Origin of the sequence: Marinobacter sp. SBS5 (genome assembly GCF_048285575.1) — a bacterium.
Classification (GTDB): Bacteria; Pseudomonadota; Gammaproteobacteria; order Pseudomonadales; family Oleiphilaceae; genus Marinobacter.
The window spans coordinates 632,236-743,160 of the sequence record NZ_JBLWAZ010000001.1 but is presented as its reverse complement, the minus strand read 5'-3'; the positions used below and the strand labels follow the sequence as shown (position 1 = coordinate 743,160).

Annotated in this window: 120 protein-coding genes (2 of these 120 cut by a window edge); 52 read left to right on the top strand and 68 right to left on the bottom strand. The window is 54.5% G+C overall.

Going from position 1 to position 110,925, the window contains the following annotated elements:
- Nucleotides 1-146: the 3' end of a DeoR/GlpR family DNA-binding transcription regulator gene (locus ACNQ6O_RS03575; RefSeq protein WP_418051863.1), read on the top strand. The gene continues 664 nt to the left of window position 1, outside the view; only the last 146 of its 810 coding nucleotides appear in the window; the start codon falls outside the window, past its left edge; it ends in the stop codon at nt 144-146.
- Here the strand turns inward: ACNQ6O_RS03575 and ACNQ6O_RS03570 are convergent.
- Nucleotides 141-1,283 (bottom strand): iron-containing alcohol dehydrogenase, encoded by a 1,143-nt coding sequence (locus tag ACNQ6O_RS03570; RefSeq protein ID WP_418051862.1) that lies wholly within the window; start codon nt 1,281-1,283, stop codon nt 141-143. The two genes, ACNQ6O_RS03575 and ACNQ6O_RS03570, sit on opposite strands and share 6 nt — an antisense overlap.
- A gap of 292 nt (nt 1,284-1,575) precedes the next feature.
- Between ACNQ6O_RS03570 and ACNQ6O_RS03565 the strand changes: the two genes are divergently transcribed.
- Nucleotides 1,576-1,782 carry a cold-shock protein gene (locus ACNQ6O_RS03565; RefSeq protein ID WP_323751433.1) on the top strand — a complete coding sequence of 69 codons (207 nt, stop codon included), beginning with the start codon at nt 1,576-1,578 and terminating at the stop codon, nt 1,780-1,782.
- A 69-nt stretch (nt 1,783-1,851) separates the two neighbouring features.
- Here the strand turns inward: ACNQ6O_RS03565 and ACNQ6O_RS03560 are convergent, their stop codons facing one another.
- Nucleotides 1,852-2,010, bottom strand: coding sequence for a hypothetical protein (locus ACNQ6O_RS03560; protein ID WP_418051861.1), 159 nt, complete (start codon nt 2,008-2,010; stop codon nt 1,852-1,854).
- A 270-nt stretch (nt 2,011-2,280) separates the two neighbouring features.
- Here ACNQ6O_RS03560 and ACNQ6O_RS03555 point away from each other — a divergent pair, with 270 nt between their 5' ends.
- Complete coding sequence (locus tag ACNQ6O_RS03555) at nt 2,281-3,279, top strand: YeiH family protein (protein WP_418051860.1); 999 nt, start codon at nt 2,281-2,283, stop codon at nt 3,277-3,279.
- Nucleotides 3,280-3,305: 26 nt separating this feature from the next.
- On the opposite strand, the gene mtgA is transcribed toward ACNQ6O_RS03555, so the two are convergent.
- Entirely contained in the window at nt 3,306-4,010 is a 705-nt protein-coding gene (mtgA, locus tag ACNQ6O_RS03550; RefSeq protein ID WP_418051859.1) for a monofunctional biosynthetic peptidoglycan transglycosylase, read from the bottom strand.
- A 106-nt stretch (nt 4,011-4,116) separates the two neighbouring features.
- Between mtgA and ACNQ6O_RS03545 the strand changes: the two genes are divergently transcribed.
- On the top strand, nt 4,117-5,823 hold the full coding sequence (locus tag ACNQ6O_RS03545) for a hypothetical protein (RefSeq protein ID WP_418051858.1): 1,707 nt from the start codon (nt 4,117-4,119) through the stop codon (nt 5,821-5,823).
- A 65-nt stretch (nt 5,824-5,888) separates the two neighbouring features.
- Here ACNQ6O_RS03545 and ACNQ6O_RS03540 read toward each other — a convergent pair whose 3' ends face one another.
- From ACNQ6O_RS03540 to ACNQ6O_RS03505, 8 genes are all read right to left on the bottom strand, one after another.
- The gene (locus ACNQ6O_RS03540) at nt 5,889-7,064 is read right to left on the bottom strand and encodes a helix-turn-helix transcriptional regulator (RefSeq protein WP_418051857.1); all 1,176 of its coding nucleotides are present in this window, start codon (nt 7,062-7,064) and stop codon (nt 5,889-5,891) included.
- Nucleotides 7,065-7,219: 155 nt separating this feature from the next.
- Nucleotides 7,220-8,998 carry a DEAD/DEAH box helicase family protein gene (locus ACNQ6O_RS03535; protein ID WP_418051856.1) on the bottom strand — a complete coding sequence of 593 codons (1,779 nt, stop codon included), beginning with the start codon at nt 8,996-8,998 and terminating at the stop codon, nt 7,220-7,222.
- Between the two features lie 60 nt (nt 8,999-9,058).
- The gene (locus ACNQ6O_RS03530) at nt 9,059-9,370 is read right to left on the bottom strand and encodes a hypothetical protein (RefSeq protein ID WP_418051855.1); all 312 of its coding nucleotides are present in this window, start codon (nt 9,368-9,370) and stop codon (nt 9,059-9,061) included.
- A 12-nt stretch (nt 9,371-9,382) separates the two neighbouring features.
- Nucleotides 9,383-9,811 (bottom strand): hypothetical protein, encoded by a 429-nt coding sequence (locus ACNQ6O_RS03525; RefSeq protein WP_418051854.1) that lies wholly within the window; start codon nt 9,809-9,811, stop codon nt 9,383-9,385.
- A 171-nt stretch (nt 9,812-9,982) separates the two neighbouring features.
- Nucleotides 9,983-11,287 carry a ferric reductase-like transmembrane domain-containing protein gene (locus ACNQ6O_RS03520; RefSeq protein WP_418051853.1) on the bottom strand — a complete coding sequence of 435 codons (1,305 nt, stop codon included), beginning with the start codon at nt 11,285-11,287 and terminating at the stop codon, nt 9,983-9,985.
- Between the two features lie 125 nt (nt 11,288-11,412).
- Nucleotides 11,413-11,793 (bottom strand): ribbon-helix-helix domain-containing protein, encoded by a 381-nt coding sequence (locus ACNQ6O_RS03515; protein ID WP_418051852.1) that lies wholly within the window; start codon nt 11,791-11,793, stop codon nt 11,413-11,415.
- Between the two features lie 50 nt (nt 11,794-11,843).
- A complete protein-coding gene (locus ACNQ6O_RS03510) occupies nt 11,844-12,413 on the bottom strand; it encodes a DJ-1/PfpI family protein (protein ID WP_418051851.1) in 570 nt (189 codons plus the stop codon).
- Nucleotides 12,414-12,531: 118 nt separating this feature from the next.
- Nucleotides 12,532-13,011 (bottom strand): FKBP-type peptidyl-prolyl cis-trans isomerase, encoded by a 480-nt coding sequence (locus tag ACNQ6O_RS03505; protein WP_418051850.1) that lies wholly within the window; start codon nt 13,009-13,011, stop codon nt 12,532-12,534.
- Between the two features lie 169 nt (nt 13,012-13,180).
- Here ACNQ6O_RS03505 and ACNQ6O_RS03500 point away from each other — a divergent pair, with 169 nt between their 5' ends.
- Entirely contained in the window at nt 13,181-13,714 is a 534-nt protein-coding gene (locus ACNQ6O_RS03500; RefSeq protein WP_418051849.1) for a hypothetical protein, read from the top strand.
- A 112-nt stretch (nt 13,715-13,826) separates the two neighbouring features.
- Here ACNQ6O_RS03500 and ACNQ6O_RS03495 read toward each other — a convergent pair whose 3' ends face one another.
- Nucleotides 13,827-15,107 carry a dicarboxylate/amino acid:cation symporter gene (locus ACNQ6O_RS03495; RefSeq protein ID WP_418051848.1) on the bottom strand — a complete coding sequence of 427 codons (1,281 nt, stop codon included), beginning with the start codon at nt 15,105-15,107 and terminating at the stop codon, nt 13,827-13,829.
- 406 nt (nt 15,108-15,513) lie between these two features.
- Here ACNQ6O_RS03495 and ACNQ6O_RS03490 point away from each other — a divergent pair, with 406 nt between their 5' ends.
- Nucleotides 15,514-15,957 carry a YHS domain-containing (seleno)protein gene (locus tag ACNQ6O_RS03490; protein ID WP_418051847.1) on the top strand — a complete coding sequence of 148 codons (444 nt, stop codon included), beginning with the start codon at nt 15,514-15,516 and terminating at the stop codon, nt 15,955-15,957.
- A 257-nt stretch (nt 15,958-16,214) separates the two neighbouring features.
- On the opposite strand, the gene ACNQ6O_RS03485 is transcribed toward ACNQ6O_RS03490, so the two are convergent.
- The 3 genes from ACNQ6O_RS03485 to ACNQ6O_RS03475 form a co-directional block, all read right to left on the bottom strand.
- On the bottom strand, nt 16,215-16,541 hold the full coding sequence (locus ACNQ6O_RS03485; RefSeq protein ID WP_418051846.1) for a hypothetical protein: 327 nt from the start codon (nt 16,539-16,541) through the stop codon (nt 16,215-16,217).
- A 169-nt stretch (nt 16,542-16,710) separates the two neighbouring features.
- Nucleotides 16,711-17,151: a thioredoxin TrxC gene (gene trxC, locus ACNQ6O_RS03480; protein WP_418051845.1), complete on the bottom strand. Its 441-nt coding sequence runs from the start codon at nt 17,149-17,151 to the stop codon at nt 16,711-16,713.
- 214 nt (nt 17,152-17,365) lie between these two features.
- Complete coding sequence (locus tag ACNQ6O_RS03475) at nt 17,366-17,611, bottom strand: hypothetical protein (RefSeq protein ID WP_418051844.1); 246 nt, start codon at nt 17,609-17,611, stop codon at nt 17,366-17,368.
- Between the two features lie 288 nt (nt 17,612-17,899).
- Between ACNQ6O_RS03475 and ACNQ6O_RS03470 the strand changes: the two genes are divergently transcribed.
- Genes ACNQ6O_RS03470 through ACNQ6O_RS03460 form a run of 3 tightly spaced genes read left to right on the top strand, consistent with a single transcriptional unit; the run spans nt 17,900 to nt 20,327 of the window.
- Nucleotides 17,900-19,246, top strand: coding sequence for a hypothetical protein (locus ACNQ6O_RS03470; RefSeq protein WP_114334725.1), 1,347 nt, complete (start codon nt 17,900-17,902; stop codon nt 19,244-19,246).
- A gap of 36 nt (nt 19,247-19,282) precedes the next feature.
- On the top strand, nt 19,283-19,828 hold the full coding sequence (locus tag ACNQ6O_RS03465; protein ID WP_418051843.1) for a nucleoside 2-deoxyribosyltransferase: 546 nt from the start codon (nt 19,283-19,285) through the stop codon (nt 19,826-19,828).
- Entirely contained in the window at nt 19,821-20,327 is a 507-nt protein-coding gene (locus tag ACNQ6O_RS03460; protein ID WP_418051842.1) for an MOSC domain-containing protein, read from the top strand. Before ACNQ6O_RS03465 ends, ACNQ6O_RS03460 begins: the two co-directional genes overlap by 8 nt.
- Before the next feature lie 8 nt (nt 20,328-20,335).
- Here the strand turns inward: ACNQ6O_RS03460 and ACNQ6O_RS03455 are convergent, their stop codons facing one another.
- The 21 genes from ACNQ6O_RS03455 to urtA all read right to left on the bottom strand — a co-directional run bounded on the left by ACNQ6O_RS03455 (nt 20,336) and on the right by urtA (nt 37,590).
- A complete protein-coding gene (locus ACNQ6O_RS03455; protein ID WP_114334317.1) occupies nt 20,336-20,638 on the bottom strand; it encodes a hypothetical protein in 303 nt (100 codons plus the stop codon).
- Between the two features lie 62 nt (nt 20,639-20,700).
- Nucleotides 20,701-21,630 carry an NERD domain-containing protein gene (locus ACNQ6O_RS03450; protein ID WP_418051841.1) on the bottom strand — a complete coding sequence of 310 codons (930 nt, stop codon included), beginning with the start codon at nt 21,628-21,630 and terminating at the stop codon, nt 20,701-20,703.
- Nucleotides 21,631-21,697: 67 nt separating this feature from the next.
- Nucleotides 21,698-22,243, bottom strand: coding sequence for a PIN domain-containing protein (locus ACNQ6O_RS03445; RefSeq protein WP_418051840.1), 546 nt, complete (start codon nt 22,241-22,243; stop codon nt 21,698-21,700).
- A gap of 58 nt (nt 22,244-22,301) precedes the next feature.
- On the bottom strand, nt 22,302-22,904 hold the full coding sequence (locus ACNQ6O_RS03440; RefSeq protein WP_418051839.1) for a hypothetical protein: 603 nt from the start codon (nt 22,902-22,904) through the stop codon (nt 22,302-22,304).
- Nucleotides 22,904-23,290 carry a hypothetical protein gene (locus ACNQ6O_RS03435; RefSeq protein ID WP_418051838.1) on the bottom strand — a complete coding sequence of 129 codons (387 nt, stop codon included), beginning with the start codon at nt 23,288-23,290 and terminating at the stop codon, nt 22,904-22,906. The genes ACNQ6O_RS03440 and ACNQ6O_RS03435 overlap by 1 nt, the downstream gene beginning before the upstream one ends.
- Nucleotides 23,291-23,383: 93 nt before the next feature.
- The gene (locus ACNQ6O_RS03430; RefSeq protein WP_418051837.1) at nt 23,384-24,223 is read right to left on the bottom strand and encodes a hypothetical protein; all 840 of its coding nucleotides are present in this window, start codon (nt 24,221-24,223) and stop codon (nt 23,384-23,386) included.
- Between the two features lie 100 nt (nt 24,224-24,323).
- Nucleotides 24,324-24,788, bottom strand: a complete 465-nt coding sequence (locus ACNQ6O_RS03425; protein ID WP_418051836.1) for a hypothetical protein — start codon at nt 24,786-24,788, stop codon at nt 24,324-24,326.
- Between the two features lie 69 nt (nt 24,789-24,857).
- Nucleotides 24,858-25,625 carry a hypothetical protein gene (locus tag ACNQ6O_RS03420; RefSeq protein ID WP_418051835.1) on the bottom strand — a complete coding sequence of 256 codons (768 nt, stop codon included), beginning with the start codon at nt 25,623-25,625 and terminating at the stop codon, nt 24,858-24,860.
- A 541-nt stretch (nt 25,626-26,166) separates the two neighbouring features.
- Nucleotides 26,167-26,742, bottom strand: coding sequence for a HupE/UreJ family protein (locus ACNQ6O_RS03415; protein WP_418051834.1), 576 nt, complete (start codon nt 26,740-26,742; stop codon nt 26,167-26,169).
- 43 nt (nt 26,743-26,785) lie between these two features.
- The gene (gene ureG / locus ACNQ6O_RS03410) at nt 26,786-27,424 is read right to left on the bottom strand and encodes an urease accessory protein UreG (RefSeq protein WP_199006169.1); all 639 of its coding nucleotides are present in this window, start codon (nt 27,422-27,424) and stop codon (nt 26,786-26,788) included.
- 23 nt (nt 27,425-27,447) lie between these two features.
- A complete protein-coding gene (locus tag ACNQ6O_RS03405) occupies nt 27,448-28,161 on the bottom strand; it encodes an urease accessory protein UreF (RefSeq protein WP_418051833.1) in 714 nt (237 codons plus the stop codon).
- On the bottom strand, nt 28,133-28,675 hold the full coding sequence (gene ureE / locus ACNQ6O_RS03400; RefSeq protein ID WP_418051832.1) for an urease accessory protein UreE: 543 nt from the start codon (nt 28,673-28,675) through the stop codon (nt 28,133-28,135). Before ureE ends, ACNQ6O_RS03405 begins: the two co-directional genes overlap by 29 nt.
- A gap of 22 nt (nt 28,676-28,697) precedes the next feature.
- Nucleotides 28,698-30,401: an urease subunit alpha gene (gene ureC, locus ACNQ6O_RS03395; RefSeq protein ID WP_418051831.1), complete on the bottom strand. Its 1,704-nt coding sequence runs from the start codon at nt 30,399-30,401 to the stop codon at nt 28,698-28,700.
- A complete protein-coding gene (locus ACNQ6O_RS03390; RefSeq protein ID WP_418051830.1) occupies nt 30,398-30,715 on the bottom strand; it encodes an urease subunit beta in 318 nt (105 codons plus the stop codon). Before ACNQ6O_RS03390 ends, ureC begins: the two co-directional genes overlap by 4 nt.
- Nucleotides 30,716-30,727: 12 nt before the next feature.
- Nucleotides 30,728-31,030: an urease subunit gamma gene (ureA, locus tag ACNQ6O_RS03385; RefSeq protein ID WP_133004693.1), complete on the bottom strand. Its 303-nt coding sequence runs from the start codon at nt 31,028-31,030 to the stop codon at nt 30,728-30,730.
- 28 nt (nt 31,031-31,058) lie between these two features.
- Nucleotides 31,059-31,955 (bottom strand): urease accessory protein UreD, encoded by an 897-nt coding sequence (locus tag ACNQ6O_RS03380; RefSeq protein ID WP_418051829.1) that lies wholly within the window; start codon nt 31,953-31,955, stop codon nt 31,059-31,061.
- Nucleotides 31,952-32,650, bottom strand: a complete 699-nt coding sequence (gene urtE, locus ACNQ6O_RS03375) for an urea ABC transporter ATP-binding subunit UrtE (protein WP_418051828.1) — start codon at nt 32,648-32,650, stop codon at nt 31,952-31,954. The genes ACNQ6O_RS03380 and urtE overlap by 4 nt, the downstream gene beginning before the upstream one ends.
- A complete protein-coding gene (urtD, locus tag ACNQ6O_RS03370) occupies nt 32,650-33,474 on the bottom strand; it encodes an urea ABC transporter ATP-binding protein UrtD (RefSeq protein WP_418051827.1) in 825 nt (274 codons plus the stop codon). The genes urtE and urtD overlap by 1 nt, the downstream gene beginning before the upstream one ends.
- Entirely contained in the window at nt 33,471-34,610 is a 1,140-nt protein-coding gene (urtC, locus tag ACNQ6O_RS03365) for an urea ABC transporter permease subunit UrtC (protein WP_418051826.1), read from the bottom strand. The genes urtD and urtC overlap by 4 nt, the downstream gene beginning before the upstream one ends.
- Nucleotides 34,611-34,613: 3 nt before the next feature.
- A complete protein-coding gene (gene urtB / locus ACNQ6O_RS03360) occupies nt 34,614-36,218 on the bottom strand; it encodes an urea ABC transporter permease subunit UrtB (protein ID WP_418051825.1) in 1,605 nt (534 codons plus the stop codon).
- Nucleotides 36,219-36,291: 73 nt separating this feature from the next.
- Nucleotides 36,292-37,590, bottom strand: coding sequence for an urea ABC transporter substrate-binding protein (gene urtA, locus ACNQ6O_RS03355; protein ID WP_418051824.1), 1,299 nt, complete (start codon nt 37,588-37,590; stop codon nt 36,292-36,294).
- A 703-nt stretch (nt 37,591-38,293) separates the two neighbouring features.
- On the opposite strand from urtA, the gene ACNQ6O_RS03350 reads away from it, so the two are divergent.
- Nucleotides 38,294-38,566 (top strand): ComEA family DNA-binding protein, encoded by a 273-nt coding sequence (locus ACNQ6O_RS03350; RefSeq protein WP_418051823.1) that lies wholly within the window; start codon nt 38,294-38,296, stop codon nt 38,564-38,566.
- Nucleotides 38,567-38,667: 101 nt separating this feature from the next.
- A complete protein-coding gene (locus ACNQ6O_RS03345) occupies nt 38,668-39,612 on the top strand; it encodes a DMT family transporter (RefSeq protein ID WP_418051822.1) in 945 nt (314 codons plus the stop codon).
- Between the two features lie 25 nt (nt 39,613-39,637).
- On the opposite strand, the gene gloA is transcribed toward ACNQ6O_RS03345, so the two are convergent.
- A complete protein-coding gene (gene gloA / locus ACNQ6O_RS03340; RefSeq protein WP_418051821.1) occupies nt 39,638-40,186 on the bottom strand; it encodes a lactoylglutathione lyase in 549 nt (182 codons plus the stop codon).
- Nucleotides 40,187-40,343: 157 nt separating this feature from the next.
- On the opposite strand from gloA, the gene ACNQ6O_RS03335 reads away from it, so the two are divergent.
- Together ACNQ6O_RS03335 and ACNQ6O_RS03330 are read left to right on the top strand one after the other, a co-directional pair.
- Nucleotides 40,344-41,000, top strand: coding sequence for a GntR family transcriptional regulator (locus tag ACNQ6O_RS03335; RefSeq protein ID WP_418051820.1), 657 nt, complete (start codon nt 40,344-40,346; stop codon nt 40,998-41,000).
- Nucleotides 41,001-41,131: 131 nt separating this feature from the next.
- Entirely contained in the window at nt 41,132-42,079 is a 948-nt protein-coding gene (locus ACNQ6O_RS03330) for a YbgA family protein (RefSeq protein WP_418051819.1), read from the top strand.
- 76 nt (nt 42,080-42,155) lie between these two features.
- Here the strand turns inward: ACNQ6O_RS03330 and ACNQ6O_RS03325 are convergent, their stop codons facing one another.
- From ACNQ6O_RS03325 to ACNQ6O_RS03300, 6 genes are all read right to left on the bottom strand, one after another.
- The gene (locus tag ACNQ6O_RS03325; protein WP_418051818.1) at nt 42,156-42,890 is read right to left on the bottom strand and encodes a DUF481 domain-containing protein; all 735 of its coding nucleotides are present in this window, start codon (nt 42,888-42,890) and stop codon (nt 42,156-42,158) included.
- 25 nt (nt 42,891-42,915) lie between these two features.
- Nucleotides 42,916-43,935, bottom strand: coding sequence for a rhodanese-related sulfurtransferase (locus tag ACNQ6O_RS03320; protein WP_418051817.1), 1,020 nt, complete (start codon nt 43,933-43,935; stop codon nt 42,916-42,918).
- A 298-nt stretch (nt 43,936-44,233) separates the two neighbouring features.
- Nucleotides 44,234-44,962: a DsbA family protein gene (locus tag ACNQ6O_RS03315; protein WP_418051816.1), complete on the bottom strand. Its 729-nt coding sequence runs from the start codon at nt 44,960-44,962 to the stop codon at nt 44,234-44,236.
- 13 nt (nt 44,963-44,975) lie between these two features.
- Complete coding sequence (locus ACNQ6O_RS03310) at nt 44,976-45,557, bottom strand: ACP phosphodiesterase (RefSeq protein WP_418051815.1); 582 nt, start codon at nt 45,555-45,557, stop codon at nt 44,976-44,978.
- A 4-nt stretch (nt 45,558-45,561) separates the two neighbouring features.
- Entirely contained in the window at nt 45,562-45,906 is a 345-nt protein-coding gene (locus ACNQ6O_RS03305; protein ID WP_418051814.1) for a chaperone modulator CbpM, read from the bottom strand.
- A gap of 14 nt (nt 45,907-45,920) precedes the next feature.
- Nucleotides 45,921-46,886 carry a DnaJ C-terminal domain-containing protein gene (locus ACNQ6O_RS03300; RefSeq protein ID WP_418051813.1) on the bottom strand — a complete coding sequence of 322 codons (966 nt, stop codon included), beginning with the start codon at nt 46,884-46,886 and terminating at the stop codon, nt 45,921-45,923.
- A gap of 193 nt (nt 46,887-47,079) precedes the next feature.
- Here ACNQ6O_RS03300 and ACNQ6O_RS03295 point away from each other — a divergent pair, with 193 nt between their 5' ends.
- The 5 genes from ACNQ6O_RS03295 to ACNQ6O_RS03275 all read left to right on the top strand — a co-directional run bounded on the left by ACNQ6O_RS03295 (nt 47,080) and on the right by ACNQ6O_RS03275 (nt 51,544).
- Complete coding sequence (locus ACNQ6O_RS03295; protein ID WP_418051812.1) at nt 47,080-47,772, top strand: DUF3348 family protein; 693 nt, start codon at nt 47,080-47,082, stop codon at nt 47,770-47,772.
- A complete protein-coding gene (locus ACNQ6O_RS03290) occupies nt 47,769-49,760 on the top strand; it encodes a DUF802 domain-containing protein (protein ID WP_418051811.1) in 1,992 nt (663 codons plus the stop codon). The genes ACNQ6O_RS03295 and ACNQ6O_RS03290 overlap by 4 nt, the downstream gene beginning before the upstream one ends.
- Complete coding sequence (locus tag ACNQ6O_RS03285) at nt 49,760-50,416, top strand: OmpA family protein (RefSeq protein ID WP_418051810.1); 657 nt, start codon at nt 49,760-49,762, stop codon at nt 50,414-50,416. The genes ACNQ6O_RS03290 and ACNQ6O_RS03285 overlap by 1 nt, the downstream gene beginning before the upstream one ends.
- Complete coding sequence (locus tag ACNQ6O_RS03280; protein WP_418051809.1) at nt 50,416-51,027, top strand: DUF2894 domain-containing protein; 612 nt, start codon at nt 50,416-50,418, stop codon at nt 51,025-51,027. Before ACNQ6O_RS03285 ends, ACNQ6O_RS03280 begins: the two co-directional genes overlap by 1 nt.
- Nucleotides 51,028-51,103: 76 nt before the next feature.
- Nucleotides 51,104-51,544: a hemerythrin domain-containing protein gene (locus ACNQ6O_RS03275; RefSeq protein WP_418051808.1), complete on the top strand. Its 441-nt coding sequence runs from the start codon at nt 51,104-51,106 to the stop codon at nt 51,542-51,544.
- 32 nt (nt 51,545-51,576) lie between these two features.
- Here the strand turns inward: ACNQ6O_RS03275 and ACNQ6O_RS03270 are convergent, their stop codons facing one another.
- Both ACNQ6O_RS03270 and ACNQ6O_RS03265 read right to left on the bottom strand, forming a co-directional pair.
- Nucleotides 51,577-52,311, bottom strand: a complete 735-nt coding sequence (locus ACNQ6O_RS03270) for an anti-sigma factor family protein (protein WP_418051807.1) — start codon at nt 52,309-52,311, stop codon at nt 51,577-51,579.
- Nucleotides 52,308-52,799 (bottom strand): RNA polymerase sigma factor, encoded by a 492-nt coding sequence (locus ACNQ6O_RS03265; RefSeq protein ID WP_418051806.1) that lies wholly within the window; start codon nt 52,797-52,799, stop codon nt 52,308-52,310. Before ACNQ6O_RS03265 ends, ACNQ6O_RS03270 begins: the two co-directional genes overlap by 4 nt.
- A 127-nt stretch (nt 52,800-52,926) precedes the next feature.
- Between ACNQ6O_RS03265 and ACNQ6O_RS03260 the strand changes: the two genes are divergently transcribed.
- Entirely contained in the window at nt 52,927-54,294 is a 1,368-nt protein-coding gene (locus ACNQ6O_RS03260; protein WP_418051805.1) for a S8 family serine peptidase, read from the top strand.
- Here the strand turns inward: ACNQ6O_RS03260 and ACNQ6O_RS03255 are convergent.
- From ACNQ6O_RS03255 to tkt, 10 genes are all read right to left on the bottom strand, one after another.
- Complete coding sequence (locus ACNQ6O_RS03255; protein WP_418051804.1) at nt 54,272-55,240, bottom strand: surface lipoprotein assembly modifier; 969 nt, start codon at nt 55,238-55,240, stop codon at nt 54,272-54,274. The two genes, ACNQ6O_RS03260 and ACNQ6O_RS03255, sit on opposite strands and share 23 nt — an antisense overlap.
- Nucleotides 55,241-55,306: 66 nt before the next feature.
- The gene (locus tag ACNQ6O_RS03250) at nt 55,307-55,813 is read right to left on the bottom strand and encodes a hypothetical protein (RefSeq protein ID WP_418051803.1); all 507 of its coding nucleotides are present in this window, start codon (nt 55,811-55,813) and stop codon (nt 55,307-55,309) included.
- Between the two features lie 117 nt (nt 55,814-55,930).
- Entirely contained in the window at nt 55,931-56,473 is a 543-nt protein-coding gene (locus tag ACNQ6O_RS03245) for a peroxiredoxin-like family protein (protein ID WP_418051802.1), read from the bottom strand.
- 128 nt (nt 56,474-56,601) lie between these two features.
- The gene (locus ACNQ6O_RS03240; protein WP_418051801.1) at nt 56,602-56,868 is read right to left on the bottom strand and encodes a DksA/TraR family C4-type zinc finger protein; all 267 of its coding nucleotides are present in this window, start codon (nt 56,866-56,868) and stop codon (nt 56,602-56,604) included.
- A 47-nt stretch (nt 56,869-56,915) separates the two neighbouring features.
- Nucleotides 56,916-57,476: a hypothetical protein gene (locus ACNQ6O_RS03235; protein ID WP_418051800.1), complete on the bottom strand. Its 561-nt coding sequence runs from the start codon at nt 57,474-57,476 to the stop codon at nt 56,916-56,918.
- A gap of 114 nt (nt 57,477-57,590) precedes the next feature.
- The gene (locus ACNQ6O_RS03230; protein WP_418051799.1) at nt 57,591-57,836 is read right to left on the bottom strand and encodes a Rho-binding antiterminator; all 246 of its coding nucleotides are present in this window, start codon (nt 57,834-57,836) and stop codon (nt 57,591-57,593) included.
- 220 nt (nt 57,837-58,056) lie between these two features.
- On the bottom strand, nt 58,057-59,121 hold the full coding sequence (gene fba, locus ACNQ6O_RS03225; RefSeq protein ID WP_418051798.1) for a class II fructose-bisphosphate aldolase: 1,065 nt from the start codon (nt 59,119-59,121) through the stop codon (nt 58,057-58,059).
- 72 nt (nt 59,122-59,193) lie between these two features.
- On the bottom strand, nt 59,194-60,354 hold the full coding sequence (locus ACNQ6O_RS03220) for a phosphoglycerate kinase (protein WP_418051797.1): 1,161 nt from the start codon (nt 60,352-60,354) through the stop codon (nt 59,194-59,196).
- A gap of 79 nt (nt 60,355-60,433) precedes the next feature.
- On the bottom strand, nt 60,434-61,462 hold the full coding sequence (locus ACNQ6O_RS03215; RefSeq protein ID WP_418051796.1) for a type I glyceraldehyde-3-phosphate dehydrogenase: 1,029 nt from the start codon (nt 61,460-61,462) through the stop codon (nt 60,434-60,436).
- The gene (tkt, locus tag ACNQ6O_RS03210) at nt 61,462-63,462 is read right to left on the bottom strand and encodes a transketolase (protein ID WP_418051795.1); all 2,001 of its coding nucleotides are present in this window, start codon (nt 63,460-63,462) and stop codon (nt 61,462-61,464) included. The genes ACNQ6O_RS03215 and tkt overlap by 1 nt, the downstream gene beginning before the upstream one ends.
- Before the next feature lie 181 nt (nt 63,463-63,643).
- On the opposite strand from tkt, the gene ACNQ6O_RS03205 reads away from it, so the two are divergent.
- The 8 genes from ACNQ6O_RS03205 to ACNQ6O_RS03170 all read left to right on the top strand — a co-directional run bounded on the left by ACNQ6O_RS03205 (nt 63,644) and on the right by ACNQ6O_RS03170 (nt 71,655).
- On the top strand, nt 63,644-64,672 hold the full coding sequence (locus ACNQ6O_RS03205; RefSeq protein WP_418051794.1) for a metalloregulator ArsR/SmtB family transcription factor: 1,029 nt from the start codon (nt 63,644-63,646) through the stop codon (nt 64,670-64,672).
- Nucleotides 64,673-64,789: 117 nt separating this feature from the next.
- Nucleotides 64,790-65,980, top strand: coding sequence for a methionine adenosyltransferase (gene metK, locus ACNQ6O_RS03200; RefSeq protein ID WP_418051793.1), 1,191 nt, complete (start codon nt 64,790-64,792; stop codon nt 65,978-65,980).
- 60 nt (nt 65,981-66,040) lie between these two features.
- A complete protein-coding gene (gene ahcY, locus ACNQ6O_RS03195; protein ID WP_418051792.1) occupies nt 66,041-67,414 on the top strand; it encodes an adenosylhomocysteinase in 1,374 nt (457 codons plus the stop codon).
- A 12-nt stretch (nt 67,415-67,426) separates the two neighbouring features.
- Nucleotides 67,427-68,296 (top strand): methylenetetrahydrofolate reductase [NAD(P)H], encoded by an 870-nt coding sequence (metF, locus tag ACNQ6O_RS03190; protein WP_418051791.1) that lies wholly within the window; start codon nt 67,427-67,429, stop codon nt 68,294-68,296.
- Between the two features lie 217 nt (nt 68,297-68,513).
- Nucleotides 68,514-69,269, top strand: coding sequence for a transporter substrate-binding domain-containing protein (locus ACNQ6O_RS03185; RefSeq protein ID WP_418051790.1), 756 nt, complete (start codon nt 68,514-68,516; stop codon nt 69,267-69,269).
- Nucleotides 69,270-69,340: 71 nt separating this feature from the next.
- The gene (locus ACNQ6O_RS03180) at nt 69,341-70,012 is read left to right on the top strand and encodes an amino acid ABC transporter permease (protein WP_418051789.1); all 672 of its coding nucleotides are present in this window, start codon (nt 69,341-69,343) and stop codon (nt 70,010-70,012) included.
- 13 nt (nt 70,013-70,025) lie between these two features.
- Nucleotides 70,026-70,772 (top strand): amino acid ABC transporter ATP-binding protein, encoded by a 747-nt coding sequence (locus tag ACNQ6O_RS03175; RefSeq protein ID WP_418051788.1) that lies wholly within the window; start codon nt 70,026-70,028, stop codon nt 70,770-70,772.
- A 103-nt stretch (nt 70,773-70,875) separates the two neighbouring features.
- Complete coding sequence (locus ACNQ6O_RS03170; RefSeq protein ID WP_418051787.1) at nt 70,876-71,655, top strand: putative 4-mercaptohistidine N1-methyltransferase; 780 nt, start codon at nt 70,876-70,878, stop codon at nt 71,653-71,655.
- A gap of 87 nt (nt 71,656-71,742) precedes the next feature.
- Here ACNQ6O_RS03170 and ACNQ6O_RS03165 read toward each other — a convergent pair whose 3' ends face one another.
- A complete protein-coding gene (locus tag ACNQ6O_RS03165; protein ID WP_418051786.1) occupies nt 71,743-72,231 on the bottom strand; it encodes a DUF2505 domain-containing protein in 489 nt (162 codons plus the stop codon).
- A 249-nt stretch (nt 72,232-72,480) separates the two neighbouring features.
- Here ACNQ6O_RS03165 and ACNQ6O_RS03160 point away from each other — a divergent pair, with 249 nt between their 5' ends.
- The 4 genes from ACNQ6O_RS03160 (at nt 72,481) to ACNQ6O_RS03145 (ending at nt 77,069) form a co-directional block, all read left to right on the top strand.
- Nucleotides 72,481-73,830: an adenosylmethionine--8-amino-7-oxononanoate transaminase gene (locus ACNQ6O_RS03160; RefSeq protein WP_418051785.1), complete on the top strand. Its 1,350-nt coding sequence runs from the start codon at nt 72,481-72,483 to the stop codon at nt 73,828-73,830.
- Between the two features lie 15 nt (nt 73,831-73,845).
- Complete coding sequence (locus ACNQ6O_RS03155) at nt 73,846-74,580, top strand: 16S rRNA (uracil(1498)-N(3))-methyltransferase (RefSeq protein ID WP_418051784.1); 735 nt, start codon at nt 73,846-73,848, stop codon at nt 74,578-74,580.
- 136 nt (nt 74,581-74,716) lie between these two features.
- Nucleotides 74,717-75,946 carry a hypothetical protein gene (locus ACNQ6O_RS03150; protein WP_418051783.1) on the top strand — a complete coding sequence of 410 codons (1,230 nt, stop codon included), beginning with the start codon at nt 74,717-74,719 and terminating at the stop codon, nt 75,944-75,946.
- A gap of 160 nt (nt 75,947-76,106) precedes the next feature.
- Nucleotides 76,107-77,069, top strand: coding sequence for an HDOD domain-containing protein (locus tag ACNQ6O_RS03145; RefSeq protein WP_418051782.1), 963 nt, complete (start codon nt 76,107-76,109; stop codon nt 77,067-77,069).
- A 14-nt stretch (nt 77,070-77,083) separates the two neighbouring features.
- On the opposite strand, the gene ACNQ6O_RS03140 is transcribed toward ACNQ6O_RS03145, so the two are convergent.
- Nucleotides 77,084-78,406, bottom strand: a complete 1,323-nt coding sequence (locus ACNQ6O_RS03140) for a YihY/virulence factor BrkB family protein (RefSeq protein ID WP_418051781.1) — start codon at nt 78,404-78,406, stop codon at nt 77,084-77,086.
- 210 nt (nt 78,407-78,616) lie between these two features.
- Between ACNQ6O_RS03140 and ACNQ6O_RS03135 the strand changes: the two genes are divergently transcribed.
- Nucleotides 78,617-79,873: an OmpP1/FadL family transporter gene (locus tag ACNQ6O_RS03135; RefSeq protein WP_418051780.1), complete on the top strand. Its 1,257-nt coding sequence runs from the start codon at nt 78,617-78,619 to the stop codon at nt 79,871-79,873.
- Here the strand turns inward: ACNQ6O_RS03135 and ACNQ6O_RS03130 are convergent.
- Nucleotides 79,870-80,802, bottom strand: a complete 933-nt coding sequence (locus ACNQ6O_RS03130; protein WP_418051779.1) for a D-2-hydroxyacid dehydrogenase — start codon at nt 80,800-80,802, stop codon at nt 79,870-79,872. The genes ACNQ6O_RS03135 and ACNQ6O_RS03130 overlap by 4 nt on opposite strands.
- A gap of 73 nt (nt 80,803-80,875) precedes the next feature.
- Here ACNQ6O_RS03130 and tmpT point away from each other — a divergent pair, with 73 nt between their 5' ends.
- The 5 genes from tmpT (at nt 80,876) to ACNQ6O_RS03105 (ending at nt 88,079) form a co-directional block, all read left to right on the top strand.
- On the top strand, nt 80,876-81,535 hold the full coding sequence (gene tmpT, locus ACNQ6O_RS03125) for a thiopurine S-methyltransferase (protein ID WP_418051778.1): 660 nt from the start codon (nt 80,876-80,878) through the stop codon (nt 81,533-81,535).
- Between the two features lie 175 nt (nt 81,536-81,710).
- Complete coding sequence (locus ACNQ6O_RS03120; protein ID WP_418051777.1) at nt 81,711-83,633, top strand: PrkA family serine protein kinase; 1,923 nt, start codon at nt 81,711-81,713, stop codon at nt 83,631-83,633.
- Between the two features lie 26 nt (nt 83,634-83,659).
- Complete coding sequence (locus ACNQ6O_RS03115; RefSeq protein ID WP_418051776.1) at nt 83,660-84,949, top strand: YeaH/YhbH family protein; 1,290 nt, start codon at nt 83,660-83,662, stop codon at nt 84,947-84,949.
- Nucleotides 84,946-86,502 (top strand): SpoVR family protein, encoded by a 1,557-nt coding sequence (locus tag ACNQ6O_RS03110; RefSeq protein WP_418051775.1) that lies wholly within the window; start codon nt 84,946-84,948, stop codon nt 86,500-86,502. Before ACNQ6O_RS03115 ends, ACNQ6O_RS03110 begins: the two co-directional genes overlap by 4 nt.
- Before the next feature lie 143 nt (nt 86,503-86,645).
- Complete coding sequence (locus tag ACNQ6O_RS03105; protein ID WP_418051774.1) at nt 86,646-88,079, top strand: WS/DGAT/MGAT family O-acyltransferase; 1,434 nt, start codon at nt 86,646-86,648, stop codon at nt 88,077-88,079.
- Between the two features lie 3 nt (nt 88,080-88,082).
- Here the strand turns inward: ACNQ6O_RS03105 and ACNQ6O_RS03100 are convergent, their stop codons facing one another.
- Nucleotides 88,083-88,706: a TetR family transcriptional regulator gene (locus ACNQ6O_RS03100; RefSeq protein ID WP_418051773.1), complete on the bottom strand. Its 624-nt coding sequence runs from the start codon at nt 88,704-88,706 to the stop codon at nt 88,083-88,085.
- A gap of 200 nt (nt 88,707-88,906) precedes the next feature.
- Here ACNQ6O_RS03100 and ACNQ6O_RS03095 point away from each other — a divergent pair, with 200 nt between their 5' ends.
- Together ACNQ6O_RS03095 and ACNQ6O_RS03090 are read left to right on the top strand one after the other, a co-directional pair.
- Nucleotides 88,907-90,013, top strand: coding sequence for a ferredoxin reductase (locus ACNQ6O_RS03095; RefSeq protein ID WP_418051772.1), 1,107 nt, complete (start codon nt 88,907-88,909; stop codon nt 90,011-90,013).
- A gap of 49 nt (nt 90,014-90,062) precedes the next feature.
- Nucleotides 90,063-91,136 carry a fatty acid desaturase family protein gene (locus ACNQ6O_RS03090; RefSeq protein ID WP_418051771.1) on the top strand — a complete coding sequence of 358 codons (1,074 nt, stop codon included), beginning with the start codon at nt 90,063-90,065 and terminating at the stop codon, nt 91,134-91,136.
- Here the strand turns inward: ACNQ6O_RS03090 and ACNQ6O_RS03085 are convergent.
- Together ACNQ6O_RS03085 and ACNQ6O_RS03080 are read right to left on the bottom strand one after the other, a co-directional pair.
- Entirely contained in the window at nt 91,111-92,961 is a 1,851-nt protein-coding gene (locus ACNQ6O_RS03085; RefSeq protein WP_418051770.1) for a 7TM diverse intracellular signaling domain-containing protein, read from the bottom strand. The two genes, ACNQ6O_RS03090 and ACNQ6O_RS03085, sit on opposite strands and share 26 nt — an antisense overlap.
- 110 nt (nt 92,962-93,071) lie before the next feature.
- Nucleotides 93,072-93,512, bottom strand: coding sequence for an Rrf2 family transcriptional regulator (locus tag ACNQ6O_RS03080; protein WP_418051769.1), 441 nt, complete (start codon nt 93,510-93,512; stop codon nt 93,072-93,074).
- Nucleotides 93,513-93,685: 173 nt separating this feature from the next.
- Between ACNQ6O_RS03080 and moaA the strand changes: the two genes are divergently transcribed.
- Nucleotides 93,686-94,678 carry a GTP 3',8-cyclase MoaA gene (moaA, locus tag ACNQ6O_RS03075; protein ID WP_418051768.1) on the top strand — a complete coding sequence of 331 codons (993 nt, stop codon included), beginning with the start codon at nt 93,686-93,688 and terminating at the stop codon, nt 94,676-94,678.
- A gap of 15 nt (nt 94,679-94,693) precedes the next feature.
- Here the strand turns inward: moaA and ACNQ6O_RS03070 are convergent, their stop codons facing one another.
- A complete protein-coding gene (locus tag ACNQ6O_RS03070) occupies nt 94,694-95,881 on the bottom strand; it encodes an L-lactate dehydrogenase (RefSeq protein ID WP_418051767.1) in 1,188 nt (395 codons plus the stop codon).
- A gap of 55 nt (nt 95,882-95,936) precedes the next feature.
- Nucleotides 95,937-96,299 (bottom strand): DUF488 domain-containing protein, encoded by a 363-nt coding sequence (locus ACNQ6O_RS03065; RefSeq protein ID WP_418051766.1) that lies wholly within the window; start codon nt 96,297-96,299, stop codon nt 95,937-95,939.
- A 202-nt stretch (nt 96,300-96,501) separates the two neighbouring features.
- On the opposite strand from ACNQ6O_RS03065, the gene ACNQ6O_RS03060 reads away from it, so the two are divergent.
- Nucleotides 96,502-96,948: a hypothetical protein gene (locus ACNQ6O_RS03060; RefSeq protein ID WP_418051765.1), complete on the top strand. Its 447-nt coding sequence runs from the start codon at nt 96,502-96,504 to the stop codon at nt 96,946-96,948.
- A 56-nt stretch (nt 96,949-97,004) separates the two neighbouring features.
- Here the strand turns inward: ACNQ6O_RS03060 and ACNQ6O_RS03055 are convergent, their stop codons facing one another.
- The 3 genes from ACNQ6O_RS03055 to hemN all read right to left on the bottom strand — a co-directional run bounded on the left by ACNQ6O_RS03055 (nt 97,005) and on the right by hemN (nt 100,740).
- A complete protein-coding gene (locus ACNQ6O_RS03055) occupies nt 97,005-97,139 on the bottom strand; it encodes a putative transporter small subunit (protein ID WP_227664329.1) in 135 nt (44 codons plus the stop codon).
- Complete coding sequence (locus ACNQ6O_RS03050; RefSeq protein ID WP_418051764.1) at nt 97,136-98,815, bottom strand: sodium:solute symporter family protein; 1,680 nt, start codon at nt 98,813-98,815, stop codon at nt 97,136-97,138. The genes ACNQ6O_RS03055 and ACNQ6O_RS03050 overlap by 4 nt, the downstream gene beginning before the upstream one ends.
- 515 nt (nt 98,816-99,330) lie before the next feature.
- Nucleotides 99,331-100,740, bottom strand: coding sequence for an oxygen-independent coproporphyrinogen III oxidase (gene hemN / locus ACNQ6O_RS03045; RefSeq protein ID WP_418051763.1), 1,410 nt, complete (start codon nt 100,738-100,740; stop codon nt 99,331-99,333).
- Between the two features lie 222 nt (nt 100,741-100,962).
- On the opposite strand from hemN, the gene cadR reads away from it, so the two are divergent.
- Together cadR and ACNQ6O_RS03035 are read left to right on the top strand one after the other, a co-directional pair.
- Nucleotides 100,963-101,424 (top strand): Cd(II)/Pb(II)-responsive transcriptional regulator, encoded by a 462-nt coding sequence (gene cadR / locus ACNQ6O_RS03040; protein WP_418051762.1) that lies wholly within the window; start codon nt 100,963-100,965, stop codon nt 101,422-101,424.
- A gap of 79 nt (nt 101,425-101,503) precedes the next feature.
- Entirely contained in the window at nt 101,504-102,163 is a 660-nt protein-coding gene (locus ACNQ6O_RS03035; RefSeq protein WP_418051761.1) for a cation transporter, read from the top strand.
- Here ACNQ6O_RS03035 and ACNQ6O_RS03030 read toward each other — a convergent pair.
- Nucleotides 102,160-103,077: an AEC family transporter gene (locus ACNQ6O_RS03030; protein ID WP_418051760.1), complete on the bottom strand. Its 918-nt coding sequence runs from the start codon at nt 103,075-103,077 to the stop codon at nt 102,160-102,162. The genes ACNQ6O_RS03035 and ACNQ6O_RS03030 overlap by 4 nt on opposite strands.
- 187 nt (nt 103,078-103,264) lie before the next feature.
- Between ACNQ6O_RS03030 and ACNQ6O_RS03025 the strand changes: the two genes are divergently transcribed.
- The 8 genes from ACNQ6O_RS03025 (at nt 103,265) to ACNQ6O_RS02990 (ending at nt 110,282) form a co-directional block, all read left to right on the top strand.
- On the top strand, nt 103,265-103,984 hold the full coding sequence (locus ACNQ6O_RS03025) for a Crp/Fnr family transcriptional regulator (RefSeq protein ID WP_418051759.1): 720 nt from the start codon (nt 103,265-103,267) through the stop codon (nt 103,982-103,984).
- Between the two features lie 67 nt (nt 103,985-104,051).
- A complete protein-coding gene (gene trhA, locus ACNQ6O_RS03020; RefSeq protein ID WP_418051758.1) occupies nt 104,052-104,729 on the top strand; it encodes a PAQR family membrane homeostasis protein TrhA in 678 nt (225 codons plus the stop codon).
- Between the two features lie 14 nt (nt 104,730-104,743).
- Nucleotides 104,744-105,193, top strand: coding sequence for an EVE domain-containing protein (locus ACNQ6O_RS03015; RefSeq protein WP_418051757.1), 450 nt, complete (start codon nt 104,744-104,746; stop codon nt 105,191-105,193).
- A 93-nt stretch (nt 105,194-105,286) separates the two neighbouring features.
- Nucleotides 105,287-106,024 carry a 5-oxoprolinase subunit PxpA gene (locus ACNQ6O_RS03010; RefSeq protein WP_418051756.1) on the top strand — a complete coding sequence of 246 codons (738 nt, stop codon included), beginning with the start codon at nt 105,287-105,289 and terminating at the stop codon, nt 106,022-106,024.
- Nucleotides 106,024-106,716, top strand: coding sequence for a 5-oxoprolinase subunit PxpB (gene pxpB, locus ACNQ6O_RS03005; RefSeq protein WP_418051755.1), 693 nt, complete (start codon nt 106,024-106,026; stop codon nt 106,714-106,716). The genes ACNQ6O_RS03010 and pxpB overlap by 1 nt, the downstream gene beginning before the upstream one ends.
- A complete protein-coding gene (locus ACNQ6O_RS03000; RefSeq protein ID WP_418051754.1) occupies nt 106,713-107,657 on the top strand; it encodes a biotin-dependent carboxyltransferase family protein in 945 nt (314 codons plus the stop codon). Before pxpB ends, ACNQ6O_RS03000 begins: the two co-directional genes overlap by 4 nt.
- A gap of 99 nt (nt 107,658-107,756) precedes the next feature.
- Nucleotides 107,757-108,569 (top strand): ion transporter, encoded by an 813-nt coding sequence (locus ACNQ6O_RS02995; RefSeq protein ID WP_418051753.1) that lies wholly within the window; start codon nt 107,757-107,759, stop codon nt 108,567-108,569.
- Between the two features lie 99 nt (nt 108,570-108,668).
- A complete protein-coding gene (locus tag ACNQ6O_RS02990; RefSeq protein ID WP_418051752.1) occupies nt 108,669-110,282 on the top strand; it encodes a methyl-accepting chemotaxis protein in 1,614 nt (537 codons plus the stop codon).
- Between the two features lie 21 nt (nt 110,283-110,303).
- On the opposite strand, the gene ACNQ6O_RS02985 is transcribed toward ACNQ6O_RS02990, so the two are convergent.
- A complete protein-coding gene (locus ACNQ6O_RS02985; protein ID WP_418051751.1) occupies nt 110,304-110,681 on the bottom strand; it encodes a SirB2 family protein in 378 nt (125 codons plus the stop codon).
- Between the two features lie 205 nt (nt 110,682-110,886).
- Between ACNQ6O_RS02985 and fabA the strand changes: the two genes are divergently transcribed.
- Nucleotides 110,887-110,925 carry the start of a bifunctional 3-hydroxydecanoyl-ACP dehydratase/trans-2-decenoyl-ACP isomerase gene (gene fabA / locus ACNQ6O_RS02980; RefSeq protein ID WP_418051750.1) on the top strand. 471 nt of this gene lie beyond the right edge of the window, so the window shows 39 of its 510 coding nt (coding positions 1-39); the start codon lies at nt 110,887-110,889; its stop codon lies off the right edge, out of view.

The window sequence follows — 110,925 nt, the reverse complement described above, 5'->3', positions numbered from 1 at the left end:
CCTCGTTTAACTACGTTGACCGCTTCTACACCGACAAAATTCGCAACAAGCATCGAGTCGGCCTACCGGGCTCACTAGAGATCATCGAATGCCAGGAATCCGCAACCGATGCGGAAAAATCCAACCCGGCCTCTTCGCTGTCATAACGACTGACGCATAACCGCTTCGATGGTTTCCGCGTGCAACACCACGGGATTGGCTTTCATGGACGAGGAAGTCGCTGCGGCTTGGGTGGCGGCAATAATGTGGTCTTCGTTGACACCAATAGACGCCAGCCCGAGCAAACCACTTTCAGCAATCCAGGCACGAAAACGGGGTAACGCCTGATCTGGCGACGTCTCGAACACTTCCGCAATCCAGCCGATCACCTGATCAATACGAGCTTTATGGTCAGCCTCAACTACGCTATCCCTGTTCGCCGCAATACCCGCGGGTAACAACGCACCACAAATGGCACCGTGGGGCGCACCACACAAACTGCCCAGCGGGCCGGCAATGCCGTGCACCACACCCAGCCCTGAGTTGGCCAGCGCAAGGCCACCGAACAAACTCACCTGAGCCAGAGCATCACGTGCCTCAGCTGACTCATTACTCATCAACTGTTTTATAGCGGCAAGCCCCTTCGGGATCGCTTCCCTGCACAACATATCCGTGAACAGATTGGCGCGAGACGACAGATACGGCTCGATCACCTGAGTAATCGCATCCAGCCCGGAGTGCAAGCTAACCGTCTTCGGGCAGTTATCGGTGAGCGCCGGGTCCACCAACGCAAGGTCCGGGAGTAACTGGTTATCCCTCAAACTCACCTTGCGCTGGGCATCCGGCACATCAACCACGGCATTGCGGGTCACTTCAGCACCGGTGCCTGAGGTAGTTGGAACCAATATCAGCGGCAGGCGTTTGGCCGTTAGCGGAAGCCCGTCTCCAACCACCTCCAAATGGCTCATCAAACCGGTCTCACTGGGCAGCATCGCCGCCAGCACCTTGGCAGAATCCATCACCGAACCACCACCAATCCCGACGACCAGATCAATACCCAATAATTTCCCTTCCTCAATGGCGGCTGTGAGGGTGTTCAGGTCGGGCTCTTTTTCAATCGCCAGCGTCTGGACGATATCGATAGCGTTGAGGGATTCGAAAACTCCGGCAAGCCTGCCCGGGGTTTTACCGTGCACCACCAGTGCCCGCGAACCTAGCTTGCCCGCCCGCTCGTTCAGTTGTGCGATGTGCCCGCGCCCGAAGACAATCTCGGTGGGGGTGATCAAGGTAAAAGCACCTGCCATGGGTGATAGAGTCCTGTATCAATCCGAATGAAAAATCTGCTCAGGTAATTCGTGCGCTGTACGGCCTTTTGAAAATAATTGAAACTTTTCCTATACAGCACCTCTTAACTAGCGTACCTTAGCTCTCGTTGGAAAGATTTGGCAAAGCATTTCACGAATAAGACCTTTCAAGTAGTCATACTTTTAGTCCTGTTTTTGACCCTGCACGTTTTCTTGTTTCCCGCATTTCGCTGATCAAAGATCACAACGATCTCTTGGCGGCACATTATTGATTAAAATCAGGTTATATATTATGTCTACAGTTACCGGCAACGTTAAGTTCTTCAACGAAGCAAAAGGTTTTGGCTTTATCACTCGTGAAAGCGGCCCAGATGTTTTTGTTCACTACAGCGCTATTCAAGGCGGCGGATTCAAGACTCTGGCCGAAGGCCAAGAAGTCGAATTTACCGTAACTGACGGCCAGAAAGGCCCTCAGGCAGAGAACGTTGTTGCCCTGTAAATAACAGGTACAACGTAATCTAAAAAAGGCAGCCTAGGCTGCCTTTTTTGTTGCTATCAGAATACGTTATTACTTTTTCAGATTAATCTGCTTTGAACCGGTGGGGAACGTTTGCCCACTCTTGCCCTTACCTATTTGTTCAACAGAACCACCCGCCTTTAAAAACGCCGCTGTCTGCTCTTCAATCGTGGCAGAAGTTAATGTCGCTTTTTCGTTCTTCTTACTCATACTGTTTACCCCGTCCACTTTTGGTGTAATCACCAAATTCAAACATCCATACTATAGTAAATAGAATTAAATTGTTTGATATATAAACAAAACAGTAAAACTGGCCGAAAAATCCGTCCTTATAGAATCAAGCTCAAACCGCTCTCGCCCACCCAGCACGCCGCAATTAGATTCACAAAATCGATTACAGAAACACAAAACAACCATTTCTCGAATATCAAATATCCAGAATAGAATATGCATATTCCAAGAAGTTAGGAGTATCGCAGAATGTTCAAGGGATTAGGGTTGTGCGCGTTTCTGACGCTGGCTGGCTACGGCCTTGCGGCTTTGCCTCCCGTTCAATATACCGGTATTGGGCCTCTGGTGTTCACGTTGATACTGGGCCTAGTGATTGGAAATCTCCGTATCGGCAAACAACTGGAAGGTGTCGCCCCCGGGCTTGGCTTTGCTTCCCGCTGGTTATTAAGAACAGGGATTGTGCTGTTCGGGTTCTCCCTAACCGTACAGCAGTTGGTGGGCCTGGGCCCCATGATTCTGGTCTTGGATACACTCGTTGTACTCACCATCACAACGGCTGGATATTGGTTGGGCACCCGTTGGCTCAAGCTGGATCGCGATACCGCCATCCTTACCAGTGCAGGCAGCGCAATCTGCGGTGCGGCCGCTGTACTGGCCACCGAAGGCGCCATTCGAGCAAGGCCTGCGGCAACTTCTATGGCGGTGGCCACGGTGGTGCTATTCGGCACGCTGGCCATGTTTATCTACCCAATTATGTTTCCGCTACTCGGCTGGGATGAGGGGCTATACGGCATTTACATTGGCTCTACAGTCCACGAAGTGGCGCAGGTGGTGGCCGCAGGGAATGCCGTTGGGGAGCAAGCGATGGCCAATGCGGTCATTGTGAAACTGGTGCGAGTGATGCTGCTGGTGCCGTTTCTTCTGGTGATCGGCCAAATCTGGACACGGAACCGAATTCAAACCGACAGCGATGACGCGGCAACAGGTAAGCTCACGATTCCGTGGTTTGCGTTTGGGTTTGTCGCCGTTGTCGTGCTGAATAGTCTGTTACATCTACCCCAGGCAGCCCAAGGCACGCTGGTCCTCGCCGGGCAAATAGCCATGACCATGGCGATGGCGGCTCTCGGATATCAAACTCGAATTGAAGCCCTGAGGCACTTGGGCCTGAAGCCGTTTATCCTGGCATCATTGCTCTTTGTGGCGTTGCTCGTCGGAGGCGCAGTGGTGACACCTGCGATTATCGGTTAACACCCACGCCGGCTATCTGGATGCCGCTATAGTGCATCCAGATAGCCCCACCGCGACAACTGTCCCATCTGCTCCTCTATCCAGGCCACACGTTCCTGCACGTAAGGCGAGGGAGAACGCACACTTAACCTCTTGGGATTGGGCAATACCGCTGCCAGGTGCGCAGCTTGGGTAGCGGACAACACGCCGGCCGGAATGCGGTAATAAGTGCGGCTGGCCGCCTGCACACCGTAGATGCCCGGGCCGAATTCGGCGATGTTCAGATAGACCTCAAGAATGCGCCGTTTTGACCAGATCGCATCAATCGCCAGAGCAAGCCCCGCTTCGACGGCCTTTCGAACAAAGCTGCGGCCGTTCCAGAGAAACAGATTCTTAGCCGTTTGCTGGGTGATCGTACTAGCACCACGCAAGCCCTCACCGGCCTGATATTCCGAAACCGCTTTGTGCACAGCCTGAAAATCGACCCCATGGTGTTCGGGGAATCGCTGATCCTCGCTGGCCATCACCGCCAAGGCCATCCATTCAGAAATTTCCGGCAGGGGCACCCATTCGTGCTTGAGCGCAGGCTTCTCATCACTCAGCTGGTAACCCAACATAAACGCAGACGTTGGCGGGTTTACAAACCGAAACAATAAAATCACTGCTAGAACCAATGCGACCGCACCTGCGGCGCACCAAAGAAAGAACCGCAGTATTCTTTGCACAAAGAAATTCTTGGTCTTTTTTTTCATTCGCTTTCCTAATTACCTCCCCCCAAATGGGGGCAGTTTATGAAAGTTTATCCATGTTAGATTGCCAGAGCCCCTTCAGCGGCAGTTTTCTTAAAAAGGAGTTTTTATGAAAGAATTCAAAAACTGGGCTCTGACAGCAGTCATTTCCTCCATCGCCTTAACGGGATGCAGCGGCAGCAGCTCATCCGGCGGCGGCTCATCATCAACACCCTCACCCGCCGGCGCAAACGAAACCGGCGTGTTCGTTGACAGTGCCGTGGCAGGTATTAACTATGCAACATCCCCCAGCCGACAAACAGGCCAAACCAACAACCTGGGCGAATACGAATATCAGTCCGGTGACACGGTCACCTTCAGCGTGGGTGGCATCAACCTGCCACCGGTAACGGCGACAGGCCGTATCACGCCCGCAGATATGGGAAGCGGCACGGCCAACTGGAATGAAGACCAAACGGTCGTCAATATTCTTCGCCTGCTGCAAACGCTGGACGACGACGGCGACCCGGCTAACGGCATAAACATCCTTCCCGCATTGCATACCGCCCTCAAAGATGTTGCCCTAGACCCGAGCGTTAGCGAATCCGACTTCGAAACCCAGGCCAACACAGCACTTCAGGGCACCAGTAAAACCCTGATCGACAAAATCGATGCGATAGCCCACTTCCAAGAGTCGCAGAATGGCGAACTCACCGGGAGCTGGAGGTTCGTTGAGCCAAACGGCAACGTAAACGTTCTGACCTTCTTCAACGGCAGCGAATATCTGATCGTGCATCGCGATGCCGACGACGGTGACCAGCAAGCGGGCACCGGCGAATACGGCACCTACGATTGGGACAACGCATCAGGTGACCTTAACCTGACCGTCCTCGGCGATTCCGACCGCAGCGGCGGCCTGGCAGACGTGAACGAAACCGCCACCTGGACCATGCAATTGGTGAATGGCGGCCTGAAACTCACCGCGGCCGGTGATAACGAACAAGTTGTCTTCGAGCCGATCCGAAACGAGCGCGATAGTCTGGTGGGCAGTTGGTACCTTGGCGAGGGAAAAATTGACGGCAAAAACGCTCACAACGTGTTGACCATTCTGGACGACAGCAATTACGTAATCGCACACAACTTGAATCAAGAGACTTACGGCAGCAGCAGTCCTGTAGGCGTTTCCTCGGAATGGGGTAACTACAGCTTTGACGGCGAGACCTTTGCGGTCAGCAACTTCATCGTCGATCTGGACGGCCCGGGGGGTTTGTACGACAACCCGGGCAATGATGGCGACGGCCCGGTAAACGGCCCCGCCATTTTGCATCCCACGGGCGAGCTTACGTTAACCGACAATGCCAACAGTCAGGACAGCTTCACACTGGTGCGTTTGGGCCGTTATGCGGTTGATTTCCGGGATTTCGAAGGCGACACCAAACCGGTTTACGTAGAAGCCGACCTTTACCCTGGTGACATGGCTAAAGACAGCTATTTCTTCGCTTTCAGCGATTTGGTAGAGCCCGGCGAAGAGGGTGCTTACGACCTGGAGTTCTCCACAGATTCGCGGATCACAGTAGATCTCTATACCGAAAATGACAGCCGTAAGGGCGAAATGTACTTTGGCGGTTCCGGTGAAAACAACGTAGCGGGCACTTGGGAGGTCAGCACATCAGGCGCTCTGGTGTTTACCGAAACGGACGGCACATCTGGCGACTATGGCCACTGGCGTTTCCTGAATGTGAAGGGCGGGGACCCCCAGTTCCTGGTACATCTTGATGGTGTCGATCCGCTCGAGCTTCAGTTCGTCACGGAAGTTGATGACGAGCCCATCAAATAACCCCCATTGCTGAAACTACCCACATCCCGAGGCGTGCAGAAAGCAACCTCGGATGTGGGCTCCCGCTAGCCTATCGCTCTTACCAACGCACCAACCAGCTCCGCCTGGCGGCGATATCCATTCTTCGCCAGAAGATTCTTCACATATCCTCTGACGGTATGCACAGATAACCCTTCAGCTTCAGCAGCCTCATTAATACTCAACCCGTGCATCAGATGCCCTGCCGTAATCGCCTCGGCATGCGTGCAGCTAAAAAGCCGTTTGAGTTTGCCGATATCGGGTGTTCGTGTTGCAGCGAAAGGAACAAGTTCTACCAGAGCACCGTATTGGCCGTGCGCCTCCGCCGAATCAAGTTCCGCTTCTATGGATAAAGGGGTAACACAAATGGCCAATCGCTCATCACCTGACTGATCAAACAGCGCGATCATGTCTTGTACACCGTCCCGGGCATTAAAAATGCTCGTCAGAATGGCATCATTCAGTTGTCGGTTAAATCCTTGGTGCCGGCTTTGCAGGCGCAAATCGCTTTCCTCGGTAACGAACAAGCGAGGATGGGAACTCAACACCTCGTCCGCCGCGGCGTTGCAGCTCACCACGCGGGCCATCTCATCCAGCACGATCATGGGCTTGCCAACCTTATCCAACGCCATCGCCAAGGTTTCGTGCTGGGTTCTTGACTGATAAATCTTGTGGAACAACCCGACGGCATTTTCAATGTGCGGCGCCAGCATGTTCATCTGCGCCAGCTCTGTCGGGGTATATGGACCTTCATCCCGATGACGGTTTGCCAAAAACACCACCTTGGCGCTAGGCCCCTCGCTGACCAGCATACCGGCACTGTCGCCAAGCCCCACGGCTTTTACCCAGTCACGGGTTTCCCCGGTAACCACGTCCATAATATCAACCTCGGGATTACAGCCGGCTAACGAATCAAACTGCCGAGGTGGCAACGCGCTGAAATGCAATAGCGCGTCGTCTTTTTCTGCCAAGCCACTGTTTAAAAACCATTGCTCGAACCCTTCCGGGTATCCGAAGGTCCAGCCGTATGCCATCTGCATAGGTTCGTGGGTCAACCCCAGAATCCCTCCCTGAAGACACCAGAACTGTTTTCGGAATTCATCAAAAAAAGCCTGGAAGCCTTGGTTGGTGTGCAAACAGCGGTACAAAATCGTCACGAGCCGGTTATAACCCTCAAACTCTCCCGCGGCTATATTCCGATAATCCTTCATCACCTTTGTCACAACAGTAGCCCTATATCTATTATTGGCTAGACATTCGAAGTTCCTCCAAAACATGTCACACTCGGTGAGTTCAACTCGCTCGGATCACTCTGAGTCTTTTTTGTTTATATTAGAACGAGTTTTCAGATCAGCCACTTCAAATTCGCTGGTCGTCCCTAGACCTCATTCGCTTTCCGATACTGCCCCCGATAATCAAAAATGCGCTCCTGCACCTGCCAGTAATGCTTGTGCTTGCGGGCAACCACAAAATCCGGCGCTGGCATTAAGGCCTGCAGCTCAACCACTTCCTCGGCCTTCTTGAACTCTTTGGGCGCCTGGCCATTCGCATAACGCCGACCGAACAGCTTATTAAATACATTGCGCTGGCCCGGCTTACTGAAATCAAACGACTCATTGAGCTCTTCCCCATCTTCACCATGGTAAGTGATCTTGAGCTTATCGCCCTTGGCCGATGGGGTCACACCGGCGCAGCGGATCACCATCGCATCTTTGAGCTTCAAGGCATCTCGAAGCTGATCGTCCGGGTCAATGATTGCGCCTTTGCACTGATGGCAGTTGCGGGCGGCAATGTCGTTCTCGGCACCACAGTGCGGGCACTCTTTGAAACGGAAACGATAATCGCATTGCTCGGGCCGGTCGCCCAGCGCTGACAACTCACCTTCGTCCGCAGGCTCCAGCAGCCCCTGGCAGCGGCGACCGTAGTGTTCAATAACGCGACCGTCGCTGTCGGTTTTTCCCCAGAAGATATTGGCAAACCCACAACCCGGGCAAAACACCTGCACCGGCTCACTGTCGGGGTCCGGCTTTTTCTCCCCCACTTCCGGGTGATGCAGGTTCACGCTATTACCCGCGTAATCAATCACCAGACAATCCTGCTTACCGTCATCCAAGCGAAGGCCACGGCCGACGATTTGCTGGTACAAGCTGACCGACTGGGTCGGCCGGAGAATGGCGATGAAATCCACATGAGGCGCATCGAAGCCCGTGGTAAGCACCGACACATTCACCAGATACTTCAACTGCCGCTGCTTGAAGCGCTGGATCAACGAATCCCTTTCAGCCAGATCAGTCGCGCCGGTAATCAGTGCAGTTTCGTGCTCTGGCAAATACCCGGTGATCTCCTTCGCGTGAGCCACCGTGGCCGCAAAAATCATCACCGCCTTGCGCTCAGCCGCCAGCTCCATTACCTGCTCGATAATGGCTCGGGTAACGCGCTGATGTTTGCTCAGTAACTCGTTCACATCCTTCTCGGCGTATTCACCAAAACGGTCCTGAGCCAACGCTGAGAAATCGTATTGCGCCACCGCAGCGTTCACCAACTCGGGCTTGGTGAGATAACCGCGATTGATCATGTAGCTGAGCGGCAGTTCGTAGATGCAATGCACAAAGGGCTTATCCTGCTCTTCACCCGAACCGCGAACAAAGCCCCGGTAGTGATAGCGGTAAATCCAGCCCATAGCCAAGCGATAAGGTGTGGCGGTGAGCCCAAGCACTTTGAGGGAATCATTCTGCTGCTTCAGCAACTCAATGATGCGTTGATATTGGCTGGTTTCCTCGCCGCTCACCCGATGGCACTCATCGATGATCACCAACGAATATTCATCTTTGAACTGATCCAGATTCGCAGAAACCGACTGCACACTGGCAAAGGTCACCTGATGCCGGTTGTCCTTCCGCTTCAGCCCAGCGGAGAAGATCCCGCCCGTTAACCCGTAGCTCTGGTATTTTGCGTGGTTCTGCTCAACCAGCTCTTTCACATGAGTCAGCACCAGAATCTTGCGCTTGGCCAAACGAGCCAATTCCGCGATCACCAGGCTTTTGCCCGCACCGGTCGGCAGCACAATCACCGCAGACTCATCCGATTTTCGGAAGTGCTTCAAGGTGGCCTCGACGGCTTCTTGCTGGTAGGGGCGCAGTTTGAAGGGAGTGCTCATTGGGAAGGGCTTAATCGTTGAATAGGCAGAGGGTCCTCTGCAAAGGTTAAAAGTGAGATATTACAGATTGGCATCCTGCTCAATAAACACCTTGATGTACACCAAATACCCCGAAAACAAAAACAACGGTGCCGTGTACCAAAGGTACGCTAACTTCCCCCCGCCGATGCGATACAGCACAATCACAACGATCGCACTGACAATGCAGCTTGCGGGCACGGAATACAGGGCCGAGTCTAACACCGAGGAATCAAACGGTGTGGGCCGGTGAGTGGTACCAACGGCACTGAACCCGAACACCACCAACATAAACATCATGTACGCCAGCAAAAACTGGCCAATCGTACCTGCTACTACCCATCCTAGCGTCATTCGTCATTCCTTTTAGTATTCGATCAACCGGCAACTGCCCAACGCCTGCGCTTGCAGATACTCACAAAACGCCTTCACATCCGGGTTTGTGAACTCACTGGCAATAAACTCGCCCGGAATCAGCCCCTCGTCCCATCGGTCTGCAACCAAAGTATGAGGGCGAGCTTCACCTTGACCCGGATAAATCTGCACAACCGATTGGGTCTGGTGAATATAAAGGTCTCGAAGTTCTTTGGCGCAATAAAGCGCACTGGGGTCATGTCTGGTATCGCACTGATAGCCCTCCTCGGAGAAGAACTCACTGGCGACGGCGAACAGCGTGTCTTCCTTCAAAGACGAGGACGGCGCTGGGTGAATGGTTCTGGCCGAATCGCTCGCAACATTGGTACAACCAGCAATGAACGACAGGGATAAAACCACCAGAACGTTAATTTTATGCACAACAGCGTCTAACCTCTTAGTAATGTCCGCCGGGGACACTAAAGCTTTCCCGATTTTCCCCAAGTCATCAATTAACGAAGCACAAAAACGAGAAGGATAAAGCACAATGTAATATTCAGCGCCCAGATGATCAAAGACACCCGCCCTCGCGGGCTCAATCGCTTCATTGGATTAATCATAATTGAAGCGCTCCGACAGAATACGGTGAGAGGGCGTGCCCCTATTGATCAGGTGATCTTCGACGACATCCATCATGCCCCCCGGGCCGCACATCACGAAAAGCCATTCGCTGAACTCCCGCTCTGAAAACACTCGATCCATCAGCGCTGCATCGATCAGGCCTGATTCGCCCTGCCAGGTTTCGGGCGGCTCTGACAGCACGTAGATTACGTCGTCCGCATCCAGCTCGTCACGATAGGCAATCTGCTCGATCACCCGATTCCCATAAACCAACCTCACCTTACGCGAATCGCCGCTCAGGCGCAGTTGCCTGAGTATGCCCAGCAGCGGAGCAAGGCCAACGCCACCCGCGATAAGAGCGACTCCGGGTTCTGCACGACCATCAACGGTGAGATTGCCATAAGGGCCATCGAGATAGGCGACGGCTCCGGCTTTTATCTGCCCGATTGTTCGTGTGAAATCGCCAAGCTCTCTGATCATCAAGGATATCTCCGGCCCACTCGCCGGTGCCGAGCAAATGGAGAACGGATTTTCTTTCATCGAGAATGGGCTATGACCGACATTCAGCCAAACGAATTGCCCTGTCTTATAATCAAGGCCTCGATGACCGTCCGGCTTTACGGTTAATTCCCATTGCTGTGGCGTCAATTGGGCTACGGAAGTCACCCGCCAGGGCCGCGCTTTCTGCAGAAGCGGAACCAGCAGATAAACAATGAGTAGCGACCCCACAGCCACTCCCGTCATCGCCAGCCATACCCAAGTCATCACCGGCTGCGCTCCGTAACGCCCTGCATATACGGTGTGGTGCAACAGTAGAGCCGCGATCAACAGAGCGCCAATCCCGTGTAAAAGGCGCCACGTCTCGTATTTGTAGTCCAGCTGGGTGCGCCCGATGGCCAGTAGCGCAAGCGTTGGAAGAAGCAGATAGGCGGCAATGCCGGACGACAGAGCAGAAAAATCGGTCGTGATCGTCAATTCGCGCGACGGGTCCCACGGTCGCTGCCCACCCGATGGGGTTCCTTGGTAAAGAAACGGATGCAACAACGCAAAGACCAATGCGGTGCGGGCCATCATCTGGTGGAACCGCATGGTTACGTCCATCCCGACGCCTTTTGAAATGGCCTTAAAACGACCCGACAGGATGAATTCCATGAGAACCATGGAGAACGCCAGGATGCCAAGGCCAGACGCCAGCTCCTGGTGGAACTGGCGAGGCGGCCCTCCGACCCAGGCAGACAAGATCAATGGGAATGTGACGGCAACAAGGTAAGCAATGATCAAAAAGAGCGCTTTCATTGGCCTTGCCTCGTTCACGTCTTCCAGACTTCTAATCTAGTCTTCCAGACAGCCCTTGGCAACGAGGCCGCAGCCAGCTCGCCCCTCTTTACCCCCTCGATGATGCTCCGTTTTTCATCTCGGGATCAGTGCTTCGCTTTCGTCACCACGTCGAACAGAATCGGCTTAGTGGATTCGCCAGCAAGAATGCGGTCTGCATCAAGCGAGGCAATCGGTACCCGGGTATCCCTGGGAACGTCGCCGCTCATTTGCAGCTCGAGATAGCGGAGGGCACAAACCCGAAGGAAGGACGTGAAATTGCCTAGGTCGTGGCCCGCATCGATGGATTCATGGTAAAGCTGGGTAATCATCTGCGGCAGGTTCATGCCATCCCGTTCCGCCAGCTCTGTCAGTACCTGCCAAAAGGCCTGTTCCATCCGAACGCTGGTGACCATGCCGTCAATGCGCAGGGAGCGGGTACGACTAACCCAAAGCTCCGGGTCTGCGTTGATAAACAGCTTGCACATGATGGCCTCCCTGAAAACACTTCAGGACCGGCGGGCCGGCCCTTAATACGTTATTGGTCCAGTAATTTGAAGAACTGCGCAAGCCAAGCCGGGTGAGCGGGCCATGCGGGCGCTGTTACCAGATTACCATCGGTTACTGCCTGATCAACCGCAATATCGGCGAAAGTGCCACCGGCGAGCTCCACCTCTGGCTGGCAGGCCGGATAGGCAGAGCATTTGCGACCTTCAAGAACTCCCGCTGCGGCCAACAGCTGGGCACCGTGGCAGACCGCCGCCACCGGCTTGTTGGTTTCGAAGAAATGACGAACCAGGTTTTGCACATCCTTGTTGAGGCGCAAGTACTCCGGTGCGCGGCCGCCGGGCACTACCAGCGCATCATAATCTGCTGGATTCAGCCCCTCAAAATCCGCATTCAGAGCAAATCGATGGCCCGGCTTTTCGGTGTAGGTTTGATCGCCCTCGAAATCATGAATGGCCGTGGCAACGGTATCGCCCGCTTTTTTGTCCGGGCAAACGGCATGAACCGTGTGACCAACGGCCTGCAGCGCCTGGAACGGCACCATGGTTTCGTAATCTTCGGTGAAATCACCGGTAATCATCAGAATCGTCTTCCCGCTCATCGCTGTCTCCTTGTGCTTGTTTTGCCTGTTCAGGAAACAGTAGCAGCAGCGATGGTGCAGCGGGTATTAATGGACTACTACAGAATTGAAGCCACGAACCGTGACCCGCTGCATCTGATCAGTGATGACCACCAGGCCCATGGGCGTGACCGTGTGCGATCTCTTCCGCATCGGCATCGCGTACTTCGATGATTTCAATATCAAAGGTGAGGGTTTTACCAGCCATCGGGTGGTTGGTATCCACATCGGCAAACTTGAGGCCAACCTTGGCAACCATTACATGGCGTGGGCCTTGCTCGGTTTTCACCTGGGCGATCATGCCCGGTTTCCAGCGCTTGGCGCCCATCAAATGCTTCACCGGCACCCGCTGAATGGCATCGGGTTTGCGCTGCCCGTAGGCTTTATCAGGCGTGACGGTCACACTAAAGACTTCGCCAGCCTCGCGCCCTTCCAGAGCTTCTTCCAGCCCCTTAATAACGCCGCCGTGGCCATGCAGATAGGCACTCGGCCGGCCGTCACGGGAGGTTTCAACAACCTTGTCTTGCTCATCACGCACACTGTAGTGGAACAAAACCACTTTATTCTTTTCGATTTGCATAAGATTCTCTGCGACGGTTAGAAGTACGCCATTATAGCCAGCTATGACGCTGACTGCAGACTGGGAAAATCAATACATATTTATTTTCCCAGTCTGTTGCCGCTATTCGCCTTATGCAATTATGATATAACAGTAGACCAACCGGACAATATCGTAAGGAAACACAACTATGAAAAGGATTGCACTGTTCACACTTGTTTCGGCATTAATGGCCGGCTGCGGAGGCGGAGGGAGCGGAAGCGACCTAGACAAAGTCGACGGAAACACCCCTACTAGCGATAAAATCCCCCCTCCTAGCGATGAAATCACCAAACTCGAAGGCACTTGGAAGAAGCAGTGTGGACCGGTTCAGGGCGAAGTACACCACGACATCGTGACGGTAACCTTCACCCGCGGCACGTTCAGCACCAGTATCGAGAACTACACCGATAGCGGTTGCACTATCCCGTTACCGGAGGCTCCAAACCCTACCTCATCAGGCTACTTCACCTTGGGAGCAGATGTTGTGTTAGGTTCTGGAATCACCGCGACCGAGCTGGATACGCATGTTACTCAATACAATGGCGCCGACTGGGAGATCGACGAATACACCATCGTTTACATCAATAATAATATTCTCTTCACCGCCGAAGGCGATGGCGATTCGCCGGCGCAGCGGCCAACCAGCCTCGACTATAACCGTCCATTCTATAGAATAAACTAGGTTACTTGCTCAAAACCGCGAAGGGACGACCTTGCCTCTGCCGATCAGCTTGTTGCTATTGATCGCAGAGCGAATCTTCCCTTCCGGCAGTTAGCCAAGGCGCGTTTCGAGGCTATCCCTGACCATGGTTGTAGGACAGCTGATTCTCCGGTTCAACCGGGCTTGCCGCCACAGACTCATGCTTCTCCTCAGAACGGCCAATGACGGCACTGCACACCAGATCCCCGGTGACATTCATCGCGGTAGCCCCCATACCCACAAGGGCATCAATGGACACCAGCAGGGCCACGGTTTCAATGGGCAGCCCCACCTGGGCGAACACCGTGGCAATCATGACGATACCCGCACCCGGCACACCGGCGGTGCCGATGGAGGCCAGAGTGCCGATTAGCACAATTTCCAGCATGGTGACGAAGTCCAGAGGCACTCCCACCACATTTGCGGCAAAGACCGCGGAAATGGCAATGCGGATACCCGCCCCGTCCATATTGATGGTGGCGCCCAGCGGCAAACTGAAACCATAGATACGCTGGGGAATCCCCATACGACGGGCTGCGTTCAGAGTCAGGGGCAGAGTCCCGGAACTGCTCTGGGTAGCAAAGGCCGTGGCGACCGGAGCCCGAGCCTCACGGACAAAGCCAGCCAGGCCAACGCCATTAAGACGCATCAAAACCCCGTAGACCACCAGCTGCACCGCCAGCGCGATGTACAACACCAACACCATATCCCCCAGAGCCAGTATCGTCGCCATACCCTGCTCACCAGCGGTACTGGCCACAATCGCAAACACACCAATCGGCACATACTGGAGAACCCCGGCCATCACCTTCATCGTGACATCGTTCAGGCCAGAAACCACGTCATACACTTTGCCGGCGGCTTCCCGGTGAGCGTCTGACTCCCGCAGTTTCAGCAGCGCAACACCAAACACAATCGCGGTAAAAATAACCCCCAGCAAGTTCGGCTTGGCAAAGGCCTCCACAATATTGGCGGGAACAATATTCAGCAGTACCTGAACAAAGCCCGGGTTCTCCGGCACTTTAACCGTGGCCGAAGACGTCAACTCCAGACCGCTACCCGGTTCGAATACGGAAGCCACAGCCAGCCCCACCGCAATGGCCAGAGCCGAAGTCAGCACGTAGAAACCCAGCAGTTTCCGGCCCACACGGCCCATGCTGGAAAGATTGGCCTGATTGATGCCCACCATCAGCGTAAACAGCACAATCGGCACGATCAGAAACTTCAACAGCTTGAGCAACAGCTCCCCTAGCGGGTTCAACCATTCGGCCACCACCGGTCCGCCGACAAGACCCACAACCAAACCCAAAACCAGCGCAATACCAATGCGCAGCACCAACGAAGTATTCAGATAAACATCAAGTACAGCTTTCATAGGGGCTCCCGTTACGCCCAGGCCCGTTAATGAGCAAGCGATTAAATACGTAAGGCGGGGGATTCTGGTCAGCAGCAGGCTATGGGTAAACCGGTATTCCCACGTACGTTACTCACAGATGCTGTGGATAACATTGTTGGGAACCTAGGGTTAAACCGCCATAAGCCTTGTGGCACAACGCTTCGGGAGATTTGATGCAAAAATGGCCTATATGCGAAGGCTATATGGATATAGAGAATCCGTCTCAGCAGGAGCAGGAAGGCCCAGAGCCTCCTTGGTGATACAAGGCATATCTCCTTGCAGAGCCTGGGGCGGGAACATGCTAAGTCCCTGCCGGTCAAACAGGATAATCAGGGACATAAACGTGCCGCTGGGGCGAAGCCTACCATCCTTCGAGGAAACCGACATGAACAAACGACTGGCACTCATCACCTTCGTACTATTTTTGGCGACTGGCGCATTTGCGGCGGAACCTGCCGTTTACACGGGCTTGCTGAGCAACACGGGCGCGGGCGGCTACGACACGGTGAGCTACTTCGAGACGGGAAAAGCCACTAAAGGCTCGGGCGACTACACCACGGAGTTTCAGGGCGCGACCTGGCGCTTCGCGAACGCAGAAAACCTAGCGCGTTTCGAGGCCAACCCGGAACGTTTTGCACCCGTCTATGGCGGCTATTGTGCCTGGGCGGTTGCCCAGGGCTACCTTGCAAAAGGTGATCCACAACACTGGACCATCCGGGGCGACCGCCTGTACCTAAACTACAGTCAGTCCATACAGGATCGATGGCTGAAGAACCCCGATGGGTTCATTCAGCAGGCCAACGCCAATTGGCCAAGCGTTCTGGAATAGTTACCTCGGAGCGTCCAGCTAATCGAACGCTTCGATGTACCAACCTAACAAGTAGAACAGATTCTGGTTAGTACTGGCTTATGAATTAACCGGTATTACCACGAACTTTACTCACAAAAGCTGTGGATAACTGTGTTGGGAACCTCGGGTTAACCCTGCAAAAGCCCCGTGCCATGGGGGCTCGGGGAAATTGATGCTAAAACCGTCAACTTAGTTTAGGACTGGACACACAGATCAAATAGCAGGCTTGTCGCGTTTCAGCAGTTGCCCTTCTTTGCTTGGCCCGGTGGGCAAAAATGGCCACGAGACTTCTTGTAGGACCGGCGATCGTCGTAGTCATAACGACGGTGATCATAATCGCGATCGTGTTCTCTGTGATCTTTGGTGGTAATGGCTGCTCCCGTTGCCGCACCAACGGCTCCGCCGAGAATAGCGCCATCTCTGCCGCCTACCTCGTTGCCGATGGCAGCCCCAATTGCTCCCCCAATACCGCCACCCAGCGCGGCATCGGCGGTGTCATCGGCAACGGCACCCAATGAGGCCGCACTCAAAGACAAAAAAACGAGCAGTGATTTCATGTTCATGATGTAAATCCCCTGGTTCAGCTGGTCTGAACTGCCCGAGATGAAAGGCAGGAGAGCAGTTCTCCAGCGCCCCATCAGGCACTTGTCAGTTTTGAACCATTCGAGATTATCAGAAACACACGAGAGCGCGCCCTTACCTTTTATTTATATTTCAACAGGTTAAAAACAATTAACGAACACCTTGCGATTGCAGCCACTGATTGATCTGCGCCTGATTCATGGCACCGCTTTGGCGGGCGACTTCCCGGCCGTTCTGAAACAGAATCAGGGTGGGTATGCTGCGAATCGCAAACTGACCGGCCGGGCCAGGCGCTTGTTCGGTGTTCAGCTTGGCAAAGCGCACTTTCCCATTCCAGTCTCTCGCAGCTTGCTCGAACTGGGGAGCCATCGCTTTACACGGGCCACACCAACTGGCCCAGAAGTCCACCAGCACGGGCACATCGCTGCGTTTTGTGTGGGCAGCAAAGCTCTGGTCCGTCAACTCCAGAACCTGATCTGGCCACAGCGGTTGTTTGCAGGCACCACAATTGCCGCCGGCTGACAGCTTGTCGGCAGGTACACGGTTCACTTTGTCGCAATGGGGACATACCAGGTGTCGAACGTTAGTCATGATGCATCTGCCTCTGATTGGTTAGTTGTAGGAATAATCAGGGCATAAGAAGAGAAATCAAGCAACGCGATAAGCTGCGGGACTGTCGTGCGGAGGCAACAGGGACGGCCGCCTGCTCCTGAGCTACAACCAGACTCTTTAAAACCTATGGCTGGCAGACCCCGAAAGACTCATTCAGCAGGCGGACGCGAACTGGCCAAGCGTACTGGAATAGTTACATCGCAGCGTCCAGCTCATCGATTGCTTTATTAAGCACCTTTACAGACTCGGTGTGCTTACCCTGTTTGTGCAGCAATTCACCCCGATCCCGAAGTTGCTTGATCCGGGTTTCCGTTGCACTGTCCAATTGAACCATCTTCATTTGTTCATCAATCTTATGCACCAGCGTAGGACAATGGCTGGCGAAAACACTACTTGCAAAAAACACCGTGAATAACAGAACCGTAAGATAACGCATCATAGCTCCCCCTTATTCACACGCCCTTGATGAGTATAGACGACCAAGCCTAACCGGGCGGCTGAACTCAAAACTGCCACGAACTTTACTCACAAAAGCTGTGGATAACTGTGTTGGGAACCTAGGGTTAACCCTTCATAAGCCCCGTACCACGCGGCCTCGGGAAACTTGATGCAAATATGGACGATGACAGGTCACACCGTTAAATTCTGACTCCGTACTGAGGCAAAAAGAATAATCACTGCTACGCTTGAATAGGAACCTAAATCTAATAAAAGCATGGAGCTAGCCGTGACCAACCGTCCTGAATTCCTCACTGGCGGGGAACCCGCTCGACTTATCCCAATAGCTGCAGACAGCGCCCGAGAACAGAAATCCGTCTCCGTTTTACTTGCGGGCTTGCGCTCAGTACTCGAATTACGCCAGGCACTGCTCAAATCGTTGAATGTCCGAGTGGGCACAACCGCCACCCTAGAAGCCTGGACCGAAGTGGTTTTCCAGAACGAAGACAAGAAGGCAGCCAAACAGAAAGACCGGCCGGACGGACTCCTGATTCTCCGCACTGGGCGGCGCGAGTGGCGAGCATTGATTGAAGCCAAAGTGAACAACGATACCATCGGTGAGGAACAGGTATCCCGTTACCTCCAGCAGGCGAAAACCCACGGCTTAGACGCTGTGATCACCATCACCAACCAATTTGCAGCCCTACCGACTCACCACCCTGTAAAGCTTCCGAAAAACGCCACCAAGTCTGTGGAGCTATTTCATTGGTCTTGGGCCTTTATTCGTACCCAGTGCCAGCTTCTGCTCAAAAACGACAGCGTTGAAGACGTAGACCAGGTGTTCATCCTCAGCGAGATACTCCGTTATCTCGAAAGCGACCGTTCCGGCATCAGCCACTTTGACCAGATGAATGCGGAATGGAAAGACGTCGTCAACAAAGTTAAGAGCAATGCTCCACTAGCCAAAGCCAGTGATGAAGTTCAGAACACGATTGCAGCCTGGCATCAGGAACAACGGGATCTTTGCCTTATAATGTCCCGTTTAACCGGTAGCGATGTGTCACTGAAGCTGAAAAACGAACACCGTCTGGACCCCGCCAAACGAGTAAAAGACGATGCCGAGGCTTTCTGCAAAACACCAATTCTCACCTGTGCACTCAGCATCATCAACGCGGCGGCAGATCTGGAAGTGACCGCTGACCTTCAACGAAGAATGATCTACTGTTCAATGCGCCTTGCGGCACCCAAGGACAAGCAAAGCACCAAAGCCCGAGTGAACTGGCTTCTGCGCCAACTGAAGAAAACCGAGCCCGCCGGATTCTTCATTCGAGCAACTCGACCAGGCAAAGCAGAAACCACTTATCAAGCACTGAAAGATTTACGAGATTCACCTGAGCTACTGGAATCGGACACATCAAAAACTGCGGCAACGACACTTGAGGTCGTTTACGAACTGGACCTAGCTGGAAAGTTCAGTGGCAGGAAAGTTTTTGTTGAGGAATTAGAAAAAGCAGTTCCGCACTTTTATCAGGAAGCAGGCCAGTTGCTAAAAGCTTGGACACCGCCGCCTCCAAAGATCACAAAAACGGAATCTATAGCAAACTCACAGGATGAGGACTTGGTACTGGACGAGTAGACTTGTCCTTTTACTGAAGTGAGAGCCTGTGTTCACATGACAACACCAAAACGCATCTACCTCGCCGGCCCCGAAGTGTTCTTCCCCGCCGAAGAACACAAGGCCATCGTGGCCGAGAAAAAGCGCATGCTTCAGGAAGCCGGATATGAAGGCGTAGACCCGCTGGACACCGCTCTGACGTTTTCAGAACACGAAGCCAAACCCGAACGCGGCCACCGAATCTACCAAGCCAACCGCGAACTGATGGACAGCTGCGATGCCATCATTGCTAACCTCACGCCTTTTCGGGGCATCAGCGCAGACCCAGGCACCGTGTTTGAAGTCGGCTACATGATTGGCCAGGGCAAACCCGCTTTCGGATTCACCCTAGACAGCCGGAACTATCTCGACCGCGCCGGAGCGACCGACCAAGATGAACATGGCCACGCCATTGAGGACTTCGAGATGAGCGATAACCTAATGATCGAAGGCGGCATCAAGGAGTCTGGCGGCCAGCTATTGGTGGCAGAACAGCCTGGGGAACACCGGTTTTTCTCGGCGGAGCTGTTCCGCAACTGCGTGCGAGCACTGCCTCATGCCTGAACCAACCCCACTCCAAACCCTGCTAGACACTCTTCCCCAACGCGGACGCGTCGAATGGATTGGCATCCGCCCCGCTCGCGGAGAGCCCATGCAGGCAATCGAGCGCGTGGCGATCACCCCAGGCACGGGCTTGGAAGGCGACCGATTCACAGGGCGCGAAACCAGCAAACGCCAAGTTACCCTGATTCAGCACGAACACCTTCACACCATTGGCTCCTTCCTTCAGCGAGAAGCCATAGAACCCGAGGTGTTCCGGCGCAACATCGTCGTCTCTGGCCTGAACCTGCTGGCGCTGAAAGGCAAAACGTTCCGGATTGGCAGCGTGGTGCTGGAATACACCGGCCAATGCCACCCCTGCAGCAAGATGGAGACAACGCTTGGGCCCGGTGGCTATAACGCCATGCGCGGGCACGGCGGCATTACCGCGCGTGTGGTTGACGGGGGCGAGGTGGCACTTGGCGACGAGGTGCAGGCATTGCTCACATCCTCACAGGCGTGAACAACGGCCTAGCGAACGAGAGGGTAAGCCGCCCTCACCTGCCCCATCACGATGCGAGCATCTTCCGGCTTTAGGCCATTTTTGCGTAACTGCGGCATCACCATTGCGCCAACATTTTGGCAGCGCGAAGGATCAATGCCGTGCTTCATGAAGATATCGGCGATGGCTTGCGGCGAAGCATCGGAATCGGCTTTGAGTAAGTTGCCGATTTCGATGGCGCAGGCTTGCTCGGTGGGATCGGTGTTTTGTTTGCTGCGCCAGATTAGGAAGGCGGTGATGGCTGCGAAAATGGCGAGGATTAGGAATTTCATAGAACACTCATGGTTGGGCTGTTTGCATATTTGGGGAAAGCAAACCGCCTCCCCCAGTTTTCTCAACTAGAAGCCCCATCGCCCCATTTAACCGCAAACGGGATGCTCTTTTGGCAAGACTGACAATCCAGATACATATCAGATCTGGATTTTCGGGTCTTGGTAGAAGCTGAGCCACACGCGGGGCAGCCATGCTTGAGGGCCGTATTTGTTGAGCACTTGGCGCACACAACATAATAGCCGAAGCGTCCATATTGCGCCGTGAGAGCATCGGTCTCACCGCATTTTTTACAGCTCACTGTTACGAAATCCTGGCCAAGCGCTTTTGGCACTTCCGCGTGCTCAGCGACTGGTTTGGTGTCCGTTACTGGTACTGGTTCACCAGACCGCTGGTAGTTCTTCAGGAACGAGTAGATCCTATCCATCTCGTCTGCTGTAAAGCGCGGCTCACTTTTGGCGAAGCTTTTCAGGCCGCTGTTCGCAGCTTGGGTGAGGTCTTTGATCTTATCGACAAGAAACTCGGTTTTAACGATATGTTGTGAGATATCAGCCGGGATATCGTCACGATCTAACCGCGCAGAACTGGAAATCGCGATCACCGTTTTGTATTGGCGTAAACCAAAGCCTTTTTGCACGCCCAGAAGTTTCCCGAGCAACTCAGAGCTATTTTCCCGAAGGAGAGCCTTGAGATTATCAATCTGCACTGCGGCCTGCTGCACCGGGGAGGGAATGCCAAACCATTCCTCTTTGTAGGATCGTTCCCATTCACCCAGAGAATTCACGCGCACCGAGCCCTGTATACTTTTACTTTCAACGACTATAAATCCGGCTTTGTAAACAACCAGATGATCGATCTGAGAGTTAAAACCATTCACCTCAATCACAAGATCATTGAGGATTCTGTAGTTATCGTTACTGCCGAAGTACCGGTCAAGGAAATAGGAAACCTGTGACTCCTGTTTCTCCCCGGCCATTCTTTTGAAATCGGGCATTACTGCGTCTCCTGTACCAATATCCTTTAAGTGCCCACGCCAAAATAAAATTGGCCCGGCTTTGCCTTCAGGCCAAATACTCCACGCCGGTATCAGACACCTTCAGAAACTTAGCCTGCACCAGTTGATTAAGAGCTTTCTGAATAGCTACCTCGTTTCCCTGGAGCCGAAGGTGGGAAGCGATGTGGTTGCGAAGGCTTGTAACCTTTTGAGGTCGCTTCTCTTTAGGCCTGGCAGATAAGTTTTTGATCAGCTTCTGAGTTTCACCAGACGCACCGGCAATTTTCACCTGCTTGCAGACCCGCCCGCTGGACTTGATGTGGGCAATCAATGGCGAAAATCCGGAGTCATTGCTTATCACCTCAAACGCCACCGCTCGGTCGGCCTGAGCATCGAACTTTCCGAGGTAATAGGCAAGGTGGAAATCGAGGTTATTCGCCTGTGTGGCCTTTAGCTGAATGACCACCATATTGATCGGTTTATCGTACTTCGTGTCCATGAAGTCCAGCTTGGGCTGCTTGGCACCGAGAAATACAATGACCCGCTCATACTCTGTGAGGTTGACCTTGCCGAGATTTCCTACATTCTCGTAGTCGATGAAAGCCCATTTCATTACTTGCCGTCCTTTGTCAGTTCTAAATCAGGTCTTTATGGATGTCCAAACGCCCAATTCAGCGACTTGTCCGCAGTAAACTTTTGTTAAGCTGAAGCTTAGGAAGCTCGGAGTTCAAAATATTTTCTATCGACTGGTTAAGATTAGTTCCCTGAGGAGAAGAAACAAATTTTACTTTTCCTCCTAACTCACTGTGTTTAATTTCATTAAAGATATTATCAGGAACCTCTGACTCCACAACCATGATAAGCTCTGAGATCTCACTATTTTCATTAAAATAATCACGTATCCATTCTGCCTTGAAGCTGTTTATACTCGACTTCGCTTCAAATCCAATTTTTTTATCTTCAGAGGACACTAAAAAGTCAAACGTACTTTCTTCAGAAAGGTTTAGATCTATTTCTTTGTGACTACGAATATATTTATTCAGAGCATTTTTTACTTTTTTCTCAAACTCTAGCTCTCGATCCAGTAGCTTAAAGACTTCCTCGTCCGGCGTGTTGAATTTAACAAAAAATTTCGTTTTCTTGCCACGTTTATCAGAAATAGAAATTTCTTTATTTACAAAATTCAATAGCTTTTCTGAAACCAGATTTTTTGTTATAAATGCAGCTGCAGATATCAATGAACCAGCGGCAAGCAAAGTCAGAAAATCTTCCATCACACTTTCTCCTTAACCGCCGTTAGAATTAAGCTGACAATGTAAATGCCACTCCCAATTGCCAAATGGCTAGGCAAACCAAGCGTCGTATGGTCTGGCAGCTTAACAGAGACATAACATGACCAAGACCAAAAAAACAGAAAAGCCAAGACAAACAGCCATAGTAGTGGGATAAGAGTAGCATCTGCTTTTGTCGTAACCACATAACCTTCGTGACCAGAAATTTTCTTCTGTTTAGGTTTAACAAGGGGCATTAAAAATGTCAGTCCCGCTGCGGCAAGAGTTGGCCCTGTAAATCCGAACGAATCAACCCCTATCATAGTCCTCAACCCCCACTCAAAGCCGAGAAGAGTTAAGGGAAATCCATATATCAGAACGGCATACATAAAATAATATTCCTATTCTGCTTAACGCCCACATAAAAGCGCACCGTTAGGTGCGTCTAGCGGAACGAAGTGTAGCGATTTTTGATGTGTTTGTTAGATGTATACTTCCATTATATGCAACCTCTTGATCTTGGTTTCCCCCAGCGGATCAATTGATATCTCTTTTAACACAAGTGCCTTTATTTCAGGCTTTGCCATTGATGATATATATTCAATACGATCCTGATCACCAACTACAGAAAACGAATAATCACCTTCAGAAATCTCTGTACCGCCGGTTACAGTAAGCTTGCCAGCGTTGCTACGTTTATTAAAATAAAATATATCACAAGGCACTTCTACTGGAATTTTATCGATATGTGTCGGCGTATCAAATATATTTTTAAATTCACTGCTCAGTTCTATTTCAGGGTCTTCTGGGTTTCCCATTGAATAATTATTAATATGACCCTCTTTGAGCTTATGATTTAATGCGCGCCAATGGTTTACTGAGAGCTCCCCAATTTTTACAACTGGTGCGTTATAAACTCTTACGTTATCACCATGAAAAACATTTATGGTGGCATTATCTTTTGCCTCATACATTGGCTTTTCTCCTTTTGCAGCAAGCCCATAAATAAATTTTAAGAAATCCCAACCCTGCTGCGTAAGATCCCAAACGTCTTTTGGTGTATAAGCTGCAATTGCAGGCAATGTATATTGAGCGACCTCATAAATTATTTGAAGGTCAGACTCTAAAGACCCGTGCTTAATGTTGAATGTTTTCAAGTAAAACGAATCTCTGTCTTTCTTGGTAATTTTATGGCCACCATTGAGTACTAGATACGTCTTATCGAATATAGCCTGTACTTCTTGGAGTGAAGAAAGTGCCACCGGCAAGGGTATACCTTCGTTGAAGGCTGGCCCTTCCATTTTAAACCTAAAATCACCCATAACTTTCCTTGTGGTAGAAAACCCCTATCGCTTGCAGCATGCGCACCCCCGGAACGGAGCCGAAGGGGCAATGCAGTGTGTTTCGCCATGCCTGCACTTGTTAATCCTCGGCTTCCGGCTCTTCATCCTCCACTCTAGCGAATTTGTTGAGGTCGGCCTCCCTCAACCACTCGTCTATTTCATCGTCGTCTACGCTCTTGTTTTTCCTAAGGGCACTTATCACTGTGCCGACCTCAAAACTATACTCAATCTGATCGTTTTCACCACAAGCAACAATGATTTTGCGAATTTGGTCGCGTGTATAATCACCTGCGTACCTTATGACCGTAGATGCAAAACTATTTGCTTGGTCAAAAGATCTAGACTCGGCGTAGAGTTCTATTATCCGTTCACTGATTTGGTGTGGAACAATAAAGAATAGAGGTTTATCGAGTTCCGCCCGCGTCGCTCGGCGAATCCTTCTTTCTGCTGGCGCCACTAAGTCCTTGATAGAAAGAATCGTTTCCAGATCATCAAACTGTTCCTTCGGTAAGTTCTCGACGTATGACTCAATTTTCTGTTTCACGTCTTGGTCAAAGTACGTCCAACTATCTTTTACGTTGCTAATAAGTGGAATTACCCGATCTAAGTTCTTCTATTCTAATGCTCTGATAATCGTCGAGAGTTTTTCCTTCAAGGTTTCACTGAATGTGTCTCTATGCAAACTTTCTACCGCATTAAGCGCTGTAGCAATCTTATAGATTTCCTTGTAATCATCTTGCTCTTCGTTAATTAGCTTCTTCAAAAGAATTATTGTGAAATTCCTTACCAAGCTATTTCTAGCTTTTTTAAGAGGGCTATTTTCAAACGCGATGATTGCTTTCTTTAAATCTGTGGGAAAGTATTCTGATTCAACTTCAGCCGTCAATGAATCAAGCGCATACTTCCCTTGAGCAGGAGGAAATTGAAGTAAATGCTCAACGGCTGATCGTATGTGCATCCTTGCCAGCTCGGCAGACGGATTAAATACTTCCCCATCAGAAGTCATCGAGGGATGAGCACATCGGTTTCGATCTTCTTGCAGTCGCTCCAAATCAATAAATTCTACTGGAGAAATTAACTCAAGCTTATCTCGACAAACGGATAGGATGTCTCGCTCAAATTTAAGAGATGTTGAAATGTCGCCTATTCTGCGAGCTTTATCGAAATGATCTATCTGTTTTTCTGCCTCTTTGTCACCGGCTAGCGAAAGCTCTTTCAGCTTGTCAATAATATCGAACGATACAGCAATCCACGTTGATACGATGGCAGATCGAAAAGCACCAACCTTGTAGCATGCCACTGCTTCTTTTATGTAATTTTTTGCTTTTAAGTCTCGACATTTAAGAACCAACTCGTCGAGATCGGACAGTGGTGATGCCACTATGACCTCCTAAGTGATTAACATTGAATAGATAGACCGCTTCGTTATTGCACAAAAGTGACTTCCACTATCCGCGCCTACCCTAAATTTTGTTATATCGTTTATTCATTATAATCAGCATCTTGCAAGCACCTCTACGCCACCCTGATGTAGTCGCGTGACCTCTTCCTTATTGCAGTAATGATGTACAGACGATGATCTTGGCGCAGAGCCTTCTACAAAGCCTCCAAAATTCAAAGGCACGCGAAAACCACCTACGATCAAAAGCTCCGAACAAGGATCCCGGAAAAACCAACGGTAAAAGAGACGAGAGAGGTTTAAAAAAGACTGAAACAGCAGGTAGAAATCCATCTGTCGTCCCTAACAGCGGCAAGTTCCATTGTATGTAAACATACACTACCTAATTTTCAGGAAACTTCCTATATAGTCAATCTGAAATTCAGCAAATTCGCGACAGTTGCACGAATTTGCTGTTGAGGTTTCGGGAGGGATTTGTGGTGCAGTCAATTATGACGGGCCTTTCTATGAGTTAGCAGTCGGCTCAAGCCGCCGCCAAATACGCCCCCGCAACCGCCAGCACACCACCAACTCCCCGGCTAAAGCGGCTGTCCGCTTTCAGCATCAGGCCACCCAGCCCGCGTCCAACCAGGGTGATCGCAAGAGTGGCGATGGAGAAGCCAGTCAGGTACGCAGCCAGTGTTGCGCCTTCTGGCATTTCCGCGCCGTGGGCAAAGCCGTGGAACAACATGAAGGCGCCAACTAGGGTGCCACCCACAGCGGTGGGCAGTTTCGCCAGCGTGGCAATGAGGATACCGGCTACCAGTACCGAGAAGGTGATGCCAGTTTCAACGCCGGGCACACTCAGGCCGCCCCATGCCAGGGCTGCGCCACCTACCATGCCGCCGATTACGAAGGCCGGGGTGGCGTTTTTCATGAGTTTGTTCTGGCGCACGCTCCAAAAGCCAATGGCGACCATGGCCAGCAGGTGGTCAAGGCCCAGCATGGGGTGCAGTAAGCCGCTTGTGAAACCACCTTCGGTGTGGCCGGGGTGGGCCATGGCGGATGCGGAGGCGGTCAGCAGCGCGGCGATGGTGAGTAGTTTTGAAGTCAGTTTCATGGTGTTGCTCCTGGTGGTTCTAATATCTATTTGATGCGGTTGCTCAGGCTTCTTTGGCCAGTTTTTCGGGGCGTCGTTCGGGCAGCATGCCGCGTTCGAGAATGAAGCTGATGATGGTTTCCAGCCCTACTCCGTCGTACAGGTTGGTGAACACGAAGGGCCGTTCGCCGCGCATTTTTTTGCTGTCCCGTTCCATGATGTCTAGGGAGGCGTGTACCTGTTCGGCGATGTCGATCTTGTTGATGATCAACAGGTCGGATTTGGTGATGCCGGGGCCGCCTTTTCGGGGGATTTTGTCGCCGGCGGATACATCGATCACGTACAGGGTGAGGTCGCTCAGTTCCGGGCTGAAGGTGGCGGAGAGGTTGTCGCCGCCGGATTCCACCAGCACCAGTTCCAGATCCGGGTGGCGATTTTGCAAGTCATCAATGGCCGCCAGGTTCATGGAGGCGTCTTCGCGGATGGCGGTGTGCGGGCAGCCGCCGGTTTCCACGCCGAGGATGCGGTCTGCGTCCAGCGCTTCGTGGCGTAGCAGGAAGTCGGCGTCTTCCCGGGTGTAGATGTCGTTGGTGACTACGGCGATGTTGTAGTGGTTGCGCAGGGCTTTGCACAACTGGCGCAGCAAGGCGGTTTTACCAGAACCTACCGGGCCGCCGACTCCAACTCTCAAACAATGTGTCATGGCTATGTCTCCTCAATGTGTCTTCAGCTTCTGAAAAGCCGTGAATACTGTGTTTCGTGTAAGGCACTTCCGAGCGCCAATCCCGGCAGGATGGGCCCGAGTTCGTGATCGTTTCGTGCCAGCGCAGCGTCTACGGCTACTGCCAATTTCGGCCGCAGTTCTTCGATGATTCGCTGGGCGGCCGTGTGGCCGAGGGGCAGCGCTTTGCAGGCCACGGCGAGCTGGTTTTCCAGCCAGGCCCAGGCGAAGCCGAGCAGGGTTTGGCGCACGGGCACATGCCGTTTGTGGGCAACCCAGGCGAACATGGTGATGTAGCCGGGGTCTTCCGGTATCAGGTGTGGCTCGGGCAGCAGCTCCAGGTTGCGCAGCAGGGTCACTAGGGCAGCGCCAAGGCGGGTGTCTTCGTCGCTCAGCTCGGCGGTTTCCCGGGTGGCGTGCAGCCAGTCGTTCCACTGCGCCAGCACTTCGGCATTGCTTTTGGCCCAGGCGTTTTGCAGGCGCACCAGCAGCGGTAATTCGCAGCGGCTTAGGCCGTCTTCCAGTACGCCCTCAATCCACTGGGCCAGTTCAGCTTCGTTGTTCACCCAGCCCAATTCAAAGGCGCTTTCCAAACCTTGGGACCACGCAAAGGCTCCGATCGGCAATGCCGGGCTGACCAGTTGCATCAGGCCCAGCAATGCCAGATCACTCACCTGCGGGGTTGCGGCCTCAGTGGGCATGTTCGTTGCGGTGGCCATGGCTGTGCCCGTGGTCGTGATCGTGTGAATGGCTGTGACCGTGCCCATGTGAATACCCGGCTTGGGTGTAGGCACCGGGTTCCGGGTCGAACGGGGCGGTGTGGTGGGTCAGGGTTGCGCCCAAACGTTCCGCCAGTTCTTCCAGTACGTGGTCCGGGGTGATGCGCACGTAGGCGCCCTGCTCGTCCATGCCGATGGCCAGCGTTACGTGGCGGTTGCCCAGGTGGTAGCACAGGCGCGCCAGTGGCTGGCCGTTTTCGATGCGAGCGGTGACCACCTGTTCTTCTGCGGCGCGGATGCGGATGATCTCGCCGGTTTTGGCTTGCAGCAGATCGCCGTCGCGCAGCACCGGGCCGCGATCCAGAAACAGGCCTACGTCTACCTTGGTTTCGGTGGTGGCCCGTAAACGGCCGCGAATGCGCAGCTCGTAGGGCAAGGTCAGGTTATCCAGAATCTCGCGGGGGTCGATTCCGGCGTGGTGCGCATCGCCAAGACGTTTTGTCAGTTCCAACATAATCCGTTCTCCAATTCCCGGCTCAAAAAAGATGGTAGCGCTGGGCCAGGGGCAGTTCGGTGGCGGGCTCACAGGTGAGCAGCTCGCCGTCTGCGTGTACTTCGTAGGTTTGCGGGTCCACGGTGATGTGCGGGCACGCGTCGTTCAGCTTCATGTCTTTCTTGCGCACACCCCGCACGCCTTTGCAGGCGGACAACGGGCTGTCCAGCCCCAGCTCTTCGCCAATGTTGGCGTCCAGCGCGGCCTGGCTGACGAAGGTCAGGCGGGTGGCACTGGCGGCTTTGCCAAAGGCACCGAACATGGGGCGGTAATGCACCGGCTGCGGTGTGGGGATCGAGGCGTTCGGGTCACCCATGGGGGCGGCCGCAATCATGCCGCCCTTGAGGATGGTGGCCGGTTTCACGCCAAAGAACGCGGGGCTCCACAGCACCAAGTCCGCCAGCTTACCCACTTCCACCGAGCCGACTTCGTGGGCGATGCCGTGGGTGATGGCGGAGTTGATGGTGTATTTGGCGATGTAGCGCTTGGCGCGGAAGTTGTCGGCGCCTCGTTCTTGGTCTTCCGGCAGCAGGCCGCGTTGCACTTTCATTTTGTGGGCGGTTTGCCAGGTGCGGCACACCACTTCGCCTACCCGGCCCATGGCCTGGGAGTCGGAGGAGATCATGGAGATCACGCCGATATCATGCAGGATGTCTTCGGCGGCGATGGTTTCCCGGCGAATGCGGGAGTCGGCGAAGGCCACGTCTTCGGGGATGTTGGGGTCCAGGTGGTGGCACACCATCAGCATGTCGAGGTGTTCGTCCACGGTGTTTACGGTGTAGGGCCGGGTCGGGTTGGTAGACGACGGCAGTACGTAATCCTTGGAGCAGGCGGTGATGATGTCGGGTGCGTGGCCGCCGCCCGCGCCTTCGGTGTGGAAGGTGTGGATGCAGCGGCCTTTGAATGCGGCGAGGGTGTCTTCCACGAAGCCGGATTCGTTCAGGGTGTCGGTGTGGATGGCCACTTGGATGTCGTACTGGTCGGCCACGGTCAGGCAGTTGTCGATGCTGGCCGGGCTGGTGCCCCAGTCTTCGTGCAGTTTTAGGCCGATGGCACCGGCTTTGATTTGTGCTTCGAGCCCTTCGGGCAGGCTGGCGTTGCCTTTGCCCAAAAAGCCGATGTTCATGGGCAGGCTGTCAACGGCCTGAAGCATCTTGCCCATGTGCCAGGCACCGGGTGTGCAGGTGGTGGCGTTGGTGCCGGTGGCCGGGCCGGTGCCGCCGCCGAGCATGGTGGTGATGCCGCTCATCAGGGCTTCTTCCACTTGTTGGGGGCAGATGAAATGGATGTGGGGGTCCACACCACCGGCGGTGAGGATTTTGCCTTCTCCGGCGATGATTTCGGTGCCGGGGCCAATGACGATGGTGACGTCTGGCTGGGTGTCGGGGTTGCCGGCTTTGCCGATGGCGGCAATGCGGCCTTTCTGGATGCCCACGTCGGCTTTGACGATGCCCCACCAGTCGAGGATGAGGGCGTTGGTGATGACGGTGTCCATCACGGCATCGTCGCAGCGCTGGCTCTGACCCATGCCATCACGAATGACTTTGCCGCCGCCGAATTTCACTTCGTCGCCGTAGTGGGTGTGGTCTTGTTCTACTTCGATCCACAGTTCGGTGTCGCCTAGACGCACGCGGTCGCCGACGGTGGGGCCGTACATGTCGGCGTAGGCTTGTCTGCTTATTTTCATTTCGTGTCCTCCAACGACCTCATCACTTCACCCCGGAACCCGTAGATTTCCCGATTGCCAACAAACGGGATCAGGGTGACGGAACGGGTTTGGCCGGGTTCGAAGCGGATGGCGGTGCCTGCGGCAACATCCAGTCGAAGGCCGCGTGCTTTGGCGCGGTCGAAGTTGAGTGCGGGGTTGGCTTCGGCGAAGTGGTAGTGGGAGCCGATTTGTACCGGGCGGTCGCCGGTGTTGGCGACGTCTAGTGTGATGCGTTCGCGGCCGGCGCAGAGTTCGATGTCGCCGTCGCGGATTTGGAATTCACCGGGGGTCATGGTGTCTGCTCCTTAGACAATGGGATTGTGGACGGTGACGAGTTTGGTGCCGTCCGGGAAGGTGGCTTCCACCTGCACTTCGTGAATCATGTCGGCAATGCCGTCCATGACGTCGTCCCGGGTGAGGATTTCGGTGCCGGCGCTCATGAGTTCGGCCACGGTGCGGCCTTCGCGGGCGCCTTCCATGATTTCGGCGCTGATCAGGGCGATGGCTTCGGGGTAGTTCAGTTTCAGGCCTTTGGCTTTGCGGCGTTCGGCCAGCAGGGCGGCGGTGAACAGCAGCAGTTTGTCTTTGTCTCTGGGAGTGAGTTCCATGGAATTATCCGTTGTTGTTTGTTGGGCTTCAGGTGAGCCAGATTCTGGGTGTATGGGCCGGCAAGCCGCTGAGCATGGGCCGCAGCAGGTGCCAAGCTTGTTCGCACAAGGCCCAGGCTTCGTTGCGTTCGGTGCCGAGGTAACGCAGCAACAGCACGCCTCTGCGGCGGGTGACCGCCCAGCGGTGGTTGTCGGGTAGTTGTTCTCTCAGCGTTTCAATGGCGGCCGCTTCGTCGCTTAGTCCCACGGCCCAGAGGGTTGCTTGCACGGTGGCGCCGCCCTGCCCCCAGTGGCCGGTGAACCGGCGGTGTGCGGGGTCCAGCAGCTGGCGTTCCAGCCACAGAGGTTTACCATCGAGGCTGAGGTGAAAGCGTTGTTCCAGCGCGCCGGTTGCGAAGGGCAGCTCGCTGGCCGGGCGCCCGAGGGCAAGCACTTCCCAGCCGAGGGTTTTGGCGCCGCTTTCGAGTTCGATGGTGGTGGTTTGTTCGCCCCGGGAGCCGTCAAAGGCGATGGTTTCCTGGGGCAGGTATTCCAGCGTCGCGTCTTTAGCCACCTGCAATCGGGTGTGCTGCGCCCAGGCCACGCCGTGACTGTCGGCTTTGTACAGTTTGGCGGCAGCCGGGGTGGTCAGCAGGGTGTGGCCGCCTTTCGCCACGGCGGCTTCGATTCGCAGCTCGTCGCCACTGACCAAACCGCCGGGCGGGTGCAGCAGGTACACGTGGCAGCAGCCGTGTTTGCCTTCCGGATAGAACGGGCGCTGTACCCGCAATGGGCCCGTGTGCCGGCGGCGCACCATGCGGGTGACCGGCTCTGCACCGCCCTCGTTTCGGGATTCGAAGCCGAGGGACAGCGAGGCCGCCCAGCGCCGTTCGGTGTCGAACCGGTGGCCAGAGCTATGGGTAGCGATGGGTTGGTACGCGGTCATACGGTCAGGTGTTTCTTGATCAGCTCATCGCTCAGGCCTGCAATTTCCCCTTCCGCGACTCGCCGGCCCCGGTCGAGGATGGCGAAGCGGTCGGCGTATTTGCGGGCGAACGGGAGTTTTTGTTCCACCAGCAGCACCGTTAAGCCGTCCTCTTCGATCAGCTTGCGAATCACCTCGCCAATCTGCGCCACGATGTTGGGCTGTATGCCCTCACCCGGCTCATCGAGGATCAGCAGGCGAGGCTCGATCACCAGTGCTCGGCCGATGGCCAGTTGCTGTTGTTGGCCGCCGGAGAGGTCGCCGCCCCGGCGGTGTTTCATTTCTTTGAGCACCGGGAACAGCTCGTAAATGCGTTCGGGGATTTTCTTGCTGCCGTCTTTTCGTACCGCCAGGCCGGTGCGCAGGTTTTCTTCGACAGTGAGCAGCGGAAAAATCTGCCGGCCCTGGGGTACATAGCCGATGCCCAGGCGGGAGCGGTCTTCGATTTTCTTGTGGGTGAGTTCCACGTCACCCGCCAACGCCATGTTGCCGCTTTTGACGGTTTCTTCACCCATGATGCATTTCATCAGCGTGGTTTTACCCACCCCGTTGCGCCCCATCACGCAGGTGCATTGGCCTTGGGGGATGTCGAGTTCCAGGTCCCAGAGGGTGTGGCTTTCGCCGTAGTATTGGTTAAGCTTCTCGATCTTGAGCATCAGGCCTCTTCCCCCAGGTACACTTTGATGACTTCCGGGTCGTTCGACACTTGGTCCATGGTGCCTTCCGCCAGCACGCTGCCTTGGTGCAGTACGGTGACTTTTCGGGCGATGGAGCGCACAAAGCCCATGTCGTGCTCCACCACCACAACCGACTGTTTTCCGGCCAGGCTGGTGAGCAGTTCCGCGGTGCGTTCCATTTCCTGTTCGGTCATGCCCGCTACGGGTTCGTCCACCAGCAGCAGTCTCGGCTTTTGCATCAGCAGCATGCCGATCTCCAGCCACTGTTTCTGGCCGTGGGACAGAATGCCCGCGGGCTTATCCCGCAGTTCCTGCAGTTTGATCATCTCCAGCACTTCGCTGATGCGCTCCCGGTGTTCCGGTTTCATAATCGCGGTGAGCGTGGGCCAGATGCGCTTGTCCGTGGCCATCGCCAGTTCGAGGTTTTCGAACACGGTGAGGGCTTCAAACACGGTCGGCTTCTGAAACTTGCGGCCGATGCCTAAACTGGCGATGTCCGGCTCGTTCATGGTCAGCAGGTTGTGGCGGCTGCCAAACCACACAGAGCCGTTATCCGGGCGGGTTTTACCGGTGATGATGTCCATCATGGTGGTTTTCCCGGCGCCGTTGGGGCCGATGATGCAGCGCAGTTCGCCGTCATCGATGGTGAGGTTGAGGTTGTTTATGGCGTGGAAACCATCGAAGCTCACGTTCACATCTTCCATGTACAGAATCGGGCCGTGGCGCACGTCCACTGGCGATTGGGCGGGCTCCAGAAATTCAAACACCCGCTCGCGATTGGTCAGTTGCTCGAACATGCTCATGCGGTGGCCTCCTGTGCAGCTGGCGCGTCGTCAGTGTCTTTGGCTTTTCGCTCCTTCTGCAGCAAGCCCGCAATGCCTTTGGGCAGGAACACGGTAACCAGCACAAACAGTGCGCCGAGGGCGAATAACCAGGCATCCGGCATCACGCCGGTGAACACGGTTTTGGCGTAGTTCACCAGAATGGCGCCAATGACGGCCCCGTAGAGGGTTGCGCGGCCACCCAAGGCCACCCACACCACGATTTCGATGGAGAACAACGGCGAGAATTCGCTGGGGTTGATGATGCCCACTTGCGGCACATACAAAGCCCCCGCAACACCCGCCAGCATGGCGGATACGGCAAACACGAACAGCTGCACCCGCTCTACCCGGTAACCCAGGAATCGCGTGCGCGCTTCGGCATCCCGGCAAGCAATGCTCACCCGGCCCAGCTTGCTGGTGACAATGCCGCGGCAAATCACATAACCGATGGCCAGCGCCACGCCGGTGGCAATGAACAAGCCGAGCCTTGTGGTATCGCTGCGCAGATTAAAGCCGAGGATGTCCCGGAAGTCGGTCAGGCCGTTGTTGCCGCCAAAACCCATTTCGTTGCGGAAGAACGCCAGCATCAGGGCGAACGTCAACGCCTGGGTGATGATCGACAGGTACACACCGGTGACCCGGGAGCGGAAGGCCAGAAACCCGAACACCAATGCCAATAAGCCGGGGGCCAACAGCACCATGATGAACGCGAACCAGGCCATGTCGAAGCCGAGCCAGTACCAAGGCAGTTCTTGCCAGTTCAGGAACACCATGAAGTCTGGCAACACCGGGTCGCCGTAAGTGCCGCGGTCGCCGATTTGGCGCATCAGGTACATGCCCATGGCGTAGCCGCCGAGGGCGAAGAAGGCTCCGTGGCCCAAGCTGAGAATGCCCAGGTATCCCCACACCAAGTCCACCGCCACCGCCAGCAGGGCGTAACACAAATACTTGCCCAGTAAGGTCACGGTGTAGGCGCTCACATGCAGCGCGCTGTCTTGAGGCATGAACAGGTGCAGGAAGGTGACCAGTACCAAGGCGCTGAATAACACGCCGAGGAAGATCTGGGTGGAACGTTCCTGAAACGGCCGGAACAGCCAAGTTTGTGATGAAGTCATAACTCAGCCCTCCGCGGCCCGGCCTTTCTGGGGGAAAAGCCCCTTCGGCCGTTTTTGAATGAATAGAATGATCATGACCAACACCATGATCTTGGCCAGTACCGCGCCAGCCCAAGGCTCCAGCACCTGATTGATGGTGCCCAGCGTGAGCCCGGCCACCAAGGTGCCCCAGAGGTTTCCGACACCGCCAAACACCACCACCATGAACGAATCGATGATGTAGTTCTGGCCCAGGTTCGGCCCTACGTTGGTGATCTGCGACAGCGCCACCCCGGCCAAGCCCGCAACGCCGGAGCCCAAGGCAAAAGTGAGAATGTCGACTTTGGTGGCTTTAATGCCCATGGAGCGCGCCATGGCACGGTTCTGGGTAACGGCGCGTACTTCAAGGCCGAGGCGGGTTTTACGCATGATCAGCATCAGGCCCGCGAACACCACCAGAGCAAAGCCGATTACGTACAGGCGGTTCAGGGTGAGTGACAGAGCTTCGTTGATCATGATCGAGCCACTCATCCAGTCCGGTGTGACTACCGAGCGGTTCAAAGGAGACACCAGAGTGCGCACCAGCTGTTGCAGAATCAGGCTGATACCAAAGGTGGCCAACAGCGTTTCAAGCGGGCGGCCTTTGAGGTATTGGATAACACTGCGTTCGATGGCGATGCCCGCCAGCGCAGCGACCAGGAAGCCGGCCGGGATCGACAGGATTAACGCCAATCCGGGCTGGCCGGGGAACAACTGCTGCATGCCCCAAGTGGTGTAAGCGCCGAGCATGATCAACTCGCCGTGGGCCATGTTGATCACGCCCATCACGCCAAAGGTGATGGCCAGGCCGATGGCGGCCAGTACCAGTACGGAACCGAGGGACAGGCCGAAGTACAAGGTTTCGGCGGCGCGGTTCATTTTCAGTTTTTGTTCAATGCTTTCGAGTGCTTTGGCCGCCGCTGCTGCAAGGGCTGGGTCGTCGCTATTGCTGGCGTTGTTCAGCGCAGCGCGGGCGTGGGCATTCAAACTGCCGGAAAGGGTTTCAACGGCGCTTACGTCGCCCTGCTCTAACTGGTGAATTGCCAGAGCGGTCGTGAGCATGTCGCGCACGGCGGCGGTGTCTTCCACCTGAACACGCTGTTCAATTAGGCTCACCAGCGCTCCGTCTACTTCGCCCAACAGATCCCGGGCCGCCGCTAACCGAACGTCCGGGTTCTGCGCGGTCAGGTCGATCACAGCAAGCAGTCCTTCCACCTCTTTGCGCAGTGAGTTATTCACTCGAACGGTGGCCAGATCCCGGCGCGATACTTTGCCCATGTCCTCGCCGTTCAGAGCACTGGCGATGGTCCAGTTGCGGCCTACGTTGTTCAGAACGAGCACCGTGGCGCCGCTCTCTTTAACGGTGGCGAGTTTCCCCGCGGAGAAGGCTTCCAGCCATCCTCGGGCACGCTCGTCACCGCTTTCGGAAATTTGTTTCAGAACCGCCGTTCGCTCGGCGTTGCTGGCTTCTACGAGCCTTTGCAACAGCACTTGCGCTGCGTCGTCCTGTACTTGGGCGGTCGCCAGCGACGGCCCAAAAGCTATACACCAGACAATGACTAGCCCGGCGAGCAATCGAAAGATGCTCATGATTCATTCCTGTTGGCGATGAAATGAAATTAAAAAAACCGGGCAAGCGTAAAGGCCTGCCCGGATCAAAGCGTTACTGGGCGGCTACATCTGCCGAGCTGCCGCAGGAACCGGAGACCACATTGAAGTTGCCGCAGCGCAGCGGTGCGCGCCAATCACTGATGAGGTCTTTCGAGCCGGGCAGGAAGTCAGACCAGGCATCGCCGGCCACGGTAGACGGGGTTTCCCAAACCACCGAGAACTGGCCGTTGTCCTGAATCTCGCCAATCAGCACAGGCTTGGTAATGTGGTGGTTCGGCATCATGGTGGCGTAGCCGCCGGTGAGGTTGGGTACGCTCACGCCAATGATGGCGTCTTTTACCGCGTCCACTTCAGTGGTGCCGGCCTTTTTCACCGCTTCCACGTACATGTTGAAGCCGATGTAGTGGGCTTCCATCGGGTCGTTGGTGACAGCAGCTTCGTCACCTTTGAATTCCACCCAGGCGTCGATGAAGTCGTAGTTGGCGTCGGTGTCCACGCTCATGAAGTAGTTCCAGGCGGCGAGGTGGCCAACCAGAGGGCCGGTGTCGATACCCGCCAACTCTTGTTCGCCCACAGAGAAGGCCACCACGGGAATGTCGGAAGCAGAAATGCCCTGGTTACCCAGTTCACGGTAGAAAGGCACGTTGGCGTCGCCGTTGATGGTTGAGACCACCGCGGTTTTCTTGCCGGCGCTGCCGAACTTTTTGATGTCGGAGACGATGGACTGCCAATCGGAATGACCAAACGGCGTGTAGTTGATCATGATGTCGCTGGTCGCCACACCTTTGTCTTTCAGGTAGGTCTCAAGAACCTTGTTGGTGGTACGCGGGTAAACGTAATCGGTGCCCGCCAGCACCCAGCGTTCAACGCCGATGTCGTTCATCAGGTAGTCCACCGCCGGGATCGCCTGCTGGTTGGGTGCCGCACCGGTGTAGAACACGTTTTCGGAAGACTCTTCACCCTCGTACTGAACCGGGTAGAACAGCAGGCCGTTCAATTCTTCGACCACCGGCAGCACGGATTTACGGGACACCGAGGTCCAGTTGCCAAAGATGACGTCGACTTCTTCTTTTTCCAGCAACTCCCGGGCTTTCTCGGCAAACAGCGGCCAGTTGGACGCCGGATCGACCACGACCGGCTCCAGCTTACGACCCAGCACGCCACCGGCGGCATTCTGTTTTTCGATCAGCATCAGCATGGTGTCTTTCAGTGCAGTTTCACTGATCGCCATGGTGCCTGAGAGAGAGTGCAGCACACCCACTTTGATGGGGTCTTCCGCCGCCAGAGCGTGGAAGGAAACCGACAGTGCCAAGGCAGACAGGCCAAGCTTTACGTGTTTTTTCAGGCTCATGGTGCACGTCCTTTTCGTTGGGTAATGAGGTGTCAATCGCAGACAGACGTTTGCACCCTCCGTTCCAACTCACATAAAACCCAAAGAAAAACATAGCCTTAACAGAAAACCAATCGAGCACTTACAAGATTAAGCCTTGGATGCTTAATGTTTGCCGCCTACTTTTGGTGCCATCTATGACGACAACGCTCCGCTCTGGTGCGCGCCCTCCGGTGAGATACGCCCTGCCCTAGTGCAGGCCTGCCATTAATGTGCACTCACGGCTCAACGCCCCAAAAGAATGAATATCCATTCACCGAGAAACGCACGCTCGTGTGAGAGATATCGCACACGCTAGAGGGCGAATGTCCAGTTCTTAACCAACCCACCCGGCGTAGAATCATTGTTGTCAGGGATGACAAGCCAGCACGGACGTTGGCTCAGGGATGGAAACTCAAGGAATTGAAGAGTTGCCCGAAGGAACAGGGCGCGCAGGGATGAAACAAGGACGACGTGCTCAGGATGATGCACAGCCTGAAGGATTAGGCAGGGGTCAGGCACGGAATTTCGGGGGCACAAGGAAAGTGGCCTCTTCCGTGCACTAACCTGTCTGTTTATTTTCTTTCCGAATGCTCCAACAACCAGCCGCCTCACCATTCCAACAACCTCTGGGTTGTCTCACCTGATTGATCCATAAAAAATTTTCCACAATCAGGACTCAACCATGAAACACACCTCTATTCTTGCCACTCTCGTTTTGCTGTTCAGCCTGGCCACCGGCTTCGCCCACGCCAACGAGCCAAGCGCCATCAACATCAATGCCGCCGACGCCACCACGCTGTCAGCCCTAAGCGGTATCGGTCAGAGCAAAGCCGAAGCCATCGTGGCCTACCGCGAAGCCAACGGCCCATTTGCCTCCGTTGAAGACCTTGCCAAGGTGAAAGGTATTGGTGCCCGCACCGTTGAGAAAAATGCCCAGCGCCTTGCCGTAAAATAAGCACCTCTCGGGGGCACCCTGCCCCCTTCTATTCGCCTATGGCGAAGTCTGCCAGCCACTGTTAGGCTCCTCGTTTAATTCCATGTGGCTTGGCAAGCTTTATGATTCGAGGCGTTCTGTTAATTGCTCTGGCCGCCCTGCTTTGGGCGACCACCAGCATTGTTGCGAAATTCCTGTTCGGCGGTTCTGATCTCGCGCCCATCACCCTGGCTTTCTTGCGTTTGGTCGTGGCGCTGCCGTTCTTCTGGGTGTTGATGCGCCGGGAACAGCGCCAACTTCACAGCGCGAATCCTCACGGGAACGCCGTGGGAAGCTCTTTACGCTCGCTCAGCTGGAAGGCGCTTCTGCCGTTGACGGCCCTTGGGTTATTCCAGGCACTTTATCAGGGCAGCTATCTGGTCGCGGTCGATTTGTCCGGGGCCGGAATCGCCACCTTGATTTCCCTCTGCCTGCCGCCGGTCTTCGTCGCCATTCTTGCCGCGCCTCTATTGGGTGAACGGCCAACCCTTACCACTCTGGTCGCAGCGGTAGCGGCTGTTTTCGGCACCGGCATGCTGGTATTGGGCGACATCGACACAACCGGCACGCTCAGGCTCGCGGGCATTCTGATGTCACTTCTGGCCGCTGCGGTTTACACGGGCTTTACGCTCACCAGCCGTTATAACTCGGTGGGAACACCCGCCTTCACCACAGCCTTTATCTGCTTTTTCACCGCTGCGCTTCTGCTGCTTCCGGTGGTGTTAATCAGCGGTGGATTCGCGGCGCTGGAAACGATGGAGCTGAAACACTGGCTGATGGTGTGCTACATCGGGGTGGTGCCCACGGGCATTGGCTACCTGATGTTCTTTACTGGTATCAAAACCACACCGGCAACGCTGTCTAGCATAGTGGTCACTTTGGAGCCCTTGTTTGTGGCGCTGTTGGCGTGGCTTATTCTGGGGGAAATGCTGGGAACGGCAGGGGTGGCAGGCGCCATTGTATTGGTGGTTGCAGTGATTGTGGCCTCGCGCAGCAATACCGTGGCCGGAGCCAACCGAGAAGGTTGAACCCGGCCATCGTAAGGCTTGAGGCTTAGCTACCCTTACGCTGTTTTTCCAGCATGTTGGGCTGCAAGATTTCGATCCAGTAGCCATCCGGGTCTTTGATGAACGCCAACCCTTTCATTTTGCCGTCGTCTGGGCGCTTAACAAACTCGACTCCGAGCTGTTCGAAGCGCTCACACGCTCTGTACACGTCTGGCACAGCCACGCCGATATGGCCAAAGCCCTGAGGCTGGTCATTGCCGTTGTGGTAGGAGAAGTCGGGATCGTCTTCGGTGCCCCAGTTGTGGGTCAGCTCCAACATGGCTTCACGGCCAAAGGTATAGGTCGTCCGGTGACCGTCATCGGCCGGCACTTGCGCGGCTTCGGTATCATCCAGATACGCCAGAAAATACAGCGTGAACTTCATTTCCGGGAAGTCCAGTTTACGCACCAGGCGCATGCCCATCACTCGAGAATAAAAGTCCAGAGAACGCTCAGGATCTTTAATCCGCAGCATGGTTTGGTTAAATACGTAACCCTCGGTTTCCGGAACCGGTGCGTCATGCAGGCCAAGGGCCTGTTCGAAATGCTTTGGCATAATGGGGCATCCCAATCTGGTTCAGACTTGAACCATCGTATATGCGTGCGGCCGCCTGCCTTTTCAAGGGTATGCGTACCATTTCCAAGCATATGTTAAACTGCAGAGCAGTCAGCCCCAGCAGGCTTCGCTCCCCGAATCTTAAGAGCTATCACGCATGGACTTTCAGGCGCCAAACACTCTGGCAGAACAAATTGCCGGTTATCTAGCCAAACGCATCATGACGGGCCAGATTCAGCCAGGCCAACGCATTCAGGAAGCCAACCTGGCAACTGAACTCAAAGTAAGCCGTGCCTCGGTGAAGGAAGCTCTCTACACCCTTGAACGTTGGCATCTGGTGGAAATCACTCCGCGCAAGGGCGCGTCTGCGACTCAGATCAACGCCGAGTTCGCGGCTGAGCTTTACGACGTATACATGCACTTGCTGATCATGCTCGCCACACGTTTGTGCGAACGCTGGCAGGAAGAAGACAAGCCTCGCGTCATGGAGGCCGTCAGTGAGGTTATTGCCCAGATTCAGAACCCCGGAACAGACATCACTGCCATCGTTGAAGCCAGCTTTGGCGTAATGGAAGCGTGCTGCGATGTGGTCGGTAACCCTTACCTCACCGAGTCGCTGTCTAACTTCAAACCTGCGGTCAGTCGCACTTATTACTTGAGTGCCAAGCGCTATCGGCAGGGGCTTGCTCAAACTCTGCGCTTCTTTTCCGAATTACAGTCCGCGGTGTTAGACCGAGATACCGTCAAGGTTCGGGAGCTCATCGAAGGCTTCGCCGAACATCAGAAACAGTTGATCAAAAAAGCAATGGCCTAAAACTTTCTCTGGCACTGACAGGCGAGGTTACCGCAAAGGAATGCGGCACAGTGGAAGTTCCTATTGATCGGTTTACACTGTAAAGACGTATATTTACGCGATGATCATAGGCGATGCGCAAGGAGCATTCAGTGACCCACATTCCCGTTGGCATAAGCACTTGCCTGCTTGGCAAGGAAGTTCGCTACGATGGCGGCCACAAACATTCCCGTTATTGCACGAAAGTGCTCGCTCAGCATTTTGATTTCCGCTCTATCTGTCCCGAACTTGAGGCAGGTCTGGGCGTGCCCCGCCCAGCGATTCATCTGCGCGAACAAAACGGTGAATTGCGCCTGACAGACAACAAAGGCACGGCAGACCACACCGATGCCATGGCAGACTTCATTCAACAGGTTATGCCATCGCTGGCGGATCTTCGCGGCTATATCCTGATGGCCAAGTCGCCCAGCTGCGGCATGGAGCGCATCAAAATTCACGATGCCGATGGCAAGGTAATGAACCGGGATGGCCGGGGCCTGTTTGCCGAGGCACTGATGAAAGCTTACCCGCTAATGCCGGTTGAAGAAGAGGGCCGCTTGAACGACAACGTGCTGCGGGAGAATTTCATTGAGCGGGTGTTCGCCTACGACGACTGGATGCTGAACGTCGCCGGCGAAAATCTCACCAAGCAATCCTTGCAGGATTTCCACAGGCGCTACAAGTTCGCGCTGCTGGCCCATTCCGAGAAGATTTACCGCCAGCTTGGCCCCATGCTGGCTGACCTGAAGTCTGAGCCGTTGGCAGACATTGCGGACCGGTATATTCGTGGTTTCATGGAAGCGATGACCCAGCGAGTCAGTCGGGGGTCACATGTGAACGCCATGAACCATCTGCTGGGTTATCTGAAAGATGACATGAGCACAGCCGACAAAGCCGTGTTACTTGAGCAGATTGAAGCCTATCACCGAGGCGAGGTGCCTTTGGTGGTGCCGATGACGTTGCTGCGACTGGCTCAGCGCCGCGAGCCTGTGGACTATTTGAGCACTCAGAAATACCTCACTCCCTACCCTGACGAATTGGGTTTGAGAAACAACGTATAGCCGCACCGCTGAAAATACAAAAAGGGGCAGATGGTTCGAAACCACCTGCCCCTTTTTTATGCTCGAACCGGTTTGCTTAGAAACCGTAGAGCAGTGACACCGCCAGTTCGGTGTCGGTCTTCTCTGATCCTTCCGGAGCATCGGATACGTGCTTGACCCGGTAAGCCAGCTTCATGGACAGATTGTTCATGATGGAGCTTTGCAACGAGGTTTCCGATTTGGAAATCGTGTTGTTGTCGTCCAGGCCAATTTCCGTGCTCAACTTCTGACGGAACAGCGAGGTTTCAGACAAGCCGTAATCGAACTGCGCGGCCAAACGGGCAATGGCGTCTTCTTCAACATCCCGGCCGGTATCCGGATCAACTTCCATGCGCTTGTTGTAGCGGTAACCAGCACCCGCAGAGAGGTCCAGGAACGAGCGTTTGCCCGATTGCCACACCCGGTTTCCGTAACCGGTGGTGACTGACGATTCAAACTCGTAACCCGAGAAGCGATCGTCTTCCCAGTTACCCCGCAAAAACCAGTACTGCTGGGCATCGAACTTGTAGTTGGTTTCCAGAGCTGCTCTGTACTCTTCAGCGGTGGTTTCGTCGTCAGCCTCGGTGTACTTGGTGCTGAACTCACCGCTGTTGCGCCAGGATTCCTGGTCGTTGATCAGGCCCAAGCGGCCGTTCACCTTGGTTTCGTCGGTGTTGCCGGATGTCATCAACACGCCCAACTCGGCCTCACCTTTCCAGTTTTCACTTTCTTGGGCCTGCACCATGGGTGCCAGCGCCAGACAAGCGATAACCAGTGGCCTCCTGATCAACATAACGTCTCCTTAGTTCGGTTTGGTATTACGATGACGCCGATTTACGGACGCGCTCGCCTTCCAGACTTTTCCGCGCCTGACGTTCACGCTCGGCCTGTTTGCGCGCTTTCCGTTCAGCAATAATGCGGGCAGCCTCACCGCCTACGTGAGCTTCACCACGCTGCTCGGCCAAGCGCATTTGGTGTTCGCGCTCTTTGAACCGGGCTTTCTGTTCTTCGGTCAGTGACTCGATGCACTGATGGCAGCTCACGCCTTGTTCGTACTCAGGGCGCAGCTTGTCGTCTTCGGTGATCGGGCGACGGCACGCGTGGCACTGGTCATAATCACCGCGCTCCAGATTGTGATTAACCGTGACCCGATCATCAAATACGAAACATTCACCTTTCCACAGGCTTTGTTCCTGGGGCACTTCTTCGAGGTACTTCAGGATGCCGCCTTTGAGGTGGTAAACCTCGTCAAAGCCCTGCTCTTTCAGGTACGCCGTGGATTTTTCACAACGGATACCACCCGTGCAGAACATGGCGACCTTTTTGTGTTTGGCCGGGTCCAGGTTCTGCTTCACGTATTCCGGAAACTCACGGAAGGTGTCGGTGGCGGGGTTGAGCGCGTTTTGAAAGGTGCCAATCTCGACTTCGTACTGGTTGCGGGTATCGACCAGCAGGACTTCGGGGTCAGAGATCAGGTCGTTCCATTCTTTGGGGTCAACGTAGGTGCCGACCACGCGTTTGGGGTCGATGCCTTCAACACCCATGGTGACAATCTCTTTCTTGAGTTTGACCTTGGTGCGTTTGAAGGGCTGAAATTCTACGAAGGATTCTTTGTAGTCGATGCCGTCGAATCGTTCGTCGCTGCCAATCCAGGCTTTAACGGCGTCGATGCCTTCGCGGCTGCCGGCGATGGTGCCGTTGATGCCTTCACGGGCCAGCAACAGTGTGCCGTGCACGTCTTTTTCCAGCATCAGGTTTAGCAGTGGGTCGCGTAGGTCTTTGTAATCATTTACGACTGCGAACTTATAGAGTGCGCAGACAACAACGTTGTTGCTCATAATGTTCTCCTGCGGGCCGGATCGTAAATCCGGAGCATGATTGATGATTATCGCGGGCTTATTACCTGCGAGGGGGCGATTTTAACGAACTGTGGGATGGGTTCAAGTTAGGGCTTTCCGTGAAGGGTGCCCCTAGCGCCGCCCTGCACGAGGGAGTCCCTTCCAAAATACGCTGTGAATACGTCCGTGTGCGCTCGGCTCCGCCATCCATGGCTCCGCACGATTTTGGAAGGGACTCCCCCGCACAAGGCTACCGTTGTGCTATGCCGGGCCGCTGTTCGTCAGCCCTTCAGAAGCCTTAGTCTTCGGCTTTGTTTAGTTCACGCTCGACCACTGCGGATAGCTGTCCCCAACCGGGGCGGGTCAGCTGGATGTTGTCGACAAGAACAGTCGGGGTGCTGGCTACGCGCAGTTGCATGGCCACTTGCAGGCTTTGTTCTACAGCTTCTTTGTGCAGTTCGGTGGTCATGCAGCGGCGGAAGCGTCGTTCTTCAAGCCCGAGGTCGTTGGCGTATCGGGTGAAGGTGGCGACTGGATCGTTTGAGCCGCTCCAGGAGGATTGCGAACCGTAGAGCTTGTCGTGCATGGCCCAGTATTCGCCCTGATCACCGGCACAGCGCGCTGCTTGGGCTGCTGGCATGGCGTTGGGGTGCTGGCGCAGTGGCAGGTCGAAGTAAACGAAACGCACTTTGCCGGATTCAACGTATTCTTTTTTCAGGCGCTGACTGGCTTCGGAGAAGCGGGCGCAGGCCGGGCATTGATAATCAGCGAACTCACGCACAACCACGGGCGCATCTTCTGATCCTACGGAGGTGCCGTATTGGTCAAAAATAGCCGGGAACTCGTCTGCGTTGGCGGCGGCGACCGGCAGGTTGTCAGAGGTAGGCGCCGGAGGAGCCGTCATGAAATAGACGGCCGCAATCACTGCCACAACCACCACGGCAATGGCGATCAGTGCAGGCTTTTTATTTCCTTGGTTACGCGGCGCAGGGGCGCCCGTTTGTTTACGTCGCTTTGCTTCACCCATTTTGGGCTCCTTGTTAGGTGTCCGGGAACTGGCGGGCGAACGTTTGAAGTTCCGGGAAGAACTGCAAAAATTTTGCCTCTAGTTCGCGCTCATTCTCCCGAATTTCATCAATTATTCCAGTAAATTGATTGGGAAAGCGGATGCGCTCGGCTACCCGGTCTAATGCGAAACCAATGTTGTCCAACTCCTGATAGGCGCCAAACCAATCGTATTCCACCATCCGCCGGGTAACGTTCACCATCGCTGATGGCATGACCTGCTCGTGAGCGCTTAGTTCCTTGTAAACGGTACGAACAAACGCCTTTTGTTCGCAATCGGTATACCGGTGCCAATGCCGGAGAAGAAAATGATCGTAGAGGATGTCCAGCGCCACACCGGCGAAGCGCCGGCGCTGCTTAGAGAACAGCTTTTTGCTCGCCAGAACTTGGGGATGCTGATCGGTAAAGGTATCCACCGCCAAGTGGTGGCGAACACCTTCCAATACGGGTGCGGGTAAGGCGGACCAATCAACGCCCCGAGAGAAGTCTCCAAGGATGCTGCCCACACGTGCCTCGGGTGAATCTGGTGCTAGAAATGTATGGGCGAGATGGTTCATAGGCTTAATCGCCCATCAGCTGGTGAACTCTTTGATTTAACCGAGCAACTTCCCGGCGCATTTCGTGAAGTTCATCGAGCAGGTCCAATGAAACCGCCAGCCCCGGTAGGTTGAGCTTCAAGTCTCGCTGCAGTCGCATGGCTTTCTGAAGGCGATTAAGGGCGTCTGCATCGAACTGCCACTCGCGAGCCTCCGGAATGTCCTCAACCGGAACAAGGATGCCGTAGTTCACCAGTTTGATGACAAACTCGGCATGGCAGTTACCCCGCTCGCACACTTCTCTGAGGGTAAACGTGCGGCCACTGTTGTCGATTATCTCCACGGTCAGGATCTGGGTTTTGTTTGTCATGTCCATCGCTCCGCTTACAGATGCAGCTTGCTACGTGGATTGAAGTTCTTTTCCAGTTCGGCCAGCTTCTCATAGAGCTCGTTCGCCTCAGCTGAATGCTGTTCCGGCATGGAGACCTGCAAAATCACGATCTGGTCACCAGGGTGCTTGCCGGGAAAACCCTTGCCTTTCAATCGCAGTTTGCGGCCACTGGTGGAGCCTTTGGGCACTTTTACGTGCACTTTCCCACCGACGGTTGGCACGGTGATTGTTGCACCGAGTGCAGCCTCCCATGGGGCGATGGGCACTGTTACCAGCACATCGCCACCTTCAACAATGAAATGCGGGTGAGGCGCAAGCTCTATCTCGAGAAACAGATCTCCAGACGCACCACCGCCAATTCCCGGCGCCCCCTGTCCTTTAAGCCGAATGTGCTGGCCATCGCGCATGCCGGCTGGAATTTTCACTTTCAGTGTTTTCTGGCGAGGGATCAGCCGTCCGTGAGCATCCGCCTCGCGCACGGTGAACGACACCTGCTTATCACAACCATTCAAGGCTTCTTCCAGAAACAGCGCCAGCCGGGCATGCACGTCTTCGCCTCGCATTCTTACGCTTTGGCGAAAGCCGCCACCACCGAATTCCGCGCCAGCGTGCCGACCTCCGCCAAACATCTGTTCAAAGAAGTCACTGAACTGACCGGCATCGGCTTCGGTGTAACCACCACCGCCGAACCCGGAGGCACTTTGCCAGCCAGGGGGCGGCTGGAAGGATCCATCATCGCGGGCTCCGTACTTGCGAAGCTGATCGTATTCGGCCCTTTTTTCAGGATCTTTCAGTACCTCGTAGGCTTCGCCAACGTCCTGAAATTTATCGGTGGCATCCTCTTCTTTACTGACGTCCGGGTGGTATTTCCGAGCCAGCTTCCGGTAGGCCTTTTTAATGTCCTCTGGTGGGGCCGTCTCACTTACCCCCAGAACAGCGTAGTAGTCCTTAAAATCCATGGAACGTCTCACTGTTGGCTAAAAGTTGTTCACTCCCTATTACTATTGTCTCTGGCAGGGAAAAAACAAGGTTAGCCCCGCACATAGTTAGCCCGAAGGCGCCATTATCATTCCCCATGGATAGACAGTAGAATATCGCTCCCTGATAATCCGACATTCGTCATCTAATCGATCCTCGAACCCGGTGTCCTCCATGACTCGAATGGCCCCTGTACAATCCGGCAGTATTCATGCCCGGCTGCTGCAGCTTCTGGCCACCGACGATTCTTCTTCAAAAGCGGAAAAGCTGCCGTGTTTCGCAGAGCGCCTTAGCCGTTTATTCGGGCTTGGGGATACCATGACGCTGGATGCCGCGACGGCTTTTCGTAGCCGCCAGCCGGGCATGAATCAAGAACCTGTTTTCGAGCAACTGACGAAAGAGTTAATCAACACCCGCCGGGCACTGCGGCGCAAGATCAGCAGCTACGGTGATGAAGTCGAGCCCGGAGATAACCTCACATCCGAGCCCTATCTGAATGCATGGCTGATGCATCAGCGCAAAGTTGCCGCTTCCAGCCGCCAACTTAGAGACAAAGTCCGCAAGGCGATGAAAGAGCACAATCAGGATCTTGCTCGTCTGGCGGAATTGGATTCGGTATTCGACCACACCATGGCCAGCTACACCGCCCAGTGTTTTTCCCATGTATCCAAGGTTCTGGAGCAGCGATTCCAAACCCTACAGACACCCTCTGAAACACCCCGCGACACCGGCCTGTCACCGGACGAGCGGCTCCACCGTTACTGCGAAGACGCGCAGAATTTATTACTCGCTGAACTGGATGTTCGGCTGGAGCCGGTATTGGGGTTACTGGAGGCCTGCCACAACGAGGTAACGAACTCTCCATGAGCAGACTTTTCTTCTTTCTCGCATTTGTTATAGGTCTGGGCGTAACGGCCTGGATTGGCCAGCGCTTTATAGAGTCTGACCTGCTGGCCCTCTCCGTCACCCTCATCATTGCCGTGGTTTATACCTTGGGTTTTGTCGAATTGATGGGGTTCCGCCGCACAACCCGGAAGCTGTCTCAGAAACTCAACAGCACTCCGGAAAATCGTGAACAACTTAACGACTGGTTATCCGGCCTGCCGGAGCAGGTTCAGTTCTCCGTGCAACGGCGCATTGACGGGCATTTTTCCGCCCTGCCCAGCCCGCAGTTCACGCCTTATCTGGTTGGCCTGTTGGTTATGCTCGGCCTGCTGGGCACCTTCGCCGGCATGATTGTGACGTTGAGCGGTGCCGCATCCGCACTGGACGGCAGCACCGAACTCAGCGTCATTCGTAGCGCGCTGGCGGCCCCGATTGCAGGGCTTAGCCTGGCCTTCGGCACCTCCATTGCCGGGGTAGCGGCTTCGGCCATGCTTGGCCTGGCCTCGACCCTGAGCCGACGTGAACGCTTACAGGTTTCCCGCCAACTGGACAAAACCCTGCGCCAGCGGCTGCATCACCTGTCGGCGGATCACCAACGCCAGCAAGCCTTCAAAGCTCTGGAATCTCAAGCGGAAGCCCTGCCCCAAATGGCTTCGGCCATGGAAAGCATGACTGCCCGTATGGAGCAGCTCGGCCAGCAATTGGAACAGTCTCTGACCCGAAACCAGCAGGAATTTCACAGCACCGTTGGCGACCACTACCAAACCTTGGCTGGCTCCGTGGCCGACTCGTTAGAGAAAGCACTGGAATCCAGCACCCGCCTGGCGGCGGAACGCATCGAACCGATTGTCACCAACGCCATGGCAACCCTGCAAGCCAGTGCTGGCAAACTTCATGAAGACTGGGCAGCCACCACCCAGCAGCAGCTGGCAGATCTGAGCCAAGCGTTCCAGAAAACCACCCAAAAGGCGGGCGAGAACTGGCAACAGAACCTTCAGGCCCAGCAGAACGCCTCTGCCGAGCACAACCGAGCGTTGCAAGAATCCTCCCAACAAGCCCAGAAGCAACTGTTGGAGCAGGTTCAACAAGCCACACAGCAAACCGCACAGCACTGGCAAACGGCCGTTGAGCAGCAACAACAATCGGCAGAAAAGTTGATGACCAATCTGCAGAGTACGCTGCAGGAATACCAATCCCAGTTCCGGGACGAGAGCACCAAGATTGCCAGCCAACAGCAACAAGGTCTGGATGCACTCATCAACCGCATCAGCGAGCAGTTAACCACTCTGCATGAACAAGAAGTTGCCCGAGGCGAAGCCGCTAATGACCGGTTGGCGCAACTGGAAGCAACTGTTACCAAACACCTGAACGAGCTAGGCTCCGGGCTTGAAGCACCGATGACCCGGCTGATTGAAACCGCTTCGGAAACACCGAAAGCGGCGGCTCAGGTGATCTCCCAGCTGCAAACCGAGATGGCGCGCAACAGCGAGCGGGAAAACCAGCTGCTGGAAGAGCGCCAGCGCTTGGTGCAGGAACTCGATAGCCTGCTGGAATCCCAGCGCAGCAATGCCGACAACCAGCGCCAGGCGGTGGACTCACTGATCAGCAGTGCCGGCGAAACCCTCTCGGGCATCAGTGAACGCTTCAACGTGTTGATTGAGGAGCAGAGCCAGCAGCTCGGCAAGCTGGGCGAAGACCTCACCGGTAGCAGTCAGGAAGTGGGCGCGCTCAGCGACGCCTTCCTCAAGGCCGTCGAGTTGTTCAGCGCCTCCAACGCGCAACTGCAAGACTGCCTTAACGACATCCAGAAAGCCCTGGATAACGCCGGCAGTCGCCACGACGAGCAGTTGGCCTACTACGTGGCACAAGCCCGGGAAGTCATTGATTTGTCCGTCAGTTCCCAGAAGGATGTCATCGAGGCCGCCGCGGCACTTCGCAGTGGCGAGTTTGAGACAAGCGGAGCCAACTGATGGAGCATCTGGAGGACAGCGAACAGCAGTCCACGCCGATCTGGGCGATTTTCTCCGATCTGATGGCCGCATTAGTAGGCATTTTGGTGCTGATACTGGTGTGGGTGATCGGTGTTCAATTGGAGCTCAGCCAGTCTCTGGCGGAAGAAAAGGCCAAACGTGAAGCCGAAGAAGAACGGCGGATTGCACTGGAGCAAGCCCTCGAAGACCCGCTCACCAAAGGCTTGGTGACCTTCAGTAATGGCCGAATCGGCATCAGCGGTAACGTGCTGTTCGAGCTGAATTCTGACCAGTTGCAGACCGATGGCGTTGAGGTGTTGGAATCGCTGGTCGTCCCGCTAAAAACCTACCTGACCCAACACGATGAACTGTTGATGGTCAGCGGCTTTACCGATGACTTGCCGATGCATCGGAGCAGCCGGTATCAGGACAACTGGGGGCTATCGGCCCAGCGGGCGCTCACCGTAACGCGAACGCTCATGGAATTGGGGTTACCCAACGACCGGGTCTTCGCCGCCGCGTTTGGCCCGCACCACCCCGCCGTACCCAATGTGGATGCAGAGTCCCGCGCCCAGAACCGGCGTGTGGAGATCAGCACCGTGCCCAGAGCCACGAGCGACACCGCTGCAGACTCCGAAACAGGAGCCGAAAGCTGATGTCTGACGTGGCGGAAACTTCACTGCTTGCACCACTTCAAGCGACCGGCGCCGATCAAACCGACCCGGTTCGTTTCCACTATTTAGCAACGCTCGAGCAACGTCTGCGTGCGAAAGGACTTCAGGGCACAGCGCATTGGCAAAAACTGGAACGGGCCGTCGCCGATTTTCAGGCAAGAGGAAATCAACGATGTGAACAGGCTCCAGCAGCCGAGCCGCGCCCTCGCTCTCCCTTGCTCGAGCTGATCGATAAGCTCAATCAAGCTCCAGAAAGCGCTCCGGCACAAGCGCCCCGATCTGCGATCGAACAATTGATTTTCGGGACAACGGAAGACGATGTTGCGCGCCCACAAAACACAACCGCTTCCAACAGCCCACAACCGCTAAAAGCCATGGCCCGAGCATCGGCCGACCACGGCATTCAAGCGCTCCAAGACCGTATTCAATACGCCATCGAGCATACCCCCGAAGACGCCGGGCCGATGAACGCCCATCGGTTGGTCAGCCGGGCCATTGCTGAGATGCAGAGGCTGTCACCGGATTACCTCAACCGGATGGTGAATTACACCGACACGTTGATGGCGTTAGAGAAGCTAGGGCGAAAAACCTAGATTAAATAGCCGAAATAAAATTCTCTCGAATGTGTTCTACACTCTTCCCGTATTCAAGCTAATAAGGAGAGCCATAGTGAACGTGTTTGAAGCATTGAGGCAGGATCACGACGTACAACGGGAATTGCTGGACCAGCTGGCCGACACCTCAGGCGACGAGCAAGTCCGCCGACAAGGTTTCGCGAAACTGAAAACCGAACTGACCGAACACGCCGCCGCTGAAGAAAAGTGCTTCTATGCCCACCTTATGCAACATGAACAAACCCAGGATAAAGCCCGCCACAGTGTCGCAGAGCATCACGACATTGATGAATGCATTGAACAGCTTGAAAAAACAGACTATTCCAGCCCCCAATGGCTACAGCTATTCAAAGAACTTCGACACCTCGTCAGCCATCACCTGGATGAAGAAGAGCAGGAAGTGTTCCAGATGGGAGGCAAGGTACTGACCGATCAACAGAAAGAGGATCTAGGCAGTCAGTACCGCAACGAAATGGAAAAGCGCAGAAGTACTTGAGCGCTATCAAGCTCTTCTCTAACCGCCAAATTTCAGTGGTTTGATATCCACTGCTGTCCAATCAGGCGCCGTTCATCCTCCGGCGCCAACAACGGGCCGGCGATCATTTTGTCCAGCGTGTCATCCAGCGCCGAGCCACCACTGGCCGTTTGATAGCGATCACCTGAAACCGTATCCGCCACTTCAAGGCGCACGGCCAGGTTCCACCCCTGAGCGTCGGCGGTGCTTCGGCAAGCAATGTTTTCAGAGTGCCCGGTATCGCCCTGCACACGGAACTGGCGGCAGTACTCTCCGTCATGGTTAACAAACGTCAGTCGCGGCGTGAGCTGCTCTCCGCTGGCCAAGGTGTAGTGAGTTCCGCTGGGTGTCGACTCTAGCCCTTGAGCCACGTTTTGCCAGGAGGCGTCCGCATCAATCGCAGGCTGCGACAACCACTGGGACAATGCAAACCCACCAACCAGAGCGGCGGCGATCGCCTTGCCCGTATGAGCCTGAAGCCTGCGCCATAACGGGAAACGAACGACGTTGCTCTGAGGGCGTTCCTGCTCAGCATCTTCATTTGCCAACAACTGGGATATCGCCGCCGGTAGCGGCCGGTCGTCGATTTCGCCATAGTGTGCCTGCAGAGCCTGATCGACCATCGACAACTCGCCCAGACGAGCCGCCAGCGCGGGTTCCACCGCTAACCGATCACGAATCTGCTGCATTTCCTCGGCGAGTAATTCGCCATCAAGAAAAGCAGAGAGTTTTTCATCCAAGTTGGTCATTGCTCGATCCTCGTTGTTCCAGGCGCCAGCGCCTCGCTTAATGCGGCGCGCGCACGAGCCAGCCGGCTCATTACCGTACCTTTGGGCACCGACAAGATATCGGCGACGACCTGATATGACAGCCCCTGAATGGCCACCAGAGAAATAATCTGGCGCTGATCTTCCGGTAACTGGCTCATCGCCTGATCCACCCGGTTGACCTCCATTTCGTTGGCTATCTGCTTGTCGCCATCGACGATATGGCCTTCACTGAGCTCAGGAAGCTCCGCCGCATCACGGCGAACTTTACGAGCCCGGCATTCGTCTATCCACACATTACGGCAAACCCGGAATGCCCAGCGGGTGATGTCTGCATCATCAGGTTTGGGCCGGCTCAACAGCCGTTCCACCGTGTTTTGAAGCAAGTCATCCGCATCGGCAGCGGAACCGGTCAGTGAGTATGCGAAGCGTCGCAAGCTCGGCAGTAGTTCCGTAATTTCCTGTCGCATGGCGCCCTTTGTCGATATGTGTTACCTGTACAACGAGTCAAAGCGGGATTTATTCCCTCTGATCGGGAATTATTTTTCGATCCAGCCGTTGTCCTGTTAGAAACTCTTCTTTACGTGGATCTACACGATGATTAAGCGACCAACGTTCCACTGGCTGATGTTGCTGGCCCTGCCGATGGCCCCCGGATTGGTTCAAAGCGCCGGCACCGGTGGTCTCATTGACGGGGGAATTGACACCATTACCGAACAAGTCGAGCGGCGGGCGGAAGCACTGGTGGAGCGCAAGATGACGGAGCGTACTCGCGAGCGCATCGTCAATGCCGACGAGCTACCGGAACAGCTGCAAAGACAACTGTCAGAGCTGTTGCCGGTCCGCACCCGTAATGGCGACACCGCTTTCTACGAAGCTCGCCAGATCGATGGCTCGCGAGCTGTAGCTAGGCAATGGCTGATCACGGCCACAGAAGGTGAACTGGATCTGCTTCGTCGCCCCAGTGTCACGATCCTTGAGCAACAGAAGCTCGAAGGCTTGGGGCTGACCGTGGTGCGTTTTCGGGTCCGTCCGGAAATGGACTCCCGTGAAGCCCTGCAGGAATTTCTTCCCGAATTATCAGAACGGCTCGACCGCAACCACATTTACAGGCCGCAAAGTCGCTCTTCCAGCTCTGTTTCGAAAAATGGCGCACCGGCCGTGTCTAGCGTTTGTACGGACTCCGTTCGAATCGGCATGGTGGATACGGCCATCAGCAACGAACACCCTGCGTTTAGCCAGGCTGAAATCGTTCAGAAGCCATTTTTAGCGGTGGAGAATCACACCGGCGAGCTTGCAGCACCTCGTGCTCACGGCACCGCCGTTGCCAGCGTGCTGGTGGGGGCGTCAACGCCGCAAACCCAACCCCGGTTACCTGGCGCGACCCTTTTCAACGCATCGGTGTTTTACGAGGGCTCTGAGGCAACTTCGGGGGCGACTCTCGCTCATTTACTGGAAGGGTTAAACTGGCTGGCAAAACAGAACACGTCGGTCATCAATATCAGCCTGACCGGCCCGGATAACCGGATTCTGGCTGCCGCCATCAAGAGCTTGCAGCAGAAGGGCCCTTTGTTGGTAGCGGCCGTGGGCAACGAAGGACCCGCGGCGCCACCGCTGTATCCTGCGGCCTATGAAGGCGTCATCGGTGTCACGGCTGTGGATAACTCACGAGCGTTATACCGATGGGCAAATCGTGGTGAACACGTGACCTTTGCGGCTCGCGGTGTCGACGTCCCGGTTGCCCACCCGAACGGAGGCCAGATCCAAGATAGTGGAACCTCGTTGGCGGCCCCGGTGGTCACTGCCTTACTGGCCTGCTCGCTGCCTCGGTGGGGCAAAGAACAAGCTCTAGAGGCACTGATCGACAACGCTGAAGATTTGGGTGACGAGGGCCGTGACCCGAGTTTTGGCCACGGCTTCCTCGATGATCAATCCGAGCGGTTCAGAAATCAGCCCGCAGGGTAACGCCAGCCACGGTTTTATCGTAATCCGCAGACTCTACGTTTGAAGTGTAATGGCCGTAGGATACCTTCGGCTCGAGGCTAAGCACCTCGTTCAGCCCAATCCGCCAGCCGGCTTCCACAATCCAGGCTTGGTCCACACGCTGCTCCGAAGTGCGCTCCTGCAAATCTTCGGTAAACGGATTGCTCAGAAAGGGTTCATCGGGCGCGATAGTCACTTCATCGTATTCCCGGTCTTCATAACGCCATTTCAACCGAAGGCGATTTTCCTGATCCGCCATCTGGAATTTGTGCACCCAACTCACACGCACGCGAATGAGCCGGTTGTCATAGGCATCGGCCTCAGCGTCTTCCTGATCCCCGTCAACACCGAACAGCAGGTGACTGCGGGCGTCGTTAAAGAAGAAAAAGGCATCAAAACTGGCGCCTTTAATGTCGGCGTCCCGCGCGTCGCTGTCCTCAAATTCTTTGGTTTTGTCCTGCAGACTCACCATCAGGTACGTGCTATCACCCAGCAGGCTACCGAGGTAAACGCTGGTCCGCGTGAAGTCCAAAAACGGATCAGAATCCAGGGTGGCGTGAGAATAGTGATAGCTGGCGCCCACCGTAACCGGATCGAAATCGTAGCTCAGGTCCGCAGACGCGAGATGGATGTCCTGGTCGAACTCATCGTAGGTTTGGTAACGGCTACCGGACACCGAATAATCCAGTGTCAGATTCAGTGCTTTGGTGGGTTTTAGAATCGCTTCCAGCCCGGCATCGAAGACCCAAGCTTCATCGCTGTTATCCGAAGAACGGTTTAGCTCGTCAACCGTCAGGTTGTTGTCGTGCTCCATTCCGGCCCCCACGTGGCCGTTCAGTTCGGCATGTTCTGATGCAAAAAGCGTCGGCGCCATCGCGGCCATAGCGACCGTAAGCGGCAGCTTATAGAAGGATTGTTTTAATCGCATGACAGGTATCTCCCGGCCAGAAAAAAGCCGGACCTTAACAGGCCCGGCTATCATTAAACGGCTTGATTAGAGCATTCCGCCACTGGTAGAGCCTTTCACAGCTCCCTTAACGGAATTACGGACTTCACCTTTCACGGAATCCGAAACGGAGGTACCAATTTGCTGATTGGTTTCAACGCGAATCTCAGAGCTGCGCGCTTCGTTCACACGATCTTTTGCAGCAGCTCGCTTTTCAGCAGCCTTGCTGGCAGCCGCATCGGCGGTAGCGTTGGCTTTACCGCGGACTTTCTGACCCGCTTCAACACCGGCACTCACCGCGGCGTTTGTTTTCTGGCGGGCTTCGTTGCTGGCAGCCTGGCCTTGCTCAGACGCCTCACGGCGCGCGGCCTCACTATTCACATTGCCCTGAGCAGACGCTGATCCGCTGCCTTGGGCTGAAACACCATCGTTGCCATTGGCACTGGCGCTCATGTTTGCATCGGCCTGAACGTCAGCGGAAGCGGCTCCCTCAGCGGCAAGTGCGCTGGTAGAAAGGATAGAACAGATCGCAAAAGTCAAAATGTGCTTTTTCATAATTTCGTCCTCCTTTTAATGAACCCTTATGGGCAGTTTTCATCAGGAAGACGACTGGGCCGAAACTTTATTCCAAAAAAAACCAAAAAAATGAGTTCTTTCTTTCTGCCTAAGAACTCAAACGCCCACCAACTCGTTCTGCGCGTGCTGAATCACTTCATCTAATGACCACTGGTCATTGGCGTGAGTGCCGTATTTCAGGGCGACAATTTTCCCGCTTTCATCAATCAAGAAATCCGCAGGTAGCCCCAGTTCCGCTTCCAAGCTTTCCGGTTTTTTCATTCCAAACTGGCGCACGCCTTTCAACGCACCTCTCATCATTTTAAAGTTCAGAATGGCCTTCCATGAGCTTTCCACACCAAACGCCCGGTAAAGTTTTCTTGAAGGATCTGCAACGAGATCAAAAGGTACATCAATCACATCCTTAAGCATTCGCTCTCGGCTGGCATGAAAGACGACCACCTCTTGGATGTCGCTTTTCTGCAGCAGGCTGGAATTCTTGAAGAAGGACTGCAAATGGAGGTTACAGATCGGACATCCCGCGAAGCGTCTGAACTGCAGATGAACCAGTTTTCCTGGCTGAGGAACTTGTACCGGCTGACCTTTGATGTTGCTTAAGTCGGCCAATTCGACCTTATCGCCTATAACTTTACGTTTCACGCGCGCTCTCCGGTGATTATTTAATTGTTAGGGCATTCTTCACCAACGCGGCTGCGCACTGATAGGTTCCGAAGGCGAGTCATGATGAATCCTGAGCGCGGGCTGCACAAATCCCCACCAGCGCGCAACTACCTCAACTGGCTGTCTTTACTACCTCGTCGATTGATCCCACCGGTGCCGCCGCCCTTCGCTTCTAATTTCGACTGACAGGCGATGCACAGCTGTACGCCGGGGATGGCTTCACGCCTTCCTTCTGGAATAGGCTCATCACACTCAATACAGAACTCGGCACTTTCCCCGGAGCGGAGATTGCTCCTAGCCTGTTCGACCGCGTCTTCAACCGTGGCATCTATCTGATCTTGTACAGCTCCGTCTCGAGCCCAACCGCCGGCCATGTCAATCACCTGCTAGTTGATGTCTTTATAAGCTGAGTTTAACCGAACTAGTCGTGGTTATCCCGCCCCCCATCGTGCCGAGGCGCTTTCCGGGTTGGCGTGATTTTAAGGGCTGCCTTAACGACTTTCGTTGTTACAGGAAACCGATCCTCAGCATACTTTTCCACCGCCTCGTTAGGCGTGTGCTTAAAGACGTTGGGATTGTCGGGGAACCGAATATCCGGATTGACCTGTCCCAACGCTGAATAGAGCTTCTTCCGCGAGAACGGATAGTTCTGGCATATCTGCACTCTTGTGCCGTCTTTCAGGTGGACATTTATGTTGGTCATCGCCGTTGAATCAACGCGCAAATGATGCTCGATTTCCACAATATCCTTTGGATGCACACTAAAACACCAATCTTTGAACATCGGGTGATGGCTGTGAAACTCATTCTCTGTCACGTAAATCTCGAATTTCTCTTTACTCTTCATGAACCAGAGAAAGATGCCGAACAACACCACCATGGCGGCCACGCCAACCTTTACTGCAATTTCGTATACGTCTGAAAAATTGGCTTTGTCTTTAAGGAAATAGTGAAAGGCAAAAAGAAGGATCGGGATCAGCACTATGTTGACACCAACTTTTAACGCTTGGCGTCTTCGGGTTTTCACATAGTGGAATAGCATCGCACGACCTATATGGAGCCGATGTAAGCGTCATACATTCAGCATACGCCCAACTTAGGTAAAAGAAACATGTTGAAAGTTCGGGTTATCCACACACACTTCGAGCGATGAGATGAGATCTAACGGAATCAAACGAACGACACCGTTCGAATCCACTTTGATGCATTCGTCTCTGCGCTCATCGTACCCTGTATCAAGTCCGACACCTTCAACCACTGCGCCTGATTTCATCACTAGCTTGATCGGATACCGATACATACAGGCTATTTCTATGTAGTCCTGCTGGTCACACGTAATCATTGCTCTCACCATTCAGTGACTTCATTGCCACATTCTGACATACACCGCTTGAACACTCGCTTTCCTTCATGGCGGCGTCAGCCATCTCTGTTGAGTGTTAGGCATTAACTATAGCCAAGAACGCTATCTCTGCTCACAAAGCTACAGTTTTAAAGAGGTTTTCAGGAGGGGAAAGGGACTAAATGCCCCGGATGGTTCCGGGGCATTTTTTACTGCAGGCTTACTTTACTTTCGGATCTAGTTCACCAGCCTCGTAACGCTCGAACATTTGCTCAAGGGTCAGCGGCTTGATCTTGCTGGCCTGGCCGGCACAGCCGAAAGCTTCGTAGCGAGCAACACAGATGTCGGTCATCGCTACCATGGTGGCCTTCAGGAATTTACGCGGGTCAAACTCGGCGGGGTTCTGCGCCATGAAGCGACGAACCGCACCGGTGCTTGCCAAGCGCAAGTCGGTGTCGATGTTCACTTTACGCACGCCGTGCTTGATGCCTTCAACGATTTCTTCAACCGGTACACCGTAGGTTTCCGGAATCTCACCACCGAATTCGTTGATGACTTTCAGCCATTCCTGGGGTACAGAGCTGGAGCCGTGCATGACCAGGTGGGTGTCGGGGATGCGTTTGTGGATCGCTTTGATCTGCTCGATCGCCAGAATGTCGCCCGTTGGTGGACGGGTGAACTTGTAGGCGCCGTGGCTGGTGCCGATAGCGATGGCCAGTGCGTCTACGTGGGTTTTCGCCACGAAGTCTGCTGCTTCTTCCGGGTCGGTCAGCATCTGGTCCATGTCCAGAGTACCTTCGGCGCCGATGCCGTCTTCTTCACCAGCTTGGCCGGTTTCCAATGAACCCAGGCAACCCAGTTCGCCTTCTACGGAAACACCGCAAGCGTGCGCCATTTCTACTGTGCGACGAGTTACGTCTACGTTGTATTCGTAGCTGGTCGGGGTTTTGCCGTCTTCACCCAGGGAGCCGTCCATCATGACGGAGCTGAAGCCTAGCTGGATGGAGCGCTGGCATACGGCTGGGCTGGTGCCGTGGTCCTGGTGCATAACCACCGGGATGTGCGGCCATTCTTCGATGGCGGCCAGGATCAGGTGGCGCAGGAAGGGGGCACCGGCGTATTTACGAGCACCGGCAGAGGCTTGAACAATAACCGGGGAATCGGTTTTGTCGGCGGCTTCCATGATGGCGCGCATTTGTTCGAGGTTGTTTACGTTAAAGGCTGGCACACCGTAACCATGCTCGGCGGCGTGGTCCAGAAGTTGCCGCAGCGATATCAGGGCCATGGGTTGTCTCCTTCGTTAACTTTTGATGTTGGATTCTGCTATAGCCGCCATTATCTGGCGGCCAGTTAAAACTTACTGACCGCGTTCTTCCAGCACAGCCACTGCCGGCAGGGTTTTGCCTTCTACGAATTCCAGGAAGGCACCGCCGCCAGTTGAGATGTAGGAGATCTTGTCAGCTATACCGTATTTGTCAACGGCAGCCACTGTGTCTCCGCCGCCGGCCAGTGAGAAGGCGTCGCTTTGGGCGATCGCTTCGGCGAGTGCTTTGGTACCGTTGCCGAACTGGTCGAATTCGAACACGCCAACCGGGCCGTTCCAGAGGATGGTTTTGGCGTTCTTCAGCAACTCGGCGAACTGGCCAGCAGTTTCCGGGCCTACGTCGAGGATCATGTCGTCGGCGGTTACGTCGGAGATGTTTCTGACGGTTGCGGTGGCGGTTTCGGCGAATTCGCTGGCCACCACAACATCTACCGGCAGCGGAATTTCTACACGGCTCGCGATGTCTTTGGCGGTGTCGATCAGGTCGTGCTCACACAGGGATTTACCAACCGGGTGGCCTGCGGCCGCCAGGAAGGTGTTGGCGATGCCGCCGCCTACGATGATCTGGTCACACACTTTTTCCAGTGCGTTCAGTACGTCCAGTTTGGTGGACACTTTGGAGCCACCTACGATGGCTACAACCGGCTTGGCCGGGTTGTCCAGCGCTTTACCAAGAGCGTCTAGCTCAGCCGCCAGCAGCGGGCCAGCGCAAGCTTCAGGTGCAAACTTGGCCACGCCGTGGGTGGAAGCCTGAGCGCGGTGTGCAGTACCGAAGGCGTCCATTACGTAGATGTCGCACAGGGCTGCATACTGCTTGGCCAGATCTTCGTTGTCTTTCTTTTCGCCTTTGTTGAAGCGAACGTTTTCGAACAGAACGACTTCGCCATCGGCCACTTCAACGCCGCCGAGGTAGTCTTTAATTAGACGGACTTCCTGGCCCAGCAGGGTGGACAAGTGGTCAGCTACCGGCTTCATGGAGGACGCTTCGTCGTATACGCCTTCCTCAGGACGGCCGAGGTGGGACATCAGCATGACTTTTGCGCCGGCGTCTTTCGCTGCTTTGATGGTGGGCAGCGAAGCACGGATGCGGGCGTCGCTGGATACCTTGCCGTCTTTTACCGGTACGTTCAGGTCTTCACGAATCAGAACCCGCTTGCCGGCGAGGTTCAGGTCAGTCATTTTTTTGATGGCCATAATCAAGGTCCGTAGTTATGGATTCAGTCGTATCTTGGGTGGGGTCGGCCCCCATTCGGGGTCAGCCCCTTTGTATCCGTCAGGGTTTGCTTAACCAAGCCTGGCTGACATTCAGCATTCGGTTGGCGAAGCCCCATTCGTTATCGAACCAGCACAGCACCTTTACCATGGTGTCGCCGGTCACTCGTGTTTGCCCGCCGTCAACCACTCCGGAATGGGAGTCGTGGTTGAAGTCGGAACTCGCCAGCAGTTCATCAGTGTAGTCAAGGATGCCTGCAAGCGGCCCCTGGGCGACGCTTTTCAGAAGCTGGTTTACGGCCGCTACGTCGGTGCTTTCGCGCACATTCACCACCATATCGATGGCCGACACGTTCAGTGTGGGCACTCGGATGGCAACGGAACTGAAACGGCCTTCCATGTGCGGTAACAACCGTTCAATGCCACGGGCCAAGCCGGTATCGACAGGCACCATATTGTGCAGTGCACTGCGAGTACGGCGCAGGTCCTGATGGTGGTAGGCATCAATCACTGGCTGGTCGTTCATCGCGGCGTGGATGGTGGTGGTACTGCCCTGCTCCACGCCAAAGGCGTCGTCCAGAACTTTGATCACCGGCACCAGACAATTGGTAGTGCATGAACCGGCAGCAACAATGACATCCTCTTGAGTCAGATCGTTGTCGTTGATGCCGTACACCACGGTGCGGTCTACGTCCGCTTCGCCCGGCTGGGAAAATAGCAAGCGCTTGGCGCCCGAGGCAATGTGCTTTTCTGCGGTTGCGCGATCGGAATAGGCGCCGGAGCATTCCAGCACCAGATCCACATCCAGCAATCGCCACGGCAGATCTTCCGGGTCCGGGTGACGCAGGACGCGGATGCGATCGCCGTTCACCACCAAGTCATCACCGTCTACTGCCACCTTTCCATTGAGCCGCCCGTGGGTGGAATCGTATTTGGTCAGGTGGGCAATGGTGTCGATGTCCGACAACTCATTAATCGCGACCACCTGCAGGTGGTCGCGGAAGCCGTTCTCATACAAGGCTCGCAACACGCACTGGCCGATACGGCCGTACCCGTTGATAGCAATTCGAAAAGGCTTTGAGTTGCTCATTAAGCGTCCAGCAATTCGGCAGCCACTTCCAGGATGTTTTCGACGGTGAAGCCGAATTCCTTGAACAGCTCACCGGCAGGCGCAGACTCACCGAAGGTGGTCATGCCTACAACCCGGCCGTCCAGGCCAACGTACTTGTACCAGTAGTCAGCGATGCTGGCTTCGATAGCAATGCGGTTGGTCACTTCCAGCGGCAGTACTTGCTGCTTGTACTCAGCGCTCTGAGCATCGAATACGTCAGTAGACGGCATGGAAACCACACGGACGGCTTTACCCTGCTCGCGCAGCTTGCCGGCAACGTCTTGCGCCAGACCTACTTCGGAGCCGGTCGCAATCAGAATCAGCTCAGGCGTGCCTTCGCTGTCGGACAGCACATAGCCACCTTTGGCAACGTTCGCCAGCTGCTCGGCGTCACGGTCCTGATGCGGCAGTCCTTGGCGGGAGAACACCATAGCGGTGGGGCCATCGTTGCGCTCCAGCGCGGACTTCCACGCTACGGCAGATTCAACCGCATCAGCCGGGCGCCAGGTGCTCATGTTCGGCGTGGTGCGCAGGCTGGCCAGCTGCTCAATCGGCTGGTGAGTCGGGCCGTCTTCACCCAGACCGATAGAGTCGTGGGTAAATACGAAGATGGAGCGCTGCTTCATCAGTGCCGCCATACGCACAGCGTTACGGCAGTATTCCATGAAGATCAGGAAGGTGGCGCCGTAAGGAACAAAGCCGCCGTGCAGAGCCATACCGTTCATGATCGCAGCCATGCCGAACTCACGCACACCGTAATAGATGTAGTTGCCGGAAGCGTCTTCTTTAGTCACACCCTTACAGCCCGACCAGATGGTCAGGTTGGAACCGGCCAGGTCGGCAGAGCCACCCATCAATTCCGGCAGCAGTGGGCCGTAGGCGTTCAAGGCATTCTGGGAAGCCTTACGGGAAGCGATGGTATCGCCCTTGTCCTGGCATTCCTGAATGTAGGCTTGTGCTTTCTCAGCGAAATCTGCAGGCAAATCACCGGCCATACGGCGCTTGAACTCAGCCGCCAGTTCCGGCTCAGCCTTTTCATAGGCCGCGAACTTCTCATTCCAGGCGTTCTCAGCCGCTGTACCTTTCTCTTTGCCGTTCCATGCTGCATAGATCTCGTCAGGAACTTCAAACGCACCGTGCTTCCAGCCCAGCGCTTCGCGGGTCAGAGCGATTTCATCGTCACCCAGCGGGGCACCGTGACAATCTTCTTTACCCTGCTTGTTCGGGGAACCGAAGCCGATGATGGTCTTGCAGCAAATCAGTGTCGGCTGTTCAGTGTTCGCACGCGCAGCTTCAATAGCGGCACGAATAGCGTCTGCATCGTGGCCGTCAACGTTCGGGATAACGTGCCAACCGTAGGATTCAAAACGCTGCGGAGTATTGTCGGTAAACCAGCCTTCCACTTCGCCGTCTATGGAAATGCCGTTGTCGTCGTAGAAAAACACCAGCTTGCCCAAGCCCAAGGTACCGGCCAGAGACGCAACTTCGTGAGAAATACCTTCCATCAGGCAGCCGTCGCCCAGGAATGCATAGGTGTAGTGGTCAACAATGTCGTGACCCGGACGGTTGAACTGCGCCGCCATCGCTTTTTCAGCCAAGGCGAAGCCAACGGCGTTCGCAATACCCTGACCCAACGGACCAGTGGTGGTTTCTACACCTGGAGTGTAGCCGTACTCAGGGTGCCCCGGTGTTTTCGAGTGCAGCTGACGGAAGTTCTTGATGTCGTCAATCGACACGTCGTACCCGCTCAGGTGCAGCAGGGAGTACTGCAACATGGAGCCGTGGCCGTTGGACAAAATAAAGCGGTCACGGTTAGCCCATTGCGGGTTAGCCGGGTTATGGCTCAGGTAATCGTTCCACAGTACCTCGGCGATATCTGCCATTCCCATGGGCGCACCCGGGTGGCCGGATTTGGCTTTCTGAACCGCATCCATGCTCAGCGCGCGTATGGCGTTGGCGAGATCTTTACGAGACGGCATCGACAATTCTCCAGTGTTTTTCAGGACAAGACTTCAAGCTGCAAAAACTGCTCAAAAAGAAGGCGCGTATTTTCGCCGATTAGGGTATCCGGGGGCAAATTTCAGACAAGAATAAATCTATATCAAAAAAAATTGATATGGCTATTGATCGATCAACCGAACCCCCCTACACTCTTCCGCCATGACATCACTCAACACACACGCACCCGAAACCTCATCTGTAGAGGCTCTGGCACCGATCTTCAAAGCAAGCGGTGACCCTTTACGCCTGGAGATCCTGCGGGTACTGCGCCGGGACACGTTCGGTGTGCTTGAGTTGAGCCAACTGTTTGATATGCGCCAGTCCGGCATGAGCCACCACCTGAAGGTGATGCACAAAGCCGGTTTGCTGGAGCCCCAACGGGAAGGCAACGCCATTTTTTACCGCCGCCCGTTGCATCTGGATAGCGTGAAACTGGCAGATCAGGCTATTCGGCAGATCTTTGAAACGGTAGACCGAATTCCTCTACCCATAGCACTTGCCGAAAAAATTGAAGCCATACGGGCACAGAGAGCGGAACAGTCGCAGGCGTTTTTCTCGCGCCATTCGGCACAGTTCCGGGAGCAACAAGAGTTGATTGCCGCGTTCGACCTGTATGCAGACCCAACGGCGGAGCTGATTCGTAAACGGGTGAGCCAACAGAACTGGCAGAGCGTATTGGAGATTGGTCCGGGCGAAGGTGGCTTTCTGCCTGTTTTGTCAGAGCTTTTCGAGCATGTGGTGGGGCTGGACAACAGCAAAGATATGCTCGCCAAGGCCACCCGCACTTGCATTGATGGCCGGCTGAACAACGTTGATTTGATTGAGGGTGTGACCGACACCGTCTTGGCCAGCGGCGATGCCTTTGACCTGATTGTTGCCAACATGGTGCTGCACCATGTGCCCAGCCCGGCTGACATCTTCCTCGACGCCGCGGCCCTGATGAACAACGGCGGGTGCTTCATTATCAGCGACCTGTGCAGCCACGACCAGGACTGGGCACAAGAAAACTGCGGCGACCTTTGGCTGGGCTTCGAGCCAGAAGAACTGACCGCTTGGGCAGCCGATGCCGGCCTGAACGCCGGCGAGCAGTTGTTTATCGGGCTGCGCAACGGGTTCCAGATACAGGTTAGAGAGTTCTGGAAAACAACCAAAATGGCTCGAAACGCACGCACACCAAGGAATATCTAAAAAAATTGATATAGAAGTAAGTAGTATTACTTACACCCTGAAAACGTAACTACACCTGGCAGATCACCCCTGACGATGCCGGTACGAATTTGATAACGCTCACAGAGGGCCACACGTATGTCTGACTACAACATCTTTACCTCCGAATCGGTCTCCGAAGGCCACCCGGACAAACTGGCGGATCAAATCTCCGATGCGGTCCTGGACACCATCCTGACCGACGACCCGCACGCCCGTGTTGCCTGTGAAACCATGGTAAAAACCGGCGTTGCCATTGTCGGCGGTGAAATCACCACCAGCGCCTGGGTTGATCTGGAAGACCTGGTTCGCGGCGTGATTAAAGATATCGGCTACACCTCTTCAGATGTCGGCTTTGATGGCGACACCTGTGGCGTGATCAACATCATCGGCAAGCAGTCCGTCGACATCGCCCAGGGCGTTGACCGCCAGAAGCCAGAAGACCAAGGCGCCGGTGACCAAGGCCTGATGTTCGGCTTCGCCAGCAACGAAACTGACGTACTGATGCCTGCGCCAATCACCTTCTCGCACCGTTTGGTTCAGCGCCAGGCCGAAGCCCGCAAGAGCGGACTGCTGCCTTGGCTGCGCCCGGACGCCAAGAGCCAGGTAACCTGCCGCTACGAAAACGGCAAAGTGGTCGGCATCGACGCCATCGTACTGTCTACTCAGCACGACCCGGACGTCAGCCAGGAAGACCTGAAAGAAGCCGTGATGGAACTGATCGTCAAGCACACGTTGCCTGCTGAGCTGCTGCACAAAGACACCCAGTTCCACATCAACCCGACCGGCAAGTTTGTTATCGGCGGCCCGGTAGGCGACTGCGGTCTGACCGGCCGTAAAATCATTGTAGACACCTACGGCGGCATGGCCCGTCACGGTGGCGGTGCGTTCTCTGGCAAAGACCCATCAAAGGTTGACCGCTCTGCCGCTTACGCTGGCCGCTACGTTGCCAAAAACATCGTTGCTGCTGGCCTGGCCGAGAAATGTGAGATTCAGGTGTCCTACGCCATCGGTGTCGCACAGCCGACATCCATTTCCCTGAACACCTTTGGCACCGGCAAGCTCAGCGATGACAAGATCGTTGATTTGGTACGCGCACACTTCGACCTGCGCCCCTATGCCATCACCAACATGCTCGACCTGCTGCACCCCATGTACCGGGCCACAGCAGCCTACGGCCACTTTGGCCGTGACCCATACGAGATGACCGTTGGCGGCAAAACCTTCACCGCCTTCCCATGGGAAAAGACTGACCGCGCGGCAGCTCTTAAAGACGCTGCGGGCATCTAAACAAGCTTCAGGCGCATGACGGAGTTCATGCGCCCAAACAGAACTAATTGGAGAACACCTATGAGCAACTTCGACGACTATAAAGTACGCGATATCGCCCTGGCAGATTGGGGTCGCAAAGAAGTACACATCGCCGAAGGCGAAATGCCCGCCCTCATGAAGCTGCGCGAAAAGTACAAAGCCGAGCAGCCGCTGAAAGGCGCCAACATCATGGGCTGCATCCACATGACCATCCAGACCGCCGTGTTGATCGAAACACTGGTCGAGCTGGGAGCGAACGTACGCTGGTCTTCATGCAACATCTTCTCTACTCAGGATCAGGCCGCAGCTGCCATTGCTGCCCAAGGCATTCCTGTATTCGCCTGGAAAGGTGAAACCGACGAAGAATACGAATGGTGCTTGCACAAGACCGTTGGCGCAGACGTAGACGGCTGGGAACCCAACATGATCCTGGACGACGGCGGCGATCTGACCGAACTGCTGCATAAAGAGTATCCGCAGATCATCGCTAACTGCCACGGCGTCACCGAAGAAACCACCACCGGTGTTCACCGTCTTCAGGAAATGCTGCGCGACGGCACTCTGAAGATCCCGGCGATCAACGTGAACGATTCCGTTACCAAATCAAAGAACGACAACAAGTACGGCTGCCGCCACAGCCTGAACGACGCCATCAAGCGTGCCACCGACCACCTGCTGTCCGGCAAGAAAGCTCTGGTTATCGGCTACGGCGACGTAGGTAAAGGCTCTGCCCTGTCCTTGCGTCAGGAAGGCATGATCGTAAAAGTGACCGAAGCTGACCCTATCTGTGCGATGCAAGCCTGCATGGACGGCTTTGAAGTGGTTTCTCCTTACATCGACGGCATCAACACCGGCACCGAGCAAGGCATTAACACGGATCTGCTGGGCACCACCGACCTGTTGGTTACCACCACCGGCAACGTCAACGTGTGCGACGCCAACATGCTGAAAGCTCTGAAGAGCGGCGCCGTGGTTTGTAACATCGGCCACTTCGACAACGAAATCGACACCGCTTACATGCGTAAAAACTGGGAGTGGGACGAGGTTAAGCCGCAGGTACACCTGATCTACCGCGACAAAGCCACTAACGACCACCTGATCCTGCTGTCTGAAGGCCGCCTGGTAAATCTGGGTAACGCAACCGGCCACCCGTCACGGATCATGGACGGCTCTTTCGCCAACCAGGTACTGGCACAGATGTACCTGTTCGAGCGCAAGTTTGCCGACCTGCCGGAAGAAGCCAAAGCCAAGGGCGTTTACGTTCAGGTACTGCCCAAGCAGCTGGATGAAGAAGTGGCTCGCGCCATGGTTGAAGGCTTCGGTGGTGTGATCACCAAGATGACTCCGGATCAGGCCAAGTACATCGGCGTGCCGGTAGAAGGCCCGTACAAGCCGGAAACTTACAGGTACTAAGCGGACAGAATCATGCAATCCCAAAAACAATTCAAACGGCGCTTCAGCTTCGAGTTTTTCCCGCCCAAGACAGATGCGGGTAAAGAAAAACTTCAGGTTGTTCGCGACCAACTCGCCGAGGTGAACCCGGACTTTTTCTCGGTCACCTTCGGCGCCGGCGGCTCAACCCGGGACCGCACCATTGAAACCGTGGTGAACCTGCACAAGCAGGGTATTTCCACAGCTCCACACTTGTCCTGCGTGGGCGGTAGCCGCGCAGAGATCAGCGAACTGCTGGACGAGTACAAAGAGAACGGCATCAACCGGATTGTTGCCCTGCGGGGCGACCTGCCTTCAGGCATGGGGGCTTCTGGTGAGCTGCGTTACGCCAACGAATTGGTAGAGTTCATTCGGGAACACAGCGGTGATCACTTCAACCTCGAAGTGGCCGCCTACCCGGAATTCCACCCACAGGCCCGCAGCGCGGAAGATGATCTGAAGAACTTTGCTCGCAAGGTAGAGGCTGGCGCCAACAGCGCGATCACCCAGTACTTCTTTAACGCGGACAGCTACTTCTACTTCATCGACCGTCTGGAGAAGATGAACATCACCATTCCGGTGGTGCCGGGTATCATGCCCATCGTCAACTTCTCCAGCCTGGTGCGCTTCTCCGACATGTGCGGTGCTGAAATCCCGCGCTGGATTCGTAAGCAGCTGGAAGCCTACGGTGATGACACAGTCAGCATCCGGAAATTCGGCGAAGAAGTGGTAACCCGTATGTGCGAAGACCTGCTTAAGGCCGGCGCGCCGGGACTGCACTTCTACACTCTGAACCAGACCGAACCGAGCCTTTCGATCTGGAAGAATCTGGGTATTACGGACCGGGAAAAGATCTCCTTCTGATCTTTTCGCCATCAACTCTCTCCCACCCCGGGAGAGAGTTTTTCTTTTTTCTCCCGCGCATTAATCGGCCCTGATCACCTGAAACTCCTCGTTTTTTAGTCTAAAGTGTATTTGATGCAATCCCATTAACGTTCCCCGTGATGCGCAGTCACAACTCTGCGGCATCGTGGCCTGTCTTACCGGGCAGAAGGAACCATAACAAGACTTAGGAGAAAGCATGAGCACCAAATGGCTGAAAACACTGGGCGCAGGTTTGGCACTGTCGGTTGCCGCAACGTCGGTAAGTGCGGAAACCCTTCGAGTGGTCACAGACCCCAGTTTCGTTCCATTTGAAATGATGGATCAGGAAACCGGTGAAATGATCGGTTTCGATATGGAAGTCATTGCAGCGGTCGCCGAACGGGCAGGCTTTGACTACGACCTGAACACCATGGATTTCAACGGCATTATCCCCGCCCTGCAAACGGGCAACGTGGACATCGCCATCGCCGGCATCACCATCACCAAAGAGCGTGGCGAGATCGTTGATTTCTCTGACCCGTATTACGATTCTGGCCTCCGAATTCTGGTTCGCACCGACTCCGATATGGACGAGATGTCCGACCTTGAAGGCAAAAAAATCGGCTCGAAAATCGGTAGTACCAGTTACGACTACCTAATGAAAACCCTCGACGACGATGACGGCGTAACCCCTTATCCGGGCAGCTCCGACATGTACATGGCACTGATGTCCCGCGCGGTTGACGCGGTATTCTATGACGCACCGAACGTCGGCTACTTTGCCAGCACCAAAGGTAAGGGTAAGGTCAAAGTGGTGGGTCCACTTTACGAAGGTCAGCAGTATGGTATTGCCCTGAAGAAAGGCAGCAAGTGGGTTGGCCCAGTCAACAAAGCACTGGCTGAAATCAAAGAAGACGGCACCTACAAAACCATTTACGAAAAATGGTTTGGCCCAATGCCTGAAGACAACTAAACCTCCACGCGTTCCGGTCAGGGGGCACAACGCCCTGACCGGTTCCTCCCAACCCAACGGAGACACTCACTGTGGAATTCCAGTTTCAGTTTGACTGGCAGGCAGCAATTCATGCCATTCCCTATCTCGCCAAGGGCATTCCTTACACCCTGCTGATTTCCTTCGGTGGCCTCGCCATCGGTTTTGTTCTGGGCATCGTCTTTGGTTTGCTCAGCATCAACAAAAAATGGTTTTTGCGCTGGCCGGCCACCGCTTACATCGAAATCTTTCGCGGCACGCCTATTCTGGTGCAGGTACTGTTCATTTTCTACGGCTTGCCCGACTTGGTCGGCGGTCCGATTGATCCGCTCACAGCTGGTATAGCCGCCATCGCGCTGAACTCAGGCGCCTATATTTCGGAAGTGGTTCGCGGCGGCGTACAGTCCATTGCCAAGGGCCAAAGCGAAGCGGGCCTGTCTTTGGGCTTGTCACGCACACAGACGTTCTGGTCGATCATCTGGCCTCAAGCCTTCCGGCGCATGATCCCACCTCTTGGCAACCAAGCCATCGTCAGCATCAAGGACACGTCCCTGTTCTCAGTTATTGGCGTAGGCGAACTGGTTCGTCAGGGCCAGGTTTACATTGCCAACACCTTTACTGCCTTTGAGGTGTATTTCGTGGTGGCCCTAATGTATCTGGCGATTACCTTGTCCTTGTCTCTGGTTCTGCGACTGATGGAACGTCGCGGCCTTGCATCCGTCTGAAGGAATTCGAACCATGACTCAGATAGTCACGATGAAGGGCATGAACAAGTATTTTGGCAAACTGCATGTCCTGAAAGATATCGACCTGACCGTAGAACAAGGCGAGGTGGTGGTCATCATTGGAGCCAGCGGCTCCGGTAAATCCACCTTGATTCGTTGTGTAAACGGTTTGGAAGAGTATGAATCCGGCACCCTGAATGTCGATAGCCATGCCTTGGCCCCCAAGGGCGGCAACCAGAAAACACTGGCCGAGATCCGCAAGGAAGTGGGCATGGTGTTCCAGCAGTTCAACCTGTTCCCTCACCTTACGGTGAGAAAGAACATCATGCTGGCCCCGATGAAGGTGAAAAACACCTCTCAGGTTGTGGCTAACGCCACAGCCGAACGGCTTCTGGAGCGAGTCGGCATTGGCAATCAAGCCGACAAATACCCCAGCCAGCTATCGGGTGGGCAGCAGCAACGGGTAGCCATTGCCCGGGCGCTGGCCATGGAGCCCAGGCTGATGCTGTTCGACGAGCCCACCTCTGCGCTGGACCCGGAAATGATCGGCGAGGTGCTGGATGTCATGCGGGAGCTGGCCAAAGAAGGCATGACCATGATGGTGGTCACCCACGAAATGGGCTTCGCCCGTGAGGTGGCAGACCGGGTCATATACATTCACGAAGGGCAGATTGTCGAAGAAGGCAAACCTTCCGATGTCTTCGACAACCCGCAAAACGAGCGCACTCAGGCCTTCCTGTCCCGGGTGTTGGCGCACTAGCAAGGCGCTTTTGCACTTCCTTCATACCGCTCCAAATCACCCGGCCTCAGCAAACCCAAATTGCTGAGGCCGGGTTCTCGTTCAAAGAGGATTGCACGCAACCATGAATTCGCCAAAGCACCAACCGGCTCAGCCCCACGCATATTACGAAAGCAACCGGCTACTGGCCGAATACGCCGAGTTTCACTTTGGAGACACTTGGTACGGCGTAGAAAACTTTCCGAAGGCTCTGGCAGATCGTGCCCTGAGGGCGATGGCAGACAAGCCCATGGGCAAAGCACTGGACCTCGGGTGCGCCTGCGGCCGTGCAAGCTTTGAATTGGCTAGGCAATTCGACGAAGTAGACGGCATCGATTTCTCGGCCAACTTTGTTCATCTGGCGTCTGAAATGGCCAAGCAAGGCTCCGTTCGTTACCCGCTGACGGAGGAAGGTGAACTGGTAAGCGACCGCACACGGTCACTGAAAGACCTAAGGCTGGATGCCTGCGCGCCGAGGGTGTCCTTCTGCCAGGGCGATGCCTGCAATTTAGAGCAGCAGTTCACCGACTACGATCTGGTTCTGGCAGCCAACCTGATTGACCGGCTCTACAAACCAACATTGTTTTTAGACAACATTCATAAACGCATGAATGACGGCGGCATCCTGATGATTGCCTCACCCTATACCTGGTTGGAAGAACACACACCGAAAGAGGAGTGGATCGGTGGTTTTCAAAAAGACGGGAAAGATTACACGACCTTGGATGGCCTAAAAGAGATCCTGGGCCGAAATTTCCGGCTCACGAAAGCCCCAGAGAAAGTGCCCTTCGTTATCCGCGAGACCCAGCACAAGTTCCAGCACACCTTGTCGGAAGTGACCATTTGGGAGCGGCTTCCTAGGTGATCGGTGCTTCGCGAGCCCTGCGAGCATGCCCGCCAAAGAACCTACTTTGAGCCTGCCGGCACAACACCCGCAGACTCAAGATCATCATTACAGCAGGGCCGATATTGCTTCCTGCTCCTGATTGATTTTAGTGCGCGTGTCATCCGCCAGGAAGCGCGCAATCTTTTTACCCAGGAAAGGCACATCAGACTTCACGGTCAGGTTGATGTAATTGATGCAGCGGTCTCCATTACCCTGAACACGCATAACGCCTTTGATCTTGGCCGGAACGCCTTCGACTTTAACCCGGAACTCACAGTGCCATTCGCCGTCATCCTTTTTGACCCAGTGTTCTTCCTGCCGGATTGCGTTCCACTCACGGTGAAAACTGGCCAGCACTCCCGGCACTTCGGTCGATGCGGTCATTTCACGCTCGACAACCAGCTTTCCAGCGACGGCGTCTTTTTGAACGTCGACAACTTTTACGTTGCGGGCACCCAGCTTTTCATTCTTGGCAAGAATGTGTTCTTCTGAAAAAAAGTGGCTAATCACATGATCCAGCCCGGCATCGTAAGAATGCTCTAGAGTAAGTTCCATAAAACCTCCATCGTATGATGACGCTATTGTTGCGACACACTTCATCTACAACATTGGCCGGGACGGCGGCATGCGGTGGCATGGAGGCCAGACCGAGTGGATCGCACTTCAATTCTATTTACCTGGATTTCGGGCCAGTGTCATGCAACGCCCCCGGTAGTCAGTCGCCGCTGTTAACTGTATTATCGAATCTGGTTAACAGCCAACAACTTTGATCTTAAAACGACTGCCCTACTGGAGCCCCGCCCTATGCGTAATGCTGATCTTGTCGCCCGCGGCCTCAAATCTGTGTGGCACCCCTGCACCCAGATGAAAGACCACGAAACCCTGCCACTGGTACCCATCAAACGTGGCGAAGGTGTTTGGTTGGAAGATTTCGAAAACAACCGGTTTATAGACGCGGTCAGCTCCTGGTGGGTCAACCTTTTTGGCCACTCAAACCCCAGAATCAACGCGGCGATTCAAAAGCAGATCGGTGAACTGGAACACGTCATTCTTGCCGGTTTCACCCACGAACCCGTGGTGAACCTTTCAGAACGACTTATTGAAGTGACGCCGGAAGGCCTCAACAAATGCTTCTACGCCGATAACGGATCATCGGCCATCGAGGCTGCGCTCAAGATGAGCTTTCATTACTGGAAGAATCTGGGCAAGCCGGGCAAAAAGAACTTTGTAAACCTGAGCAACAGTTATCACGGTGAAACCCTGGGTGCTCTGGCGTTAGGCGATGTCGCTTTATACAAGGACACCTACCAGCCATTGTTAATGGAAGTGATCACCGCCCCCTCCCCGGATGCCTATAACGCAGAGCCCGGCGAAACCGACGAAGAATACGCCTTGCGCCAGTTCGAGGCGATGGACAAGCTGCTTGCTGAAAAACACGAGGAAATCTGTGCCGTTGTGGTGGAGCCGTTGATCCAGTGTGCCGGCGGTATGCGCATGCACCACCCGATTTACCACACCAAGTTACGTGAAGCCTGTGATCGCTACGGCGTGCATTTGATTGCTGATGAAATTGCCGTCGGCTTCGGCCGCACCGGCACTATGTTCGCCTGTGAACAATCCGGCATCACACCCGACTTCATGTGCTTATCCAAAGGCCTGACTGCGGGTTATCTTCCGCTCTCAGTCGTACTGACCACCGACACCGTGTACAACGCGTTCTACGACGACTACGAAACCCTGAAGGCTTTCCTGCACAGCCACAGCTACACCGGCAACCCCATCGGCTGCGCCGTTGCTCTGGCCACGCTGGATATCTTCCGGGACGACAACGTCATCGAAAAGAACCGTCAGCTGTCACGCTGCATGGCCGAGTCAGTGGCCCATTTGGCTGGCCACCCCAACGTAGGGGACATTCGCCAACACGGTATGACTCTGGCCATCGAAATGGTCAAAGATAAAACGACCAAGACGCCCTTCGCTTGGCAGGAACGCCGTGGTTTAAAAGTGTACCAACACGCACTGACTCGGGAGGCCCTGCTACGTCCGCTGGGTAACGTGGTATATTTTATGCCCCCTTATGTCATCACTGAAGACCAGATTCGTCATCTGGCTCAGGTGGCTACTGAAGGCATCGACATTGCAGTAAAAGGCTAAGGAGCCCCAAGCCCCATGCGCATACCCAGAATTTTCACCGACAGCCCTTTGAGCGTGGGTAGCCAGTGTGAACTCGACGAAAACGCCGCGAATCACGTGGGCCGGGTACTGCGCATGCAACCGGGCCAGGAGTTGCGACTCTTCAATAACGACGGTCACGACTACCGTGCGACCATCACCCAGGCTGGCAAGAAAAACGTCACCGTTGAACTTCTCAGTAGCGAGCAAGTCCTGACGGAGTCGCCGCTTAACATCACCCTTGGGCAAACGTTGTCTAAAGGTGACCGCATGGATTACGCCGTTCAGAAGGCCGTGGAAATGGGCGTCACCACCATCGTGCCGCTCAGCACCCAACGCAGCGACGTAAAGCTCAAAGGCGACCGTGAAGAAAAACGCCTGCGCCACTGGCAGCAAGTTGCCATCAGCGCTGCAGAGCAGTGCGGCCGCGCCAAGGTGCCTGACATCCTCCCGGTTATGTCGGTACAAGAATGGCTGGAATACAGCCAGGCCTGCGACCTGCGACTGGTGCTCCACCACCGCACCGAGCAATCGCTGAATACGCTAGCGAAGCCCTCCAACGTCGCCCTGATGATCGGCCCGGAAGGCGGTTTAACCGCCGATGAAATCGTCCAAGCGGAACAATCCGGCTTCTTGCCTGTTGCCCTCGGCCCCCGCGTGCTGCGCACGGAAACCGCCCCCGTCGCGGCCATGGCCCTGTGCCAATGGTTGTGGGGAGACATTGGCCGTTAACCCAATCATGACCGTGACACGAAATTCTAGCGGCAACTCAGTCATTGACAGGGCGCGCCGCGCTCAACATCATTCATGACTGACAAAAGCTAGGAGAAAGCCTTCTGGCAACAACAACGGACGATGCGAGCGCAGGATGACAGATTTATTTTCTACCCCCGAATTCTGGCAATACATCAGTATCCCTGTAATCGCAGCTTTGATTGGATGGAGCACCAACTGGCTCGCCATCAAGATGACCTTCTATCCATTGGAATTCATCGGCAAGCCTCCTCTCCTCGGCTGGCAAGGCATCATCCCTTCTAAAGCCCGTAAGATGGCAGCTATCAGCGTCGACGCCACCATATCCAAGATTGGTACCGTTCAAGAAATCTTCGAACAAATAGATCCGAACGTTCTCGCCGCGCACATTATTTACACCGTCGAACCGCGCGTTGAAGAATACGTCGACGAACTCATGCTCAGAGAACACCCCACCTTCTGGGAAAACTTACCATCGTCAGCGCGCAAGCTCGTCTACGATCGCGTTAGAAAAGCCACCCCGAAACTGGTGGACAACCTGGTTCAGGACATCGCCAACAACATCGAAGATCTGCTCGACATCAAAGGTATGGTGATCGACCGTCTGGCCAAAGACAAACGACTGCTGAACCGCATCTTTCTGGAGTGCGGAGATGTCGAATTTCGGTTCATCATCAACTCCGGCCTCTACTTTGGTTTCCTCTTCGGTCTCATCCAAATGGCCGTCTGGTACCTTTACCCAGCGGTCTGGGTACTCCCGGTATTTGGCTTGCTGGTGGGCTGGGCTACCAACTGGATTGCCCTAAACGTGATATTCCGGCCCTTGAAACCACACAAAATTGGGCCTGTGAAGATCCAAGGCCTGTTCCTCAAGCGCCAGCCGGAAGTGGCGCAGTCGTTCTGCCACATCGTCACGCACGAGATCCTCACCGTTGGCAACATCATTCAGGGGATCCTTGAAGGTCCTAAAGGCGACCGTGCTCGCAACATGGTGAAGAAGCACATCAAACCGTTGGTCGATGAAACCGCGGGTATGGGCAAAGCTTTTACCCAAATGGCCTTTGGCCCCACCGGCTTTGCGGCACTAAAGAATCAGGTTGGTGAAAAAGCGATTAGTATTTCGCACAGTTCTTTCGACAACCCCGCCTTTGAAAAAGACCGGGCTCGCGCCGTTGAATCCATCATGGTGGAAAGGATGATCGCCCTCTCATCCGAAGAGTTTCAAGATCTACTGCGCCCCTGCTTCCAGGAAGACGAAATCAAACTGATTCTGGTTGGCGCTTTCCTCGGGATGGCGGCCGGTATCGGCCAGTTGATCTTTATTTTCGGGGACGCCTTACTGTAATCCTTACGAATACTGTGCAGGGATGCTCCACATATCTATACTCACCATATAAATCACTCAAGACTTAGCCGTCCGGAGGCAATGGATGCCGGGATTTTTCTCATGGGCTTCAGGCTTATTCTCAAAAAAACAGCCCGCACAAATTGCGCCAGAAACTCGCTTGTTTAACCATGGACCGAATGAGCCGTCAGCCACCGAAAACGCCACTGCAGAGCCCCCCCCTCGGTTGGAAGAGCACCTGTTTTGCTGGCTTCTGGACGCTCAGCCGGCGCAATTAAAGAAGAGCATACCCAGCACTGACAAAGTGCTTGCCGAGCTAGGGCACCGCTTGCAAACCAACTCAATGGAAGAGTTGCCTCGAAAGCCCGGCACCTTGCCCATGCTTATGCGTGCGCTCTCTGCAGAAAGTGCCGACCGAAAGCATCTGACGGACATCATCCTGAGTGACCCCGCGCTGACCGACCAACTGCTTCAGGTAGCCAACAGCCCGCAATTCAAGCCGGGAGACCATCTCATAGAGTCGGTTGACCAAGCGGTATTCGTCCTGGGTTTGAACGGCATCAGAAACGTCATTGCTGCGGCCGTAATGCGCCCGATGATAGCAGCCAGAAACAGTTCAGAAGCACTCTTCGCGCAACGGGCATGGCGCTGGGGCCTGACGTGTGCCCGGTCCGCTGAGATGATCGCAAGAATTAACAACGACGACACCAGCGCTCATTTCATGGTGGGATTACTGCCTTCTTTGGCCTACATCACCATTCGCCGGGAGGTCGCTGCCATCTGCAGAGCTCAAAATATTGAGAGCGAGCCGGAGCCCGCATTGCTCAGGCTAGCTTTGGCACAATACCAGTGGGCTACGTGCCAGTTACTGGCCAATATTTGGGCGTTGCCGCCGAAATACCACGCCTGGCTGCTATCTGCCGAGCGCCCAGCCCCTACGCAGGAAAACTGGCCGCTAATGGATGGACTTTTGGTGGGTACCCGGGAAGTTCTGCGCCATGCCCGGCAGCGCAATCTGGCAGAGGAAGAGCTGCTGAAAATTGTTCACATTTCGCCACAACAGCTCGACCAAGTTCGAGCGGCAGTTCTGACTATGCTCAAGGATGGCAAAACCGACCATTAACCGTAGCTGAGCCGTCACCGCGACTCGCTACCGTTTCTCTCACCAAGCAACTCAGCAAAGCTGACATCATCACGGCCACGGGACACCTCGATCAGCTGAGTCGGCAAGGCATTCCCGGGTAGCCGATCAACAACTCGGTCTTCATCACGGCGTATTACCTGCAACACTGAGTCAACCGTAATCAGGTCAAGCGCACGCCCCGGCACCAGTTGATCGCCGTTACGCCCAGCTAGACTCAGTATCCCCGCCCGGATCAATTTATCGCTGATGCGACGCGTGACCTCACCCGGCACCCGCAATTCGTGCTCCAACGACTCTTGCTGCGGTGCCGGTTCTCCACGGCTAAATGGCTTTGCCACCATCCACATCAACGCCAGACCCACGCGCTCCTGCAGTTCCGGCGCCATTTGCACATTGCGCTTCTTCGCCACCGACCCCGGATTCTGCATGTAGTAGGCCAAACTGGCGCCGAGCAGCAAAATCATCCAGTTCAGATAGATCCAAATTAACAGAATGATCCCGACCGCAAAGCCCGAGTAGATAGCAGCGTACTTCGCCGAGCCAGCCACAAAAGACGCAAAGAGCATTCCCCCTGCTTGCCATAAAATGCCCGCAAGCAAACCCGCCATGAACGCATACCGGAACTTAACCCGGGTATTGGGAATGAAGATGTAGACAAACGTGAAGGCCGCTACCACCAGGAAGAACGGTGTTAAACGACTGGCAAGAACAATAAGCGAACCAAAGGGCTCTATAGCCATCAACTGCTGGGCCAAGCTCGAAGACAGCAAAGTGGCGGTTGCACCAACCGCAGAAACCATCAACAGCGGACCAATCATGATCACACTCAGATAGTTGCTGAATCGCTGCGCCATCGAACGCATATCCGGCACGCGCCAAATCATATTGAACGAGCGTTCGATCTTCTGGACCAGCGAAATCACGGTATAGACCAGCATCGCCAGCCCCACCGACCCCAACACTCCAACCTTAATGTTGTCGACGAATCCGAGGATCTGCTCCGCAATTTCGATGCCTTGCGGGCCCATCGGCTGGAAGAACTGATACAGGAACGGCTCCATGCGCTGATGCACGCCCAACGCCTTGAGCACCGAAAAACTGAGCGCCAGCAACGGCACGATACTCAAGAGCGTGGTGTACACCAGACTCATGGAATGCAGGGTGAGCTGGCCACTGATCACATCCCGAACCAACGCATACAGAGACCGGCCAGACTTATACAGCCATGTCCACGGCCAGGATTGCGGTGGGTTAGGGTTAGAAAGAATCCAGTCTTCTGCGGCCTGAAGCCGCTCCTTAAATTGGGTAGACGCCACGTAGAGTCCTACTTTGTTGGTCTTTTCTACAGCTTATCAGGCAGATGGCAGTAAACAACCCGCCACAGCGCATTTCGAGAATCTGCGCGCTCGCGATGTGCGAACAACGCATATCCATATCAAGTTTCGATCCTTCCACTTATAACCAAAATCGCGTAAAACACACACCCTTAATGCCCGTCTGATGTATCGACACAGGAATTCCTCTCTATGCGCACTTCCCGACTGTGGGCCGCTATTGCCCTTACTTCTTTGCTGCCAGGTACGGCCGCTGCAACCAATGGTTACTTTAGCCATGGATACGGCACTATTAATTCCGGTATGGCTGGAGCGGGAACTGCGCTTTCACAAGACAGCATTGCAGCCGCGACCAACCCCGCCGGCATGGCGTTTGTGGGTAGCCGTATAGACGGTGGTTTGGAAGTTTTCTCGCCCCGGCGCAAGTATACGGTGGAAGGTGGAGCACCCAACACGCCGCAGACCTTTTATCTCGCCCCTGGTACGGTTTCCAGTGAAAACGAGGCCTTCCTGATTCCTCACTTTGGTTACAACCGGGCTCTGAGCAACGGCCACAGCGTAGGCCTGTCCATATTTGCCAACGGCGGCATGAACACCGAGTACAGTGGCAAAAACGGCGGCACCTATGGCGGCGGCAAAACCGGCGTTAACCTGGAGCAGCTTTTCATTGCCCCGACATGGTCCTGGGAATACTCCGAAGGGCAAGCGCTGGGCATTTCGCCATTGATCGCCTACCAGCGTTTCAAAGCCGAAGGCTTGCGCAATTTCTCCGGCTTTTCGTCCAACCCGAATGCCTTAACCAATAACGGTACGGACGACGCTTGGGGCTACGGCATCCAAATCGGCTGGCAAGGTGAAATCACTGAAACACTTCGCGCAGGCGCGAACTGGCGCACCATTCTCGAAATGGAAGAGTTCGACCAATACGAAGGCCTGTTTGCCGAACAAGGTGGTTTTGATATTCCCCAGATGTTCAATGCGGGCATTGCCTGGTCGGGCATTCAGGACCACTGGCTGCTGCTCGACGTGCAACACATCCGTTACAGTGATATCAACAGTGTCGGTAATCCGATGATGCCAAACCTGATGCAAGCCCGACTGGGCGACGATGAAGGTGCCGGCTTTGGCTGGGACGACATGACCATCGTCAAACTCGGCTGGCAGTGGCAGCAAGACGAAACTCAAACCTGGCGCGCCGGTGTCAGTTACGGTGAACAACCAATTCCCGACGAGGAAGTGCTGTTTAATATCCTCGCCCCGGGCGTTCAGGAATGGCACTTCACCGGCGGCTTCACTCATCGCTTTAGCGAAAGCTTGGAAGTTTCCGGAATGGCCTTCTACTCACCACGCACAACCGTCCGTGGTGACAACCCGATGGGCCCCGGACAGGAAATTGAACTGAGCATGACCCAGATCGGCACCTCTTTGAGTGTTGGTTACCAGTTCTAAACCAACTTCAGGTTGTTAGCTGTAATCTCCACAATCCGCTGCCGGGCCTCTCGACTGGCCCAAGCGGAATGGGGAGTCACAATCAGATTCGGAATATCCTCCGCCAGCAACGGGTTACCCTTGCGCGGAGGCTCTTCAGTCAATACGTCAAACCCGGCTCCGGCGATCTGCCCTTCTCGCAGCGCATTCGCCAAGGCGTTTTCATCAACCAAGCCACCCCGGCTGGTGTTGATCAGCAAGGCCGTGGGTTTCATCAGGCCCAGCTCCCGCGCACCAATTAAGTTACGGGTTTCCTCGGTCAGCAAACAGTGCAGCGATAACACATCCGACTGCGCCAGTAACTCATCCAACGGAATGCGCGGATAACCATCCACACTGCCCGCCTCTTGCCCCGGACGGCACCCCAGCACAACGTTCATTCCAAATGCTTTCGCCCGTTCAGCGACACCCTGCCCCAAATCGCCGTAGCCCAGAATACCCAGCGTTTTGCCCTCCAGTTCCATGATCGGATGATCCATCAGACAGAACATCTCACTGCGTGCCCAAGTGCCGTTGCGGGCATCCCGGTTGTAATCCAACAGCCGTGTTGCCAACGCCAGAATCAGCGCCATCGCATGTTGCGCGACGGTGGAACGGCCGTAGTTGGTCACGTTGAGAACCTCGATGCCAAACTCTTTAGCCGCCACCAGATCGATGTTGTTTAAGCCGGTTGCAACCACCGCGATGGTTTTTAGTTCCGGGCAGGCCTCAAAGTGCTCCCGCCCCAACACCACTTTATTCACCAGCACGGTGTCGAACCCGTGGATGCGGTCCAATACCTGTTCCGGCGCGGTGCGTTCATGGCAGGTTAATCCGCCCGTCACCTCCTCAATGGAGGACAGGTCCACATCATCCCCAAGGGTTTTGGCATCCAGAAAAACGGCTTTCATACTTTTCTCCTGTCTCAAGCTCTGAACAGATTAAGCTAGACTGAAACAAATTGACCAATCTCGGAGGCGCACCATGGAGCACGAATTCTGGCACGAACGCTGGTCCAAAGAACAAATTGGCTTTCACGAAGGCACCGTTAACCAGTACTTGCACGATCACTGGCCGCAGCTGGCCGGCTCAGGAACCGAGGCGGTGTTTGTCCCGCTGTGCGGCAAAGCCCACGACATGTGGTGGCTGCACGACCGCGGCCATCCAATTATTGGTGTTGAACTCAGCGATCTGGCCTGCAAGGACTTCTTCGAGGAAGCCGGCGAGAAAGCCATGGTCAGCCCTGGTGAACCCTTCACCACATTCACCCACGGTAACCTGCAACTTTGGTGCGGTGACTTTTTCCAATTGGTGCCACAAGACCTCAAACACATTCGATTAATCTACGACAGAGCCGCCTTAATCGCGCTGCCGCCGGAAATGCGAAAAGACTACGTGAACCACCTGACAGCCGTCACGCCGGATAACACCACCATCTTGCTGATCACCCTCGACTACGACAGTCACGAGATGAAAGGGCCTCCGTTCAACGTCAGCGACGACGAAGTTTACGAGCTCTTTGCTGAAGACTACAACATCACTCAAATACACAAGCAAGACATGGCACACGATAGCCCTTTCGCCAAGCGTAAAGGACTGAGCAAAGGCGCCACGGAAAGCGTGTTCAAACTCACCAAAACATAATTTAATGAACCCATTCAGCACTCGGCCTGTCCAACCTCACGAGTCTGAACTAAGCTCAAATTAAACAACCCATTCAACCATTCACACGGCCCCGGAACGGCAACAGCCGGGGCGCTACGGAGACACTGCGTGAGTTAGAACTGTCTATAACAAGCGAATGTAAGCGAGGGTATCTATGAGCATTCTGCAGCATTTCAAAGACCGGTATGCACAAACTCAGGAAGAAGAATTCTCTCTTGAGGAATACCTGGAGATCTGCAAAAACGATCCAACAGCCTACGCCACCGCCGCGGAGCGTATGTTGATTGCCATCGGCGAGCCGGAACTGATTGACACCTCCCGAGACCCTCGCCTCTCACGCATTTTTTCCAACAAAGTCATCAAGCGCTACCCGGAATTCGACGAGTTCTACGGCATGGAAGAAGCCGTAGAAAACATCGTGTCGTTTTTCCGGCACGCTGCCCAAGGGTTAGAAGAAAAGAAGCAGATTCTTTATCTGCTGGGACCGGTCGGCGGCGGCAAATCCTCTCTGGCTGAAAAGCTGAAAGAGCTGATGCAAAAAGTGCCTTTCTACGCCATCAAAGATTCACCGGTGAACGAAAGCCCACTGGCTCTTTTTAACCCGGAAGAGGATGGCCCGATTCTGGAGGAAGAATACAGCATCCCGGGCCGGTACCTGAAAAGCATCATGTCACCTTGGGCGGTCAAACGCCTGCACGAATTTGGCGGAGACATCAGCCAGTTCCGGGTCGTCAAACGCTACCCCTCGATACTCGACCAAATTGCCGTCTCGAAAACCGAACCCGGCGATGACAACAACCAGGACATCTCTGCACTGGTCGGCAAGGTCAATATCCGCATGCTGGAGGATTTCTCACAAGACGACCCGGATGCGTACAGCTTCAGCGGCGGCCTCTGCAAAGCCAACCAAGGCCTGCTGGAATTTGTGGAGATGTTCAAAGCGCCCATCAAAGTGCTGCACCCTCTGCTGACGGCGACTCAGGAAGGCAACTACAACACCACTGAAGGCATGGGCTCGGTCCCCTTTGATGGTGTGATACTGGCCCACTCCAACGAATCCGAATGGCAAACCTTCCGCAATAACAAGCACAACGAAGCCTTTCTCGACCGGGTTTATATCGTCAAAGTGCCATACTGCGTGAGGGTGACCGAAGAGATCGAAATCTACCGCAAGCTACTCAAAAACAGCTCCTTGTCCGGCGCGCCCTGCGCGCCTGACACACTGGACATGCTGGCCCAGTTCTCAGTGCTGTCCCGGATCAAAGATCCGGACAACTCCAGCGTCTTCTCAAAAATGAAGGTATACGACGGCCAGAACATCAAAGATACCGATCCGAAAGCCAAATCCATTCAGGAATATCGAGATGCGGCGGGCGTGATGGAAGGCATGGATGGCTTATCCACCCGCTTCGCCTTCAAGATTTTGTCGAAAGTCTTCAACTTTGACACCACTGAAATCGCCGCCAACCCGGTTCACTTGCTGTATGTTCTGGAAAAGCAGATTGAGCAGGAACAATACGCGGCGGATACCCAGGAAAAATACCTGCGCTTTATCAAAGAGTATCTGGCGCCGCACTATGTCCAGTTCATCGGCAAGGAAATCCAGACTGCCTACTTGGAGAGCTACAGCGAATACGGTCAGAACCTGTTCGATCGCTATGTCACCTACGCCGACCTGTGGATTCAGGATCAGGAATTCCGGGATCCGGAAACCGGAGACATTCTGGACCGCTCTTCCATCAACGACGAACTGGAAAAAATCGAAAAACCGGCGGGTATCAGCAACCCGAAAGATTTCCGCAACGAAGTGGTCAATTTCGTGCTGCGGGCCCGTGCCAACAATCATGGGGAGAACCCGTCCTGGCTCAGCTACGAAAAGCTGCGCAGCGTGATCGAGAAGAAAATGTTCTCGAACACCGAAGACTTGCTACCGGTTATCTCGTTCAATCCCAAAGCCAGTCAGGAGGATCAGAACAAGCACAAACAATTTGTCGAACGCATGGTCGATCGTGGGTACACCGAGAAACAGGTCCGCTTGCTTGCCGAGTGGTATCTGCGTGTGCGTAAGTCCCATTAACGACCAGCGGGAGCAGTAACATGGGCATGACCCACATAGTTGACCGGCGACTGAACGGTAAAAACAAGAGCGCGGTGAATCGGGAACGGTTCCTGCGCCGTTACCGCCACCACATCAAAAAAGCGGTCTCCGAAGCCGTGCAACGCCGCTCCATCACCGATGTCGAACGGGGCGAGAAGGTCAGCATTCCAGCGAAAGATATTCAGGAGCCGATCTTCCGTCACGGCACGGGTGGACGGCGGGAAGCGGTACATCCCGGCAACCAGGAGTGGATCGCCGGTGACACCATCGCCAAGCCCGAAGGCGGAGCCGGTCAAGGCCAGGGCGAAGGGCAAGCCAGCCCCGATGGGGAGGGCATGGACGAATTCGTCTTCCAGATTACTCAGGAGGAATTTCTGGAATTCCTGTTCGACGATCTGGAATTGCCCAATCTGGCCCGAAAAAAACTCAAAGACACCGAATCCTTCAGTTACGTGCGAGCGGGTTTCACCAGTCAGGGTGTGCCGGCAAAACTGGATGTCGTTCGGTCCCTGCGAGGTGCCCACGCCCGAAGACTGGGCCTGAGTGGCGCTCGCAAGAAAAAGATCCGCGATTTGGAGGCGCAGTTAGAAGCGCTGAAAACGGCGCCGGATGATCTGGACCCTGCCTTCAGTCACGAAGACCAAATCAAAGCCCTGATGGAAGAGATTGCGGAACTGAAAGCCAACGTCAAGCGCATACCCTTCATCGATGAAATTGACCTGCGCTACCGACAGCACCAGAAACAGCCCAAACCAGCCACCAGTGCGGTGATGTTCTGCCTGATGGATGTCTCTGGTTCTATGACTCAGATGCACAAAGACATCGCCAAACGCTTCTTTATTCTTCTCTACATGTTCCTGAAAAAGAACTACAAGAAAATTGATGTGGTGTTTATTCGCCATCACACCAGCGCGAAAGAAGTCACGGAAGAGGAGTTTTTCTACTCTCGCGAGACCGGCGGCACCATCGTCTCAAGCGCCCTGAAACTGATGCGGAATATTATCGAGGACAGATACTCCCCTGCGGAATGGAACATCTACGCGGCCCAGGCCTCCGATGGCGACAACTGGAACGATGACTCCCCCACTTGCGGCAAGCTGTTAGCTGAGGGCATTTTGCCTCAAGTGCAGTACTACTCTTACATCGAGATCACACCGCTGGACCATCAAACCCTCTGGTATGAATACGAAAAGCTCATGGCCGAGCACCCGCAAAGCTTTGCCATGCAACAGATTGCTGACCCAGCGGACATATACCCGGTTTTCCGGAAGCTGTTCGAGAGGAAAGCTGCATGAACGATTCAATTGATCGCCCCAACGATATGGACGGTCTTGAGCCGAGAGCAGGCACACCCATTTCAACCAGTTCGGAATGGACCTTTGAGCTGATTCAAAAATACGATGACGCCATCGCCGAATGTGCTGCCGAATTTGGTCTGGACACCTACCCCAATCAGATCGAGGTGATCACCGCAGAACAAATGATGGATGCCTACAGCTCTGTGGGCATGCCGGTGGGCTACAACCATTGGTCGTTCGGAAAACAGTTCCTGCAGACTTCCAAGGGCTACCAACGGGGCCAAATGGGTTTGGCCTACGAGATTGTGATCAACTCCAACCCCTGCATTGCCTACCTGATGGAAGAGAACACCCTGCCGATGCAGGCGTTGGTTGTCGCCCATGCAAGCTACGGGCATAACTCGTTTTTCAAAGGCAATTATCTGTTCCGTACCTGGACAGACGCCAACGCCATCATCGATTATCTGGTGTTCGCCCGAAACTATGTCTCTGAATGCGAAGAGCGCCATGGCATTGATGCAGTCGAAGAGATTCTCGACTCCTGTCATGCTCTGATGAACTATGGCGTAGACCGCTACAAGCGCCCGTCTCCTATTTCTGCAGAGGAAGAAATTCTCAGGCAAACCGAAAGAGAGGAATACCAACAACGGCGGATTAACGACCTATGGCGCACGATTCCGAAAGCGGAAGAAGACGACCCGATCAAACGCAAGCCACGATTCCCCTCTGAGCCACAAGAAAACCTGCTTTACTTCATCGAAAAGAACGCGCCTTTACTGGAAACCTGGCAACGGGAACTGGTACGAATCGTACGGAAGCTGGCGCAATACTTTTACCCACAGCGCCAAACTCAGGTCATGAACGAAGGCTGGGCCAGCTTTTGGCACTACACGCTGCTGCACCGTTTGTATGAAAAAGGCCTGGTGAACGATGGCTTCATGCTGGAGTTCCTGCAAAGCCATACATCGGTTGTTTACCAACCTCCGTTCAACAGCCCTTGGTATTCCGGCATCAACCCCTACACGCTAGGGTTTTCCATCTATACAGACTTACGGCGGATGTGCGAAACCCCCACCGACGAGGACCGCGAGTGGTTCCCGGACATAGCCGGGACCGACTGGCTGGAAACCCTTCATTTCGCCATGCGGAATTTCAAAGACGAGAGTTTCATTCTGCAATACCTGTCACCTAAGGTGATGCGGGACCTCAAATTATTTGCCATCGAAGACGACGATAACGAAAACCACTACACAGTCACCGCGATTCATGATGAAACCGGCTACCGGGCACTGCGCGAAAAACTGGCCGGACAATACAACTTGAGCTATCGGGAACCGAACATTCAGGTTTGGAATGTGGATGTACGAGGCGACCGCTCACTCACACTGCGGCACATCCCGGTCGATCATATCCCTTTAGACAAACACACCGATGAGGTGCTCCGTCACGTTCACCGGCTTTGGGGTTTCGATGTTTTCCTCGAAACCGTGGACAACCGCAAGGTACAAAACACTCACCGTTGTCCACCTCAGCCTGCCGATAGCGACTGATTGAGGTTTACCCCCTTAACTTATAGCTTAAAACACAAAAAAAGAGTGTTCTTTACGGAACGCTTTTCATCGAGGTGCCGTCTACTAGTCGGTATACTAACGCTCATAATTAGAAATAACATATTGACGGAGAGTACAAAGGAATGGCACGCCTCAACACCCTGGATGCGTCTTGGTTAGCCGTAGAATCTGAAGACACCCCCATGCATGTGGGCAACCTACAGATCTTTTCATTGCCCGAAGGGGCACCGGACACCTATCTACGAGACATGGTGCTTCGCATGAAGGGATCGCATACTGTGGCTGCGCCCTGGGGCGACAAACTGGCCTGGTCCGGTTTTCTCGGCAGAGTGATTGCTCCCGCATGGAAAAAAGATAAAGACATCGATCTTGATTATCACGTCAGGCATTCTGCGCTCCCCCGCCCTGGCGGTGAACGGGAACTCGGCATTCTGGTATCGCGCCTTCACTCCAACCCTCTGGATTTTTCCCGACCACTCTGGGAATGCCATGTTATTGAAGGGCTGGAGAACAATCGGTTTGCGCTGTACACCAAAATGCATCACTCGATGATTGATGGCATCAGCGGCGTGCGCCTGATGCAGCGCGTCCTGACGACCGATCCGGATCTTCGGAACATGCCACCGCCTTGGGCGGTCCAGCCAAAAAAGCGCAGAGCCCACAAAGGTGACCGGGAGGCCAGCGTACCCGGCGCTTTATCTCAAGCCATGGATGCCTTGAAGCTTCAAGTCGATATGGCGCCTCAGTTGTGGCAAGCAGGCAATCGCCTGGCCAAGTCTGCATTGCACCCGGAAGATGGTTTAACGGCTCCGTTTACCGGGCCGGTATCCATTCTGAACCACCGGGTAAAAGGCCAGCGTAGGCTCGCTACCCAACACTATGCAGTGGACCGCATTAAAGCATTGGCGCACGCCTCCGGCGGCTCGCTGAACGACATCGTTTTGTATTTGTGTGGAACCGCTTTGCGCCGCTTCCTGCTCGAACAGAACAGTCTTCCGGATACGCCGCTGACTGCCGGCATACCGGTCAACATCCGCCCCGCTGACGATCAGGGAACGGGCACTCAGATCAGCTTTATGATTGCTTCACTGGCGACCGACGAAGCCGATCCTTTAAATCGTCTCCAGCAAATCAAAGAGTCTTGCCGCCGCGCAAAGGAACACTTGCAGAAACTTCCCAAGACGGCGTTGACGCAATACACCATGCTGCTCATGTCGCCGTACATCCTGCAGTTGATGTCAGGATTGGGCGGCCGAATGCGCCCGGTGTTCAACGTAACCATTTCTAATGTGCCAGGCCCGGAAGAAACCTTGTACTTTGAGGGAGCGAAGCTGGAAGCGACCTTCCCGGTCTCTCTCATCGCTCATGGTGGTGCTCTGAACATTACCTGCCTGAGCTACGCGGGCACACTTAATTTTGGGTACACCGGATGCCGGGACACCCTTCCGAGCATGCAGAAAATCGCCGTTTTCACCGGCGAAGCCCTGGATGAACTGGAAGCGCTGATTCTGCCTCCGAAACCGAAAAAAGCTCAGGCTCGCAAGAAAAAGCAGTAAGGCCTAGCCACTTTTCCAGTGGCCGGCCCCGATCAGGACAAGCTGCAAAAAACGGGTGGTGCGCTTGCGCACCTGCCCGATCTGGTAATCATCTTCCGGTGAAATACTGAGGATATCGGTCAGGCTGAAAGCTACAGTTCTGACCACCAGATCACACGTCATATCCAGATCCGAGTCACTCAGATGCTCGAGCAGCTTGAGCCGGCGCAAGTCGTTGGCCAACTCACTGGCAAAGAACCGCATTTCACTTCGAATACCTTCCTGAACGGCACGACTTTCGCCCGCCAATCCTTGCGCCATAAACATGAAGAAGTTGCGGTTGGCCAAAGCATGGGCCACGAAGATACCCACCGACTCTTCGATCAGTTTATCCGCCTGCAACACGTTCGCTCGGGCTTCTCGCATCATCCGGCGTAACACCAACCCCAGCTCATCTACCAGCTGTAGCCCCAAGTCATCAACGCTGCGAAAGTGCCGATAGAAAGAGGTCGGCACCACACCGGCCTGCCGGGTCACTTCCCGAATACCTATACTGGCGAAATGCCGCCCTTTACCCACCAGCGTCAGTGCCGCCGTCATCAGTTTTTCGCGGGTTTCTCCCGGCTTTCGCCTTTGTACATCTGCCATGGCTCTATCCGTACAACAAGATCAAGTTCACAAGTGTACACACTCAGGCGATTAAAAACCCTCCCAGCTTGTCATTATGAGCCAGCTTTCAACCGAAACCATTGCTCAGGCTCGAGCTCGTGTGTACAGTCGTACACATTAAGTGAACAACTGTACACGCGCTTTTTAAATCGATAGCCCTATGCACTTGGAGACACACCATGCTGGCAAAAATCACGCAGTCCAAAACGTTACATTGGCTAGGCCGGCAACTACTGAATCGCGAAGATCCCCGCGCATTTTTTGATCCTTTGACCACGGCCATTAACCCCATGTGGGTACAACAGTACACACCGGCCCGGGTAGAGCGCATTACCGAAGAGACCACAGACACGAAAACCTTCGAGTTGAGGCCGGCTAATCGCTGGGGCGGCTTTAAGGCTGGCCAGCACCTGAACGTACGCATCGACATCAATGGTGTTCGCCGAACCCGAACCTTCAGCCTGTCCAGCTCACCGGCCCTCTGGGAAAATCAGGGACTCATAACCCTGACCATCAAGCGTTTACCAGGAGGGTTGGTCACAAACTGGCTTCACGATGATCTGAAAGCTGGCGACGTAATCGGGCTGACGGAAGCCTTTGGCGACTTTCTGATTCCGGAGGAGAAGAAGCCCGTTCTGTTCATTGCGGGCGGCAGCGGTATTACGCCGATCCTAAGCCAACTCGAAACCATGGCCCTCGAACATTATCCAGGGCCCGTCACGCTGCTCTATTACGTACGCACTCAAAGTGATGTGATCGGTGAGGAAAAGCTGACTGCGCTGCGTAATCGCTACCCGGCTTTCTCACTGAACATCATCACTACCCACGAGGGCTCAGAGCCTCGCTATCTGAAGGGTCAGGATCTGGACTCGATCCCCAACCTGACAGCCCGGGAGATCTTTCTGTGCGGACCGAAAGGCTTGATGGATTTAGCCACGGAACAGCTTCACCAGCGAGGCGTTAACGATGACCAACTGCACAGCACTTTCTTCGCTCCACCAGCTCCGGCTCAGCTTGCTTCTACCGACATGGGTGGTGAAGTGACGTTCAGTACAAGCAACCTGACCGTGGACTCTAAAGGCGACGCCAATTTACTGGAGATAGCGGAAGCCGCCGGCCTGACGCCCCAGCATGGCTGCCGTATGGGCATATGCCATCAGTGCACCTGTACGAAAACCAGTGGCACGGTGGTGAACCGGCTGACAGGTCAAGTGTCAGGCCCCGGTTCAGAGAGCGTTCAATTATGCATTTCCATCCCCCAGGGCCCGGTGGCTCTGGAGGCATAACTCTTTTTATTATTTGCACTGTGGCCGGACTGGCTACAAGGAGTACACAATGAAAACCCTAAGTGACCAACAGTTGGACGAGCTTCAAAAAGATCTCGACGCCATTCGCGATGAAGTGCTGGCCGATTTGGGCGAGCGAGACGCCAACCACATCCGCAGCATGGTGCGCCTGCACCGAAAATTGGAAGTCGCGGGCCGGGTGTTGATGCCGTTTGGCTTCATTCCACCAGTGTTTCTTGCTGCGACCGCTTCGCTGGGCCTGGCTAAGATCCTCGAGAACATGGAAATAGGCCACAACGTGATGCACGGCCAATACGACTGGATGAACGATCCCAGCCTGAACTCTCAGACCTACGAGTGGGATACCGCCTGCTCCAGCGAATCTTGGCGCCGCACACACAACTTCGAGCACCACACCTACACCAACGTGATTGGTAAAGACCGGGATTACGGTTACGCCGTTCTCAGGTTGAGCGACGATGAACCCTGGAAGCCCAGACACACCTTCCAGATTCTGAACTATGCGGCGTTAAGCATCCTGTTCCAGTGGGGCGTCGCCCTACATGAATTAGAGGCGGAAAAGCTGAGCCATGGTAAAAGCCACCTGAAAGAAAAGCAGCCGTTTCTAAAACTCGCGGCCAAGAAGGCTGGCCGCCAAGCCTTTAAAGACTATGTATTCTTCCCTGCCTTGACCCTGCCCGTCGCGCCAATAGTGCTCGCGGGCAATGCCTGCGCGAATCTGATCCGTAATCTGTGGTCGTCCACCGTGATCTTTTGCGGACATTTCACTCAGGATGCGGAAACGTTTACTGAGGAAGAAGCTGAAGGGGAAAGCAAAGGCCATTGGTATCTTCGACAGCTGACGGGGTCGTCCAACTTTACTGGCGGGAAATGGCTGCATATCATGAGTGGTCACCTGAGTTTTCAGATTGAGCACCACGTATTTCCAGACCTACCCGCCCACCGATACCCGGAAATATCCGAAAAGGTTCAAAAGGTGTGTCGTAAGCACGGCATTCACTACAACACCGGCAGTTTCGGAAAACAGTACAGCACCGTGCTAAAGCGCATCCTACGTTATTCGTTGCCGGAGCGTTTTACTCACCGGCCAGCTGCGGCTTAATTGCAGAAGCCTCACGAAATGAGTGACCGCTCACTTCCAGAGTGGTCACCCTGTTTCGGCCTTCGGCCTTTGAGGCATAAAGCGCCTCATCTGCGACAGCCACCATGTCATCCGGCTCAACCGTAATTCCCGAATCAACCACGGCCACACCAATACTCACGGTGACCGACCTTGGTTCACCTTCCCACTCAAACCAAAGATCTGACTCAATACCGTGGCGAATCTGTTCGGCCACTTGCCTTGCCCCTGCCGCATCGGTGTATGGCAGCACAATCGCAAACTCTTCGCCGCCATAACGGCAGACAATGTCGGTTTCACGCCGGACCAGACAGGTCAGCTTATCCGCCAACTTGCGCAGGCAACTGTCGCCAGCCTGATGCCCCAAGTTGTCGTTAAAGGCTTTGAAGTGATCCACATCCAACAAAATGAGTGCCAGCGATCCTCTACGCCGGCACCGAACCACTTCTTCCCGCAGGTGTGCATCAAAGTAACGCCGGTTAAATACACCGGTTAGTCCGTCGGTTGAACTCAGCATTTCCAGTTGGCGATTAGCGGATTCCAAAGCGGCCGTTCGGTCAGCAACACGCGCCTCCAGAATGGTGTTCATGTCACTTTGAATCCGTTGCGTTTCCTGCGTCATATGCCGCAAGCGGTCCGCCAGTGCTATCGACAGCAGAATAACCTCGAACGCCGAACCGATCTGAATGGCATATTCCGTCACGAAATTAGCGGGCAACACACCAAACGTTTTAAACAGATAGAGCAACATGCCCGCCAACAATGCCGTCCACGCCAACATAAAAAATCGCGCCGGTCTGAAATTCCGATACAGACACAACCCTCCGGCAAACATCACCAGTATTGCCGCCAACACCGCAACAAAACTATTAAAGCGTATAACCGGTGCGTAATCCGGGGAAACCATTGGCGCGAAGGCCGCCAGCACGAAGGTCCCGATCATGAAAAGAAAAACTCGATTCAAGATCGGCGCATTGGTTTTCAGAGCCAAAAAAGACCGGGAAAAGCTAAGCACAAATACCATGCCCGATGCGATCAAAACGGCGACAGAGCGATTGTTCCACCACGGAGAATCCGGCCACAGATGCTCGAAAGAAAGGCCATTCAAACTGAACTGAAGAGCACCATAGTTAAGAATGTAACCCGAATACCAAAGATAGTTGGCATCACGAACTGAAAGGAATATCAGAAAACTGAAGACCAACATGGCCGTCAGCAAGCCGTAAAACAAGCCTAGAACAAAGCGTTCCTGATGATCGGCACGGCTAAAGCCGTCCAAACTCCAGAGCTTGGTGCGCATTTGCACGGCGCCACTGGTTTTAACGCGGAAGTACAAGTCGACACTTTCACCTCGACCCAAATTCAGGTCGAAGTTGATGTTGTGATGGTCCTTGGCGCGTTTGTGAAAGGGTACTGAATCACCCGCAATCTGGCGTTCCACCAGCCCCGTCGCTCGGACGATAAACAACTCCATTTCATCAATTATCGGATACAAACCTTCAATCACCCAGCGATCGTTCAGGCTGGAGACATTTTCCACGCGGGTATGAAACCAATACGTCGAGTCGGTAAAACCAAAGTTATAGGCTTTTTGCGGAACCTCTTTGGAGCCAAGTTCAGGCCAGCGCCGTTTGATCTGATAAATGTTCAGGTTGGAGGTAGGGTCTTCATAGAAAGCGAGTTTTCGGGAAATATCAATCTCGTCACTTGTCCTATCCAACCTGACGGACAAGCTATCGGGAGCCCCTGCAGCCATTGCCTGCAAAGAACTCAATGCCAGCATTGCGACTAACAGTAGACGAATCAAGCAGACCCCGAATGAATGTATGGTGCTATGTGCGAACCTAAATAATAGCGGACTCGGGGAACTTTAAGCGTAAGGAATGGCGTTTGTTCGTAACGATATGTATCGCACGGCTACATAACCTGTAGCAAGCGAAGTAATTCAGGACGATGCTTGCTTTGAACAACCTCCGCAAGCGTGTATTTATCGAGCACGCAGAGAAATGCCTGCAACGCTTCGCCGAACATACCTCTTAAGCTACATGCAGGCGTTATTTTGCAGGCATTGTCTCGGGAAAAGCATTCCACAATACTGAGTTCTTCTTCCGTTTCTCGTACCAGAGCACCGATATTGATATCTTGCGGATCACGGTACAGCCGCATGCCGCCATTTTTGCCTCGCACCGTTGCGATATATCCTTTCTGATTGAGCTGATGCACCACCTTCATCAAGTGATTTTTGGAAATGTCGTAGCTGTCCGCAATCTCTTGAATGGTCGACAACCGCCCATCCTCCTGAGCCGCAAGATAAATCAGTACCCGTAAAGAGTAATCCGTAAAACGGGTGATGCGCATGCGGTGCTCCGGACTGTTTTGATTCTAGAGTGTATGGTTGTCAGACAAATCATAACTTTAATTCATGCTAAGGTCAGTTAGCTTGCATAATTAGGATGGGGTATCGACAACACCCTGTGCTTTGAGATACTGAAGAAGTACATTTGTGCCCATGAACACATAGGATCCATGCCATGCCGCAATCCGTGCTCTTAGACCGCTTCGGCCGCACCGTGAATTATGTTCGCCTATCGGTGACGGATCGCTGTGATTTTCGGTGCGTGTACTGCATGGCTGAAGAGATGACGTTTCTTCCACGAGCGAAGATCATGTCGCTCGAGGAAATCGCTCAGGTGGCTCGTAATTTTGTTTCGCTGGGTACTGAGAAAATTCGCCTGACCGGCGGCGAGCCTTTGGTTCGCAAGGGCGTTTTGGATCTGGTTCAGGAAATCGGCAGTTACGGTTTGCGTGACTTTGCCATGACGACCAACGGTAGTCAGCTGCCCGCTTTAGCGGAGGGTTTGCGCAAAGGCGGTCTGGACCGACTAAACATCAGCTTGGATTCATTGGATGCGGAGAAGTTCAAGGCAATCACTCGCACCGGCAAGCTAAGCCAGGTGCTGGATGGCATTGATGCGGCCAAAGAGGCGGGTTTCGAGCGTATTAAACTCAATACGGTGGTGATGAAGGGCCGTAATGATGAGGAAATTCCGGAGCTGGTTGAGTTTGCGCGCGCCAAAGGCTTGGACATTACCTTCATTGAGGAGATGCCTCTGGGGGAGATCTCGGAGCATGATCGGGGGTTGGCGTTGTGTACGAGTGAAGAGGTTCGGGCGATCATTGCTCGGCACCATGATCTCGAGCTGACCAATGATGATTCCGGTGGGCCGTCGCGTTACTACCGGATGCGGGATAGCTCTACTCGGGTTGGGTTTATTTCACCGCATTCGCATAACTTTTGTTCGACCTGCAATAGGGTTCGGGTGACGGTGGAGGGGCGGCTTTTGTTGTGTCTCGGCAATGAGCACTCTATGGATTTGTTGCCGTTGTTGCGGGAGCATCCGGGGGATGATGAGCGGCTTCGGGAGGCGATTATTGCGGCGATGGATTTGAAGCCGGAACGGCATCATTTTTCCAGTGAGGGGGAGGTGGAGATTCTTCGGTTTATGAATATGACGGGAGGGTAACCCGTCACACGGCAGCTAGCTTGCTCCTTTCCCAGACATCGCCTGCACTTCCGTCAGTGATAACACATCCGATCGGCCCAACTCGGCAATCGACGTTTTCCCCATCAACGAAAGGGTTAACTCGGTTTCCAGGCGAATGTTATCAAGCAGATTTTCAACAGCTGCCTGCCCACCTGCCGCCAAGGCGTATCCCCAAGGTCGCCCCATCAGGCAACCATCTGCGCCCAGGCACAAAGCGCGCACCAAATCCTGACCAGACTGAACCCCACCATCCACAAAGACCTGGCACTGCCCGGCCACTGCATCCGAAATAGCTGGTAACACACTTAAAGAAGCGGGAGCTCCGTCCAATTGGCGGCCACCATGATTAGACACCACCACCGCATCAGCCCCCACCTCAACTGCGGACAGTGCATCAGCCCCTTCCATAATGCCTTTAATCACCAGTTTTCCAGGCCAATGCTGGCGTATCCAATCCAGATCAGTCCAAGTTACCGAGGGATCGAATTGACTCTCTACCCACGCTTTGAAGTCTTCGGGTTTACGGCCAGACGGCACGACACTGGCAAGATTACCGAACGTCAGCGGCTTTCCTCCAATGGCGACATTGGCCAACCAACCGGGATGGCTCACCAAATCCAGCGCCTTACGCACTTTTGCGGGCAACGACAGATTTCCATTCATGCCGTTACGCACATCACGATAACGCAGCCCAAGGCGCGCAAGATCAACGGTGAATACCAACGTTTTAAAGCCGGCTTGCCAGGCCCTCGCCAACAAGTTTTCGGAAAACCCGCGATCTTTCAGGACATAAAGCTGAAACCAAAGGTCGGCATTCGGAGCTTCCCGGGCCACCTCTTCGACTGAACAAATCCCCACGGTGCTTAAACAAAAGGGAATGCCTGCGTTAGCGCCCGCCTTGGCAGCCTGAGCTTCCCCGCGTTTGGCCAACATGCCTGACAGCCCCATCGGCGCCATAACCAGTGGCAAGCTAGCCGGAGCACCTAGCAAACTAGTAGCCGTATCAACCTGAGATACATCGGCCATTACCCGCTGGCGAAAACTCCACTGATTAAACGCCCGTCGGTTTTCAGCCAAGGTGTGTTCAGAAAAAGCACCGCCGTCGAGATAATCAAACAGCATGCGCGGTAGTTTTCGCTTGGCCAACAAGCGATAGTCAGAAACAGATGCAGGAGCGAGCATGGCTGGCACTCTTGTTATGGGGGTTACAGCCCGTTGTTTTTATTTGAGATAGAGATCAAAGCTTATCTTCTTGCACAAAGGTTTTCAGGGCAACCGCATTATTGTGCTTGGTATCTTTCGCTGCAAACACCAAAGTTATGCGCTTCCGCTCCGCAAGCAAGCTTTTCAACGTTTCAATATCATCAAAGGCGTTGTCTGACTTCAACTCTTTGAGGTACCGCTTCTGAAATTCGTCCCACTTGTCCGGATCATGGCCGAACCATTTCCGCAATTCGGTGGACGGTGACAGCCCTTTTAGCCAATGGGCGATATCAGCATCCTCTTTAGAGACGCCTCGCGGCCAGATACGGTCTACCAGTATGCGCGGGCCGTCTGAGGGGGCCGGGGCTTCGTAAGCTCGTTTTAGACGAATATCCATAACAGGCTCCAAACTGAAGACACACTCCAGAGACTACTCCGGGTGCTCCGCTGTTTCAAAAATCGCCCTTAGCCTGAAGCCAAGACTGGCCCACGCTGACTATTATCAGCCTACCCATTCTGATAGATTTCCAAGGCCCAAGGCACCATAACAACCCACCTCGCCACGACATGGTCATGGCCTCATGCAAGGACTGAATTCAATGAGTCTGGCCGAAAAGCTCTGCCTCTCCGCCGCGTTTATCTTTTTTATTACGGGCTTGTTGACCGGCATCTGGAAATACTGGTGTATGGCCACTAGCCCGAAAGCGGCCGCGCCTCGTTACGTTGACATCGCGCACCGCAGTTCACTGATGTACAGCTTTGCCGCCCTGCTCTTGGGATGGTTTGCCAGTTATAGCGTATATACAGATTGGGTGAACACTTTGGCAGCCATAGGTGCCCTGGGCTTTTTCGCCATGGCCATTGGCACCTACATCATTCACGGCATTCTGCGGGACACCAGCAACCAACTGCGAAAACCTCACAAGCTGGGCCAATCAAACCTGCCCGGTTGGCTGATACATGGTTTCATGGTCGCGTTGATTGTTGCCGAGGTGGGTGGCTCGGTCGTGCTGGGGTCCGGGGCCTTACTGGGCATCTGGCAATAATATCTGGACCAAAAAGAAGCCGGGGGTTACCCGGCTTCACGTCAAATCACTTCTAATCAAATCAAATCTTCATCCGATTTTCGACAGTTACGCGCATCCCGCGCTACGGCGCCACAGATAACCGCCAGCACACCCAACGTCAGGGCTGGCCACACCAAAATATACGCGCCATAAACCAATTCGTTTGTCATTTTGCACCCTCCGGCATCATATCAACAGTCTCGTCAGTTTCTACGTCGTCGTAGCAGCCGACCCGTTTTTTGATCAAATCAAAGTCAAAACGCTCTTCTTTACTGAGCAGTGTCATTGCTGTGCAAACCAGAGCGCTGGCACCGTATGCAGTCAGTGATGCCACCAGAACCATGTAGTCACGCAGGAATCCGGTCGCAAAGACCAGCATCAATACCAAGGTGATCGCGCCCGCAACCAATCCGGCAGCGCGGCCGAAGAACCCGAACACCATCATGCCAATCACCACAGCTCCGCCCGCTGAGGCCAGAATTTCAAACGCCAGAACGGTCAGCCCTGTCATCTCTACCAACTCGAAACGGGCAATACAGAAGAGAGCCATTGCCACCACAACTGACCAGGTGAAGGCTGCGTTGGTCACTCTGTCCCAGAAGCAGCTAACGATGACCGGGAATACAATCGCACCCCATAAGGCACCGACAAACACCAGCATCACCAGAATATCCAACGAGAAGCTGGCGAAAATCAGACCCGCAACCGTGGCCACGATCATGGTGATTCGGCCAACCATCATCATGATTTTTGGATTAGGATCGTTCTTCGCAATATTTTTGCCGTAAACGTCCGCCATCATGATGGTGGACAACGCCGAAAGATCCGAGTCCGCCGTCGAAGACAAAGAACCGATCACCAGCACGAAGAACAGCGCTACGAAGAACGGTGAGAGATAAGTAGAAACCATTTGCGGAATCAGGTTGTTCATTTCGCCGTTAATCGGCTCGACACCGACAGACAGTGCCATCAAGCCGATCATGCCCAATCCGATCACGATCGCACCGTATCCGAGTGTGGCCGTAACGAAGGTGGACTTAATGTTCTTTTCACGAACCGCAAACAAGCGCTGAGAAATGGTCTGGTTACCGATGGCGTAAGCCAGCACCGCAACGAAGAACGGAGCGCCCTGATTCATGATCGCATCTACCGAGAATAGACTGGCTTGCTCGTCTGTCATGCGGCTAAGGCCTTCAACCATCACACTCGGGCCGCCGGCAGCAAACAGCACCGCAGGGATGATCACCACGGCGATCGCCATCAGTGCCACCAACTGGGCGAAATCGGTAAACACGGAGGCACGGAAGCCGGAGGTCAAGGTGTAAGACAGGACGCCCACACCAGCCACGAGGACACCGGTTTCAAACGATAGGGGTGACAATACAGAAACCAGGGCACCCGCCGCAGTGAAATTCACCATCAAGCTGATAACGCTACCCAACACGTTGGAGCCGGCCAAAATCAGCTGACTGGACGAGCCATGACGCGCATGGATGAGCTCACCCAGCGTGTGCCCGTTAGGCGCTAGCTCGCGGAAGCGGCGACCAAACGGATAGATGAACAGAATCATCAACGCGCCCCAGAAACCGTAGTGAATCGGCCCCGACACGCCGTAGGTGTAACCAGACGTAGCCGCCGCATAGAACGATGCAGCCCATATCCAGGTGGCGGTCATACTGGCCGCCCCCATTCCGAAACCAACCTGGTGGCCTGCCACCATAAAGCCAGAAGTATCTTCCTTGTCTTTGCGGATGAGCAAAGTCAGTAAGTAGGTACCACCGTAGAAGGCAGCAAGCAGTAACAGCACGGTTACTGTAGAAAACTGGGTAAATCCGTTCTCGTTCAAGGCTCAACCTCTTTTCGAAGAAACAAAAAACCGCTGTCTGCCCGAACGATTCATTTCGGTCGCCAAGAATCGAGCAGGGAGCTGTCGTTTCCGCTCAAGCGGGAGTGTCGCGTAGGGCAACAGGAAGCGGGCCAAGGTGCCCGGCAGCTAAAAGTAGCTAAGGAATACTAAGGCGAGGCAAAAGCTCTGAAAATTCTTTAGATGTCATGGTAATTTCAATCCTTTTAACCAGAAGCTAAACAGACTGACGCCCATTTCTGATACCAGAGAGTGCTCTGAGCACCAGAACAGACGCCTTCTATGTATTGAGTTTCAGGTTAATCACATAGAAGCCCAGACGTGAGGCCAAAAAACCATACGCATTTCACGGCACATTGTCCAGTCTGCAGAGGGCATAACATTAGCGTGCAACACAAATACTAACTCATGTTTTTTTAGGCTTGGCAGATACCACAACGCAAACAGGGCCACCCTAAGGCAGCCCTGCTTGTTAATTAACATCAATTTCGTCGTTTTCAGATAATCCGAGAAAAACGCTGGCTGGCCCCCACTTTTCGATACAAATCGAAAATCTGGCAAATGGCACGAATTAACAATCTTCCTGCGGGCTGCACCTGAAAAACCGACCCCGTATCGGCAATCAGTTCGTCCTGAATCATCGGTTTCAAACGCGCTAATTCATCGGCAAAGTAACGGTCAAAGTCTTCATTCCATTGGCCGGTAAACTGTTTGCGATCCAAGCGGAACTGGCAAATCAATTGGCCAATAACCCAACGACGAATACGGTCGTCCCTGCTCAGCCCGACACCGCGAACAATGGCCAGCTGCCCGGCATCAATCGACGCTTCCCAAGAAGGCAAATCATGGTTGTTCTGGAAATAGGCATCATCGGTTTGCCCAATGGCCGACACACCTAGTGACACCAAATCACAATCCGCGTGGGTGGTGTAGCCCTGGAAGTTTCGGTGCAAACGACCCGCGCGCTGGGCAACCGCCAAACTATCATCAGGTTTGGCAAAGTGGTCCATGCCAATGTATTCGTAGCCGGCTTCCAACAATCGATTGATGGTGTTGTGAAGGATCGTCAATTTCTGATGAGGCGTTGGTAGCGTGTCTGCCAGTATCCGGGTTTGCGGATAGAAACGGTCCGGCAGGTGTGCGTAACTGAACACGGACAGTCTATCCGGCGACATTTCGATCACCGATTCCAGCGTCTCAGCAAAGCTCTCAGGGGTCTGGTGCGGCAAACCGTAAATCAGGTCCAGATTGATCGACCGGAAACCAAGACGGCGCGCCTCATTTAACACCCCTTCCGTCATTGCCCGGGGCTGAATGCGGTTGACCGCTTTCTGTACGTCAGGGTTCACATCCTGCACACCCAAGCTGATGCGGTTAAATCCCAGCTCCCACAGGGTGGGCAGGGTATCTTCATCCACTTCGCGAGGGTCAATTTCAACGCTGTAATCCCGGTCTTCCCCGGACTGCAGATTAAACAGTTCACCATAGCCCTCCATCAGATGTCGCATGACATCCTTGGGCAGAAACGTGGGCGTACCGCCTCCCCAATGAAGCTGCTGCACCGGCCGATCTGCACCAAATAGCTTTGACTGGATCGCCGCCTCTTTCAGAACCCGCTCAACATAGGGCATGGCCTTGTCGCGCTTTTTGCTGATCACCTTATTGCAAGCACAGTAATAACAAAGGTGTGCACAGAACGGCAGATGGGTATAAAGCGAAACCGGGCCTCCCGCGGTTTGACTACGACCGGCGGCCGTCATCATGTCTTCGATAGAATATTCTTGAGTAAACTCTACCGCCGTAGGGTAAGAGGTATATCGCGGACCACTGAGGTCATAACGACGAATCAGGGCCTCGTCCCAAATAAAGGCGGGCTGGTTACTCTCGGCAGAACGATTGGAAGCCATAGGGGTAAACCTAACGTCAGGTAAAGCGGTAAACCGAAAAAGAAGATTATGCCTGACCGGCCCGCCGTATATATTGACGCGGATCAGTGATCCATATCACTCAGCGCTCTAAACCAAACTTGTGCTCATGGCGTAGTTCTTGTACCTCTTAAGGATAAACTGAGAGAAAACCAACGGCGGCACTCTCCATTCCTACAGATTAAGAGAGGCATGAGGTAAAGAATGAAAATCGGAGCACTCTCGCAACAGGCCAACGTGCCCGTCGAAACCATTCGTTACTACGAAAAGATCGGATTGATGCCCCGCCCCGAGCGTGGGGAAAACGGGTACAGAACCTATCGCAAAGAACACCTGGAGCGCCTGCTGTTTATCCGGCGGTGTCGCAATCTGGATATGGCTCAAGAAGAAATTCGCGAACTTCTCCGCCTGGCCGAAAAACCCACCGCCGACTGCTCGGATGTAGATGCACTGCTCGCCCGTCATCTGTCTCATGTCAGAGCGCGCCTTAAGGAACTGGCCAGTCTTGAACAAACCTTAGTGAGCCTTCAGCGCGCCTGCGCCTCCCCCGGTGCCATCAGCGACTGCGGCATCCTTGACGGGCTCAATACCGAACTTGGCAAACTCTCAGAAGCAGAGCCCCACAATCATGTACCCGGCACCCATCGGGCAGGAAGCGGTGAATAACTGCGCCGTCGCCCAAAGGGCTTGACCCTGTAGCTACTATAGGGTTTTTAATGAGGGCATTGATTCATTGGAGGTCTTTATGGCTTGTTCCTGTTCAGCTCCTACGCCGAAAACGCCCGCACCCGGTTTTCGGCGCGCTTTGTGGTTTGCCCTGTGGGTAAACCTTGCCATGTTTTTGGTGGAAGGCATTGCCAGCCTTTCCTCTGGCTCGGTATCCCTGATGGCCGACGCCATCGACTTCTTTGGCGATAGTGCCAACTACATTCTGTCTCTCACGGTTCTTTCCATGGGCATGCTGTGGCGTGGCCGTGCGGCTATGGTTAAGGGCATCACCATGGCCATTTTCGGCGGGGTGGTCTGGGCACGGGCACTCTGGGTACTGGAAGCTGGCACCACACCCGAACCATTTACCATGGGCAGTGTTGGCTTGCTCGCCCTGGTCGCTAACGTCAGTGTTGCCTTTGTGTTGTTCAAGTTTCGTGAGGGGGATTCCGACATGCGGTCGGTGTGGCTCTGCAGCCGCAACGATGCCATCAGTAATATCGCCGTTATGGGCGCGGCACTGGGCGTGTTCGGCACAGGCACCGCATGGCCAGACCTCGCCGTGGCTGCAATCATGGGCTCGCTGGCCATTACCGCGGGGATCAGTGTGGTGCGCCATGCCCGGAAAGATATTGCCGAGGCGCGCGCTGAAAACATGGCTCATGAGTCGGCGGCATCGCCGTCACACAGTCACTAAAGCACGAGCGACACCATCACCGGAATAAAGCCAAGAGCAAACAATGTACTGAGAAGCGTGGTACCTGCCGCCTGCTGGGGCGATGCATCCAGCAGCGTGGCAATCACCACAGTATTGGCCGCAATCGGCGTGATGGAAATCAGGAAAATGGCTTGGTGTACCGCCAAGTCATAGATACCCAGCGCATTGGCGTCGAGCCACCAGAACCCTAAAGCCAACACCGGCCAAGAGACAAACTTTCCGAAAAACGCCAACCCGGTAAACACCGGGTTTCCGGCCAGCCCTCTGAAGCTCAGGATGCTCATCCCGATAATCATCATGCCCAAAATGCTGTAGGCGCCGCGCAAATTATCAAACAGCGGTACGAACGGTTCAGGGATGCCGATGTGTGAAAGGTTCAGTACAACAGCCAGCACAAAGGCATAGACCGAAGGTAGCTTTGCCACCCGAACCAGCGCATCCCGTACGCTGTATTTCCCCCGAGCCGCCAGATAAAACCCGACGGAGTTTTCAAACAAGGTCGTGCCAAGCATGCAAACGATATAAATCGCCAGCCCCTGCTCCCCGAACAGCAACAGCGCAACCGGGATACCGAAATAACCGGTATTGCCTGTTCCCACCGTCAAAGGTATGACCACTTCACTGCCATCGTTCAAAAGTTTGCGAGCGAAAACCATGTGCAGCAAAGCGATCAGCGTACAAAACCCCATCACCAGAAAGGGCAGCAGAATCACTTCGGCAGACAGGGGGGCCGCCATCACGCCAGAGAACACCACGGAGGGCGTAACGATGTACAGCATCATGCCCGCAATGTGTTTTCCACTGACCTCCAGATAGCGGCCCGCCAGCCAGCCAAGGGCGACAGTCACATAAAGAGGCAGAAGTTTTATAAACAAGGCCAGCGCAGCAGTCATGGCGTCTCCGGGGACTAATACAGGAAAACAAGACAAGCGGGGCAGTCTACCACCTAGCCAGCAAGAGGTAACTTCCCACGTCCCCGCTTATCTATTCAGCCAAACATCCTTAACCATTTAAATCATTTGAGATCTTTGTTTTTGAGCAGGATAATTAAATGCGGGCCTACACAGAGAGAGTGAGATTATGAACAGCCGCTTCAGCCCCCCACTAGCATCCGCTCCCTGCCTGTTGGGCGATGATGACCCGGATATTATTCATCACGATTCGGCACCTACGGAAGTCGCCCTGCTGAACGGACTTAGCCGTGCCTTTGGCATTTGCCTGAACGAAAAACAAAACTCCAGCGAAGCGCTGTTCCTCAGCGATATCGCCCGACTGTTTCATCAGCGCCGTGTTGACGCCGAAACTCCGCTGGAAAAGCATGATCGATCTTGGTCAAACGTCTACCTCATCCAGTACGGTATTTTGCGCTTATTCCGAGAATCCTCATCCGGCAAAGTGGCTGTCCATCACTTTTTCACAGAAGGCGACTTGGTATGGCCAGTGTTTGGCCGCGCCAGAACCATCCGCAACACACTTTGTTTAACCAGCGTTGTACCAGCAACACTTTGGGTAGCGGATTTCGCAGCTTTTCGCTCAGCCGTACAGAGCCATGGCGACGGTCTCTGGTCGAAGTTTGCGTTAATGCTTACCGAAGAGATCGCAGAGCTGACCAGCATGCGTGAATTTCGCAAACAAACCATGCCCGCCAAAGAACGGTACACCCTGTTGCTCGACGAATACCCGGAGCTCGTGAAACGAGTGCCCGATAACCAGCTGGCAGCGTGGCTTGGAGTTGTACCTGCAACCTTCTCCCGCCTTAAAACAGCTAGCAAAAACGCTGTGGGACGCAGCGATTATTAATGGAAAATTTCTGCGTACACCTGTACGCTCAGGCGCATTATTTATTAAGCGGATTCAGGTGACGCAGATGAAACACGAAACAAACCAACGTGGAACAACCACAAACATCGCTCACGACCGGATCGAAGAATGGATCAACAGTGCCACACACGGGCTGGGTGCCATTCTGAGCGTTATCGGCACCACTGCGCTGATTGCCGGTGCCAGTCAGATGGGCGATATCTGGAAAATCATCAGTTTCAGCGTGTTTGGCTTGTCACTGATTCTGCTGTACATGGCTTCCGCGCTTTATCACGGTGCCCGCAGTCCACAACTAAAATCCCTTTATAAAACGTTGGATCACTGCGCTATCTTTCTGTTGATTGCTGGCACTTATACCCCGTTTCTTCTGGTCAACATGCGAGGCACAACCGGTTGGACGTTATTCGCCGTCATCTGGTCACTGGCCTTAACCGGCGTGGTATTAAAGGTGATCTTTAAAAACCGCTTCAAACTGGCTCGGGTCGGCATCTACGTGGCGATGGGCTGGTTAATTACCTTTGCTTCCGAAGATCTGGCCGCCAGCCTGAGTGAAACGGCCCTATACCTAACCGTTGCGGGAGGTATCGTTTATACCGCGGGCGTGGTGTTTTATCTTGCGGACCGAATCCCCTACATGCACGCGGTTTGGCACCTGTTTGTTATCGGCGGCAGTGCCTGCCATTTTGGCGCAATCTATGTTGGCGTCCTGCCATACACCGTATAAAGGGCTCGATACGAATGGCCAAATGGTTAGTGAAAACGGAACCGTCTGAATGCAGCATCAATGATTTTGCGCAGAAACCCGACACCAGCATTCCTTGGGATGGCGTTCGCAACTATCAGGCCCGCAATTTTCTGCGGCAGATGGCCGAAGGCGACCAAGTGTTTATCTACCACTCTAGCTGCAAACACATTGGCATTGCCGGCATTGTTCGGGTTACCCGAAGCGCCTACCCTGACCCGGCACAATTTAATGCCGACTCCCCCTACCACGACCCCAAAAGCACGCACGAGCAGCCTCGCTGGCAAGCCGTTGATATGCAGTTTGTGGAAAAACTCCCGAAACTGATTTCTTTGGATCGCCTGAAGAACATGGACGGTTTAGAAGATTTACCCTTGGTTCGTAAAGGCAGCCGACTTTCCGTTATGCCCGTTAGCGAGGACGAATGGCAGCGCATTCTCGGATAGTCTGCCCAACGGGTCGAACACCTCTCTCCGGCCAGGATCAGGTAGTATATACAGAGCAACACATCTGTTTATGAGCCCCTTTCGGAGACAGCAATGCTACTGAACTGTGACTTAGGTGAAAGCTTCGGTGCCTGGACCATGGGCATGGACGAGCACATCATGCCGTACATCGATCAGGCCAACATTGCCTGCGGCTTTCATGCCGGTGACCCGATCACCATGCACCGCACCGTTCAGTTAGCTCTCAAGCACGGCGTAGCCCTTGGCGCGCACCCCTCATATCCAGACTTACAAGGCTTTGGCCGCCGTTCAATGACGCTTAAGCCCGAAGAAATTACCGCGATGGTCAGCTATCAAATCGGCGCTCTCAGCCACATTGCGGCCTCAGCAGGCGGCCTATTGAGTTACGTAAAGCCCCACGGCGCCCTGTATAACGACATGATGCGCGATGAGGCAATTCTCGAAAGCATTCTGCTCGCTATTAGCCACTCCCCACATGACCTTGCGATTATGGCGATGACCACGGCGGACAACAGCAACCTGAAAGCGCTGTGCCAGAAACACAGCGTACCACTCATACTCGAAGCCTTTGCTGACCGAGCTTATGACGAGCACGGTTTTATCGTCCCACGCACTCAGCCTGGCGCTGTTCATAAAGACTCAGACATCATTATTGAACAGGCCCGTAATCTTGCTAACGGCACGCCGATTCAAAGCATTAATGCCAAACCACTGCATCTTGAGGCTGATTCTTTGTGCGTCCACGGCGACAACCCGGATTCCATTGCCGCTGTTGAAGCTATCCGCAAGGCCCTGAAGGACCTTCACTGATGCGCTGGCAGTGTCAGGTGACCGGTATCGATACCCTTACCCTGTATTTCGGCGACCGCATCGATATCGCCCTTACCGAAAAAATCCGTATCGCTGCCGAAGCATTAGCACGCCGGCTTGGACCGCGCCTTATTGATCTGGTGCCGTCCTATACGTCACTGATGCTGCGTTATGATGTGTTGAAAGACGACTATTCAAGCGTGCTCTCAGACGTAAAAGCCACACTGGGTGACCTCCCCGAACAACCGACAAATGTCGGTGAATCCGACATCATCAAAATCCCCGTGTACTATCACCCCAGCGTTGGCCCGGATCTCGCAGCCATCGCGGAACGGGCCGGTTTAACCACCGACCAAGTGATTCAACGCCACAGCGAGCAGATTTACCACGTGTTTGCGATCGGCTTCGCGCCCGGGTTTGCCTATCTGGGGGAAGTTCCCCAAGAACTGGCGACACCCAGGCTCGCCACCCCGAGGCCGAAAGTCCCCGCGGGCAGCCTTGGCATTGCGGACCGACAAACCGCCATTTACCCGCTGGAATCGCCGGGCGGCTGGAACCTGATAGGCCGCACACCGCTAACCATGTTTGATGCTCACAGGGAGCAACCATCGCTATTGAGCGCCGGGCAACAGGTTCAGTTTCGGTCAATCTCGCAGGACGAGTACCTCGCACTGGGCGGGCAGATCGAATGAGCAACCCTGCTGGCTTTCACGTCACCAAACCGGGTTTTTTCACCCTATTACAAGACGGTGGCCGCCGAGGCGTAATGCACATGGGGCTCACCACCAGCGGTGCCATGGACCGGCACGCGTGGGCTTGGGCCAACCATCTATTAGGCAATGCCTTCGGAACGCCGGCTCTGGAAATCACCTTCGGCGGGATGGAGCTCACCTGCGAGTTGAGCACCCAGATTGTGGTGACCGGTGCCGAGGTGAAGTTCACCGTTAATGGCAAACCAAAACCGCTCTGGAGCACGGTTCGGGTTACATCCGGGGATGCGGTGGCGTTGAGCACACCGCGATCCGGCGTCCGCTGTTATCTGGCCGTGCTCGGCGGTTTCATAGTCAACACCGCTCTGGGCAACAGCTGCGCGACTGTGCTCAGAGAAGGCACGGGGGGCCTTCACCAAAACGGTCAGCCACTTTCGGAAAACGATTTTTTGCCCTGCCGGCCGGCTTTAACGCTGGTTTTAAATCGAAAGATACCCAGCCAGTGGATTCCCGACTACCACGAGCCGCTGACTCTGAACGTAATTCCCTGTGCACAGGTCGAGCGGTTTTCCGATGCCGCGCTCATGGCCTTCTTCAATAACATCTACACATTGAGCCCCCAAGCTGATCGCATGGGCGCGCGCCTGACCGGCCCCGCTTTGGAAGCTGCAGACCGCCAGCTTATTTCAGAAGGCACCAGCCTGGGCGCCATTCAGGTGCCCGCCGATGGCCAACCCATTATCCTGCTCAATGACCGGCAAACCATCGGCGGCTATCCAAAGCTGGGCGCGGTCACGCCTCGAAGTCTGGACGCTCTGGCCCAAAGGCCTCCGGGAACCCAACTTCGCTTCAGGAAAACATCATTGCAGGAAGCCCGGCAGGAAGAGCGCCAATTTCTGGCATTTTTCAGAACTGCTGGTTAAGCAGACAATCCGTAGGGCTACCTGATCTGAATACAAAGCTACCACCGACCTCAACAGACCATTAGAATTGCCACGATTCTTTTACCCGGAGCCCTAGTGATGTCTGTTGAGCTGTCCTCTTCCAACAGTTTTGAACAACTCAAGCGCATTGAATCCAGCAAGGTTTTTCAAGGCGCAGTCATTGCCATCATCATTCTTTCCGCCCTGACCATTGGCGCGAAGACCTATGACCTGCCTCCGTTGGTCGAGCAGTCGTTAACGGTACTGGACAACGCCATCACCCTGTTCTTCTTGATTGAAATACTCTTCCGCTTTGCCGCCTGCCCCACCAAACGTCGGTTTCTGAGGGACGGCTGGAACCTGTTCGACACCTTGGTGGTCATCGGCAGTCTTGTCCCGCTCGACAACTCCGAGGCGGTGTTGCTCGGCCGCCTGCTTCGTGTGTTCCGGGTATTGCGGCTAGTGTCAGTCGTGCCCGAACTGCGATTCCTGATCAACTCGCTGCTCAAAGCCATTCCACGGATGGGCTACATTGCTCTGTTGATGTTCATCATCTTTTACATCTACGCAGCGATTGGTTCTATGTTCTTCGCCAGTGTGGATGAGGAGCTCTGGGGTGATGTGGCAATATCCATGCTCACCCTGTTCCGGGTAGCGACCTTCGAAGACTGGACCGATGTCATGTATGCCACCATGGCAGAATATCCGCTGAGTTGGATTTTCTACCTGACGTTTATCTTCCTCACCGCCTTTGTGTTCCTGAATATGATGATCGGGGCGATTCTGGAAGTGATGGGCGAAGAACAAAACGCCGAGGCGGCGAAAAAAGCCCATGATGAGCGGGATGAGATCGTCCAGCAGCTGCGCGCAGTGCAACAAAAACTGGATAAACTGGCTGAGAAACTGGAGTAATCACAACGTGCTGGATCGTGCGCGACCGTCCGCACCTGCAACATAACTGTCACACCCCGCATCTATGCTCATCGCGAATCTCTTGAGAGGAAGTTCGCGATGAGCCTGACGGTGCATCAACGCCTGATGTTGTTTTCCAGTTTTTGTCTGCTTGCGCTGGCGGCGTTGGCGTGGCTATCCATGTCTGTCGTACGTGAGGCTGAAGACGCCACAGACCAGCTAGTGCGAGAGCAAATGGCGGATGTCTGGCTGCTGACCGACCTTGACCGCAGTCATCGTCAACTCATGGATCTTTCCTACAAGATTAAAGCCCAACTGTTGCTTTGGGATGAAATTACCGAGCAGTTCCAACACACTGCGGCAACTATCCAGACGCAATGGCACGCAGCAACCGCCAACCCCCGCCTGAAGACCTGGGCACAGCAGAACACCGACGCCCACCAAGCCGTTCTCGACCTGCTCGAAGCCCTGAAAAAACCGATCGATCAGATGAGCTACTATGCAGCCGGTAAAGTTGTGGATTTCCAACTTTACCAGGCTCTTGACCCTATGCTTAACGAGATTGACGCGCAGCGCTCGAAGCGCCGCCAAGAGGCCAATACAGGCGCAAACACACTGCTGGCGTTTTTGAATCAACAACAGAGGTTCTTACTTGCAGGTGCCGTCATCGTTTTGCTTGGCACGATGTTACTGACCTACTGGCTTCGCCGCACCGTTACCACAAGATTGCAGTTGATCGCCCAACGCCTCCGTGTCATGGAGGCCTCCTCAGATCTATCCATGCCGCTCTCGGTATCGGGGCGCGATGAAGTATCCGCCGTGGCCCTTGCCATTAACGGCCTGATTGCCAAGTTCAGCCTCTTCGTAGAGGATGTCACAGAAGCCGCTACGGTTCTGCAGCTGCGCTCAGCCAACCTGGATGAACAGGCAGATGCGGTGCACCTTTCCTCGCAACACAACAACCGGCAAATCCAGGACGTTGTTGCTTCCATGGATTCCATTACCGCAAGCGCCAGCCACATTGAGCATTCGGCGAACGCCTCCCGAGCCCAGGTAACAGATGCCGTCAAAGGCAACAATGATGTTCAGCACCAGCTTCGTGAAAGCGAACAAGCCGCCGAGCATGCCGTTGAAGTAATAAACCGAGTGACCACTGCCATTGAAGCACTCCGCGGCTCCAGCGAACGAATCGAACAAGTCATCAGCGTCATCGCCGACATTGCCGAACAAACAAATCTACTGGCTCTGAACGCCGCCATAGAAGCCGCCCGGGCCGGGGAACAGGGGCGTGGTTTTGCCGTGGTTGCGGATGAGGTGCGAAACCTCTCCCGCCGCACAGGGGAATCAACAAAGCAAATTCGTCAGTGGGTTGGCGAACTGGTCACGCAAGTCGATAGCACTCACAAACTTCTCGACGAAACCCGGTCAGCGGGAGATACCAACCGAGACACACTGACCACTCTCAAGACCCACCTCGTCGCACTCAAACAAACCTTTGACGACCTCAGTCACTTTACCCATGAGGTCGATGAGGCGATCAACGTTCAACGTGACGAGATTGGCCGAGTCGGAAGGCGCGCAAACGCGCTAAGCGAAAGCTCCCAATCTCTGGAACAGCACATTGGCAATACCAAAACGGTGAGCGAGGCGTTACGTGAACAGTCAGAGTCACTGAGAACGTTGATATCCCGCTTTCAAATCCAGCAGATATAAATCGAATGAGGATCGGTGATATCAACCGAAGACAGGCTTAGCCATCGCCAAGTGGAAAATAGCGCTCACCTGCACCAGAGCGACAATCGCCGCGATGACACGAACCGGTGTTGAAAACTTGGGTTTGATGGCAAATACGCCCGCTACGATATAACCCACCAACAGCACAATTTTGACCATCAGCCAGCCCGGCATACTTGACGCGTAACCTGCCACAAACAACAGTGCAATAGCGGCAACCAGTAGAACCGTGTCGTTAGCATGGGGGATCCAGCGCAGCGGAGTTTCTCTCCAACCTGGCCGACCAACGACATCCAGCAGCAGTCTCAGCGCAAACAAAGTAATTGTCAGATACGCGGCGGTCATGTGCAGGTGCTTTAGAACCATATAGGCAGTCATTCGAACGTCCCTTTTTCCATCAGATTGTTGACGCCATTGTACGCAAAACACCCTAAAGCGGGTACGGTGAATAATCGGCCTCAACCCCCACACATACCCTGAGCGATTGGCGAACTCCCTTAATCATCCACTAAAGGTCAATAGCCGTTTTCGTATCAGGCGCTAAAGTAGGTGTATCAAATAATGAAACAGAGACACCTGTAATATGTACCCTGATCACTTTGACAAAGAAGACCTGATCCGC

What these genes read in the sequence shown, in the direction of transcription:
- ACNQ6O_RS03570 (WP_418051862.1), bottom strand. Translation starts at nt 1,283, where the DNA reads ATGGCAGGTGCTTTTACCTTGATCACCCCCACCGAGATTGTCTTCGGG.
- ACNQ6O_RS03565 (WP_323751433.1), top strand. Translation starts at nt 1,576, where the DNA reads ATGTCTACAGTTACCGGCAACGTTAAGTTCTTCAACGAAGCAAAAGGT.
- ACNQ6O_RS03560 (WP_418051861.1), bottom strand. Translation starts at nt 2,010, where the DNA reads ATGAGTAAGAAGAACGAAAAAGCGACATTAACTTCTGCCACGATTGAA.
- ACNQ6O_RS03555 (WP_418051860.1), top strand. Translation starts at nt 2,281, where the DNA reads ATGTTCAAGGGATTAGGGTTGTGCGCGTTTCTGACGCTGGCTGGCTAC.
- mtgA (WP_418051859.1), bottom strand. Translation starts at nt 4,010, where the DNA reads ATGAAAAAAAAGACCAAGAATTTCTTTGTGCAAAGAATACTGCGGTTC.
- ACNQ6O_RS03545 (WP_418051858.1), top strand. Translation starts at nt 4,117, where the DNA reads ATGAAAGAATTCAAAAACTGGGCTCTGACAGCAGTCATTTCCTCCATC.
- ACNQ6O_RS03535 (WP_418051856.1), bottom strand. Translation starts at nt 8,998, where the DNA reads ATGAGCACTCCCTTCAAACTGCGCCCCTACCAGCAAGAAGCCGTCGAG.
- ACNQ6O_RS03530 (WP_418051855.1), bottom strand. Translation starts at nt 9,370, where the DNA reads ATGACGCTAGGATGGGTAGTAGCAGGTACGATTGGCCAGTTTTTGCTG.
- ACNQ6O_RS03520 (WP_418051853.1), bottom strand. Translation starts at nt 11,287, where the DNA reads ATGAAAGCGCTCTTTTTGATCATTGCTTACCTTGTTGCCGTCACATTC.
- ACNQ6O_RS03515 (WP_418051852.1), bottom strand. Translation starts at nt 11,793, where the DNA reads ATGTGCAAGCTGTTTATCAACGCAGACCCGGAGCTTTGGGTTAGTCGT.
- ACNQ6O_RS03510 (WP_418051851.1), bottom strand. Translation starts at nt 12,413, where the DNA reads ATGAGCGGGAAGACGATTCTGATGATTACCGGTGATTTCACCGAAGAT.
- ACNQ6O_RS03505 (WP_418051850.1), bottom strand. Translation starts at nt 13,011, where the DNA reads ATGCAAATCGAAAAGAATAAAGTGGTTTTGTTCCACTACAGTGTGCGT.
- ACNQ6O_RS03500 (WP_418051849.1), top strand. Translation starts at nt 13,181, where the DNA reads ATGAAAAGGATTGCACTGTTCACACTTGTTTCGGCATTAATGGCCGGC.
- ACNQ6O_RS03495 (WP_418051848.1), bottom strand. Translation starts at nt 15,107, where the DNA reads ATGAAAGCTGTACTTGATGTTTATCTGAATACTTCGTTGGTGCTGCGC.
- ACNQ6O_RS03490 (WP_418051847.1), top strand. Translation starts at nt 15,514, where the DNA reads ATGAACAAACGACTGGCACTCATCACCTTCGTACTATTTTTGGCGACT.
- ACNQ6O_RS03485 (WP_418051846.1), bottom strand. Translation starts at nt 16,541, where the DNA reads ATGAACATGAAATCACTGCTCGTTTTTTTGTCTTTGAGTGCGGCCTCA.
- trxC (WP_418051845.1), bottom strand. Translation starts at nt 17,151, where the DNA reads ATGACTAACGTTCGACACCTGGTATGTCCCCATTGCGACAAAGTGAAC.
- ACNQ6O_RS03475 (WP_418051844.1), bottom strand. Translation starts at nt 17,611, where the DNA reads ATGATGCGTTATCTTACGGTTCTGTTATTCACGGTGTTTTTTGCAAGT.
- ACNQ6O_RS03465 (WP_418051843.1), top strand. Translation starts at nt 19,283, where the DNA reads ATGACAACACCAAAACGCATCTACCTCGCCGGCCCCGAAGTGTTCTTC.
- ACNQ6O_RS03460 (WP_418051842.1), top strand. Translation starts at nt 19,821, where the DNA reads ATGCCTGAACCAACCCCACTCCAAACCCTGCTAGACACTCTTCCCCAA.
- ACNQ6O_RS03455 (WP_114334317.1), bottom strand. Translation starts at nt 20,638, where the DNA reads ATGAAATTCCTAATCCTCGCCATTTTCGCAGCCATCACCGCCTTCCTA.
- ACNQ6O_RS03450 (WP_418051841.1), bottom strand. Translation starts at nt 21,630, where the DNA reads ATGCCCGATTTCAAAAGAATGGCCGGGGAGAAACAGGAGTCACAGGTT.
- ACNQ6O_RS03445 (WP_418051840.1), bottom strand. Translation starts at nt 22,243, where the DNA reads ATGAAATGGGCTTTCATCGACTACGAGAATGTAGGAAATCTCGGCAAG.
- ACNQ6O_RS03440 (WP_418051839.1), bottom strand. Translation starts at nt 22,904, where the DNA reads ATGGAAGATTTTCTGACTTTGCTTGCCGCTGGTTCATTGATATCTGCA.
- ACNQ6O_RS03435 (WP_418051838.1), bottom strand. Translation starts at nt 23,290, where the DNA reads ATGTATGCCGTTCTGATATATGGATTTCCCTTAACTCTTCTCGGCTTT.
- ACNQ6O_RS03430 (WP_418051837.1), bottom strand. Translation starts at nt 24,223, where the DNA reads ATGGGTGATTTTAGGTTTAAAATGGAAGGGCCAGCCTTCAACGAAGGT.
- ACNQ6O_RS03415 (WP_418051834.1), bottom strand. Translation starts at nt 26,742, where the DNA reads ATGAAACTGACTTCAAAACTACTCACCATCGCCGCGCTGCTGACCGCC.
- ureG (WP_199006169.1), bottom strand. Translation starts at nt 27,424, where the DNA reads ATGACACATTGTTTGAGAGTTGGAGTCGGCGGCCCGGTAGGTTCTGGT.
- ACNQ6O_RS03405 (WP_418051833.1), bottom strand. Translation starts at nt 28,161, where the DNA reads ATGGCCACCGCAACGAACATGCCCACTGAGGCCGCAACCCCGCAGGTG.
- ureE (WP_418051832.1), bottom strand. Translation starts at nt 28,675, where the DNA reads ATGTTGGAACTGACAAAACGTCTTGGCGATGCGCACCACGCCGGAATC.
- ureC (WP_418051831.1), bottom strand. Translation starts at nt 30,401, where the DNA reads ATGAAAATAAGCAGACAAGCCTACGCCGACATGTACGGCCCCACCGTC.
- ACNQ6O_RS03390 (WP_418051830.1), bottom strand. Translation starts at nt 30,715, where the DNA reads ATGACCCCCGGTGAATTCCAAATCCGCGACGGCGACATCGAACTCTGC.
- ureA (WP_133004693.1), bottom strand. Translation starts at nt 31,030, where the DNA reads ATGGAACTCACTCCCAGAGACAAAGACAAACTGCTGCTGTTCACCGCC.
- ACNQ6O_RS03380 (WP_418051829.1), bottom strand. Translation starts at nt 31,955, where the DNA reads ATGACCGCGTACCAACCCATCGCTACCCATAGCTCTGGCCACCGGTTC.
- urtE (WP_418051828.1), bottom strand. Translation starts at nt 32,650, where the DNA reads ATGCTCAAGATCGAGAAGCTTAACCAATACTACGGCGAAAGCCACACC.
- urtD (WP_418051827.1), bottom strand. Translation starts at nt 33,474, where the DNA reads ATGAGCATGTTCGAGCAACTGACCAATCGCGAGCGGGTGTTTGAATTT.
- urtC (WP_418051826.1), bottom strand. Translation starts at nt 34,610, where the DNA reads ATGACTTCATCACAAACTTGGCTGTTCCGGCCGTTTCAGGAACGTTCC.
- urtB (WP_418051825.1), bottom strand. Translation starts at nt 36,218, where the DNA reads ATGAGCATCTTTCGATTGCTCGCCGGGCTAGTCATTGTCTGGTGTATA.
- urtA (WP_418051824.1), bottom strand. Translation starts at nt 37,590, where the DNA reads ATGAGCCTGAAAAAACACGTAAAGCTTGGCCTGTCTGCCTTGGCACTG.
- ACNQ6O_RS03350 (WP_418051823.1), top strand. Translation starts at nt 38,294, where the DNA reads ATGAAACACACCTCTATTCTTGCCACTCTCGTTTTGCTGTTCAGCCTG.
- ACNQ6O_RS03345 (WP_418051822.1), top strand. Translation starts at nt 38,668, where the DNA reads ATGATTCGAGGCGTTCTGTTAATTGCTCTGGCCGCCCTGCTTTGGGCG.
- gloA (WP_418051821.1), bottom strand. Translation starts at nt 40,186, where the DNA reads ATGCCAAAGCATTTCGAACAGGCCCTTGGCCTGCATGACGCACCGGTT.
- ACNQ6O_RS03335 (WP_418051820.1), top strand. Translation starts at nt 40,344, where the DNA reads ATGGACTTTCAGGCGCCAAACACTCTGGCAGAACAAATTGCCGGTTAT.
- ACNQ6O_RS03325 (WP_418051818.1), bottom strand. Translation starts at nt 42,890, where the DNA reads ATGTTGATCAGGAGGCCACTGGTTATCGCTTGTCTGGCGCTGGCACCC.
- ACNQ6O_RS03320 (WP_418051817.1), bottom strand. Translation starts at nt 43,935, where the DNA reads ATGAGCAACAACGTTGTTGTCTGCGCACTCTATAAGTTCGCAGTCGTA.
- ACNQ6O_RS03315 (WP_418051816.1), bottom strand. Translation starts at nt 44,962, where the DNA reads ATGGGTGAAGCAAAGCGACGTAAACAAACGGGCGCCCCTGCGCCGCGT.
- ACNQ6O_RS03310 (WP_418051815.1), bottom strand. Translation starts at nt 45,557, where the DNA reads ATGAACCATCTCGCCCATACATTTCTAGCACCAGATTCACCCGAGGCA.
- ACNQ6O_RS03305 (WP_418051814.1), bottom strand. Translation starts at nt 45,906, where the DNA reads ATGACAAACAAAACCCAGATCCTGACCGTGGAGATAATCGACAACAGT.
- ACNQ6O_RS03300 (WP_418051813.1), bottom strand. Translation starts at nt 46,886, where the DNA reads ATGGATTTTAAGGACTACTACGCTGTTCTGGGGGTAAGTGAGACGGCC.
- ACNQ6O_RS03295 (WP_418051812.1), top strand. Translation starts at nt 47,080, where the DNA reads ATGACTCGAATGGCCCCTGTACAATCCGGCAGTATTCATGCCCGGCTG.
- ACNQ6O_RS03290 (WP_418051811.1), top strand. Translation starts at nt 47,769, where the DNA reads ATGAGCAGACTTTTCTTCTTTCTCGCATTTGTTATAGGTCTGGGCGTA.
- ACNQ6O_RS03285 (WP_418051810.1), top strand. Translation starts at nt 49,760, where the DNA reads ATGGAGCATCTGGAGGACAGCGAACAGCAGTCCACGCCGATCTGGGCG.
- ACNQ6O_RS03280 (WP_418051809.1), top strand. Translation starts at nt 50,416, where the DNA reads ATGTCTGACGTGGCGGAAACTTCACTGCTTGCACCACTTCAAGCGACC.
- ACNQ6O_RS03270 (WP_418051807.1), bottom strand. Translation starts at nt 52,311, where the DNA reads ATGACCAACTTGGATGAAAAACTCTCTGCTTTTCTTGATGGCGAATTA.
- ACNQ6O_RS03265 (WP_418051806.1), bottom strand. Translation starts at nt 52,799, where the DNA reads ATGCGACAGGAAATTACGGAACTACTGCCGAGCTTGCGACGCTTCGCA.
- ACNQ6O_RS03260 (WP_418051805.1), top strand. Translation starts at nt 52,927, where the DNA reads ATGATTAAGCGACCAACGTTCCACTGGCTGATGTTGCTGGCCCTGCCG.
- ACNQ6O_RS03255 (WP_418051804.1), bottom strand. Translation starts at nt 55,240, where the DNA reads ATGCGATTAAAACAATCCTTCTATAAGCTGCCGCTTACGGTCGCTATG.
- ACNQ6O_RS03250 (WP_418051803.1), bottom strand. Translation starts at nt 55,813, where the DNA reads ATGAAAAAGCACATTTTGACTTTTGCGATCTGTTCTATCCTTTCTACC.
- ACNQ6O_RS03240 (WP_418051801.1), bottom strand. Translation starts at nt 56,868, where the DNA reads ATGGCCGGCGGTTGGGCTCGAGACGGAGCTGTACAAGATCAGATAGAT.
- ACNQ6O_RS03230 (WP_418051799.1), bottom strand. Translation starts at nt 57,836, where the DNA reads ATGATTACGTGTGACCAGCAGGACTACATAGAAATAGCCTGTATGTAT.
- fba (WP_418051798.1), bottom strand. Translation starts at nt 59,121, where the DNA reads ATGGCCCTGATATCGCTGCGGCAACTTCTGGACCACGCCGCCGAGCAT.
- ACNQ6O_RS03220 (WP_418051797.1), bottom strand. Translation starts at nt 60,354, where the DNA reads ATGGCCATCAAAAAAATGACTGACCTGAACCTCGCCGGCAAGCGGGTT.
- ACNQ6O_RS03215 (WP_418051796.1), bottom strand. Translation starts at nt 61,462, where the DNA reads ATGAGCAACTCAAAGCCTTTTCGAATTGCTATCAACGGGTACGGCCGT.
- tkt (WP_418051795.1), bottom strand. Translation starts at nt 63,462, where the DNA reads ATGCCGTCTCGTAAAGATCTCGCCAACGCCATACGCGCGCTGAGCATG.
- ACNQ6O_RS03205 (WP_418051794.1), top strand. Translation starts at nt 63,644, where the DNA reads ATGACATCACTCAACACACACGCACCCGAAACCTCATCTGTAGAGGCT.
- metK (WP_418051793.1), top strand. Translation starts at nt 64,790, where the DNA reads ATGTCTGACTACAACATCTTTACCTCCGAATCGGTCTCCGAAGGCCAC.
- ahcY (WP_418051792.1), top strand. Translation starts at nt 66,041, where the DNA reads ATGAGCAACTTCGACGACTATAAAGTACGCGATATCGCCCTGGCAGAT.
- metF (WP_418051791.1), top strand. Translation starts at nt 67,427, where the DNA reads ATGCAATCCCAAAAACAATTCAAACGGCGCTTCAGCTTCGAGTTTTTC.
- ACNQ6O_RS03185 (WP_418051790.1), top strand. Translation starts at nt 68,514, where the DNA reads ATGAGCACCAAATGGCTGAAAACACTGGGCGCAGGTTTGGCACTGTCG.
- ACNQ6O_RS03175 (WP_418051788.1), top strand. Translation starts at nt 70,026, where the DNA reads ATGACTCAGATAGTCACGATGAAGGGCATGAACAAGTATTTTGGCAAA.
- ACNQ6O_RS03170 (WP_418051787.1), top strand. Translation starts at nt 70,876, where the DNA reads ATGAATTCGCCAAAGCACCAACCGGCTCAGCCCCACGCATATTACGAA.
- ACNQ6O_RS03165 (WP_418051786.1), bottom strand. Translation starts at nt 72,231, where the DNA reads ATGGAACTTACTCTAGAGCATTCTTACGATGCCGGGCTGGATCATGTG.
- ACNQ6O_RS03160 (WP_418051785.1), top strand. Translation starts at nt 72,481, where the DNA reads ATGCGTAATGCTGATCTTGTCGCCCGCGGCCTCAAATCTGTGTGGCAC.
- ACNQ6O_RS03155 (WP_418051784.1), top strand. Translation starts at nt 73,846, where the DNA reads ATGCGCATACCCAGAATTTTCACCGACAGCCCTTTGAGCGTGGGTAGC.
- ACNQ6O_RS03150 (WP_418051783.1), top strand. Translation starts at nt 74,717, where the DNA reads ATGACAGATTTATTTTCTACCCCCGAATTCTGGCAATACATCAGTATC.
- ACNQ6O_RS03135 (WP_418051780.1), top strand. Translation starts at nt 78,617, where the DNA reads ATGCGCACTTCCCGACTGTGGGCCGCTATTGCCCTTACTTCTTTGCTG.
- ACNQ6O_RS03130 (WP_418051779.1), bottom strand. Translation starts at nt 80,802, where the DNA reads ATGAAAGCCGTTTTTCTGGATGCCAAAACCCTTGGGGATGATGTGGAC.
- tmpT (WP_418051778.1), top strand. Translation starts at nt 80,876, where the DNA reads ATGGAGCACGAATTCTGGCACGAACGCTGGTCCAAAGAACAAATTGGC.
- ACNQ6O_RS03120 (WP_418051777.1), top strand. Translation starts at nt 81,711, where the DNA reads ATGAGCATTCTGCAGCATTTCAAAGACCGGTATGCACAAACTCAGGAA.
- ACNQ6O_RS03115 (WP_418051776.1), top strand. Translation starts at nt 83,660, where the DNA reads ATGACCCACATAGTTGACCGGCGACTGAACGGTAAAAACAAGAGCGCG.
- ACNQ6O_RS03110 (WP_418051775.1), top strand. Translation starts at nt 84,946, where the DNA reads ATGAACGATTCAATTGATCGCCCCAACGATATGGACGGTCTTGAGCCG.
- ACNQ6O_RS03105 (WP_418051774.1), top strand. Translation starts at nt 86,646, where the DNA reads ATGGCACGCCTCAACACCCTGGATGCGTCTTGGTTAGCCGTAGAATCT.
- ACNQ6O_RS03100 (WP_418051773.1), bottom strand. Translation starts at nt 88,706, where the DNA reads ATGGCAGATGTACAAAGGCGAAAGCCGGGAGAAACCCGCGAAAAACTG.
- ACNQ6O_RS03095 (WP_418051772.1), top strand. Translation starts at nt 88,907, where the DNA reads ATGCTGGCAAAAATCACGCAGTCCAAAACGTTACATTGGCTAGGCCGG.
- ACNQ6O_RS03090 (WP_418051771.1), top strand. Translation starts at nt 90,063, where the DNA reads ATGAAAACCCTAAGTGACCAACAGTTGGACGAGCTTCAAAAAGATCTC.
- ACNQ6O_RS03080 (WP_418051769.1), bottom strand. Translation starts at nt 93,512, where the DNA reads ATGCGCATCACCCGTTTTACGGATTACTCTTTACGGGTACTGATTTAT.
- moaA (WP_418051768.1), top strand. Translation starts at nt 93,686, where the DNA reads ATGCCGCAATCCGTGCTCTTAGACCGCTTCGGCCGCACCGTGAATTAT.
- ACNQ6O_RS03070 (WP_418051767.1), bottom strand. Translation starts at nt 95,881, where the DNA reads ATGCTCGCTCCTGCATCTGTTTCTGACTATCGCTTGTTGGCCAAGCGA.
- ACNQ6O_RS03065 (WP_418051766.1), bottom strand. Translation starts at nt 96,299, where the DNA reads ATGGATATTCGTCTAAAACGAGCTTACGAAGCCCCGGCCCCCTCAGAC.
- ACNQ6O_RS03060 (WP_418051765.1), top strand. Translation starts at nt 96,502, where the DNA reads ATGAGTCTGGCCGAAAAGCTCTGCCTCTCCGCCGCGTTTATCTTTTTT.
- ACNQ6O_RS03055 (WP_227664329.1), bottom strand. Translation starts at nt 97,139, where the DNA reads ATGACAAACGAATTGGTTTATGGCGCGTATATTTTGGTGTGGCCAGCC.
- hemN (WP_418051763.1), bottom strand. Translation starts at nt 100,740, where the DNA reads ATGGCTTCCAATCGTTCTGCCGAGAGTAACCAGCCCGCCTTTATTTGG.
- cadR (WP_418051762.1), top strand. Translation starts at nt 100,963, where the DNA reads ATGAAAATCGGAGCACTCTCGCAACAGGCCAACGTGCCCGTCGAAACC.
- ACNQ6O_RS03035 (WP_418051761.1), top strand. Translation starts at nt 101,504, where the DNA reads ATGGCTTGTTCCTGTTCAGCTCCTACGCCGAAAACGCCCGCACCCGGT.
- ACNQ6O_RS03030 (WP_418051760.1), bottom strand. Translation starts at nt 103,077, where the DNA reads ATGACTGCTGCGCTGGCCTTGTTTATAAAACTTCTGCCTCTTTATGTG.
- ACNQ6O_RS03025 (WP_418051759.1), top strand. Translation starts at nt 103,265, where the DNA reads ATGAACAGCCGCTTCAGCCCCCCACTAGCATCCGCTCCCTGCCTGTTG.
- trhA (WP_418051758.1), top strand. Translation starts at nt 104,052, where the DNA reads ATGAAACACGAAACAAACCAACGTGGAACAACCACAAACATCGCTCAC.
- ACNQ6O_RS03015 (WP_418051757.1), top strand. Translation starts at nt 104,744, where the DNA reads ATGGCCAAATGGTTAGTGAAAACGGAACCGTCTGAATGCAGCATCAAT.
- ACNQ6O_RS03010 (WP_418051756.1), top strand. Translation starts at nt 105,287, where the DNA reads ATGCTACTGAACTGTGACTTAGGTGAAAGCTTCGGTGCCTGGACCATG.
- pxpB (WP_418051755.1), top strand. Translation starts at nt 106,024, where the DNA reads ATGCGCTGGCAGTGTCAGGTGACCGGTATCGATACCCTTACCCTGTAT.
- ACNQ6O_RS03000 (WP_418051754.1), top strand. Translation starts at nt 106,713, where the DNA reads ATGAGCAACCCTGCTGGCTTTCACGTCACCAAACCGGGTTTTTTCACC.
- ACNQ6O_RS02995 (WP_418051753.1), top strand. Translation starts at nt 107,757, where the DNA reads ATGTCTGTTGAGCTGTCCTCTTCCAACAGTTTTGAACAACTCAAGCGC.
- ACNQ6O_RS02990 (WP_418051752.1), top strand. Translation starts at nt 108,669, where the DNA reads ATGAGCCTGACGGTGCATCAACGCCTGATGTTGTTTTCCAGTTTTTGT.
- ACNQ6O_RS02985 (WP_418051751.1), bottom strand. Translation starts at nt 110,681, where the DNA reads ATGACTGCCTATATGGTTCTAAAGCACCTGCACATGACCGCCGCGTAT.